Source organism: Algoriphagus sp. UBA3586 (assembly GCF_002376385.1).
Taxonomy (GTDB): domain Bacteria; phylum Bacteroidota; class Bacteroidia; order Cytophagales; family Cyclobacteriaceae; genus Algoriphagus; species Algoriphagus ornithinivorans.
This window is the reverse complement of sequence record NZ_DFMT01000019.1, coordinates 1-113,423: the sequence shown is the minus strand read 5'-3', so window position 1 is coordinate 113,423 and position 113,423 is coordinate 1. Positions and strand designations below refer to the sequence as shown.

General features: G+C 39.1%; 94 protein-coding genes, 1 tRNA gene, 1 pseudogene and 1 riboswitch. Of the genes and pseudogenes, 52 read left to right on the top strand and 44 right to left on the bottom strand.

Annotated elements, in window-relative coordinates:
* Positions 1-314 precede the first annotated feature (314 nt).
* Together B2906_RS07490 and B2906_RS07485 are read left to right on the top strand one after the other, a co-directional pair.
* The gene (locus tag B2906_RS07490) at positions 315-1,169 is read left to right on the top strand and encodes an alpha/beta hydrolase (RefSeq protein ID WP_144607262.1); all 855 of its coding nucleotides are present in this window, start codon (positions 315-317) and stop codon (positions 1,167-1,169) included.
* 89 nt (positions 1,170-1,258) lie between these two features.
* Positions 1,259-2,395, top strand: coding sequence for a 1-acyl-sn-glycerol-3-phosphate acyltransferase (locus tag B2906_RS07485; RefSeq protein WP_219958269.1), 1,137 nt, complete (start codon positions 1,259-1,261; stop codon positions 2,393-2,395).
* A gap of 13 nt (positions 2,396-2,408) precedes the next feature.
* Here the strand turns inward: B2906_RS07485 and B2906_RS07480 are convergent, their stop codons facing one another.
* Positions 2,409-3,647 (bottom strand): GAF domain-containing sensor histidine kinase, encoded by a 1,239-nt coding sequence (locus B2906_RS07480; RefSeq protein ID WP_219958268.1) that lies wholly within the window; start codon positions 3,645-3,647, stop codon positions 2,409-2,411.
* 155 nt (positions 3,648-3,802) lie between these two features.
* Between B2906_RS07480 and B2906_RS07475 the strand changes: the two genes are divergently transcribed.
* The 19 genes from B2906_RS07475 (at position 3,803) to B2906_RS07385 (ending at position 23,130) form a co-directional block, all read left to right on the top strand.
* Complete coding sequence (locus B2906_RS07475; protein ID WP_255590516.1) at positions 3,803-4,372, top strand: peptidylprolyl isomerase; 570 nt, start codon at positions 3,803-3,805, stop codon at positions 4,370-4,372.
* Between the two features lies 1 nt (position 4,373).
* Entirely contained in the window at positions 4,374-5,444 is a 1,071-nt protein-coding gene (locus B2906_RS07470; protein WP_219958266.1) for a Gfo/Idh/MocA family protein, read from the top strand.
* A 68-nt stretch (positions 5,445-5,512) separates the two neighbouring features.
* Positions 5,513-9,379 (top strand): PAS domain S-box protein, encoded by a 3,867-nt coding sequence (locus tag B2906_RS07465; RefSeq protein ID WP_219958265.1) that lies wholly within the window; start codon positions 5,513-5,515, stop codon positions 9,377-9,379.
* Entirely contained in the window at positions 9,376-11,751 is a 2,376-nt protein-coding gene (locus B2906_RS07460; RefSeq protein ID WP_219958264.1) for a PAS domain-containing protein, read from the top strand. The genes B2906_RS07465 and B2906_RS07460 overlap by 4 nt, the downstream gene beginning before the upstream one ends.
* A gap of 4 nt (positions 11,752-11,755) precedes the next feature.
* A complete protein-coding gene (locus tag B2906_RS07455) occupies positions 11,756-12,184 on the top strand; it encodes a response regulator (RefSeq protein WP_255590515.1) in 429 nt (142 codons plus the stop codon).
* Positions 12,171-13,187: a response regulator gene (locus B2906_RS07450; RefSeq protein ID WP_219958263.1), complete on the top strand. Its 1,017-nt coding sequence runs from the start codon at positions 12,171-12,173 to the stop codon at positions 13,185-13,187. The genes B2906_RS07455 and B2906_RS07450 overlap by 14 nt, the downstream gene beginning before the upstream one ends.
* Before the next feature lie 4 nt (positions 13,188-13,191).
* Positions 13,192-13,584, top strand: coding sequence for a hypothetical protein (locus B2906_RS07445; RefSeq protein ID WP_219958262.1), 393 nt, complete (start codon positions 13,192-13,194; stop codon positions 13,582-13,584).
* A gap of 13 nt (positions 13,585-13,597) precedes the next feature.
* Positions 13,598-14,356: an SDR family NAD(P)-dependent oxidoreductase gene (locus B2906_RS07440; protein WP_219958261.1), complete on the top strand. Its 759-nt coding sequence runs from the start codon at positions 13,598-13,600 to the stop codon at positions 14,354-14,356.
* Between the two features lie 34 nt (positions 14,357-14,390).
* Positions 14,391-15,254, top strand: a complete 864-nt coding sequence (locus B2906_RS07435; RefSeq protein ID WP_219958260.1) for a fumarylacetoacetate hydrolase family protein — start codon at positions 14,391-14,393, stop codon at positions 15,252-15,254.
* Positions 15,251-16,078: an amidohydrolase family protein gene (locus B2906_RS07430; RefSeq protein ID WP_219958259.1), complete on the top strand. Its 828-nt coding sequence runs from the start codon at positions 15,251-15,253 to the stop codon at positions 16,076-16,078. Before B2906_RS07435 ends, B2906_RS07430 begins: the two co-directional genes overlap by 4 nt.
* Positions 16,079-16,094: 16 nt before the next feature.
* Positions 16,095-16,865, top strand: a complete 771-nt coding sequence (locus B2906_RS07425; protein ID WP_219958258.1) for an SDR family oxidoreductase — start codon at positions 16,095-16,097, stop codon at positions 16,863-16,865.
* Positions 16,862-18,184, top strand: a complete 1,323-nt coding sequence (gene fucP, locus B2906_RS07420; RefSeq protein ID WP_219958257.1) for an L-fucose:H+ symporter permease — start codon at positions 16,862-16,864, stop codon at positions 18,182-18,184. The genes B2906_RS07425 and fucP overlap by 4 nt, the downstream gene beginning before the upstream one ends.
* A 12-nt stretch (positions 18,185-18,196) precedes the next feature.
* Positions 18,197-18,547, top strand: a complete 351-nt coding sequence (locus B2906_RS07415; protein WP_219958256.1) for an L-rhamnose mutarotase — start codon at positions 18,197-18,199, stop codon at positions 18,545-18,547.
* 44 nt (positions 18,548-18,591) lie between these two features.
* Positions 18,592-18,683: riboswitch (TPP riboswitch) on the top strand.
* 45 nt (positions 18,684-18,728) lie between these two features.
* A complete protein-coding gene (locus B2906_RS07410; protein ID WP_219958255.1) occupies positions 18,729-19,454 on the top strand; it encodes a class I SAM-dependent methyltransferase in 726 nt (241 codons plus the stop codon).
* Entirely contained in the window at positions 19,454-20,518 is a 1,065-nt protein-coding gene (locus tag B2906_RS07405; RefSeq protein WP_219958254.1) for an AIR synthase family protein, read from the top strand. The genes B2906_RS07410 and B2906_RS07405 overlap by 1 nt, the downstream gene beginning before the upstream one ends.
* On the top strand, positions 20,515-21,150 hold the full coding sequence (locus B2906_RS07400; protein WP_219958253.1) for a thiamine phosphate synthase: 636 nt from the start codon (positions 20,515-20,517) through the stop codon (positions 21,148-21,150). The genes B2906_RS07405 and B2906_RS07400 overlap by 4 nt, the downstream gene beginning before the upstream one ends.
* A complete protein-coding gene (locus tag B2906_RS07395; RefSeq protein WP_219958252.1) occupies positions 21,143-21,430 on the top strand; it encodes a Trm112 family protein in 288 nt (95 codons plus the stop codon). Before B2906_RS07400 ends, B2906_RS07395 begins: the two co-directional genes overlap by 8 nt.
* 93 nt (positions 21,431-21,523) lie before the next feature.
* On the top strand, positions 21,524-22,438 hold the full coding sequence (locus B2906_RS07390; protein ID WP_219958251.1) for an alpha/beta hydrolase: 915 nt from the start codon (positions 21,524-21,526) through the stop codon (positions 22,436-22,438).
* The gene (locus B2906_RS07385) at positions 22,438-23,130 is read left to right on the top strand and encodes an HAD family hydrolase (RefSeq protein WP_219958250.1); all 693 of its coding nucleotides are present in this window, start codon (positions 22,438-22,440) and stop codon (positions 23,128-23,130) included. The genes B2906_RS07390 and B2906_RS07385 overlap by 1 nt, the downstream gene beginning before the upstream one ends.
* A gap of 1 nt (position 23,131) precedes the next feature.
* Here the strand turns inward: B2906_RS07385 and B2906_RS07380 are convergent, their stop codons facing one another.
* Both B2906_RS07380 and B2906_RS07375 read right to left on the bottom strand, forming a co-directional pair.
* Positions 23,132-23,638, bottom strand: coding sequence for an SRPBCC family protein (locus B2906_RS07380; protein WP_219958249.1), 507 nt, complete (start codon positions 23,636-23,638; stop codon positions 23,132-23,134).
* Between the two features lie 69 nt (positions 23,639-23,707).
* Positions 23,708-24,328 (bottom strand): YdeI/OmpD-associated family protein, encoded by a 621-nt coding sequence (locus tag B2906_RS07375; protein ID WP_219958248.1) that lies wholly within the window; start codon positions 24,326-24,328, stop codon positions 23,708-23,710.
* A 221-nt stretch (positions 24,329-24,549) separates the two neighbouring features.
* Here B2906_RS07375 and B2906_RS07370 point away from each other — a divergent pair, with 221 nt between their 5' ends.
* On the top strand, positions 24,550-24,936 hold the full coding sequence (locus B2906_RS07370; protein WP_091654629.1) for a single-stranded DNA-binding protein: 387 nt from the start codon (positions 24,550-24,552) through the stop codon (positions 24,934-24,936).
* Between the two features lie 351 nt (positions 24,937-25,287).
* Here the strand turns inward: B2906_RS07370 and B2906_RS07365 are convergent, their stop codons facing one another.
* Genes B2906_RS07365 through B2906_RS07350 form a run of 4 tightly spaced genes read right to left on the bottom strand, consistent with a single transcriptional unit; the run spans position 25,288 to position 31,845 of the window.
* Positions 25,288-28,692, bottom strand: a complete 3,405-nt coding sequence (locus tag B2906_RS07365; RefSeq protein WP_219958247.1) for an efflux RND transporter permease subunit — start codon at positions 28,690-28,692, stop codon at positions 25,288-25,290.
* A 2-nt stretch (positions 28,693-28,694) separates the two neighbouring features.
* Positions 28,695-29,828, bottom strand: coding sequence for an efflux RND transporter periplasmic adaptor subunit (locus tag B2906_RS07360; protein ID WP_219958246.1), 1,134 nt, complete (start codon positions 29,826-29,828; stop codon positions 28,695-28,697).
* A gap of 44 nt (positions 29,829-29,872) precedes the next feature.
* Positions 29,873-31,225 carry a TolC family protein gene (locus B2906_RS07355; RefSeq protein WP_219958245.1) on the bottom strand — a complete coding sequence of 451 codons (1,353 nt, stop codon included), beginning with the start codon at positions 31,223-31,225 and terminating at the stop codon, positions 29,873-29,875.
* An 11-nt stretch (positions 31,226-31,236) separates the two neighbouring features.
* Positions 31,237-31,845 (bottom strand): TetR/AcrR family transcriptional regulator, encoded by a 609-nt coding sequence (locus tag B2906_RS07350; RefSeq protein WP_219958244.1) that lies wholly within the window; start codon positions 31,843-31,845, stop codon positions 31,237-31,239.
* A 211-nt stretch (positions 31,846-32,056) separates the two neighbouring features.
* Here B2906_RS07350 and B2906_RS07345 point away from each other — a divergent pair, with 211 nt between their 5' ends.
* Both B2906_RS07345 and purL read left to right on the top strand, forming a co-directional pair.
* Positions 32,057-32,863 carry an alpha/beta fold hydrolase gene (locus B2906_RS07345; RefSeq protein WP_286936663.1) on the top strand — a complete coding sequence of 269 codons (807 nt, stop codon included), beginning with the start codon at positions 32,057-32,059 and terminating at the stop codon, positions 32,861-32,863.
* A 258-nt stretch (positions 32,864-33,121) separates the two neighbouring features.
* On the top strand, positions 33,122-36,805 hold the full coding sequence (gene purL / locus B2906_RS07340) for a phosphoribosylformylglycinamidine synthase (RefSeq protein WP_286936655.1): 3,684 nt from the start codon (positions 33,122-33,124) through the stop codon (positions 36,803-36,805).
* Positions 36,806-36,855: 50 nt separating this feature from the next.
* Here purL and B2906_RS07335 read toward each other — a convergent pair whose 3' ends face one another.
* Complete coding sequence (locus B2906_RS07335; protein WP_286936652.1) at positions 36,856-39,114, bottom strand: glycine-rich domain-containing protein; 2,259 nt, start codon at positions 39,112-39,114, stop codon at positions 36,856-36,858.
* Positions 39,115-39,490: 376 nt separating this feature from the next.
* Here B2906_RS07335 and B2906_RS07330 point away from each other — a divergent pair, with 376 nt between their 5' ends.
* Complete coding sequence (locus B2906_RS07330) at positions 39,491-40,687, top strand: phage scaffolding protein (protein WP_219958240.1); 1,197 nt, start codon at positions 39,491-39,493, stop codon at positions 40,685-40,687.
* Between the two features lie 44 nt (positions 40,688-40,731).
* On the opposite strand, the gene B2906_RS07325 is transcribed toward B2906_RS07330, so the two are convergent.
* Both B2906_RS07325 and B2906_RS07320 read right to left on the bottom strand, forming a co-directional pair.
* Positions 40,732-41,805 (bottom strand): agmatine deiminase family protein, encoded by a 1,074-nt coding sequence (locus B2906_RS07325; protein WP_219958239.1) that lies wholly within the window; start codon positions 41,803-41,805, stop codon positions 40,732-40,734.
* A gap of 2 nt (positions 41,806-41,807) precedes the next feature.
* Positions 41,808-42,683: a carbon-nitrogen hydrolase gene (locus B2906_RS07320; protein WP_219958238.1), complete on the bottom strand. Its 876-nt coding sequence runs from the start codon at positions 42,681-42,683 to the stop codon at positions 41,808-41,810.
* 163 nt (positions 42,684-42,846) lie between these two features.
* Between B2906_RS07320 and B2906_RS07315 the strand changes: the two genes are divergently transcribed.
* The 6 genes from B2906_RS07315 (at position 42,847) to B2906_RS07290 (ending at position 47,449) form a co-directional block, all read left to right on the top strand.
* Complete coding sequence (locus tag B2906_RS07315) at positions 42,847-43,785, top strand: nucleoside hydrolase (RefSeq protein ID WP_219958237.1); 939 nt, start codon at positions 42,847-42,849, stop codon at positions 43,783-43,785.
* Positions 43,786-43,868: 83 nt separating this feature from the next.
* Entirely contained in the window at positions 43,869-44,483 is a 615-nt protein-coding gene (locus tag B2906_RS07310; RefSeq protein ID WP_219958236.1) for a hypothetical protein, read from the top strand.
* A 1-nt stretch (position 44,484) separates the two neighbouring features.
* Entirely contained in the window at positions 44,485-44,778 is a 294-nt protein-coding gene (locus B2906_RS07305) for a winged helix-turn-helix domain-containing protein (protein WP_175557915.1), read from the top strand.
* A gap of 51 nt (positions 44,779-44,829) precedes the next feature.
* Positions 44,830-45,144, top strand: coding sequence for a hypothetical protein (locus B2906_RS07300; protein WP_144607230.1), 315 nt, complete (start codon positions 44,830-44,832; stop codon positions 45,142-45,144).
* 32 nt (positions 45,145-45,176) lie between these two features.
* The gene (locus tag B2906_RS07295; protein ID WP_219958235.1) at positions 45,177-46,421 is read left to right on the top strand and encodes a hypothetical protein; all 1,245 of its coding nucleotides are present in this window, start codon (positions 45,177-45,179) and stop codon (positions 46,419-46,421) included.
* 119 nt (positions 46,422-46,540) lie between these two features.
* Positions 46,541-47,449 carry a sugar phosphate isomerase/epimerase family protein gene (locus B2906_RS07290; RefSeq protein WP_219958234.1) on the top strand — a complete coding sequence of 303 codons (909 nt, stop codon included), beginning with the start codon at positions 46,541-46,543 and terminating at the stop codon, positions 47,447-47,449.
* Between the two features lie 67 nt (positions 47,450-47,516).
* Here the strand turns inward: B2906_RS07290 and B2906_RS07285 are convergent, their stop codons facing one another.
* Entirely contained in the window at positions 47,517-48,182 is a 666-nt protein-coding gene (locus B2906_RS07285) for an FAD-binding oxidoreductase (protein WP_219958233.1), read from the bottom strand.
* Positions 48,183-48,681: 499 nt separating this feature from the next.
* Between B2906_RS07285 and B2906_RS07280 the strand changes: the two genes are divergently transcribed.
* Entirely contained in the window at positions 48,682-50,097 is a 1,416-nt protein-coding gene (locus B2906_RS07280) for an alanine/glycine:cation symporter family protein (protein ID WP_219958232.1), read from the top strand.
* A 58-nt stretch (positions 50,098-50,155) separates the two neighbouring features.
* On the opposite strand, the gene fahA is transcribed toward B2906_RS07280, so the two are convergent.
* A complete protein-coding gene (gene fahA, locus B2906_RS07275; RefSeq protein ID WP_219958231.1) occupies positions 50,156-51,427 on the bottom strand; it encodes a fumarylacetoacetase in 1,272 nt (423 codons plus the stop codon).
* Between the two features lie 209 nt (positions 51,428-51,636).
* Between fahA and B2906_RS07270 the strand changes: the two genes are divergently transcribed.
* From B2906_RS07270 to B2906_RS07255, 4 genes and pseudogenes are all read left to right on the top strand, one after another.
* A complete protein-coding gene (locus B2906_RS07270; protein WP_219958230.1) occupies positions 51,637-53,520 on the top strand; it encodes a CocE/NonD family hydrolase in 1,884 nt (627 codons plus the stop codon).
* A 194-nt stretch (positions 53,521-53,714) separates the two neighbouring features.
* Positions 53,715-56,712 (top strand): annotated as a pseudogene (locus B2906_RS07265) (SusC/RagA family TonB-linked outer membrane protein).
* A 12-nt stretch (positions 56,713-56,724) separates the two neighbouring features.
* A complete protein-coding gene (locus tag B2906_RS07260) occupies positions 56,725-58,104 on the top strand; it encodes a RagB/SusD family nutrient uptake outer membrane protein (protein WP_255590512.1) in 1,380 nt (459 codons plus the stop codon).
* 141 nt (positions 58,105-58,245) lie between these two features.
* On the top strand, positions 58,246-60,882 hold the full coding sequence (locus tag B2906_RS07255; protein ID WP_286936576.1) for a valine--tRNA ligase: 2,637 nt from the start codon (positions 58,246-58,248) through the stop codon (positions 60,880-60,882).
* A gap of 91 nt (positions 60,883-60,973) precedes the next feature.
* On the opposite strand, the gene B2906_RS07250 is transcribed toward B2906_RS07255, so the two are convergent.
* From B2906_RS07250 to B2906_RS07235, 4 genes are all read right to left on the bottom strand, one after another.
* Positions 60,974-61,843 (bottom strand): diacylglycerol/lipid kinase family protein, encoded by an 870-nt coding sequence (locus B2906_RS07250; RefSeq protein WP_219958227.1) that lies wholly within the window; start codon positions 61,841-61,843, stop codon positions 60,974-60,976.
* Positions 61,844-61,845: 2 nt separating this feature from the next.
* On the bottom strand, positions 61,846-62,817 hold the full coding sequence (locus B2906_RS07245; RefSeq protein WP_219958226.1) for an App1 family protein: 972 nt from the start codon (positions 62,815-62,817) through the stop codon (positions 61,846-61,848).
* Positions 62,818-62,878: 61 nt separating this feature from the next.
* A complete protein-coding gene (locus tag B2906_RS07240) occupies positions 62,879-63,931 on the bottom strand; it encodes a M42 family metallopeptidase (RefSeq protein ID WP_219958225.1) in 1,053 nt (350 codons plus the stop codon).
* Positions 63,932-64,024: 93 nt separating this feature from the next.
* Positions 64,025-65,908 (bottom strand): amidophosphoribosyltransferase, encoded by a 1,884-nt coding sequence (locus B2906_RS07235; RefSeq protein WP_219958224.1) that lies wholly within the window; start codon positions 65,906-65,908, stop codon positions 64,025-64,027.
* A 409-nt stretch (positions 65,909-66,317) separates the two neighbouring features.
* Between B2906_RS07235 and B2906_RS07230 the strand changes: the two genes are divergently transcribed.
* Together B2906_RS07230 and B2906_RS07225 are read left to right on the top strand one after the other, a co-directional pair.
* Positions 66,318-66,632, top strand: a complete 315-nt coding sequence (locus B2906_RS07230; RefSeq protein ID WP_219958223.1) for a hypothetical protein — start codon at positions 66,318-66,320, stop codon at positions 66,630-66,632.
* Between the two features lie 168 nt (positions 66,633-66,800).
* On the top strand, positions 66,801-68,213 hold the full coding sequence (locus B2906_RS07225; protein WP_286936564.1) for a sigma-54-dependent transcriptional regulator: 1,413 nt from the start codon (positions 66,801-66,803) through the stop codon (positions 68,211-68,213).
* Here B2906_RS07225 and B2906_RS07220 read toward each other — a convergent pair.
* The 6 genes from B2906_RS07220 to lepA all read right to left on the bottom strand — a co-directional run bounded on the left by B2906_RS07220 (position 68,210) and on the right by lepA (position 74,804).
* Positions 68,210-70,747 carry a hybrid sensor histidine kinase/response regulator gene (locus B2906_RS07220; protein ID WP_286936561.1) on the bottom strand — a complete coding sequence of 846 codons (2,538 nt, stop codon included), beginning with the start codon at positions 70,745-70,747 and terminating at the stop codon, positions 68,210-68,212. The genes B2906_RS07225 and B2906_RS07220 overlap by 4 nt on opposite strands.
* A gap of 37 nt (positions 70,748-70,784) precedes the next feature.
* Complete coding sequence (locus B2906_RS07215) at positions 70,785-71,327, bottom strand: DsrE family protein (protein ID WP_219958220.1); 543 nt, start codon at positions 71,325-71,327, stop codon at positions 70,785-70,787.
* Between the two features lie 89 nt (positions 71,328-71,416).
* Positions 71,417-71,499 (bottom strand) — tRNA-Leu (locus tag B2906_RS07210).
* 65 nt (positions 71,500-71,564) lie between these two features.
* Positions 71,565-72,449: a bifunctional 5,10-methylenetetrahydrofolate dehydrogenase/5,10-methenyltetrahydrofolate cyclohydrolase gene (locus B2906_RS07205; RefSeq protein WP_219958219.1), complete on the bottom strand. Its 885-nt coding sequence runs from the start codon at positions 72,447-72,449 to the stop codon at positions 71,565-71,567.
* A gap of 63 nt (positions 72,450-72,512) precedes the next feature.
* A complete protein-coding gene (locus B2906_RS07200) occupies positions 72,513-72,875 on the bottom strand; it encodes a four helix bundle protein (protein ID WP_144607210.1) in 363 nt (120 codons plus the stop codon).
* Positions 72,876-73,016: 141 nt separating this feature from the next.
* Positions 73,017-74,804 (bottom strand): translation elongation factor 4, encoded by a 1,788-nt coding sequence (lepA, locus tag B2906_RS07195; RefSeq protein ID WP_286936546.1) that lies wholly within the window; start codon positions 74,802-74,804, stop codon positions 73,017-73,019.
* A gap of 275 nt (positions 74,805-75,079) precedes the next feature.
* Between lepA and B2906_RS07190 the strand changes: the two genes are divergently transcribed.
* Positions 75,080-75,616 (top strand): DUF4924 family protein, encoded by a 537-nt coding sequence (locus B2906_RS07190; protein ID WP_091654681.1) that lies wholly within the window; start codon positions 75,080-75,082, stop codon positions 75,614-75,616.
* Positions 75,617-75,633: 17 nt separating this feature from the next.
* Here B2906_RS07190 and B2906_RS07185 read toward each other — a convergent pair whose 3' ends face one another.
* Positions 75,634-77,562 (bottom strand): AAA domain-containing protein, encoded by a 1,929-nt coding sequence (locus B2906_RS07185; RefSeq protein ID WP_219958218.1) that lies wholly within the window; start codon positions 77,560-77,562, stop codon positions 75,634-75,636.
* 60 nt (positions 77,563-77,622) lie between these two features.
* On the opposite strand from B2906_RS07185, the gene B2906_RS07180 reads away from it, so the two are divergent.
* Together B2906_RS07180 and B2906_RS07175 are read left to right on the top strand one after the other, a co-directional pair.
* Positions 77,623-78,228, top strand: coding sequence for an ACP phosphodiesterase (locus tag B2906_RS07180; RefSeq protein ID WP_219958217.1), 606 nt, complete (start codon positions 77,623-77,625; stop codon positions 78,226-78,228).
* The gene (locus B2906_RS07175; RefSeq protein WP_219958216.1) at positions 78,215-78,673 is read left to right on the top strand and encodes a hypothetical protein; all 459 of its coding nucleotides are present in this window, start codon (positions 78,215-78,217) and stop codon (positions 78,671-78,673) included. Before B2906_RS07180 ends, B2906_RS07175 begins: the two co-directional genes overlap by 14 nt.
* Positions 78,674-78,689: 16 nt before the next feature.
* Here B2906_RS07175 and B2906_RS07170 read toward each other — a convergent pair whose 3' ends face one another.
* The 6 genes from B2906_RS07170 to B2906_RS07145 form a co-directional block, all read right to left on the bottom strand.
* Positions 78,690-79,229, bottom strand: coding sequence for an inorganic diphosphatase (locus tag B2906_RS07170; RefSeq protein ID WP_091654693.1), 540 nt, complete (start codon positions 79,227-79,229; stop codon positions 78,690-78,692).
* A gap of 74 nt (positions 79,230-79,303) precedes the next feature.
* Entirely contained in the window at positions 79,304-80,389 is a 1,086-nt protein-coding gene (locus B2906_RS07165) for a hybrid sensor histidine kinase/response regulator (RefSeq protein WP_091654694.1), read from the bottom strand.
* Positions 80,382-81,071 carry a sensor histidine kinase gene (locus B2906_RS07160; RefSeq protein WP_339816682.1) on the bottom strand — a complete coding sequence of 230 codons (690 nt, stop codon included), beginning with the start codon at positions 81,069-81,071 and terminating at the stop codon, positions 80,382-80,384. The genes B2906_RS07165 and B2906_RS07160 overlap by 8 nt, the downstream gene beginning before the upstream one ends.
* 90 nt (positions 81,072-81,161) lie before the next feature.
* Positions 81,162-82,493 carry a 7TMR-DISM family protein gene (locus tag B2906_RS07155; RefSeq protein WP_286936531.1) on the bottom strand — a complete coding sequence of 444 codons (1,332 nt, stop codon included), beginning with the start codon at positions 82,491-82,493 and terminating at the stop codon, positions 81,162-81,164.
* A complete protein-coding gene (locus B2906_RS07150) occupies positions 82,490-83,203 on the bottom strand; it encodes a hypothetical protein (RefSeq protein WP_219958213.1) in 714 nt (237 codons plus the stop codon). The genes B2906_RS07155 and B2906_RS07150 overlap by 4 nt, the downstream gene beginning before the upstream one ends.
* Positions 83,203-85,473, bottom strand: a complete 2,271-nt coding sequence (locus tag B2906_RS07145; RefSeq protein WP_219958212.1) for an Rv1355c family protein — start codon at positions 85,471-85,473, stop codon at positions 83,203-83,205. Before B2906_RS07145 ends, B2906_RS07150 begins: the two co-directional genes overlap by 1 nt.
* Positions 85,474-85,676: 203 nt before the next feature.
* Between B2906_RS07145 and B2906_RS07140 the strand changes: the two genes are divergently transcribed.
* Positions 85,677-86,150, top strand: coding sequence for a response regulator (locus tag B2906_RS07140; protein ID WP_219958211.1), 474 nt, complete (start codon positions 85,677-85,679; stop codon positions 86,148-86,150).
* On the opposite strand, the gene B2906_RS07135 is transcribed toward B2906_RS07140, so the two are convergent.
* Genes B2906_RS07135 through B2906_RS07125 form a run of 3 tightly spaced genes read right to left on the bottom strand, consistent with a single transcriptional unit; the run spans position 86,151 to position 89,346 of the window.
* Positions 86,151-87,362 (bottom strand): alanine dehydrogenase, encoded by a 1,212-nt coding sequence (locus B2906_RS07135; RefSeq protein WP_091654703.1) that lies wholly within the window; start codon positions 87,360-87,362, stop codon positions 86,151-86,153.
* Complete coding sequence (gene tsaE, locus B2906_RS07130; RefSeq protein ID WP_219958210.1) at positions 87,346-87,783, bottom strand: tRNA (adenosine(37)-N6)-threonylcarbamoyltransferase complex ATPase subunit type 1 TsaE; 438 nt, start codon at positions 87,781-87,783, stop codon at positions 87,346-87,348. Before tsaE ends, B2906_RS07135 begins: the two co-directional genes overlap by 17 nt.
* Before the next feature lie 6 nt (positions 87,784-87,789).
* Positions 87,790-89,346: a PglZ domain-containing protein gene (locus B2906_RS07125; RefSeq protein ID WP_091654706.1), complete on the bottom strand. Its 1,557-nt coding sequence runs from the start codon at positions 89,344-89,346 to the stop codon at positions 87,790-87,792.
* Between the two features lie 58 nt (positions 89,347-89,404).
* Here B2906_RS07125 and B2906_RS07120 point away from each other — a divergent pair, with 58 nt between their 5' ends.
* The 6 genes from B2906_RS07120 to B2906_RS07095 all read left to right on the top strand — a co-directional run bounded on the left by B2906_RS07120 (position 89,405) and on the right by B2906_RS07095 (position 95,145).
* Positions 89,405-90,628: an HD domain-containing protein gene (locus tag B2906_RS07120; RefSeq protein WP_219958209.1), complete on the top strand. Its 1,224-nt coding sequence runs from the start codon at positions 89,405-89,407 to the stop codon at positions 90,626-90,628.
* Between the two features lie 20 nt (positions 90,629-90,648).
* The gene (lpxD, locus tag B2906_RS07115) at positions 90,649-91,671 is read left to right on the top strand and encodes a UDP-3-O-(3-hydroxymyristoyl)glucosamine N-acyltransferase (protein WP_219958208.1); all 1,023 of its coding nucleotides are present in this window, start codon (positions 90,649-90,651) and stop codon (positions 91,669-91,671) included.
* Between the two features lie 35 nt (positions 91,672-91,706).
* Positions 91,707-93,101: a bifunctional UDP-3-O-[3-hydroxymyristoyl] N-acetylglucosamine deacetylase/3-hydroxyacyl-ACP dehydratase gene (locus B2906_RS07110; protein ID WP_091654710.1), complete on the top strand. Its 1,395-nt coding sequence runs from the start codon at positions 91,707-91,709 to the stop codon at positions 93,099-93,101.
* Positions 93,098-93,877: an acyl-ACP--UDP-N-acetylglucosamine O-acyltransferase gene (lpxA, locus tag B2906_RS07105; RefSeq protein ID WP_091654712.1), complete on the top strand. Its 780-nt coding sequence runs from the start codon at positions 93,098-93,100 to the stop codon at positions 93,875-93,877. The genes B2906_RS07110 and lpxA overlap by 4 nt, the downstream gene beginning before the upstream one ends.
* Before the next feature lies 1 nt (position 93,878).
* A complete protein-coding gene (locus tag B2906_RS07100; protein ID WP_286936477.1) occupies positions 93,879-94,496 on the top strand; it encodes an ABC transporter ATP-binding protein in 618 nt (205 codons plus the stop codon).
* Between the two features lie 166 nt (positions 94,497-94,662).
* Entirely contained in the window at positions 94,663-95,145 is a 483-nt protein-coding gene (locus B2906_RS07095) for a hypothetical protein (protein WP_144607193.1), read from the top strand.
* 46 nt (positions 95,146-95,191) lie between these two features.
* Here B2906_RS07095 and B2906_RS07090 read toward each other — a convergent pair whose 3' ends face one another.
* On the bottom strand, positions 95,192-97,579 hold the full coding sequence (locus tag B2906_RS07090) for an endonuclease MutS2 (RefSeq protein ID WP_286936469.1): 2,388 nt from the start codon (positions 97,577-97,579) through the stop codon (positions 95,192-95,194).
* On the bottom strand, positions 97,579-97,929 hold the full coding sequence (locus B2906_RS07085) for a DUF4296 domain-containing protein (RefSeq protein ID WP_091654717.1): 351 nt from the start codon (positions 97,927-97,929) through the stop codon (positions 97,579-97,581). The genes B2906_RS07090 and B2906_RS07085 overlap by 1 nt, the downstream gene beginning before the upstream one ends.
* A 107-nt stretch (positions 97,930-98,036) precedes the next feature.
* Here B2906_RS07085 and B2906_RS07080 point away from each other — a divergent pair, with 107 nt between their 5' ends.
* Genes B2906_RS07080 through B2906_RS07070 form a run of 3 tightly spaced genes read left to right on the top strand, consistent with a single transcriptional unit; the run spans position 98,037 to position 100,831 of the window.
* Positions 98,037-98,915: a DUF58 domain-containing protein gene (locus tag B2906_RS07080; protein WP_219958205.1), complete on the top strand. Its 879-nt coding sequence runs from the start codon at positions 98,037-98,039 to the stop codon at positions 98,913-98,915.
* Positions 98,908-99,807, top strand: coding sequence for a hypothetical protein (locus B2906_RS07075; protein ID WP_286936460.1), 900 nt, complete (start codon positions 98,908-98,910; stop codon positions 99,805-99,807). Before B2906_RS07080 ends, B2906_RS07075 begins: the two co-directional genes overlap by 8 nt.
* Entirely contained in the window at positions 99,788-100,831 is a 1,044-nt protein-coding gene (locus B2906_RS07070) for a vWA domain-containing protein (RefSeq protein WP_091654723.1), read from the top strand. The genes B2906_RS07075 and B2906_RS07070 overlap by 20 nt, the downstream gene beginning before the upstream one ends.
* Here B2906_RS07070 and B2906_RS07065 read toward each other — a convergent pair.
* Entirely contained in the window at positions 100,820-101,911 is a 1,092-nt protein-coding gene (locus tag B2906_RS07065; RefSeq protein WP_286936447.1) for an alkane 1-monooxygenase, read from the bottom strand. The two genes, B2906_RS07070 and B2906_RS07065, sit on opposite strands and share 12 nt — an antisense overlap.
* A gap of 237 nt (positions 101,912-102,148) precedes the next feature.
* On the opposite strand from B2906_RS07065, the gene hemN reads away from it, so the two are divergent.
* Positions 102,149-103,507 (top strand): oxygen-independent coproporphyrinogen III oxidase, encoded by a 1,359-nt coding sequence (hemN, locus tag B2906_RS07060; RefSeq protein ID WP_286936441.1) that lies wholly within the window; start codon positions 102,149-102,151, stop codon positions 103,505-103,507.
* Here the strand turns inward: hemN and B2906_RS07055 are convergent, their stop codons facing one another.
* From B2906_RS07055 to B2906_RS07015, 9 genes are all read right to left on the bottom strand, one after another.
* Positions 103,508-104,212 (bottom strand): sulfite exporter TauE/SafE family protein, encoded by a 705-nt coding sequence (locus B2906_RS07055; RefSeq protein WP_219958200.1) that lies wholly within the window; start codon positions 104,210-104,212, stop codon positions 103,508-103,510.
* Positions 104,209-104,637 carry a FixH family protein gene (locus tag B2906_RS07050; protein WP_219958199.1) on the bottom strand — a complete coding sequence of 143 codons (429 nt, stop codon included), beginning with the start codon at positions 104,635-104,637 and terminating at the stop codon, positions 104,209-104,211. Before B2906_RS07050 ends, B2906_RS07055 begins: the two co-directional genes overlap by 4 nt.
* A 2-nt stretch (positions 104,638-104,639) precedes the next feature.
* Positions 104,640-106,061: a cytochrome c oxidase accessory protein CcoG gene (ccoG, locus tag B2906_RS07045; RefSeq protein ID WP_219958198.1), complete on the bottom strand. Its 1,422-nt coding sequence runs from the start codon at positions 106,059-106,061 to the stop codon at positions 104,640-104,642.
* Positions 106,062-106,103: 42 nt separating this feature from the next.
* The gene (locus B2906_RS07040) at positions 106,104-107,030 is read right to left on the bottom strand and encodes a cbb3-type cytochrome c oxidase N-terminal domain-containing protein (protein WP_219958197.1); all 927 of its coding nucleotides are present in this window, start codon (positions 107,028-107,030) and stop codon (positions 106,104-106,106) included.
* Positions 107,027-107,212 carry a CcoQ/FixQ family Cbb3-type cytochrome c oxidase assembly chaperone gene (locus B2906_RS07035; RefSeq protein ID WP_091654736.1) on the bottom strand — a complete coding sequence of 62 codons (186 nt, stop codon included), beginning with the start codon at positions 107,210-107,212 and terminating at the stop codon, positions 107,027-107,029. The genes B2906_RS07040 and B2906_RS07035 overlap by 4 nt, the downstream gene beginning before the upstream one ends.
* An 11-nt stretch (positions 107,213-107,223) precedes the next feature.
* On the bottom strand, positions 107,224-109,350 hold the full coding sequence (ccoN, locus tag B2906_RS07030; protein WP_219958196.1) for a cytochrome-c oxidase, cbb3-type subunit I: 2,127 nt from the start codon (positions 109,348-109,350) through the stop codon (positions 107,224-107,226).
* Entirely contained in the window at positions 109,343-109,528 is a 186-nt protein-coding gene (gene ccoS / locus B2906_RS07025; protein WP_144602290.1) for a cbb3-type cytochrome oxidase assembly protein CcoS, read from the bottom strand. The genes ccoN and ccoS overlap by 8 nt, the downstream gene beginning before the upstream one ends.
* 1 nt (position 109,529) lies before the next feature.
* Positions 109,530-111,962, bottom strand: coding sequence for a heavy metal translocating P-type ATPase (locus B2906_RS07020; protein WP_219958195.1), 2,433 nt, complete (start codon positions 111,960-111,962; stop codon positions 109,530-109,532).
* 63 nt (positions 111,963-112,025) lie between these two features.
* The gene (locus B2906_RS07015) at positions 112,026-112,655 is read right to left on the bottom strand and encodes a hypothetical protein (protein WP_219958194.1); all 630 of its coding nucleotides are present in this window, start codon (positions 112,653-112,655) and stop codon (positions 112,026-112,028) included.
* Positions 112,656-113,423 lie beyond the last annotated feature (768 nt).

The window sequence follows — 113,423 nt, the reverse complement described above, 5'->3', positions numbered from 1 at the left end:
AACTTATTGCAAGGGCTTTTGCTGTTGTCAACCGAAATTCCAGCTATGTAGACATATTAAAATATGCCGCATGAAAAAAAACTGAAAATCTTCTTGCTTAAACCTTAGAATACTGGCAGGCGAAGCTTCCGGATTCTGATCCTTTTAGCAGACAATAAGCCGTATTTTGTTGTTACTGGTAAGAAAGCGGATATCCATAATATTTAATATAGGAATATACAAATTCCAGCCGAATAGAATTTTGTCCTTCGACAAAATATACCTTCTGATAAACTCTACTTATGCGTATTTTCAATAAAAATTAGACCTACAGCATGAAAAAACTTCTACTCATTTTCTTTCTTCTTCCGATTCTTGCTTTTTCGCAGGCACAAGTAGAAACATTCGAGGTTTATAGCCCTTCCATGAAAAAAACATTGAAGGCTGCGATTACACTTCCTAAAAATTACTCAAATTCTGAGAGCAGATTCCCTGTGCTTTATCTTCTCCATGGCGGAAGTGGAGCCTTTTCGGACTGGCATGAAAAAGTAACCGAGGAAAACCTCGTTAGTAAAATGGCAGATCAATACCAGGTAATCATAGTAACTCCAGGTGTGGGACCAGCCAGCTATTATTATGATAGTCCCAAAATGGATTCAGTGAAATATGAAACATACCTTATTAAAGAATTGATCCCTTTCATAGATTCTAATTACAAGACCTTGGCAAAAAAAGAGTCGAGAGCTGTAACTGGACTTTCCATGGGAGGACATGGTGCGATATTGCTTTCTGCCAAATATCCTGAATTATTTGTAGCGGCAGGGAGTATGAGTGGGGTAATGAATATTGATACAAGGATGTGGAAAGTACAGGATGATTTCAGGAATTTAAGAGCTGAAGGGCAAAAACAAATGCTTGGTCAGGAATTAAACTATGAAGCACCAAACTTCAATCCCTACACTGCCGTAGGATGGGTGAAACAAATGAAGGAAAATGGCTTGGCCCTAATTATTGATTGCGGAGTGGATGATTTTCTGATCGATACCAACAGACAAATGCATGCTCTATTACTCGAAAACGGTACTCCACATGAGTATATCGAAAGACCGGGTGCTCACACTTGGAAGTACTGGACAGAAGCGCTCCCTGTTCATATGCTATTTTTCGATAAATACCTGATCAGACAATAGATAGACAACACTAGATCCCGAAATGGTAAAAACACCTTAGAATTCTCGACTATTTTTTGCTTTTTGCAAAACATATTTCACCCAAAACTATGTCCAAATTTGATCCTATAAGGCCTTACTATGATGCTGAAGCTAATGCAGCTATCAGGAAAATCCTGGATGACCCAATGCTGGAAGCAATGATGGGATTTACTTTTCCTGAGGATAATCAGAAAAACTGGAAGGAATTAATGAAGCATACCCATTCATTGAGAGATTTCCAGATCAACTTCATTTATCCTGGTTTGATGAAGGTCTTGGAAAAAAGTTCAGATGGCCTGAGCACCGGTGGCTTTGAGCTTTTGGAGCCCAACACTGCCTATTTATTTATATCCAATCACCGGGATATCATCCTGGATACTTCTCTGCTCAATGCCTGCCTCTACGAAAATGGTTTGGTGATGACCACCTCTGCAATTGGGGACAATTTGATTCAAAAACCATTCTTACATACGCTCTCCAGATTAAACAGAAACTTTGCAATCCAAAGGAGCTTAAAAGGAAGGGAACTCCTAGAAAGCTCACAATTGGTATCTGATTATATCAGAAAATCACTGCTTCAGGAAAATAGAAGCGTTTGGACAGCCCAAAGAGAAGGTAGAACCAAAGACGGAAATGACTTTACTCAAAAGGGTGTATTGAAAATGCTAACCCTGGCGGAAAAAGAGGGAGATGCTTTTTCTTATTTTGAAAAAATCAAGCTCGTACCGGTTTCTATTTCTTATGAATACGATCCTACAGATGTATTGAAGATGCCTGAACTCCTTGCCAAAGCAAGAGATGAAAAATACATTAAAAGCGAAAATGAAGATTTCCTCAACCTCTTAAGAGGAATTATCGGGACTAAAAAGCGAATCCACATCCAAGTGAATGCTGTCTTGGATCAGGAAATCAAAGAAATAGCGCAATCAGGAAATAATCTCAGCGAGAAACTGAATCAACTTTGTCGATTGATCGATTTGCAAATTTGGAATGGCTTTAAGTTATGGCCAAGCAATTTTATTGCTCATGATTTGCTATATGGTGAAAAAGAGTATTCTGATGAGTATACGGAGGAAGAGAAGACAGCTTTTGAAAATAGATTCAAAAATAAAATAGATACCAAAGACCCAGATGTGGTCAAAAACTTCCTGTCTATGTATGCCAACCCGGTGAATAATCAAAAAAAAGCGCTCAGTGAAATCTGAGCGCTTCGGAAGTTTATGTGACGGGCAGTAAGATTTTGAATTGAGTTCCTCCGCCAAGCGAAGAATTGAGCTCCACCTTCCCTTTTAGACCTTGGACGAGATGTAGCACTAATTTCAATCCAAACCCATAGCCGGTTTCCCCCGCAGAACCATTCGTAGAAGTGCCCTCACCACACAAAATCTCATCTACCTTTTCCTGACTCATTCCAGCCCCTGAATCCTTCACTTCAAATAGCAATATTTTATCATTACCAATAATCTCCATATCGCAAAGCACCTTAATTTCCCCACCTTGCGGAGTAAACTTGATGGAGTTGGAAACAAGATTACCTAAAATTTGTAAAATCTTATTTTTCGGAAAAGGCACCTCCGCATTTGGCGATTCTACCTGAACTTCCAAATCGATATTTTTCACCAATGCTTGAGGCTCAAACATATTAACCATCTTTGCCTTCAGGGAATTCAAAGTAAACTCTGCATCGGTCGGCTTCCTAAGCTCTTTATCTTTTCTTAGTCCATAATCTTGGGATAAAATCTCATCCGCCAACTCCAGCAAGGATTTACCACTTTTCTGGATCAGATTGATAAACTCCAACACCTCCTCCAGTTTATTTTGGTTTCCTTGGGATTGAATGATTTCTGCCAAGCCAATGATACCTCCTAAAGGTCCCCGGATATCATGAGCAACTCTATTCTTAACTTGCTGAGTTTCGTGTACCTTTTTCTGAAGGCCTTCTACAGCCTTATAAATTTTAAGGCGATTGACAACTTCTTTGGCAATGATAGAAAGCATCTCTTTTTTTTCAGGACTGAGTTGCTTGTAGTCAGTGTCTAGGACGCACAAAGCTCCTAAACTTATCTCATCATTGACCTTCAAAGGAATCCCGTAATAATACCTCAAGTTTGGATGTCCAATCACAAAAGGTCTATCATTAAACCTTTCATCTGCAGACAAATCTTTCACCTCAAATTCCGACTTCTTAGGGTCCAAAATTGTGTATTGACAAATAGATTCCTCTCTAGGCATTTGACTTACATCCATACCAAAAGAAGATACACTCCATTGAGTGAAGTGATCTATCAAATTAACTAAAGAAACTTTAGTTCCTGCTATTTTAGCTGCAAGCTTGGTCAGATCAGATAGCGAGTTTTCCAGATCCATAAAATCTAGGTCCAGTTCACTTAAGGCCATCAACCTTTCCATTTCATTCTCAGGAATGAGTGATTCGGTACTAATTTTAGGGTGATTCATGCTGTAAAATAAGTGGTATATTGGGTAGGTTTCCAAATTAAAATCATCAAATAATCTCTGGATTTGAAAAGAAACAGATTCCTTTTCTTCAACAGCAAAAATCCGATGATATAATTCAAATTCAACTAATTTTATCTATGGGGAATTTATTGATAATGAGCTTTGTAGCCCTTTTTATTATTCAAGCTAATCTGTTTGCCCAAAGATTAGACACCATCCCTATCGGTTATATTCAAACCAATTTAGGAGAGGTATATATTGAGCTTGACTATAAAACACCAAGGCATCAGAGCAGCTTTATTGAACTGGCGGAAGCTGGCTATTGGGATTCACTGACTTTCAACAGGGTAATTCCAAATTTCGTAGCACAGGGAGGTTGTCCCGATACTCCGGAAGGCTTTAATGATCCTGATTTTTTACTCGAACCTGAATTTCATCCGGACCTTACTCATCAATATGGAGCTGTTGGAGCGGGAAGAGATAATAACCCGGACAAACTCTCTGCCAGATGTCAATTCTATATAGTACAAAATACGCAGGGGCTACATCGATTGGATGGGGACTATACTGTTTTCGGAAAGGTAATCAAGGGAATGGATGTAGTAGACCAAATCGTACATGTGGAGCGGGATTCTGATGACCAACCGCTCATACCGATTACCATGAAAGTCTCTGTGCTTTATCTTAACTTGGAGGATCTAGCTCAACTGAAAAACAACAATTAACATGAACCCAATTAAAATCCTGATTGTCGGTTGTGGCAACATGGGAGCCTCTCATGCAGCAGCCTACCATAAAATGTCTGAATTTGAAATTTGCGGACTGGTGGCACGAGGAGAAAGTAAAAATCGCCTCAATGAAAAACTCAAGTCCAATTATCCGCTGTTTGATAAATATGAGGATGCATTAGCCCAAAGCAAGCCAGATGCTGTTTGTATTTCTACTTATCCTGATACTCACGAGGAATTTGCCATAAAAGCTTTAGAAGCAGGCTGTCATATTTTTATAGAAAAACCACTGGCCGATACTGTCACCGGTTGCGAAAGGATTATCCAAAAAGCAAATGAAACAGGCAAAAAAGTAGTGGTTGGCTACATTCTCCGTCATCATCCATCTTGGATCAGATTTATTGAAGAATCCCAGAAATTAGGAAAACCACTTGTAATGAGAATGAACTTGAATCAACAAAGTCATGGATACATGTGGGATGTACATAGGAATTTGATGAAAAGCTTGAGTCCGATTGTCGACTGCGGCGTACATTATATAGATGTGATGTGCCAAATGACCCGGTCAAAACCATTATCAGTCACAGCTATAGGAGCTCGACTTACAGATGATATAGCCACAGATAATTACAATTATGGGCAACTGCAAATACGCTTTGAGGATGGATCAGTGGGATGGTATGAAGCAGGCTGGGGACCTATGATTTCGGAAACAGCCTTTTTTATAAAAGATGTATTCGGACCAAAAGGAGCGGTGTCGATTGTAGCCAAAGATGCTGGAGCATCTGGAAAGTCAGACGATGTGGATTCTCATACCAAAACAGAATCTATCAGAGTTCATCATGCTGCCATTAATGATAAAAATGAATTTACAAAGGCTGACCAATGGATAGATATGAAGGATGAACCCAATCACCAAGAATTATGCAATCGAGAACAAAGCTATTTCTTAAAAGCTATCCAAAAAGATTTAGATTTGAGTGACCACTTGCAGGATGCTTTAAACAGTCTGAAAATAGCATTTGCTTGTGATGAATCCGTCAAAACCGGGAAGGTTGTAAAGGTATGATATGCCTAATCCCGTTCTTTCAAAAATTAAATATAAAGCGTAAATTATAAGCATCAACATTACCCTTGATGAGCCCTGCAAAAAAAAATCACCCCACCCAATCTGGCTCTCAGAAAACTTCTTCTGAGAAATCTGATCCAAAAAACACAAAGTTTGTAGATGCTATTGAAAATATCAACGGGCTAGGGATTTGGAAATTAAATATCCAAACCGGAGAAAATGATTGGTCTGAGGAATTTTTCAAGATTTGCGGACTCAATCCGAAAAATACAATTCCCAGCACAGAACTTAGATGGTCCATTATTCATCCTGAGGACCGAGAAGAAGCAAAAAAAGCTTTTGAAAATTCAATTACCACGGGAAATCCCTACAAGCTAGAAAAGCGGATTACCCTACCAAATGGGGATATCAAACACATTGAATCCGAAGGTAGGGTTAGTTTTGACGAACATGGTAAGCCTCTTTACTTGATTGGTACATTCAAGGATCTCACCGATTTGAGGGCCAATGAAAATCAATTAACTCAAACCACAGACGAATTAGATAGCATCCTAGAGAATTCGATTGATTTGATTTTTATTTTCGACAAGGATGGAGTGATATCAAAGATCTCCAATAGTGTCGTTGAAACCTTGGGTTATCCCAAAGAAGATATTATTGGGAGGGAGTATACGGAATTTGTTTATCCGGCAGATTTACAAAAAACAAGGGAAGCAAGTGATCAAATCAGAGATGGGGTTAAGATTAGAAATTTCAAAAACCGTTATTTGAATTCAGAAGGAAAGCTGATTCATTTTAATTGGTCTGCTTCCCTGAAAAAGGGCACTGATGATGTTTTGGCAATTGCCCGAGATATTACAGAGTTGGAAGAAATTAAAAAATCCAGGAAGCAGGATAATTTTCGAATTCAAACCATACTCAATACCTCCCCCGATTTAATCTGGAGTTTAGATAGAGACTTTAAATTGGTCAGTGCTAACACAGCTTTTAAACAAATCATCAAAGAGAGTATAAACTGGGAAATCAAGGAAGGAGACGATCTCCTTTCAATTGAGAAATATGGTCCAGATTACATTGAAATCTGGAAAAACCACTATGAAAAAGCATTTTCTGGAAAAAAAATAAAAGTTGAGGATGTCGTAAAAACCCAAAATTCGGAGACTCCTTGCATCTACGAAACCAAAATCAATCCCATCAAAATCAAGGGTGAAGTGGTTGGATTAGCCTGCTTTTCAAGAAATATTACTGAAAAACGAAATGCAGCTGAAAAAATCAAGCAGCTAAACAAGCGCCTATTAAAAGGACAGGAAATGTCCAAAATAGGATATTGGGAAAGTAATTTGATTACCAACCAGATTTTTTGGTCAGATGAAATGTATAGAATCTGGGAAGTAAAAAAATCTGACAGCGATCTCAATTTTGATTTTTTCTTTGAAAGCATTCATCCCGAGGACAAGAAGAATTTCCTTTACCATAGAAATAGAGCAATTACAAAAGAGAAGAATCTAGACGTAGTCTATAGAATTATTTCCCAAAAAGGCAAGGTGAAATACATCCACGAATTAGGAGAACTTGTCGAAGATGATAAAAATGGAGAACAGGTATTTAGAGGAACTGCTCAGGAAATCACCAAGGAAAAAGAAACTGAAATCCAACTAAGAGATAGAAATTTTTTCATCGAATCAACCCTTAATAATATCCCTTTGGGTATTGCCGTCAATAAGATTAGCGATGGTGAGGCCACTTATATGAACAAGGCTTTTGAAGAAGTATATGGATGGCCAAAAGAAGAGATTGTCAGTGTAGAATCCTTTTTCCAAAAAGTTTATCCCAATCCTGAATATAGAGAGTGGATTCAAAAAAGGATTATGGATGATATTTTAAGTGGAGATCCTGAAAGAATGACATGGAGAGGGATTGTCGTAACCACCAAAGATGGAAAAGAGAAAATAGTCAATGCAAAAAACATCCCGGTTCCTGATTTGAATTTGATGATCTCTACGGTCGCAGATGACACAGAAAGATATTGGGCTGAGGAAGCTTTAAAAATAAGTAATGATAGATTTAAGTTAGTATCTGAAGCCGTTTCTGATGCTATCTGGGATTGGGACCTAGAAAAAAGCACCATTTTCTGGGGTAGAGGGTATCATCGCTTATTTGGATATCCTGAATCAAAAAATCAAGTGGATGAAAGCGCATGGTTGGAAAGTATACACCCAGATGATTATAAAGACATTTGGCATAGTATCCTAGAGGCTAGAAAAAATCCTAAGCAAAAGTTCTGGTCTGGTGAATATAGATTTAAAAGGTTTGATGGATCCTATGCTTATGTTGATGAAAAAACCATCATCATCAGAAACTCCAAGGGAGATCCGGTTAGAATGGTGGGTGCCTTACAAGATATCACTAAAGAAAAAGAACGTGAAAATCATCTGAAATTATTGGAGTCAGTGGTAACAAATACCACAGATGCAATTCTTATCACCAATGCTGACCCAGATGAAGAAGGGTACAAAATTATATACGCAAATCAATCATTTGTAAATATGACGGGGTATTCCCAAGATGAAATCTTAGGAAAAACACCTAAAATTCTCCAAGGGAATGATACTGATCTGGAGAAAATGAAAAGATTCGGAAAGGAGCTTAGAGAATGGAAGAGTACTTCCGTCGAAGTAATTAATTATAAGAAAGACGGCACTCCATTTTGGGTGAATATAGTGGTTGTCCCTGTCGCCGATGAATCCGGATGGTACACCCACTGGGTAGGCATCCAAAGAGACATTACGGAAAAGAAACAAAGAGAACAGGAGCTCGAATTAATGAACGAGCGATTCAAAATGGTTTCTGAGGCTACCAATGATGCTATTTGGGATTGGGATGTGAAAAATGGGAATCATTTCTGGGGCGAGGGTTTTTCCAAATTATTTGGAATAGATCTCAGCAAAAAGAAAAATGATACCGAAGAATGGGAAAAGCGCATCCACCCTGAAGATCGAGAGAAAGTATTGGCTCATCTCCAATCAGTATTTGAGAATCCTAATCAAAATGACTTTCAAATTGAATATAGATTTCAAAAAAATAAAACTGAATATGCCTACGTCTTAGACTCTGGGACTGTCATAAGAGATCAAGAAGGTAAGCCAACCAGATTAGTTGGTGCTGTGCAGGATATTAGTGCGCAAAAGGATTACGAAAACTCCCTCAAACAATTAAATGAAACGTTAGAGAAGGCCAATAAAGAGCTGGAACTTTCCAATCAAGAATTGGAACAGTTTGCATATGTGGCATCTCATGATTTACAAGAGCCTTTAAGAATGATCTCCAGCTTTTTGGGATTGATCGAAAAAAGATATGATACAGTCCTAGACGAAAAGGGAAAGAAATATATTCACTTTGCTGTGGAAGGTGCAAAGAGAATGAGACAAATCATCTTGGATCTCCTCGAATTTTCCAAACTGGATAATTTTCAAGAATCCAAAATATGGATTGAATCATCAGAAATCCTGAACATTTCTAAGCTTTTCCTTAAAAAAACTATACAGAAAAAGGATCCTATCTTCCATATCTCCCAATTACCGAAGGTTTTTGGACATAAAAGCACCTTGGTTCAGCTTTTCCAAAACCTGATTTCAAACGCAATCAAATACCAACCTGAAGGACAAAAACCTGAAATTTGGATCTCTGCAAAAGAGAAAAAAACCGAATGGGAGTTTGCTTTCAAAGACAATGGAATAGGCATAGAAAAAGACTATGTAGAAAAAATCTTTATTATTTTCCAAAGACTGCATGTACAAGAAAGCTATTCAGGAACTGGGATAGGGCTAGCGATTAGTAAAAAAATTGTCGACATGCATGGAGGTAAAATCTGGGTGAATTCTACCCCATCTAAAGGTTCAACATTCTATTTCACGATTCAAAAGCCTAGCGAATGATGAAATGGATTAGGCGTCTTTTCTTCAAATCTCCTGTGATCACAGGTCTAGTCGTTTTTCTTTTATCCTTTGGCACAGGCCTTTATCTAACCTTAAAAGAATACCAGCTAGAGCTAATTGAGGAAAAAGAGAATGTTGAAAATATTGCAGAATTAATTGAGGATAGAATCGCTAAGATTATATCCTCTGCAAATTCAGCTGTAAATATTCTTGCCTACTTAGTAAGAACAGATAGACTGGATCAAAATTTCAGAGAAGTTGGAAGAAGCATAATCGATAACATTGACATTATTGATCAAATTCAAGTCTTAGACTCAGGGGAAATTGTAGCAACCTACCCATTGGTCGGAAATGAAATGGTAATTGGCTATGATATCCTCAAAGATCCGTATAGACGAGAAGAGGCTATTATGGCGATTGAGCAGAGGGAGCTTTATTTTGCAGGTCCCTTTGAGCTGAAACAGGGTGGAAAAGGTATAGTGGGAAGGCTCCCACTCTATAAAAATGGCGTATTTGAAGGTTTTACAGCAATCATTATTGATTGGTATAAATTCCAAGATCAGGTCTTATTTGGCTATCAACCCAATTCAGAGTATACTATAGACATCTTAAAAATAGACCCTATCAATAAGGACATTTCTTCCTTACTTAACAGTAACTTTTCCCAATCCGGCGGTCCCATTACAGAATTGGTTATTCCTAGTGGAAATTGGATTATTAAAGTTCAATTGGACAATAGCAACGCGTTTATCTCCATTATTCCAAATACACTTTTTCGATTGATTTCATCAATCCTCTTGGGATTTTTAATCTTTAAACTTGCTGAACAGCCATATAGACTTTCAAAGCAAGTCGAGGAAACTACCAAGGAGTTGTTACTCAGTAATCAGCGGTTTGAACTGGCAACCAAAGCAACTTCTGAAATAATCTGGGATTGGGATATGGAGAAGGACTACACTTATCGAAGTGAAAATTTTGAAAGATTATTAGGGTATAGTCAAGAGGAGTCCTTCAACAATGATAAATTCTGGAAATCCATCATTCATCCTGAGGATTATAATGAGGTTGAAAGCAACTTGAAAAAAGCTTTGGATAGCTCTGCTGAAAAATGGTCCCAAGAATTTCGAGTTAAAAAATCAGACGGACAATACCTTTTCATAGTTGATAAAGGTCTTATCATCAGGAATAAAAAAGGTAAGGCAATCAGGATGATAGGCTCTACCCAAGATATTACAGCTCGAAAAAAGGCCGAAACAGACCTAGCAGATCAGAGACAGAGACTAACTAATGTAATTGAAGGAACAGGCGCCGGTACTTGGGAATGGAATGTACAAACAGGTGAAACCCAATACAATGAAACTTGGGCGAATATTATAGGTTATACCTTGGAAGAATTAGCCCCTCTAAGCATTCAGACATGGATTGACTTTGCTCATCCGGAAGATCTTGAGCAATCCAATCAAGAGCTTGAAAAATGTTTTAGAGGTGAGACTGAGTCTTATGAGTCAGAGTGTAGAATGAAGCATAAAGACGGAAGGTGGGTGTGGGTATTAGATAGAGGAAAAGTATTCTCTTGGACTAAGGATGGAAAGCCTTTAATGATGTTTGGAACCCATGTGGATATTACTGAGAAAAAACTTCGCGAGGAGGAGATAAAAAGGACAAACCTTCAGCTACAATCCGCCAACGAAGAATTAAAATCATTTGCTTCGGTGGCTTCGCATGATATGAAGGAGCCTCTTCGAATGATTAGCTCCTTTCTTCAGCTTTTGGAAAAAAAGTATGAAAATGTATTAGACGAAAAAGGAATTCAATATATCCGATTTGCAGTAGATGGTTCTAAGAGGCTAAGTCAACTGATAGATGATATGATGGAATATGCTCAAATTGGTTTTGATCCCTCCAAACTCAGCAAAGTGGATTTGAATTCAGTGGTTGAGGAAGTTATACAACTAAAACAGAAAGTGATTGAAGAAAATAATGCCATAGTTGAAGTAAGTCCTCTTCCCGATATTTTAGGAATTCGGAGCCCGATCAAAAGCGTTTTCATCAATCTCATTTCAAATGCTTTGAAATATCAGAAGAAGAACGTTCAACCTGTTGTTAAAATATATTCTACCAAAGAAGGATCCGATTACAGAATTACTGTAGAAGACAACGGAATCGGCATTGACAAAGAGTATTATCAAAAGATTTTCAATATTTTTAAAAGACTTCATACGAAGGATGAATACCCTGGAACTGGAATCGGTCTAGCAATATGCAAAAAAGTAGTTTCACAGCATGGTGGAAAAATCTGGCTTGATTCTGAACCTGGAAAAGGCAGTACATTTCATTTCTTATTAAGAGCATATGACGATCAGACCTATTAACATCATGCTTATAGAGGATAACGAAGGCGATATTATCCTCATCCAAGATGCGCTTGAAGAAGCTAAGATTCTCAACAACATGACTATTGCGAGAGATGGTGCTGAGGCGATTGAAAAACTTGAAAAATTAGTGATTGAGACTCCAAATAATTTACCTGATTTGATCTTATTGGACATCAATCTTCCCAAGAAAAATGGCCATGAAGTATTGGAAATATTAAAAAGTAATTCGCGTTTAAAACAAATTCCAATAATCGTCTTGACCACCTCTTCTTCTGAATTAGATATTTTCAAAGCTTACGATTTACATGCAAATTGCTATATTATCAAACCCGTTGAAATCAGTGAATTTCTTAGAGTAGTCAGTAAAATTGAAGATTTCTGGCTATCTGTAGTAAAGCTTCCCAAACCAGCACGTAATGAAGAAGGATGAAAAACCTTACCATATTTTAGTAATTGAAGACAATCTCGGTGACTTCGTCATATTAGAGGAATATTTGTCAGAGTCAATACTCCACCTTGAAGCGACTCATGCTGAAAATTTCAAAGAAGCCGTAGAGCTACTTGAAAAAAATGAACGGCAATACGATTTGGTTTTCCTGGACCTCTCCCTTCCAGATAAATCCGGAGAGGAGTTAGTTAAAGAAATTACTGGTAGAGCTGAGGAAATTCCGGTTGTCGTTTTAACAGGTTTTGCAGACTTGGAATTTGGAAGTCGATCACTTGCCTTAGGCGCTTCAGATTACCTGGTCAAAGATGACCTCTCTCCCGCAGTTCTGTACAAAAGCTTGATCTATAATATTCAGCGGGTAAATTTTATCTCTGAATTAAAAGACTCCAAGAAAAAGTATGCAGATCTTTTCCAGTTAAATCCCTCTCCTATTCTTGTTTATGACTTTGAAACACTCAAGATTTTAGACGTCAATGAGGCATCTGTTCAAAAGTATGGATACAGCAGAGAAGAATTCTTAAATATGGATTTAAAAGATCTTCGACCTAAAGAAGATGAAGCCATTTTGATTTCAGCTGTTGAAGAATTTTGGAAAAAGAATGGAAAAAACTACAAGAAAATATCCAGACACCTCAAAAAAAACGGGGAGCTCATGGATGTTGAAAGAAGTCCAGCCAAAATAAAAATCAATAATAAGGATGCTGGAATGGTCTTAATCAACGACATCACAGAAAACCTTAAGTATATCCATAAAATAGAAGAGCAAAATCAAACCTTTAAGGAAATCGCATGGATTCAGTCGCATGTGGTCAGAGCACCTTTGGCTAGATTGATGGGACTTGTAAACCTATTGGAGGGCTCGGAAGATAATCTAAGTGAGGACAACCAAAAACTGGTAGAGTACATCAAACTTTCAGCTGAAGAATTAGATGCAATCATTAGAGACATTAGCAAAAAGTCAGAAGGAATTTATAATGAATCCTAAGCCTATGAATAAGGAACTTATTATAATTGACGATGACGATATTTTATTGGTGATTCTTGAAAAGATGTTCGGGAAGATTAATCCAAACCTCAAAATATCCACCTTTATCAAGGGTAGCGATGCATTGACTTTTTTAAAAAATTCAGAGTTCAATCAACCTCCTACCCTGCTAGTAGACCTCCATCTCAAAGATTTAAAAGATTGGGACTTTTTGGACAAACTGGAAACTGATGACAGGTTCCGTTCCAAAGTTTTTATCATTACATCTTCAGTGAACTCCGAGAATCCAAGTAAATCTAAGAGGTATAAAAACGTAGCCGGTTTTTTTGAAAAACCTTTAACTTTTGACATCATCCAAAGAATCAACCAATTAATCGTGGAATCTAATCCTAATTGAAAATAACCCAAGAATGAAAGAGCAACAAGTCCTGATTACTGGAGGAGCAAGTGGAATAGGCTTAGCAATGGTTCAAAAATTTGCTACTGAAGGTGCTCGGGTCTTTTTTATTGATACAAACTCTACAGAAGGTCAAAAGACAGAAACCATAGAAAGAGAGAAAGGACATCAGGTTACTTTTTGGCATGTAGACATTACCTCATTGGATCAAGTCAGGCAAAGAATCCAAACCCTTTCAGGAAAACTTCATGCTCTTATAAATAATGCAGGCATCTCCCATATTGGAAAACTAGAAAACACGAGTGAAGAGGATTTTGACCGGATAGTTCAGGTCAATGTGAAGGGAATGTTTTTGGTCACCAAAGCAGCATTGCCAAAACTTATTTCAGAAGGAGGAGGAGCTATTCTCAACCTTTGTTCTGTAGCAGCTACCATGGGTATTCCAGACCGCTTTGCCTACAGCATGAGCAAGGGTGCAGTTCTTTCCATGACTTTGAGTATTGCGCGGGACTATGTAGATCAGGGAATTCGCTGCAACTGCTTATCCCCTGGCAGAGTCCACACACCTTTCGTTGATGGTTTTTTGGCAAAGAATTATCCCGGAAAAGAAAAAGAAATGTTCGAAAAACTTGCCTCCACACAAGCTATGGGAAGAATGGGGAAACCAGAAGAAATCGCCGCACTGGCTTATTTTCTTTGCAGTGAGGACTCAAAGTTTATTACTGGTACAAACTTCAATATTGATGGAGGTTTTCAGAACCTGAAAATGTAAGATATAAACCTGATCATAACCTAAACCTATTTGAATGAAACTTATCCGATTTGGAGAAAAGGGACAAGAAAAACCCGGAATCCAAAATTCAGAAGGAAAAAATCTAGACTGTAGCAGCTTTGGAGAGGACTGGAATGAGACCTTCTTAACCAATAATGGACTGGAAAGATTGAAAGTTTGGCTGCAGGCCAATCAATCCAAACTTCCTGAAATCCCGGCTAACTCCAGACTAGCCTCTCCTATCGCCAGACCTTCCAAAATCATTTGTGTTGGCTTGAATTATAGAAAGCATGCTGCTGAAGCAGGAATGGCAGTTCCTGAGGTGCCAATTTTATTTATGAAAGCCACTTCCTCCCTATCTGGGCCATATGATCCTATTTTTATTCCAAGAAACTCAAAGAAAACAGATTGGGAAGTTGAGCTGGCAGTGGTAATTGGGAAAAGGGCAAAATACGTATCCGTTGAAAATGCGATGGATCATGTAGCAGGATATTGCCTCCACAACGATGTAAGCGAACGGGATTTCCAACTCAATCATGGAGGGCAGTGGGTAAAAGGAAAAAGCGCAGACAACTTCGCACCACTAGGTCCATTTTTAGCAACCAAAGAAGAAATACCCGATCCCCACCAATTGAGATTATGGCTCAAACTCAATGGAAAAATTCTTCAAGACAGCTCAACTTCTGATTTGATATTTGACATTCCAACCATAGTATCTCATATCAGTCAGTACATGACCTTATTGCCGGGTGATATAATTTCCACTGGTACTCCAGCGGGCGTCGGCATGGGACTCAAGCCAGAACCCAAATATTTGGAGCATGGTGATGTGGTTGAATTGGGAATAGAAGGCCTTGGAATCTCAAGACAAGTGGCCATCAATGATCCTGAAGCATGAGAATTGACTCCCATCAGCACTTTTGGGAGTATAACCCAAAAAATCAGGACTGGATAGACGACTCCATGAAAAGGATTCGCAGAAATTTTTTACCAGGCGATTTAAAGCCATTGCTAGATGAATTTCATTTGGATGGCTGTGTTGCGGTTCAGGCAGTCGAGTCCTATCGGGAAACAGATTATTTATTGGATTTAGCAGATCAAAATCCCTGGATTTTGGGAGTGGTTGGCTGGGCAGACCTGACTTCAGAAAATTTGGAGGAAAAGCTGGAGGAATACAATGAACATCCTAAGTTGAAGGGCTTCCGGGAAGTATTGCAGTCAAAAGATCCTCGCTATATGCTTCAGGAGAACTTTATACGAGGTTTACAAACGCTACATTCCAAAGGTTATACTTATGACATATTGGTATATCCCCAGCATCTCAAAGCTGTTTTGGAGTTGGTTAAAAAATGCCCAAATCAATCTTTTGTCATAGACCATCTTGCTAAACCCTTTATCCAAAAAGGGGAATGGAAAGAATGGCAAAAACTCCTCGCTCCCATAGCGGAAAGAGAGCTGATTCACTGCAAAATTTCAGGAATGGTGACGGAGGCAGATTGGAAAAACTGGAATAAGGATCAGCTTTATCCATACTTAGAAATTGCTTTGGAGCTATTCGGACCTCAAAGACTCATGTTTGGAAGTGATTGGCCGGTTTGTCTTCTTGCTGCAGAATATGAGCAAGTGATAGGTGTAGTTGAAGAGTTTACAGACACGCTTTCCAAAGATGAAAAAAGTTGGATAATGGGAAATACGGCTGAAAAATTTTACAAATTAAGCTAGCCTAAATTTATTTACTATGAATCTCTCCCTCAATCAAAAAGTGATACTCATATCGGGCGGTGCCAAAGGTATCGGAGCTGCAGTTGCAAAAGGACTGATTGAGGAAGGAGGGATTCCTGTGATTATCGATCCATCGGGAGAAGAAGCCAGGCAAATTATTGATTTTGCAAATAATCAAGCCTTGCACCTTCCTTTAAGACTAGTAAGGGCAGCCGATGCGTCAAGAGCTGTTGAGGAAACCCTAAGAAAATTTGGAAGAATAGATGGCATAGTAAATAATGCAGGTTCCAATGATGGAGTAGGTTTGGAAAATGGTAATCCGGAGGCATTTGAAAACTCAGTGTCTAAAAACTTATTCCACTATTACCATTTAGCGCATTATTCTCTGCCAGCTCTAAAGACAAGTCAAGGCAGCATAGTAAATATTTCTTCCAAAACAGCAGTAACTGGTCAGGGAGGAACATCTGGATATGTCGCTGCAAAAGGAGCACAGCTAGCTCTGACTCGTGAGTGGGCAGCAGAACTTCTCCCCTATCAGATCAGGGTTAATGCAGTGATCCCAGCAGAAGTATATACCCCGATGTATGAAAACTGGATCCAATCCTTTCCAAATCCAGAAGAAAAACTGGAAGAAATAAACCGGAAAATCCCCCTGGGAAGAAGAATGACTCAAGCTGATGAAATTGCAGCTATGGTCCTGTTTCTGCTTTCACCCAGATCTTCCCATATCACCGGCCAACATCTTTTCGTAGATGGGGGCTATACTCATCTTGACAGGGCTTTATGAAATCAGCTACTCCCATAGTCCCAAAAAATCTTCTTATTCCCTTTGTTTTAATTACCTCCTTATTTGCCTTGTGGGGATTTGCCAATGACATCACCAATCCCATGGTTGCGGCTTTTAAGCGAGTTCTGGAATTGAATAATGTCCAAGCATCATGGGTGCAAATGGCCTTTTATGGAGGTTATTTCACTATGGCTTTGCCAGCAGCCTTTTTTATTAAAAAATACTCTTATAAAACCGGAGTCTTGTTGGGTTTAGGCTTATATGCTTTTGGAGCTTTACTCTTTTACCCAGCAGCTGCATGGGAAAGCTATGGATTCTTTTTAGCTTCCTTATATATTTTGACTTTTGGATTGGCTTTTCTGGAAACTACAGCTAATCCCTATATTCTCTCCATGGGAGCAGAGGCCACGGCCACACAAAGACTCAACCTTGCACAAGCATTTAATCCTATGGGCGCATTGGCTGGCCTTTTCGTAGCAAAACAATTTATTCTGAATGCTTTGCAATCCAATAACTTGGATGAAAACGGGAAATTAATTTACCCCACTTTGGAAGAAGCTTCTAAAGCGCTGGTTCGAACCAATGATCTAATGGTCATAAGGAACCCTTATGTCATGCTAGGTTTGGTGGTGTTAGGAATCATGCTTCTTATAGCTTTGGTTAGAATGCCTGAGTCAAAGGATAGCGGAAAAATTAATTTCTGGCCGAGCATGCAAAGGCTTTTTTCTAATAAAAATTTCGTGGGAGGAACGATCGCTCAGATGTTTTATGTAGGTGCTCAAATTATGGTTTGGACCTATATTTATCAATATGCAGAAGCAATGGGAATTGAGAATGCAGATGCTGTGAATTACGGATATGCAGCATTGATTTTATTTTTGATAGGCAGGTGGATTTGCACTTTCCTCTTGAGATATATTTCAGCAACCAATCTTCTGCTTTCCTTTTCAGTTCTAGCCATATTTTTTACGGGAGGGGCAATTTTCATTCCAGGAGAATTAGGGCTTTACAGTTTGGTAGGAATCAGTTTTGCCATGTCATTAATGTTTCCCACCATCTACGGAATCGCTTTGGAAGGACTAGGAGAAGACGCCAAGTTTGGGGCTGCATTTTTGGTTATGGCAATTGTAGGCGGAGCAATCATGCCTACTTTACAGGGAATAGTCTTGGACTGGGGAGGTTCGGGATATACCGATATTCAAATCTTGGGCGTATCCGAAGTTCGATTCTCCTTTTTTCTGCCACTAATTTGCTTTGTGGTGGTCGGCCTTTTCGCCTACCAAGTCCAACGTCGAAAGAAGAACTTGAATGCTTTATAATTTGATAAACTGATGAAAACTTTCCTCTTGATCTGTGACTTGAAAGATGAACCTGAAGCTATCGAGGCCTATGATAAATGCCATCAAGCTGTGCCAGAACCAATTCTGGAAAGCATTCAAGAATCAGGAATTCTTGAAATGAATATTTTTCGTTGGAAAAACAGGCTCAGCATGACTTTAATAACCAAAGATGATTTCAGTTTTGAGAAAAAAGAACAATTGGACCTAGCCAATCCTAAAGTGCAGGAGTGGGAATCCTTTGTAGGACAATATCAACAAAATCTACCTGGAACTCCTCCTCACTGGAAATGGGCTATTTGTGAAAAGATATTTGATTTTAAAACTTTTGCAAAAGAGCAATAATCATAAAGTTTTTAGACTTTCTCTCGTTTGTACTTATATTTGATACATTAACAACGGGGTGCCTAATCAAGGCTGAGATCATACCCGCAAACCTGATCTGGATAATGCCAGCGTAGGAATTGTAAATGCCAATAAGGCTCTATTCTTTATGGGATTCATTCAGGTCTAACTATTTAGACGAATGAGCAAATTAATCCAACAAGAAAAATTTCAAGTTGTACCTGAGGAAATTCGAACCTGGCAAGGTCGAAAAGAATGGTTCTTCAATCGAGATGATACAGATCATTACGAACAATACTACGAAGGCCCTTATAAGAAACAAGAAGTTTGGCAAAAAAAGACTTTAGAGGACTTAATTAAGCAAGATCGCCGAGTTCAGACCTTATTAGAATTTGGCTGCGGAACAACTAGATTTACCCGCTGGTGGCATGAGGTCGGCATAGAAGCTACTGGAGGGGATATTTCCCCATTTATGCTAGCCCAAGGCGTACAGCTTTTTGATGGAGATCTGGTTTTGGCTGACTCGCACCATATGCCCTTCAAGAACCACTCCTTCGATGCATTGGCCTTCATTACTACCTTCGAATATTACAAAAACCCCGAAGCTGTAATCCAAGAAGCTGCTAGAGTAGGAAAGTATGGGATTATTTTTGGAATGATGAACCGTAATACTCCTAAACTAATTCGAAGAAGAGTCCAGCAGTTTTTTGGCAAAAATAATTATTACGTGACTGCCAACTTTTACACACCAGCATCATTGAAAAACCTTCTAGATAAAGCCCTTCCTGATAGGGATTTCAAAATCGAATGGAATGCTACTGGTCTTCCTGAATGGTTTCCGAAAAAGCAGTGGAAAGTCCCTTTTGGTGATTTTTTTGGTTTATATGTTCAATTCAATGATGTATAATGGGTGCTTTTGAAAATTTCTCAGGAAAAATAAGTGCACAAATTTTCAAGCAAAACCTTTTGAACCGTTACGGTGCCAAAAGAAAAGAGGTGATTTGTGGTCCCAAATTTGGGGTTGACACAGCGGTCATAGATTTAGGAAATGGTAGCGCATTAGCTATATCTTCAGACCCATTGACTTTAATCCCTTCCTTGGGAATGAAGGTATCTGCGTGGCTCTCAATCCATTTGCTGGTCAATGATATGTGCACAACTGGATTTGCTCCACAATATGCCCAATTTGTACTGAATCTTCCTTCCAACCTGAGTAGGGAGCAATTTGACGAATATTGGCAGTATATTCATGATCTATGTGAAACATTGGATGTTTCAATCACCGGAGGACATACCGGACAGGTACCTGGACAAGATTCTACTATTTCAGGAGGTGGAACCATGTTTTTACAGGCTCAAAAGGATAAAATTCTCACCAGTAACCTAGCACAGGATGGAGATTCCTTAATCCTAACAAAGGGAGCTGCTCTGTCAAGTACTTCATTGTTGGCTATGGCTTTTCCTGATTATGTCCGGCGAAATTTAGGAGAAACAAAATTCCAAAAAGCAATAAATAACTTTTGGAAGCTCTCCGTTCTCCCCGAGGCAATGCTGGCTTCTACTAATTTAAATCACAAAAGCGAACTTAGAGCTATGCACGACGTCACCGAAGGTGGAGTCTATGGAGCTATAAATGAAATGGCAGATGCTTCTGGATTGGGATTTGTGATAAATCGAACTAAAATTCCCGTCCTAAATGAAATCAGAGAAGTGGCAGAATTATTCAAAATAGATCCATTAATCTCGATTGGGGCCGGAGCCTTACTTTTATCTGTAAAAAAAGAATTAGAAAAACCTTTGCTTCAACTATATGAACAACATAACATTGAAGCATGCTGTATAGGAAATTTTACTTCCTCCCAAACAAAAGAAATAATATGTCAAAATGGGGATGTAATACCTTTTGAATTTGATGGTAAAGACCCCTATTGGGAGGCATTTTATAATGCCCTTAAATCTGGAATTTCATGAAATCACTTTCTGGACTCTATTTGGTATTAGACCCAAACCAAAACTGGGAGTCTACATATTCTAAACTCCAACTTGCACTTGAGGCGGGACTAGGAGTTGTCCAGATTTGGAATAACTGGTCTGAGAGTGTAGATCAAACTCAAAAACAAGAATTTTGCAAAAGAGTAAAGGAAATTGCAGACCACTTCAAAGTCCCTGTACTAATCAATGAAGAATGGATATTAGCCTTGGAAACTGAGCTAGACGGAGTACATTTTGATCATATCCCAGCAGACTGGAATATCATTAAAAAACGACTTGAAGACAAACTGATTGGACTTACCGTTGGTAATGAGTTGGAGCTAATTCAGTGGGCTAATGAAAATAAGCTTTCCTATATCAGTTTTTGTTCTGTTTTCCCTTCCTCCTCGGTAGATACCTGTCAGCTCGTAAAGCATGAAACCATAAGGCAGGCCGAAACATTAACCTCTTTACCAATATTTCTTTCTGGAGGTATTAAGCCCGAAAACCTACACCTACTTGAAGAATTTTCTTATCAGGGCTTAGCTGTTATTTCAGGGATCATGAATCAGATTAATCCCAAAAAAGCATCTCTAGACTATATCCAAAAAATGAAAAATCATCATGAATAGAAAACTAATTCAAAAACTCTGCTGTCCTTTTGACAAAAATGATCTTTCAATAAAAGTTATTCTCGAAACAGAAGATAAGCAGATCATCGAGGGAATTCTAAATTGTTCTAAATGTCAAAGATATTTCCCAATCATTTATGGTATCCCAATTATGACACCGGATGAGTATAGAGAAAAATCCTTAGAATTACCCAGCCTGCAAAGATGGGGACTTGAAATTGATTCAGAACAAAAATCTTTTCAATTAATCATTCCCATTGAGCAAAAAAAATTAAAATAATAACAACGAATATCATTAAAGCTAGAGGGTATTACATTTATAGATAAATATTGTTTAGGATTCTGTAAAACATGAAAAATTAAAGTCAAAAATATGAAAAAGGCTATTCCTACTTTTCTTTTCATCTTTTTTTCAATATCTGTATTGGCTCAGAATTATATCATATCACTTTGGAAAGGTAATCCGCCTCTACAGATTACATCTGGGTCTCAAGAAGTTTCTATCCAAGAAGGAATCCTTCGAATATCAAACGTGCAAATCCCTAGCATAGAAGTTTATCTTCCAACAAAGCAAATTGCTACCGGTCAGGCAGTCGTAATCTTTCCAGGGGGAGGATATGGAATCTTAGCTTATGATTGGGAAGGGACAGATTTTGCCAAATGGCTGAATTCACAGGGAATTGCAGGTATAGTAGTTAAATATAGACTTCCGATTTCCCAGTCTCTAATCAATCCCAAGGAAGTTCCATTATTAGATGCACAAAGAGCATTAAGGTTGGTTAGACATCATGCTGAAATTTGGAATATCGATCCAGAAAAAGTTGGCGTAATGGGCTTTTCTGCTGGAGGACACTTGGCATCAACACTAAGCACCCAATTTTCCTATGAATTGGAAAGAACCAAAGATAAAATTGACAATATTTCAGCAAGACCGGATTTTTCCATTTTAGTTTATCCTGTCATCACATTCCAAGATCAATATACTCATGGGGGATCCAGAAAAAACCTATTGGGAGAAAAGCCTTCACAGGAACTCATCGATCGTTTTTCCAATGAGAAAAATGTGAATGCCAATACTCCACCTACTTTTTTGGTTCATGCTCAAGATGATTTGGCTGTTCCAGTAGAAAACAGCCTCCTTTATTATCAGGCTCTAAGAGCCAATGAAGTTTCGGCCTCATTACATCTTTACCCAAGTGGCGGACATGGTTTTGCTTTTGGAATGGGAAAAGGAACTGTGGAAAACTGGAGATTAGTACTTTTGGATTGGATTAAAACTCTAAACTAATGCCGATTAAAGTAATTGCTTTCGATGCAGATGATACACTTTGGTTGAATGAACCATTTTTCAGAGAAGCAGAAGAAAAATTCGCTTCACTACTAGAAGACTTTATGCCAGAGCATGCGATAATCAAGGAGCTATACCGAACAGAAATAGAAAATCTCCAATTATATGGCTACGGAATAAAAGGCTTTATGCTTTCCATGATAGAAACAGCCATGAAAATCAGTGAGCATAAAATGCCGATTTTATTGATAGAAAAAGTGATCAAAATTGGTCGAGAAATGCTGGAAAAGCCCGTTGAACTCCTTCCTGGGGTTGAGGAAGTTTTAAAAAGTTTGAACGGGGATTACAGGATAGTTTTAGCAACCAAAGGCGACCTTTTGGATCAGGAAAGGAAATTGAAGAAGTCAGGTCTGGAAAAATATTTTCATCACATAGAAATTATGAGTGAAAAGAAAGTGGCAGATTTTGAAAAGCTCATTCGCCATTTAGATGTTTCTCCTTCGGATTTTGTCATGTTAGGCAATAGCTTAAAATCTGATATACTACCCGTGCTAGAAATAGGCGGACATGCCATTCACATACCTTTTCATATTACTTGGATTCATGAGCAAATAGACCATGAAATCCAACACGAAAGATTCGCCGAAGTAGAAAATATTTCCTTAGCGGCTGATTTAATTAGGAGGATGTAATTCAGGAATTGACCAAATTAGTTGTATCTCCTTCATTTAAGCCAGTTGCATGAAGAGTGATACCATGCTCCATCCAAGCTTTTAGATTCGCCAACCAAAAAGTCCATCCACCATAACAACCCACAAAAAGTTCCATTTTATGTTTATCGTCAGTAGGGATCTGTTTTTGAATTAAGGTGACTTCAGTTCCCCATTTGCTTTCTTTCAAATGAATATCAACAATGCCTCCAGGGCCAAAAGTAAAGGAGATGAGTTTTTTATTTTTTATTTTCAATACCTCCCCTTCTTCTCGATGTGGCCAATTGTTCCATTTCCAAGAAAAAGTATCCCCTTGCTGAACAGTTTCAATGGGCTTTCTTCCAACTCCGTTTGAGTCTTTGAATTCAGCTATTTCTAAAAACCAAGTTTCTAATAATCGTTTTTGAGTCCAAGCATCAAAGACCAATTGAGCTGGTTTCTGAATATGGATTCTACGGGTGAAAGTCGTCCAATCAATAGATTTTTCCATGGAGCTGATTTAAAGATCAAAAGGCAATTATTTAATTTACACATTATCAGCAAATTGACCAACAGCGAATTAAAATTCATTATACCCTTTGCCTTCCATAATCTTTACAACTGAGTTTTGGATTCTTTTCATCCTAGTACCAGATTGCTTCGCCTGATTGAAATAAATCAAATAGCCTCTTTGTCTACCTGGAGTTAAAGACTCGAAGGCTTTTTTGAAAAGACTATCATTTCTAAAATACGCTAAAAGTTCTTCGGGAAGCTTGGGCTTAGTGTCTATAGAAGAAGTTTTGATTCCTGATTTTTCTATCTCCATTGCCTCTTGGATATAGTGGATAATTAATTCTCTGTTTTCCCTGATTGAGTCTGCATTATAAAATTTCCATAGCTTTCCAGTTCGGCTATTTGGTCCAGCAAACTCTAAAATATTTGCTGGGTCTTTCATCAAGGAACCTTTTAAAAAAGACAAAAAGACACAATCCTTAAATGATGAGAGGATTAGTACATTTTTCCCATTCAAAGTATAGCAAGGCTGCGACCATTTAAGCTCCTCGACCAATTCTGTTGTTATGACATAGCTGCGAAGCAGCAACAATTCTTCTTGCCAAGTGTGAACCTTGCAATGAGGAGTTTGAAATAAGGAGCAACGCCCACAACCACTGGAAAAATATTCTGAGATTTTTTTATCCATTATTTTGGTGGTTTTCCAATTCAATTTTAGATTTTATTTTTTCATTTCAAATTTAGAGATAGCCCAAAACCTATTTAAAGGCATATTATCCGACAACAAACGACTGCTATCGGATACTATCGACTGCCTCCCGACTAATTTTCGACCTGTTACTGAACTTGGGCTCATCAAGTTTTCCTCTGGCGAAAACGATGCATGTCAAATTTTAACTAACAAAAACTATGAACACGCTAAGAAACAAAGTTCAGCTAATCGGCCGTCTAGGCGACAAAATTGAAGTTAAGACTTTAGAGTCTGGAAGGAAATTGGGCAAAATCAATCTTGCTACCAATGAAACTTACCGTAATCAACAAGGTGAGAAAGTAACGGAAACCACTTGGCATAACCTTGTGATTTGGGGCAAGCAAGTAGAAATCTTGGAAAAGTACACCGACAAGGGTTCTGAGCTTGCTGTAGAGGGAAAAATCTCCAACCGAGATTATACTGACAAAGACGGAAACAAGCGATATATCACAGAAATCGTAGTCCACGACTTTCTGCTTTTGGGATCCCCCAAAGGCAAGGAAAAGGCAACGGTAGTGCAAGGTGAGGATGATTTGCCTTTTTAAAAATTAATTGGGGCTGTCTCATAATTCTGTTTAATGTCAGTCTGCGAGGCCACCTGGCATCATGCAGGGGATGAGGGCCGTTATTATCCTTTTAGCCTAAAATCGATCTCGTAAGGTCTTCGGGATACTCAATGTGACCAAATCACTTTGGAGACAGCCCCTTAATTACAATATATTTTTTATTGAAATGTCGGAAACAATGAATCTTATGTTGGACTCTTAAATTTAAAGACAAGGAAGAATTAAAATTCCGCTTGAAATTAGACAGAAGATTCTCTTCTTAAAAAACGAAAAACCCCCGGAACATTGTCCCGGAGGTTTTTTCAAAAAAAACCACCAACCTTAAATCAATCATGCTTTTACCTTACGCAGCTTCATATTTAACTTATCTGCCAGCAAGTACATGACTGGTACGATCACTAACGTAAGGAAGGTCGCAAAGGTTAGCCCGAAAATCACGGTCCAAGCCATTGGACCCCAGAAATCTGCATTATCTCCTCCCACATAAAACTGAGGGTCAAAAGAACTCAATAAAGTGCCAAAATTGATGTTCATTCCTATGGCCAAAGGTATCAATCCCAGTACTGTAGTTATTGCTGTTAGTAGTACAGGACGAAGACGCGTCTTCCCTGATTCTACAATACTTCCTACCAATTCTTCATAGGATAAATATTCTCCATCTTTTACCCCTAATTTCTCCCTCTTTCTATCTCTGACAAGATTGGTATAGTCTATCAATACAATAGCATTGTTTACCACCACCCCAGCAAGAGAAATAATTCCGATACCCGTCATAATCACTACGAAATCCATGTTGAAAATAACCAAGCCTAAGAATACCCCAATAGTACTTAAGACAACTGAGGCCATGATGATGAATGGAGTGGTAACTGAGTTAAACTGCGCAACGATGATCAAGAAAATCAAGGAAACTGCTATAGCCAAGGCTCGCATTAAGAATGCTTGTGATTTAGCTTGCTCTTCCTGTTCCCCCGTAAACTTCACCTGAATTCCATCCGGAACTTCATAAGTAGCCATCAAATTCTTGATCTGTGTATTGATTTCAGTTGGGTTATAGCCCTCCAAGACGTTGGAAAACATCGTGATGACTTTTTCCAGATCTTTTCTTTTCACAGAACCATAGGTAGAACCATATTTTACATCTGCAACAGAGGCTATTGGGACTTCTTTTTTCTCCCCAAATTTATCCCGGAAACCAATCTTCTTATTGACAAGCGTATTGATATCATATCTATACTCGTCCATCATCCTCAACTGAATAGGATAATCATCCTCTCCCTCCTTGTATTTGGATACTTCCAATCCAAAAAGTGAGGTTCTCAATTCAGTAGCAATATTTGAAGTAGAGAGTCCAAATCTCCTTGCCTTTTCTCTATCAATATTCAGCACTACCTCAGGACTTCCCAATGAAAGGTCAGTCTTCAATTCCTCCAAACCGGCTACATTTTGCTTATCCAGATATTCCTTAGTCCTGTTTACAAAAGCAATTAATTGCTCATAATCCTCACCTATAAATTCAATATTAACAGCCTTTCCTACAGGCGGACCATTTCTTTGCTTATCTACTGTAATTTGGACACCTGGATATTTTTCAACCATATCCCGGATATCTTCCATTGCTTTATTGGTATTTACACCCTGTCTATCGATGTAATCCACAAAACCAATGGTCATTTTTGCTTTATGTGGCGTTGCCTGATTGCTTGGGCCTTCTGTTGGATCTCCTGTACCTTCACCAACTTGGGTGATAACCGATTCGATGATTCCTTGATAAGGCTCCAAAGTAACCATTACCTCATCTTCCATTTTATCCACAAACTCATTTGTTGCCTCTATGTCAGTTCCAATGGGAAACTCCACAAAAACATTGACCAATTGTGGTTGATTATCAGGGAAGAAAAGGATTTTTGGTGCTCTGATACCTAATAAGGCAACTGAAAGAACTAAGAGAAGAACTGTTCCACCAAAGAAGAAATATGGCCTTTTACCATGCAAAGCATAATCCAATACTTTTTCATAGAAATTTTCAAGGTTAACCAAGAAAACGGTCTGGAACCATCGAATAGCCTTTCGCAATGCAAAGACATTAAACAAGGTCAATACACAGGCAACCAACATTAATGAACCAAGAGCTGTCCAACCCAATAAATACAATAGTGTAGAGAAAATCAGAAAACTTCCCGCAACAATGATTGGCTTCTGTTTAGGTTTATCCTTGGAAACATCCTCCACTTTCATGTAAAGGGAAGTCAATACAGGGTTAATCACCAATGCTACAAACAGTGAAGAAGACAAGACAATTATCAAAGTAATTGGCAAGTACTTCATAAACTCTCCCACAATGTCATCCCAAAATGCCAATGGAAGGAATGCAGCCAATGTAGTAGCTGTAGAGGTAATAATTGGCCAAGCTACCTCTCCTACTCCCTGTTTCGCGGCTTCGGATGCACTGAGCCCTTCTGACATCAATCGGTAGATATTTTCAACTACCACAATGCCATTATCAACCAACATACCTAATGCGAGGATGAGGGAAAATAACACCATCAAATTCAGTGTGATTCCAAAGGCATTTAGCACCAGGAAGGAAATGAACATGGATAGTGGAATGGCAATACCCACGAAGAGAGCATTTCTGAATCCAAGGAAAAACATCAATACCAAAACCACCAGGATTACTCCGAAAATAATGGAGTTTTCCAAATCGCTTACTTGTAATCTCGTCTGCTTAGACTGATCATTGGTGATGGTTATTTCCAGGTCAGAAGGAAAACGATTTGCCTTGGTTTTATCGATAATAGCTTTGATCTTATCAGCAGCAATAAGTAGGTTTTCTCCTGACCTCTTGGTTACATTGATTGTTACAACTGGAAGGTTTTTGCTTCTGGCATAAGAACTTCTTTCCTTGTAGGTATCTTTGACCTCAGCTACATCCCTTAGATATACGATCTTTTGATTATCCGTCTTGACTATGATATCCAGAAGCTCCATAGGGTCTGAAAACTCTCCATCCACTCTCAAAGAGCGTGTGTAGTCTCCAGCCCGGATATTACCGCCAGAAATGGTCACATTTTCAGATTGTATGGCACCAGAGATATCACTAAAATTCACTCCGGTCGCCTCCATTTTATAAGGATTGACATTGACCTGAATTTCTCTTTCCACGGTTCCGGCAAGATCTGCTTTGGAAATTTCAGCCAACTTTTCAATCTCATCCTCCAAGTACTCCCCAAACTTCTTTAATTCCGACTCCGAATAGTCTCCAGAAATATTCACATTCATTATAGGGAAATCCGAAGTATTTATCTCAAGGACATTTGGGTCCTGATCCAAATCAGTCGGCAATTCACTTTTTGACTTATCCACTGCATCCTTGACATCTTGGATAGCTTTGGATATTTCTACCCCGGGATTAAACTCAATGACTATGGAAGAAAAGTCCTGAACAGAAGTGGATTTGATATCCTTGACATCATTCAGAGATTTCAATTCTTTTTCAATGGGTCTCGTGATGAGATTTTCCATATCCACTGGAGAGTTGCCTGGATAAGGAGTTCCTACATAAACTGTTGGAATTACAATTTCAGGGAAACTCTCCTTCGGCATTGTCCTATATGCACTCAAACCGAGCACGGTGATAATTAAGGTTAATATTACCACCGAGGTAGAGTTATCTACACTCAGACTGGACAGTCCAAATTCCCGAATAATTTTAGATTTTGGTTGCTCAGCCATAATTACAGTTGCGAAATATTTACTTTAAAATTATCTCCTACCTCTCTGAATCCTTTATCAACCAAGGTTTCGTTACCTTCTAGACCTTCCAGGATTTCAGTTTCGTTATTAAATGTTCTACCTCTTTTGATATATCGTTTTTTGGCAAGTTCACCATCTACTATGTAGATATAATCACCCTTGCTATCACTAAGTATGAGATAGCTTGGAACTATTACACTAGATGGATTTTCATAGTCCTGAATCTTCAAAACGGTGATCATATTCGGCTTCACTTGTGGAATATTTGGAAGGAAAACCTCCACTTTGAATGTTCTGTTGTTTGGATTAATAATAGCACCTACAGAGCTCACTTTGGTTTTCAGTTCTTTGCCAATGGATGGAAATGAAACATCCACACTATCCCCCTTAGACAAAACTCCAACATAGGATTCTGATATGTCTGCCTCAATAAATAGGTCGCTCTCACCAACAAACTGAAACATCGGAGTTCCAGGCTGCACCAGTTCTCCCAATCTGATCTGAACTGATTCCACTGTACCATTGAATGGTGCTACCACCATAGATTTATTCAATTGGGTTTTCAAGGAAGCTAAACTTCTTTCCAATCCTTCTTTTCTATTTTTCGCTTCTAGAAACTGTACTTCAGTACCAATTTCCTGCTCCCAAAGTCTTTTTTGTTTTTCAAAAAGTGTTTTTGCCAAATCTAGATTTGTTTCCAATTCCTCGATATTCCTTTGAATAGATTCAGCATCAATTCTTGCCAAAACCTGCCCTTTGGTCATTCTCATCCCTTCAATTGCCGGTACCTCTAGAATTCTACCTCCTGTCTCAGCACTGATGATGACATTTTTCTTCGATAATACCGATCCTGTCACTTCTACAAAGTGCTCAAATTCTGCTTTCTTTGCCTGAGCGGTGGTGATCAAAATAGATTTTTGATTTTGCTTGGCATATTCCGGATCCAGGCTGGCAATTTCCGCTTCCAATTCCAAGATGGAAGCTTGAATTTCGGATGCCTCAGTCCTTAATTTATCCAATTCAGCTTTTTTTGCTTCTACAGATTCATCTGAAGCACAGCCTATCGCAAAAAGGACCACAAGAGTTAGGGGTAATAACTTACTGATTGATTTCATGATTGATATGATAATTATCTCCCTGATAAGGATGGTGGTAGTTTTTATTGGTTTGTTGATAAAATACCCAAGGCTTTTTCCAAATCAACTTTGGCGACCAAGCCGTCATATAGGGCAGTTAAATAATTGATTTCAGCCTCAATTAGCGCAGCATCTGCTTCCACTACTTCAAGATTGGAACCCACACCTTCATTGTATTTGATTTTGGATATGTCATAGACTTCCCGCGCCAATTCCAAATTTTCACGCTGAATTTCCAAAATATTCAAGTCATTTTTCAAATTGGTTTTGGCAGTGTAGACTTCGTTTTTAATGCTTTCTTGCAAAAAGAATTTCTGATTCTCCAACTGCATCATCTGCAATCTGTTCTTTTGAATTCTAGCACTTTTTGAGAGCCCATCAAAGATTGGCACCTTCATAGAAACTCCCAGCAAGGAACTTCCAAACCAGTTTTGCTTATCAAATACAGTATTGAAGGTATTACCGGCGCCTGCTCTCTGCGCATTGGCAATAAAATCAATCTTAGGCATGTATTGAGATTGATTGTTTTTCAGGTCGAGCTGCACCAACTCCAAATTAGTCTGAAGTTGACTCACTTCTACCCTTTCCATTCCCTCCTCCTGAAGTAATGCATTGATTTCTTCGATGGGATTCAGTTGGGACAATGACTCTCCCAATTCCAAATCGTATTCCATAGGAAGCCCCATCTGAAGTTTCAGGATTTGCTCACTTATTTCAAGTGCTGTAAGGCTTCGTTCTAATTGAGTAGCAGTATTATTTCGCTGAACCTGAATTCTAGAAACATCAATTTTTTCCGCAAAACCAGCTTCATTCAATGCCCTAGTTTCAGAAAGAAGCGTATCGATTCTTGCCAGATTTGCTCTGGAAAGCCTGATTCTTTCTTCATTCACCAAAACTCCGAAATAAGCTTTCTTCACTGATTCAATCACGTCTACTTTGGTTTTAACCAAATCCAGATCCGTCAATTGCTTGTAAGTTTTGGCGGCTCTAAGTCCTACAAAGAAAGATCCGTCAAAAATCATTTGAGTCATATTCACACCCAAATTGGATTGATAACTCACGCCAAATCTCGCAGGGATAACATCTCCCGGTACATTGGGATCGCCAAAAGGTGGTTCATTTGGAAGAAAAACAATTGGGATTGCAGGGTTATAATTCAAATCAAAATTACCATTGATCTGAGGCAATCCCGTTGCTGTTGTTTCTTTGACAGTAGCCTTGGAAATTAAGGTCTCTAGTTTGGCATTTTTTACATTGACATTATTCTCAAGAGAATAACTCAATGCTTCTTCAAGGGTAAGCCTGACTATTTCTTGCGCATTCCCATGTAGTACAGGCAAGCTAAGACATAGAAGAATGAGTAAATATTTTTTCATCGCTGGGTTAATTAGCTGAGTTTTGCTTGTTGTTCTTGATATGCTTCACGTCCTTTTTCTGTGAATATTCCGTGCAGAAAATGATCCATCATTTGCATTTGCTCCTCTACCAAATTGTAATTTTCATTATTGAAATTGGAAGGTTCCATAGCGGAGGCAATTTGATTCACCCTCAGTCTGGCTAAAATATGAGCATCTATTTCACTCCTAAAATATCCAAGCTGCTTCCCCCTTTCCAAAATATTGACAAAGTCTGTCATGATTACTTGTTCCTTATGCTCTTCAAAGATTTTCCATGCTTCAGGGAAATATTTTTGAACCTCCATGATAGCAAGAGGATTAATGTTAGTCAAACGCTCTCTCATCATCTTCGAAATTTTCACCAAATGCTCAATGACATCTGTACCTGAGTCCTTTAAAAAGGCCATTTTCTCTTGGTCCCTTTCCAGCATAGCTGAAAAAGTAGCATTTACCAACTCCTTCTTGTCCTTGAATTCCTGATAGAGCGTTTTCTTAGATATACCCATCATTCGGGCAATATCATCCATAGTGGTATTGCGTACTCCATACCTGGAAAATTGCTCAATTGCTACATCCAATATTTTTTCTCTCGTCTCCACTTACTTGAAATTTGAGTCAAAACTACGGAAACTTTCAAAATGTTCAAAGTTTCCAAAGTTTTTTATGAAATAATATTTTGTGTTCGAACTGATACACTATTATAAAGTGTTCGATTTGATACAATTTCATTTGTTTTTAATAGTTTATTTTGCATTTCAAATTACTTTTTTCGGTATCTAAATTTCGTTTATCTTCAATTTTCATTAAAAAATGAGAGTTCTAGACAGTCAATTTGGATCTTTAGCATACAAATCTCTTGGAGATGGAAAGGAGGTTTTTCTTATTTTTCATGGCTTTGGCCAAGATCACAGTGATTTATTGCCGTTTTCTAAAATTCTAAAACCCGAACAGCGCTTTCTTTTCATTGACATTTTTTATCACGGAAAAAGTCAATGGAAAAGTCACGAAAACCCCTTGACAAAATCAGTTTGGGCAGAAACCTTAAAAAGTCTTTTTAAAAAAGAAGAAATCTCGAAATTCCATTTGATAGGTTATAGCATGGGAGGTAAGTTTTCATTATTGACTTATGAATTATTTCCGGAGAATGTTCAAAGTATGATCCTACTTGCTCCAGATGGAATTAAGACCGGAGTATTTTACAGCATCAGTAGCTATCCAGCTTATTTTCATGCTTTATTTAAGCAAATTGTATTCAAGCCTCGTCGCTTCTTTTCTGTAGTAAACGGATTAAGTCAGATTGGCCTTGTGGAAAGTAGTATTTCAAAATTTGTACAAACCCAAATGGAATACAGATCTCAAAGGGCGCAAGTTTATTTTACCTGGAAAACTTTCGGTGGAATTCAACTCCGACTTGGTCAGATCATCAGAAATGCAAGAAAATTAAAAACTCCCATTCTTCTTTTCACGGGGAAATATGACAAAATGGTGACTGCGAATAACCTAGAAAGATTCAGTAGTAAAATCCCTCACTTAAAATCTCATATTCTTCCGGTTGGTCACGGAGGACTTATTCAGGCAACTGTTGAATATTTAAATCAGGAGAAATTAGATGCTTAAACTAATTTCAGAAAAGCGCCCTACAAAAGGTTGGGATAAAACTTAAGGCTTCTAAGAATTCATGTTTGGTAAAATTCATTTTTCAAACAGCTTGAAAATTTTAGTTCCTGCTTGATTCCCTCTTTAGAATATAAGTCCACTCAATTCCTGTAATTTGAAAAACCAGCAATTTCTAAGATAATACAACCGATTATTTCCACCCTCACTTTTTACACTTCAAGCCAATTCCTTACCTTTGCAACTTACCAGCTCAAGGACATGATTTTCTTCTTTGAATCACCTCAAAAAGTAGTCTACGCAGTACAGACTCCACAACCTCTCGCCCAAGAAGACATTACAAAACTTAACTGGCTTTTCGGCGAAGCTTCACCCATCCAAACTCCAGAAGTAGCAGGGAAATTTTCCGGCCCAAGAAAAGAAATGATCACCCCATGGTCTACCAATGCTGTGGAAATCACGGTGAACATGGGCATTCAGGGAATCCAGCGAATTGAGGAGTTTTTTCCACTTGCTGAAGGTGATCAAATTGACCCGATGCTTCAAAAAGCTTATGAAAATCTGGATCAGGAGATCTTTGATATTCATTTGGAACCAGAACCAATTAAGTCTATTGAGGATATTGCGAGCTATAATCAAAAAGAAGGATTGGCTCTTAGCGAAGAAGAAATCGCTTATTTGGAAAATGTTTCTAAACAACTCGGTAGACCATTGACCGACTCAGAGGTTTTTGGTTTTTCCCAAGTCAACTCTGAGCATTGTAGACATAAAATTTTCAACGGAACCTTTATCATCGATGGTCAGGAAAAGCCCATGACGCTCTTCCAATTGATCAAAGAAACTTCCAAAAAGCATCCAAATCGAATTGCATCTGCCTATAAGGACAATGTGGCATTTATCCAAGGTCCCAAAGCGCATCAATTCGCTCCTAAAACCCAGCATCAGGCTGACTTTTTTGAGCAAAGAGAAATTGACACGGTCATTTCCCTGAAAGCAGAAACCCATAATTTCCCTACTACTGTTGAACCTTTCAATGGAGCAGCTACAGGATCTGGAGGTGAAATCCGAGATAGACTTGCTGGGGGAACTGCTTCTATTCCTTTGGCAGGAACGGCAGTTTACATGACTTCTTATTCCCGATCAGAAAAAGGCAGAACTTGGGAAAACAAGCTGGAAGAAAGACCTTGGCTCTACCAGACTCCTATGGATATCCTGATCAAAGCCTCCAATGGCGCATCTGACTTTGGAAACAAATTCGGACAGCCCTTGATCGCCGGATCAGTTTTAACATTCGAGCATGAAGAAGGCGACAAGCATTTTGGTTTTGATAAAGTAATCATGCTAGCTGGTGGAATTGGTTTTACGAATGCCAAATACACCAAAAAGGAAGAGCCTAAAGCCGGTGATCAAATTGTAATCATGGGAGGCGATAATTATAGAATTGGTATGGGAGGATCAGCGGTTTCTTCCCTCAACACTGGTGAATTATCCAATGCAATTGAATTAAACGCCATACAGAGATCCAATCCGGAAATGCAGAAGCGTGTTTCCAATGTGATTAGGGCAATGGCTGAAAGTGAAAATAATCCTATCATCTCAATTCACGATCATGGTGCAGGTGGTCATTTAAATTGCCTTTCCGAATTAGTAGAAAGTACAGGTGGAACCATCCACATTGACCAATTGCCTGTAGGTGATTCAACTCTTTCCGCGAAGGAAATCATTGGAAATGAATCTCAGGAAAGAATGGGCTTAGTTGTTGGCAAGGAAGATATCGCTACGCTAAAGCAACTTTCAGAAAGAGAAAGGGCTCCTTTTTATGTGGTAGGTGAGACCACCGGAGACATGCATTTCAAATTCGAAAATCAAAAGACAGGAGAAAAACCAGTTGATTGGAATTTGGCATACATGTTTGGATCTTCTCCAAAAACCATATTGGAAGATCAATCGGGAAATGCCTCATTCGCAGAAGCAAGCTATGATCCTGAATTGATCAAAGGGTATATCCAAGAAGTATTGCAATTGGAAGCCGTAGCTTGTAAAGATTGGTTAACCAATAAAGTGGACAGATCAGTAACAGGCAGGGTTGCCACTCAGCAAACTGTAGGAGAAATCCAACTACCTCTGAATGATGTAGCAGTAATGGCTTTGGATTTCACAGGCAATAAAGGGATCGCTACTTCAATCGGTCATGCCCCAGTAGCTGCATTGGCCAATCCAGAAGCGGGTAGCAGATTAGCTATTGCAGAGGCATTGACCAACTTGATTTTTGCACCTATCTCAGATGGGCTGAAGGGAGTTTCTCTTTCTGCCAACTGGATGTGGCCTGCTAAAAACAAAGGAGAAAACGACAGATTATACCGTGCAGTTCAAGCAGTTTCAGACTTTGCCATTGAATTGGGCGTCAATATCCCAACTGGAAAAGACTCCCTTTCCATGACTCAGAAATATCCTGACGGAAAAGTGGTTTACTCGCCGGGAACAGTAATTATATCTACAGTAGGAGAATGTTTTGACGTTCAAAAAACTGTAAAAACTGCTTTGAAGCCGGTTGTAGGAAGTAGAATTCTTTACATAGACTTTTCAAAAGACAGTTTCAAACTAGCAGGATCCAGCTTTTATCAGGCGCTCAATAAAGTAGGTACAGATACGCCTACGGTGGTCAATGCCGCATATTTTGCCAAGGCATTTAAAGCTGTACAGGATTTGATCGACCAAACTTGGATACATGCTGGACATGATATTTCATCAGGTGGAATCATCACAGCACTATTGGAAATGTGCTTCCCAACTCCAGAAATTGGATTGGAAGTAAGAATTGATCGACTGGGAGAAAATGATTTGGTGAAAGCCTTATTCGCAGAGAATCCAGGTATTCTAATTCAGGTACCTGACGATCATCCTGTAGAAACCCTGTTGGTTGAGGCAGATATTGATTATGTAGAACTGGCAACAGTTACCAACTCAGGTAAGATTGATTTTCTAGGAAAAGATTTAAGTCTGGATATTGAGCAGCATAGAGATATCTGGTTTAGGTCATCCTACCTTTTAGACAGAAAGCAATCCGGAGAAAAACTCGCGAAAGACCGTTTCGACAATTATAAAAATCAGCCACTTTCTTATGAATTTGCTCCAAATTGGAAAGGAAGTTTTGCTGAGTCTGGAATCAATCCATTCAGAAAAGAAACAGGAAAGGAGAAGGCAGCTATTATCAGAGAAAAAGGAGTGAACGGAGACCGAGAAATGGCTTATTCACTTTGGCTTGCAGGGTTTGAGGTGAAAGATGTGCACATGACAGATTTGATCTCAGGGAGGGAAAATCTGGAAGATGTACAGATGATAGTCTTTGTAGGAGGCTTTTCCAACTCTGATGTTTTGGGTTCAGCGAAAGGCTGGGCAGGAGCTTTCCTTTACAATCCAAAAGCAAAACAAGCTTTAGATAATTTCTATGCAAGACCTGACACCCTGAGTTTGGGAGTATGTAATGGTTGCCAGCTCATGGTAGAACTTGGACTGGTAGGTTCAGAAGATCCTGTTCATAAAGCAAAAATGCTTCACAATGCCTCTCATAAATTTGAGTCCTCCTTTGTCAATGTGACCATTCCAGAAAACAAAACTGTGATGCTTGGAAACCTTACCGGTCAGCGTTTAGGAGTGTGGGTAGCTCACGGAGAAGGAAAGTTTTATTTGCCAAAAGCCGAAAGTGAATATCATATAGGAATGAAATATAGCTATGAAGCCTATCCTGGAAATCCAAATGGTTCTGATTATTCAGTAGCCGGAATAGCCTCTCAAGATGGAAGACATTTAGCTATTATGCCTCATATTGAGCGTTCATTGAAGCCATGGAACTGGGCTCACTATCCTATGGATAGAAATGATGAATTTACACCTTGGTTAGAAGCCTTTGTCAATGCCCGTAAATGGGTTGAGGAAAAGAACTAAAGAGTTGAAAATTATAACCCTTCTGATTAAAATTTCAGAAGGGTTTATTTTTATTTAAAAATTTTGAATGTTTCAGTGAATTGGGCAGACTGAATCTTTAGTAAATAGATTCCTTGTCCAGATTGGATTAAATTTTCATTTAACCAATTTTTGATATCCTCTATATTGAAAAATTGAGAACTTTTTATTCTGCCAGAATAATCTGACATTAATACTATCACGCCATCCTTCAATTTATTTTCGTCTCCTCTATAAGTAATTTGTAGATCGGAATTCCCAACAGGATTTGGAAATACTCGCCAATTTGCATCTAACTTTGGAGGTTCTAATTTGAGCGAAACGGTATTACTATACCCTTCGAATTTATCCTTATTGTAAAGCTTTATTCTATAGAATGCATAACCTTCTTCATTATATAACTTATCATCATAAAATTTAAAATTCATTAAACCCTCTTTTCCAGACTGAACCACAAGGCTATCAAGATTCTCCCAGGATTTTATTTGATTAAGACCTCTCTGCACCACCATGGTAATATCCTCATTCAATCCTGAGATAGACCATCTTAATTCAGCACTATTTTGCTCTTTGTTCCAAGACACCTGTATCCCGCTTAAATCAACCGAGAGAATCCTATATGAAACCCTAATAATCACTTTACCAGCAGATCCAGCTCCTCCACGCACGCTTCCAGCTCCACCTCCAGATCCCGTGAAAGGAAGACCAGCCCCACCAATACCGTCAGAATTCGAATCACCGGGATTTAGGTGATCTCCATCTCCTCCAAGCTTTGTAGACTGAAATACCCCTCCAGTACCTTTACCATATTGTTGAGCTGGATTTCTCCCAGTTGAACCTCCACCTCCTGCGAAGGCATTTAGAACACCGGAAACACCGTTTAGTATTGGTAAAGAAATTCCATTCCCACCACTCCCGGGATTATTATTCCTTCCTTCTTCACCTGGAGTAGCAGCACCGCCTCCACCTCCTCCATTTAGTTGATTGTTATTTTGACGTCTCCCATTTCCACCTTGGTTACCTAAGTTACCAGCGATTACTGCTCCCCCATTTCCTGATCCATTTCCTGGATTGTTGTTGGCGCCTCCTCCACCTCCACTGCCTCCATTTCTACCATCTCTTGCGGAGGAAGATTGAGAGCCTCCTCCTCCTCCTCCGTTAGAGATTAATCCAAAAAATGAAGACTCTAGACCATCTCTTCCAGGGGAATTATTCTGTGTAGAACCAAACCCTCCAGGACCTACAGCAACAGGATATCTTCTACCAACCAGAAGTGAAATTGCATTGCTAGAAGTTATACCACCTGAGCCACCGCCGCCGGCAGCTTCACCAAACCCTCCTCCACCTGCACCACCAACAAGGGTAGCTGAAACATCAATAATTTGTTCATCAGGCAATAATTCTGGTAATATCAAATTATCAGTACAACTGAAAATATAGACTCTATCAAAGCCTGTTGAGGTCGTAATTTCAATCATTTCTACACAAGATGCAGTAGGACAACTTCCAACAGTCGCACCATCAGATAATCCATTTCCAACAGGTGCCTTATTTACATACAGAGGGGAATTGGGAATCTGTAAGCCACTGCCAGAAATAGTTCCTAAATTGGTAATTGTACCCCCAACATTTAAACTATTGCAAACATTATTATTTAACGATCTTATCTGACTATTGGAATTAAGTTGAAGTGTCCCTGAAATGGCTAAATATCCAGCCATTTCAACAATTGTATTTGAATTCAAAATAACTGAGCCTGAAAAATTAGACATGCCAATCAGTTTGATGATGGAGTTACTATTAAATGTAGTGAGGCCTGAAAAATTCACAGTTCCATTTGAAATTAGTGTCGCCGCTGAGCTCACAACCAGTCCACTCCCAAAATTCAATTCTCCATAGTTGTAAATAGATTTATTTGAAGATATAGTTGAATTCCAATTCAATACGCCATAATTGAATATGCTCCAATTACCATTTGGGGAATTTGAAATTGACAAATTTCCATAGTTAGAAAGAGAAGCTAATCCTGAAAGTTGGCTGTAAGCGCCATTCCAAGAAGCACCATCTTCAATACAGATTGAAATATTATTTCTATTATTAAAACTTATATTGGATGTTCTGTCACCCCTAATACAAACCAAAGATCCATTTTGAATAGTACCAGAAGGAGCATTATTTCCATCAATTATTACATCACAAGAATTGCACTGAGCATAAATACTATCTGAAATAAAAATGATTAATAGCAGTATTGTAAGTGCATATATAAATTTATCTTGTTTAAATAGCATCTCAATTTTTATTGAAAAACAAGGAAATTTATATCAGATCATTTATATATCCAAATTTCAATATTAGATTATTTTAATCTTAGAAAATCTAAATCTTATCGTAAAAATAAAATTCATAAAAGCATATAATTAATACAATTTTATTAATATGAAATTTTCCTTAAGTATAAAAAATTGATCTAGTTGAATCTAGCAGGGTATTTTTTATTTATAAACTTCAATTTTATAACACTAAAATACAGGGAATTTTAGACCTAAAAATCTTATTAAATTTTAAAAACCTTTGAATTGCTTTTTCCGTGATGTTCTCGATTCGCATCTGGATCTACTTTATTTCTAGATGAGGATCCCATCTATCAACCAGCTGATCATCCCCATGAAGAAATTCAATTTCCTTGTAATTCTGACTCTTCTAGCCTTTTCACAAATAAGTTTTGCCCAAACAGAAATCTCTGAACAAATCAAAACTGATAGAGACAACCAACTGAAAGAGCTCAATGAAAAGCTCAAAACCAACGAAGAGCTTGTCAACAAACTGACTGAAAAAATTGCAGCAGCAGACAGCAAAAACGCCTCTGATAAGGACAAAATTTTCGATTTGGAAAAACTTCAATTAGCCCTTGATAATAGATTGAAAATATTGGAAGAGGCTCCAAAAACCAAAATCAATCTCAATGGACAGTTGGCGTTTACCGAGCTCTTGAGTATCCAAAGAGATATACAGCCAGTAGAGCTATTTTTAACTTCCCAGTCATTTTTTGATCAATTGGGAAATATTGGGAAAATCCAGCAATACAAATCCTTTACTAGCTGGAAAAATGAATTCGATAAATGGTATGCCAAAGAAGGTCAAAATGATGCCATGGTGGGAGTCCTTCAAAATTCCATCAGTTTGATTTCAACTGCTTCTGCGGCAGTTCCTCTTTACGGAACCATGGTCAATACTGCGATTTCGGGTGTCACCAGCTTAGTGGGAAACTTGAGCAAAAAAGAAAAGGAATTGTATGAAAGATCTCCTGAGATGCTAAGGATTTTGACAGTGACCAGTCAATTTGAACAGCAAAAATCCATCATTGATCACGAATGGGTGTTGATCAATAAGGAGTTGGAGCAACTTCAGAAAGAAAACACCCAGCTTTTAGAGGAACAGATGGCCTATTTTGGCATTGATAAAAACAGGTATCAGAACAGATATCTCAATGCAACTTTGGATGCTGATCGGGAATTTTTCAAGAATGAATGCAGAAAAGCTATTTCAGAGAAAATTGCTTTGTTGGAAAAATCACCCGAGACCCGAGGTAAATGGCTGGGTCAAGTCGAGACCTATATGTACAAAGTGCAATCCCTAAGATTGAGATTTGGTCAACTCACCACCAGAATGCAAGCTAATATTGAGCAATATGAACATTTGATAAGACTGTACTCAGACGCTACCAAATTTCCGGTTGAATTCACTGCTAAAATTACTGCTTTAAACAATCCATTGAATAATCTTAAAAATAAGTTTTACTCTTCCTTTAATCCTGCCAGATACATAGAAGATTCAGCGGTGATGTACATAGAAAGGCAATAAAAAAGGAGAGCCGCTTATTTGGCTCTCCTTTTTAATATAGATTTTTAAACCTCGGGTTCTTGCTGACTCAGGCAGTGAAAGGAGCCCAAGCCCCAAATGATATCAGTAGAATCTATTCCGATGACTTTTCTATCCGGAAAGCATTCTTTCAAAATATCTAATGCTTTCTGATCATTCTCATCTCTGAAAGTGGGAACCACTACGGCTGCATTTCCAATGTAAAAGTTGGCATAAGATGCCGGTAAACGCTGTCCTTCCCAAATCACAGCTTTAGGCATAGGGAGCTCTATAATATTCAGTTGCTTATCATTTTCCAGGCGCATTTTTTTCAGCAAATGCAAATTCTCCTGTAAAATATCATAGTTGTCATCCCCCTTATGCTCTTCAATCACTGTCACAACGGTGTCTTCATTGACGAATCTGGTAATGTCATCGATATGGCCGTCAGTGTCATCCCCTATGATCCCATCACCTACCCAAAGGATATGATTTACACCATAGTAATCGCAAAGGTACTTTTCGATCTGAGCCTGATTGAGATGCGGGTTTCGGTTTTTATTCAGAAGGCAGGCTTTGGATGTTAACAAAGTTCCTTTCCCATTAAACTCTACAGAACCACCTTCCATTACAATTCCGGGTTGGAAACAAGGAATATTCAAATACTCAGCAATTCGAAAAGGAATTTGATTATCCAAGTCATGAGGAGGGTACTTTTCTCCCCAAGCATTGTAATCCCATTTGACCAAAACTTTCTTTTGATCAGCGTTGGGGTTGATCAAAAATGCCGGACCATGATCTCTGCACCAAGCATCATTCGTAGGGAATAAGTGGAAATTAATTTGGTTCATGTCCACTCCTGCCTGATTTAATTGATCGATGGCAAACTGCCTCATCCCATCATCCAGTACATTGATATGAATTTTTTCTCCCTTAGCTACCTCCTTGATAAACTGGGCATATTTTGGATATATCGTATGAATTTTTCCCGGCCAGGAATCCTCCTTATGGGGCCAGCTTAACCACATAGCTCGATGAGGGGCAAACTCTGCGGGGAAATAATATCCCAGTTCTGCAGGAGTGGCTCCTCCAGTTCGGGCAAGTTCAAAAATATCTGCCATGCTTATTCTTCGTCTATGTAGCGCTTGGTAATCTGCTGGTAACTGTCAATTCTACGATCTCTCAAGAAAGGCCAGTGGGTTCTATATCTATCAGAACCGGTTAAATCCAATTCCTCTACATGCACTTCCTCTTCCAAATGTGGTGCTTTGTAAGTCACTCGCCCAAAAGCATTTGACACAAAAGAACCTCCCCAGAACTGCATATCTCCTTCTACACCTGTTCTATTTACAGAAACTACCGGAATGCCATTTGCAACAGCATGGGAACGCTGTATAGTTTGCCAAGCGCCATACTGCTCATCATTAGTCAAGCCATCCTGATCCTTGTGCCAGCCTATAGCTGTAGGATACACCAAGAAATCGGCTCCCTTCAAAGCTGTAATTCTTGCTGCTTCAGGATACCACTGATCCCAGCAGATCAATACGCCTATATTTCCAAACTTGGTTGGGAAAACCTTATAGCCCAAATCACCTGGAGTGAAATAAAACTTTTCAAAATATCCAGGATCATCTGGAATATGCATTTTTCTATATTTCCCTAGATAAGTTCCATCTGCATCCAATACAGCGGTTGTATTGTGATAAAGTCCCTCTGCTCTTTTTTCAAAAAGAGAAGCTACTATCACTACTCCTAATTCCTTGGCTAAAGAACCTAGGCTTTCGGTGGAAGGACCTGGAATAGCCTCCGCCAGTTTAAAGTTTTCATAATCCTCCACATCACAGAAGTAGAGCGATCTAAAAAGTTCTTGAAGCACCACTACCTCAGCTCCTTTTTGAGCTGCCTCACGGACTCCTTTTATGGTTTTATTCATGTTTTCGGTCACGTCCCCTGAGCAACTCAGCTGAACCAGACCTACCTTTACTTTTTTATCAGACACGTCTATATGAGTTTGATTGAATCAATAAGCAAATGTACGGGAGATGGAAGGGAATGGCAAATAGTGTGCACTTGAAGTAAAAGAATTGGAGTAACCTTAACATATACCTTAATTATTGGAGCTTTTTTAAATCCAAAGATTATTTTCTTTACGTTTGTATACTATGATTTTACAATTCCTTATCCCGTTTTTTCTGCTTTTTCAGGGCTTTCATTCAACTACGAGCCAAGCAGACAAAAAAGTTACTGTTATCATTGACGCAGATACTGCCAATGAAATTGACGATCTCTATGCCTTAGTACAAGCTATGGCTTCTGACAAACTGGACATCAGAGCGATCACTTCGGCACAGTTTCACACTTCGCCCATTGCAACAGATACCTCTGTGATGGAAAGTCAGATTATCAATGAGCGATTGGCTCAATTATCCAATCGAACTGACATTCCTCTACCAGTAGGAGCGAATTTCCCGATGACCTCCCCTACAGAACCACAAGTTTCTCCGGCTTCCAACTTCATTATCCAGGAAGCCAAAAAAATGAAAAATGGACAAAAGCTAGATTTGGTCATTTTAGGTCCTTGTACCAATGTGGCTTCTGCAATTGTGCAGGATCCAAGTATCATTCCTTTGATCAGAGTTCACTATCTGGGAATTTGGCATGACCCGGAAGCTAATACTTTTGATAAAAACGAGTTTAATTCCAGAAATGACAAGGTTGCTGTTAACGTATTATTCGACACACCCAATCTTGACTTGACCATCATGTCAGCTACCAGTAGCCAACATCTCAAGCTGGCTAAAACCAAAGCCGACGAAGAATTAAAGGGTAAATCTGAATTGGGAGATTATTTAATCGCTAGATGGGACAATCATAAAAGATGGTGGACCAGAAATGATCCTGAAAAGAAAACCTGGATCATGTGGGATTTGGCAATTATTCAGGCTTTAATAAATCCTGAATGGTCCAAAGTGGAAGAATTTACGACTCCTCCCGAAAATACTCAGCGAATCGTAAAGGTTCACACTTCCATCGATGCTCAAGCCATGGAAGATGATTTTTGGAAAACCATGAAAACTACCTTCCATCAAAAATCTGAATAAGCCCCATTGATAAAAATAACTCCTACCAATCGTAGGAGTTATTTATTTTTTTAATTTACTTTGTGTTTCAAAGTACTTTTAAAATGAGAAATGCACAAGATGAATTAGCTGAAATAAAATCCATCATGGAAAGAAGCAGTCGTTTTCTTTCCTTGAGTGGATTGTCGGGGATTTTAGCAGGTGTGTATGCCCTGATAGGCTCTGGCATTGCTTACAGCCTGATTTATTATCCCAAGCCTCCTTATGGAAAAGCCCTTTCCCTAACAAATCCCGAATATGTCATCAGCAATGTGATGATCACGGGACTTTCCGTCTTATTACTTTCTGTGTTTACAGCTTGGCTGCTAAGCAGAAAAAAAAGTAAGAAAACAAAAGTAAGTCTTTGGGCTCCAGCAAGCAGAAGGTTCATGAGGGCTTTATTTATTCCAGTAATCATAGGAGGCCTTCTTTGTATAGGCCTATATGCGCAAGGACAAGAGCATTTAGTCGCAGCTATCACTTTAATTTTTTATGGATTGGGACTTTTCAACGCCTCCAACTTTACCCTAAATGAGATCAAATATTTGAGTTATTGTCAACTGATTTTAGGATTGATAGCCACATTCTTTCCAGAATATGGGCTTGTGCTATGGGCATTGGGATTTGGGGTTTTGCACATCATTTATGGTGCGATCATGTATGTAAAATACGACGGTTGAGGTGAAAGGAAAATACGATAAAGCATTTGAAAATGTGATCCGGCTGAGGATCATGTCCATCCTGATGGCCAATGAAGAATTTGATTTCAATTCCTTCAAAGAACTATTGGATGTGACTGATGGAAACTTAGCAACACATCTCAAACAATTGGAGAAAAATGAATTTATCGAAGTGAAAAAATCCTTTGTTGGAAGAAAGCCTTTGACTACTTATGCCGCAACCGAAGAGGGAAAAAAAGCCTTTCAGTTTCATTTAACCTTCCTTGAAAATTTAATCAAAGAAAATAAAAGCTAAAAAAATTTATTCATCTACTTTGAATTACAAAGTACTTTCAACTCAAATAATATGGTACGTTTATCGCAGATTAATAGCAAACTAATTGCTCTTGCAGCCGGAATCGGAGCCAGTATTCCATTTTCTATTCTTTTGTTCATTATTCTGACGAAGGAGGATGTTTTTGAAACTTGGATGTTCCTTCCTCTTTCAATCATCCCAATGGGCGCCGCATTGGGCGGAATTTTCTTTTATTTATGCAGTTTCATTTGGTTCTCAGAAGGTTGGAAAAAATTTGCCGCTGTAGTTTTTAGCACCATCATCTACTTTGTATCTATTTGGATTAGCTCAGTCATTGCCTTCAATTTCACCGGTCATTGGAATTAAAAATACTTCTCTACCCCTTACCTCAATTCACTATGAAAGAACAAATTCTAAAAAACAGTCAAAACGCCTTGGAACTTGAAAAACTGTACCGGGCCAACAAATCCCAATTCAAACGAGATTTCAATGAATTGTATCCCAAAAATTTACAAACAGAACTGGGAGAGTTTTGGAACCAGCGATTGAATTATGAAACAGAATCCATTTCCTGGGGAAGCAAAGATGAAATCAAATTTATCATGATTTGTATACTCTTGGCCGGATTGATCGCAAAATTCCCCGCTCTTTTCAATATCTCTGAAGACTTTTTTTTCCCAAGAAATATTGGCTTTATCATTTTTCCCTTCCTGACTGCTTTCTTTGTTTGGAAGAACGAAATGAGCAATGCAAGCAAAGGGATTCTTATTTCCATTTCAGTGCTATTAGCTGTTTACATCAACTTCCTTCCAAATTCGAATTCCAGCGATACTTTAATTTTAGCCTGTTTACATCTTCCTTTTATTTTATGGGGAATGTTAGGCTATGCTTTTACCGGAAACAGCCTTCATCCTAACCTCCAAAAGTTGGCTTTTTTGAGATTTAATGGAGATGTGGCGGTTCTTAGTGTATTATTGGGAATAGCGGGAATGCTGATGACTGGAATGACTTTAGGCCTATTCAGCTTGATTGGTATCAGCATTGAAAAATTTTACTTCGAATACATCGCTGTTTTTGGCTTACCGGCCATTCCACTTTTGGCTACTTTGATCAATAAAAATAATCCTCAATTAGTAGATAAGGTCTCCCCTATCGTTGCGAAGCTATTTAGTCCATTGGTTTTATTGATGTTAATAGCCTATTTAAGCGCAATTCTAATTTCAGGAAAAGACCCTTATAACGACAGGGAATTTCTATTGACATTCAACTTGCTCCTCATTGGTGTGATGGCTTTGATTTTCTTTTCTGTTGCCGAACATTTTCATCAAAAAGAAAGAAATTGGACTACCTGGATCTTATTCTTACTGGCTATAGCCACTATTCTAGTGAACGGAATTGCTCTTTCTGCCATTATTTTCAGAATTTCAGAATGGGGATTTACTCCCAACCGAACCGCAGTTTTAGGTGGAAATATTTTGATACTCGGGCATCTTATGTGGGTCACAGCCCTCCTATTTCAATCAGTCAATAGAAAAACTACGCTTCAAAAAGTAGGAATAGCAATAGTCCAGTACCTTCCCATCTATGTGGTTTGGGCCTTTATCGTAGTCTTCTTATTTCCTTTGGTGTTCGGCTTTGAATAATCCGCATTTAAGCCATTCAAGGAATTGATTTCAGGGAATGATTTAGAATTTAACTCAAATAGGTATCTTAACAGTTTCAAAACCCAAAGAAAAGCTCTAACCTTTTAACAAAAAAACAGATGAAAAAACAATCCATTTTCCACATGGCAATGCTTATCCTATTGAGTATAGGAGTAATTTCCTGTGGATCAAATAGCAATGAAGAAAGCACTGAAATGAGTGAAGAAAACACGAGCGAAACAGAAAGATTTGGAGGTTTAGCACTTTACACGGTCCGTGACTCGATGGCCAGTGATCCCAAGGCCACACTTCAGGCTGTAGCTGATGCAGGATATGCATATATCGAGGCAGCTGGATATGCTGATGGCAAATTCTATGGAATGGACCCAGCAGATTTTAAAGCTTATGTAGAATCTTTAGGCCTAACCCCAAAAAGTACACACATGGGCGGAGTTACTTTAGAAAATGCTGATGAACAAATAGCCGCAAGTAAAGCAGCAGGATTCGAGTATTTCGTCATCCCTGTTCCACCTATGGGTATGTTCACCTTTGGTCCTGAAGGAATGGGAATGAAGGGCACTAAAGAAGAGTTGGTATCCATCTTGAAAACTATCGGCGAAAAATGCTCTAATGCAGGCTTAAAACTTTTATACCACAATCACGACTTTGAGTTTAAGCCTATGGCAGATGGCACTATCCTCACTGACTACATTTTGGAAAATACGGATCCAGCACATGTCAATTATCAAATGGACCTTTTCTGGGTTACGAAAGCCGGAGCAGATCCTTTGGCGTATTTTGAAAAATATCCAGGCCGTTTCAAGGCTTGGCATGTAAAGGACATGAACGCAGAAGGACAGTTTGCGCCAGTTGGAACTGGATCAATTGACTTCGGAAAAATATTAGCACAAAAAGAAAAGTCCGGCATGGTTTATTACCTAGTGGAACAAGATCAAACCTTTGGTTTGGATCCAATGGAAGCTATCAAAATTAGCCACAGCGGATTGAAAGAAATAGGTTTTCAATAATTTCTAAAAACCATAAAAAAACGCCAACTTTTTCGAGTTGGCGTTTTTTTTTGAATACTTCCTTTTTCTACTCTTCAAAAGTAATTCCCTCCGGATTTGCACCCAATTGCTTCAAATTTGTGCTGACAGACTCAATCATGGGAGGTGGTCCGCAGACATAAAATTCCTGAGAAAAATCCACTAAATGCTTTTTCAAAAACTCCATATCAATTCTCCCATGTTCATGTCCATCAAGTTTTTCTTTATCCAAAATGGAAACAAAGTCCTCTCCTAATATTTCATGAAAATAGCTTTCCAAAATCACATCCTTTCTGGTTTTGTTTGCAAAAAAGAGCTTGTTTCCTTCCAACTCCCCCTTACTTTTCAAATGCTTCAAAATGGCGATGAAAGGAGTGACTCCAGCTCCTCCAGCAATGAAAACTCCTTTTCCTTTGTATTGAATTGCACCCCATGAATCATCAATAATCAACTCATCCCCGGGGATAACTCCATCCAGATGATTGGTTACTCCATCGTGGTCTCTGTATGATTTGATTACAAATTCAAGATGATCATCCTCAGGTAAAGAGGTAAAAGTGAAGGGTCTTTTTTCTTGTTTCCATCCCTCCTTGTTAATTGCTACCTCAGTGGCTTGACCAGGAATGAATGAATAACCCTCGGGTTTCTCAACTTTAAACTGTTTGACATCATGGGTGAGGGATAATAAATCTAAAATCTTAACAATGTGTGCCATAAAATGATGATTAAATAGACCGCTACTGTTCCCGAACTTATTAGAAGTTAAACTGAGTAGTAAACTTCAATGAGAGGATTTCTTGATCCAAAATTGATCCGGAGTAGCAGCTAGATTAAAATAAATAATTTACTCTTAAGTATATAAACGGAAATTCAGCTCTTTGTTTCCCGAATTGACTTTTCTTATTGCAGATACATGAAAGAAATATCCTAAGAACTCCAATGGCAATTCCTGTAAAATTCAATTTATCCAAACGATTCCTCCAGTCTTGGGTTAATTATAGAGGAGTAATTGTGAGATCTAAGCATCTCATTTCCAATAATCTTTAAGCTATCATTTTGGAAGTAAATTACTTTCTTGAATCTAATTCGATTTCCCGTTTATCTGAAATTAATGGGCATCCTATGCCAAAGGCCTTATCTTTGGCTTTTATGGATTTGAATCAAGCCTTTCTGGCTGGTCATTCTTAGACTTTATTTTCACCAAAAAACCATCAATGGAACAAATTATATACACCTTAAATGATCTAATCTGGAGTAATGCACTCATTGTTCTCTGTCTGGGAGCAGGTATTTACTTTTCTGTGAGAACAGGTTTTGTACAAATCAGATATTTCAGGGAAATGATTCATTTGCTTTTCTCTGGAAAATCCTCCAAAAAAGGCGTTTCCTCCTTCCAGGCCTTTGCGCTAGCTCTTTCCGGTAGAATTGGTACGGGAAACATTGCAGGGGTTGCCACAGCCATTGGGCTTGGAGGACCAGGAGCAATATTTTGGATGTGGATTATCGCATTTTTAGGTTCTGCATCAGCTTACATCGAGGCCACATTAGGGCAGATTTTCAAGGAAGTTAAAGGCGGTGAATACAGAGGTGGACCTGCTTACTATATAGAAAAGGGACTTGGCATCAAGTGGTACGCCATGTTATTCGCCTTCGTGACTATTATCAGTATGTCATTTTTGCTACCAGGAGTTCAGAGTAATAGTATTGCACTTAGCGTCAATAATGCCTTTGATGTTCCTGTTGAATATACAGGAGGAGTTGTTTGCCTATTTCTTGCTATGGTAATTTTCGGGGGTATCAAAAGAATCGGTAAGGTTGCTGAAATTCTTGTTCCTTTCATGGCAATGGGCTACGTATTGTTGGCAATTATAATCATTGGAATCAATATCACTGAAGTTCCAACCGTTCTGAAATTGATCGTAAGCTCTGCTTTTAACCAAGAAGCAGCTTATTCAGCAGTTTTTGGTTCGGCAATTGCTTGGGGAGTAAAAAGAGGAATTTATTCAAACGAAGCAGGTCAAGGTACTGCACCCCACGCTGCTTCGGCTGCGGAAGTTAGTCATCCGGCAAAGCAAGGTTTGGTACAAGCCTTTTCGGTTTACATTGATACTTTATTTGTTTGTACTGCAACAGCCTGTATGATCTTATTTACCGGTCAGTTTAATGTACTGCACCCTGATGGAGGCTTCTTGGTAGAAAACCTTCCCGGGATTGCGATAGGACCTGAGTTTACCCAAAATGCGATTGCTGTTCACTTCCCCACCATTGGAGCAGGTTTCGTAGCGGTTGCTTTGATGTTTTTCTCCTTTACTACCATCATGGCCTATTACTATATCGCTGAGACGAATTTGAGCTATCTGCAAAAGAATGATACTCAAAAATGGCCAATTCATGTTTTGAGAATATTAATCATTATCGCTACTTTTTATGGCGCTATACGTACGGCGCAAGTAGCTTGGACATTTGGAGATATCGGTGTAGGATTAATGGCATGGTTGAATATTATTGCTATTCTACTATTGAGAAAACCTGCTTTGGAAGCCTTGAAAGATTATAAGAAAAAGAAAGATGCCGGGGAAGATCCGGATTATGATTTCGAAGGAATGAAAAAACATTACAGCAAAAACTAAAAGTAAAAAGGGGAGCAAATCGAAATCTGCTCCCCTTATTTATTTACATCAATCAAAACTATTTCGCAGGCAATACGCTGGCTCTAACTTCACCGAAGCCAACACGGATTCCATCTTTTTCAGCAAAGCCCTTCATGATAACGGTATCCCCGTCTTCTATGAATTTTCTCTCCTCGCCGGAATCTAATTTCACAGGCTTGGTTCCTTTCCAGCTCAACTCCAACATAGAACCAAATGAATCCTCTGTGGGGCCTGAAATCGTTCCAGACGCCATCATATCTCCAACATTGATATTACATCCATTTACAGTATGATGGGCTAACTGCTGAGCTACATTCCAATACATATATTTGAAATTGGAAGTACAAACCTTAGTAGCCTGCTTTACATTTTCAGGCTGAATATACGCTTCCAATTGCAAATCAAAACTGTGATTACTGGTGCACTGCAAATAAGGTAAAACCTCAGGCTCTTGTTTTGGACCAGCTGTTCTAAAATGCTCCAATGCTTCTAATGTAACTACCCAAGGAGATATGGAAGAGGCAAAACTTTTCCCTAAAAAGGGTCCCAAAGGAACGTATTCCCATGCCTGAATATCTCTTGCAGACCAATCATTAAATAGGACAAATCCAAATATGTAATCCTCGGCTTCTTCAGTGCTGATAGAATCCCCGAGTTTGGTAGGTTTCCCTGTGATAAAAGCTAATTCTAATTCGAAGTCCAATCTTCTGGATGGCCCAAAGCCTGGCACATCCATGTCTGGGTCTTTGAACTGTCCTTTGGGTCTGATGATAGGCACTCCGGAAGGAATAATGGAAGAAGCCCTTCCATGGTATCCTACAGGCAAATGCTTCCAGTTGGGCAACAGGGCATTCTCAGGGTCCCGGAACATTTTACCCACATTGGTTGCATGCTCCTTGGAGCTATAAAAATCTGTATAATCACCGATTTTGACAGGAAGAAGCATTTCAGCCTCTTTTCTATTCACCATTACTTTTCCTCGGATCGAATGATCACGAAGCTTCTCATTATCAGCAAGTAGTAGTTCCTGTACTCTTTCTCTAATTTTCTTAGTTTGAGTTTTTCCTAATGAAATCAGCTCATTCAACGCCTCATTGAGGAAAATACCTTCAGGAAGGAACATGTCTGAGAAAAAACCCTCCTGATCCAGCACACTCAAATCAACTATTTTGTCTCCGATTGCAATTCCAATCCTTGGAGACAATCTTTTATTTTTAAATACTCCAAAAGGGAGATTGTAAATAGTAAAATCAGAATTTTTCGGCACCTCAACCCAAGTACTAAGGGGATTCATCGTTGTATCGCTCATGACAAAATCTTTGAACTGCAAATTTACTCTTTAATGAGGAAATGAAAAGGAATAATAAAGAAGAGGATTTGACTTAGCTCATAAAATCCATCATATCAAGCCTCTGAGCAGAAAATAAAATTTGAAATAATTTCCTACTTCTGCCATTTATCACTTTCCTATTGAAAAATGAGAGCCTATCCTTAAATTCCGCATAAAATGCTTTTATCATGATAAAAAACCTCACAAAAACTCTTTTTGTTTCCCTTTTACTCCTGCTGTCTCTAAGGCTGGCTGCTCAGGAGAAATCCATCCTTGATCAGCTTGAAGAAATTGCAATAGTGGATCAAAAGGTAATGATGCCCATGCGGGATGGAAATCGATTAGCGACGGATATTTATCGTCCAAAGGTAGATTACAAGGTACCCATCATTTTTTCAAGAACACCCTACAATTTCAATACTTATGGGGATGGTGAATTGAGAGAAAGAACTATGCAGTCTGCTTTGGAGTGGGTAAAAAAAGGCTACGCTTACGTGGTTCAGAATGAACGAGGAAGATTTTTCTCTGAAGGTGAATGGGATATACTCGGTACACCCTTGACAGATAGTTATGATGCTTTTGATTGGATGGCAAAGCAGGGATGGAGTAATGGGAAAATCGGAACCTTAGGCTGCTCCTCCACCGCCGAATGGCAGATGGCAGCAGCATCCTTGAATCACCCTGCACATGCAGCATTGGTTCCTCAAGGATTTGGGGCTGGCGTTGGAAGAATAGGAGAATATTTTGAGCAGGGAAATTGGTACAGAGGTGGCGCCGGTCAAATGCTTTTCACTGCTTGGCTTTATGGAACCCAGCATGATCCTTTGGCTCCGAGGCTTCAAAAAGGTATTGCTCAGGAAGATTTATTACGCTTGCAGCGCTTTTATGATATGGCCCCTGAGTACCCAAGAGTCAATTGGAAAGAAGCCCTTTCCCATCTTCCGATTCAAGACATTATTAATAATGTTAATGGTCCAAATGGGATTTATGAAGAAATGATCACCCGAAAGCCCAATGATGCTAGGTGGTATCAAGGCGGGTTATATCATGACGATATGCCGTTTGACAAACCGAGTTTCTGGTTTGTATCCTGGTATGATGTCTCTACCAGCCCCAACTTGGCATTATACAATCATGTTAGAAAAAATGCTGTTTCCCAAAAAGCCAGAGATAACCAATACTTAATCATTGCTCCGGTACTGCATTGCGCCTATACAAGAGCTACAGAAAACACGGTAGTTGGTGAAAGAAGTGTGGGTGATGCTCGATTGAATTATGATGAAATAATCACAGCCTGGTTTGATCTATGGCTGAAAAATGAAGACAAAGGCAAGATTGATTCCATGCCAAAAGTGACTTATTACACCATGGGTTCAAACAAGTGGCAGACTTCGGAGGTGTGGCCTCCTGCAAATGCAAAAATGACCACCTATTATTTAGACTCTAAAGGGAGTGCCAATACTAGAAATGGAGACGGTTTATTGTTAGCAAAGCTTCCCAAAACCGAAAATAAAGACACCTTTCAATATGACCCTATGAACCCAGTGAATTCCTACGGGGGAAATGTTTGCTGCACCGGAAATGCTGTTCAAGGTGGTTCCTTCGATCAATCCGAAATGGAATTGAGAGATGATATTTTGGTATATACCTCAGAACCATTGGCAGAGGGTGTAGAAATCTCCGGCTTTATCGAGAGCTTCCTTTACTTATCTTCTGATGTAAAAGATACAGATGTTACCATCAAATTAATCGATGTGTATCCGGACGGAAAAGCTTATAATCTGGATGAAACAATTCAGCGGGTAAGATATAGAGAAGGCTATGACAAGGAAGTCATGATGGAAAAAGGAAAGGTTTACGAAATCAAAATGACTCCAATGAGCACCTCCAATTATTTTGAAAAAGGCCATAGAATCAGAATTGAAGTGAGTAGCTCCAACTTCCCTAGATTCGACAGAAACCTAAATACAGGAGGTAATAATTATGATGAAAGTGAAGGACTCGTTGCCACTAACTCAATCCATCACGGCGGAGTTTATCCAAGCAGAATAGTATTGCCGATGATAAGATAAACCCAACTTTTCAAGAAAAAACTAAAGGAACCTTAATCGGTTCCTTATTTTATTAGAATTATTCAAGTAATAAATAAAATATTTACAATTTATATATGATTATATCCTTCTGTAATAATTTTTAAACTTTTACGAATACAGGGATTGATTTAACTTAAAAATTAATGATATTTCATTAATTAAAAATCAACCATATGTTTAAATCTTACAAACTTTTAATGATCCTACTTTTCCTATGGGGGCCAGTGGGATGGGCAAATGCTCAGTATACGATTTCAGGGACTGTCATTGATGACAGGACGGAAGAACCCTTAATTGGAGCAAATGTGCTAATCAAGGGAACAACAAGCGGTGCAATTACTGATTTGGACGGGAATTTTTCTCTCAATGTGCCGACAAGTCAGGATGCCAGGTTGGTAGTCTCCTCGATTGGCTACTTAAGTCAAGAAATCAGTGTTAACCCTAACATGGCAAGTCTTACCATCAGATTGAAACAAGATGCTACCAACTTGGAAGAAGTAGTCGTTACTGGACTTGCATCTTCTGTTAAAAGGAGTAATCTGGCGAATGCAGTTTCGACGGTTTCATCCCGAGACTTGACAGGGACTACGACCATTCAAACAACTGATGGTGCATTGTACGGTAAGGTAGCCGGCGCAACTATCAGATCGAATGGCGGTGCGCCAGGGGGTGGTTTATCAATTCAGCTTAGAGGTATATCAAGTCTTTCTGGGGCGTCCCAACCTTTAATCATTGTAGATGGAGTTTATATCAACAACGCGAGTCAAAGAACAGGGAGAGCAACTGTGTCTGGAGCTGGTGCAAGCAATCAAGATGATGGCTCGAACAGGTTAGCGGATTTGAATCCAGCAGACATTGAAACAATTGAAGTGCTAAAGGGGCCATCAGCTGCTGCTATCTACGGAACTCGCGCAAATGCAGGGGTAATAATCATCACCACCAAAAGAGGTGCTGAAGGAAGAACCACTGTTTCACTTTCTCAGGATGTGGGATTTGCTGAGCCGTTGAGACTATTGGGAGTGGATGATTGGAGCGAAGAAAAAATCAATTTCTTTTTCCCCGAATCACGAAGACCACTAGAGCTACAAAGATTCCGAGATGCTCAAGCATCCGGTAATTTTGTAGATTATGAAGACTTCTTTTATAATAATCAAGCAACTTTATTAAATACGAGAATCAATATTTCTGGAGGCAGTGAAAAGACCAAGTTTTTTGTGTCTGGAAATATTGTGGATGAAGAAGGTACTGTAAGAAACACCGGTTTTCAGAGGTACTCTATAAGAGCCAATATTGATCATAAAATCTCCAATAAAATAAAACTGGGAGTTTCTTCAAATTATATCCGATCTAATACAGATAGAGGCTTTACAGGAAACCAAAATAATACCGGAGCAAGTATAGGCTATAGCATTGCTTATGTTCCAAATTATTTTGATTTAAGAAGAAATGATGATGGCACTTATCCTGTCAATCCTTACTTCTCTGACAACCCTGTAGCTGTGACTGATCATGGGGTCAACAACTCTATGGTTAACCGATTTATTCAAGCCTTTACTTTAGATATTGATCTGTTAAAAACTGATAATAGCTTTTTAAAGGCACAAGTCGCAGGTGGTTTGGATTACTTGCAAAATTCAACTTTCATTTATTTACCAGAATTTTTGCAGTTCCAGAGGGCTCAGGCAAACCCAGGTGATATATTGAAGGGTAAGCAAGAAAGCTTTAATACAAACTTCCAGGCTGCATTGGTATATAATTGGAACTTGGGCAGAGTCAATATGAACTCTCAAACAGGATTAGTGAGATTAGATTTTCAGGAAAACTCACTATTCAATAGAGGAAGAGGATTAGTTCCTGGACAAACAAATTTGAGACAAGCAGCAATCCAGGAAATCAATCAAGAATTTGATCAAAGGGTACAGGAAGCGGGAGTTTTCCTTCAACAAGAAGCCAATTTTGAGGACAAAATCATTGGCACCGTCGGAGTAAGATGGGATAAATCCACACTAAATGGGAATCCTAACCAAGTATATGCTTTCCCGAAGGCTTCCTTAGCAATCAATGTGGCCAATTTTGATTTCTGGAATATCTCCAAAATCAATTTGTTGAAGCCAAGAATTGCTTATGGTGAAACAGCCGGACCTGTTGCCTTTGGTGCCACTTTCACTCCATTGAACGGAACTAATATTGGGGGACTTCTAGGATCTGTTGTATCAACTCAAATAGGCAACACCCAAATACTTCCTGAAACTGCAACTGAACTTGAATTCGGTGTCGATATGGGAATGTTTAATAGATATGGGAATGTTTAATAATAGAGTAAGCCTAGAGGCTACATATTATATTAAAAACACTCAAAACAATATTCAAAACTTGAATCTTTCGCCTTCCACAGGAGTAGTGACCACCCCTAGCAACGAGGCAGAACTTCAAAATAAAGGAATTGAATTAGGGCTTTCTGGAAATATCATTGAAAAAGCCAATTTCAAGTGGTTCTCAAGGGTACTTTACTGGAGAAACAGAATTGAAATGACACGTCTGGGCATCCCTACTTATCTAGCAGGCGCATTTGGATCTGCTTTGGGAACATTCCTATATGCAGAGGGGTACTCCCCTACCACAATTGTAGGTACTCCAGCGGACCCTAATGTTCCAGGTGGCTTTACTATATGGGGTAATTCACAACCGGATTTCAATATGTCATTCTTCAATACTTTGACTATTTATCGAGGTCTTGAATTCTCATTTTTAGTGGATTGGAGACAAGGTGGGGATAACATTAACCTAACATCATTCTTGACCGATAGCGGTGGCACTACAAATGGTTGGTTTAATGATGACAATAATGACGGCATTCCTAATGGAAGACAAAGGGGACCAGAACCTCACAATAACGCTGGAAGATGGGTGCAAGATGCAAGCTTTGTTAAAATCAGGGAAATCGGCCTATACTATGTAATCCCTCGCTCTACTATCAGCCAATGGTTTGGCAACAGTGTCCAAAACATCAGGGTAGGTGGATCGGTAAATAATGCTTTCCTATTTACCAAGTACGAAGGATATGACCCAGAAACTTCAACCTTTGGAGCTCAGGCTGTAGCCAACAATGTGGATATCGCTCCCTACCCTACCCCTAGGAGAGTTTTCTTTCATTTAACGATTGATTTTTAATCTATTACCATCATGAAGAATAACATAAAAAATATAGCAAAAATGATTGCAGTCGCAGGTTTAATTACTGCTTGTAATCCACTGCAATTAGATGATATACAAGACCCAAATAATCCTTCTATTGGATCTATATCAAATAATGCCTCAAGAGAGCAAATTCAATTTCTTGTAACGGGATTGGAGTCACGACACAGAGGCTATGTAACCAATATTTCACAAGCCTGGAATTGCTTTGGTAGGGAAATATGGTACCTCAATGCTTCAGATCCTCGCTTTCAAACAGATTGGCTTGGCCAAAACGGAAGAACTCCCGACAGGTCCTATTTTGGATTTGGGACAACAGGGGGTGGTTCTTGGGCAGTGCCATACCAGGCTATCAAGCAGGCTGATGTCCTGATTACAGCCGCAAACAATACAAATGCAATTCCTGAAAATGCAAAAAATGCAGTTAAAGGATTTGCAAAAACTATTCAGGGATATCAATTCATGATTCCTGCAAATTTTGTTTATCAAAATGGGATTAGAATTGATGTTTCTGACCCACTTAATCCGGGACCTTTTGTTTCCTATACCGAAGCTCTAGATGCCATCAAAGGCATTCTAGACCAAGGAGATCAAGATTTAGCAGCTGCAGGTTCAGGAAATTTCCCATATACTCTAACAAGAGGCTTTAATGGTTATAATACAATCTCCGGGTTGAGACAAGTTAATAGAGCTATCACAGCAAGATTAAATGCATATAGGAAAGATTGGCAAGGTGTTTTAACTGCTTTAGAAGGATCATTTATGAATTTGACTGGAGATTTAAATGCAGGACCATCCCATCCTTATGGGGCCTCTCCAGACATTTTCAATCCATTATTTTATGTTCCAAATGCTGCAGTGAATACTATCATTGCAGTGCATCCTTCGGTTCTAGATGATGCCACTCCCGGTGACCTGAGAGTTAGAAATAAGTTCTTCCAAAGAACAAACCCTGTAACGGTAACTACGGATGCAGGTGCTTTGGTAGGAACTCACCAGGATGCCAGATGGGCATCGAATGTAACCTCTATTCCATTTATAAAAAATGAGGAGCTTATACTGTTAAAAGCTGAAGCACATGCTAACTTGAACCAAACTAATCAAGCTGTTGAGGCTATTAATATCATTAGAAATGCTGCTGGTATTGGAAACTACTCAGGCGCTACAACTCAAGCCGCCTTAATTGATGAAATTCTTTATCAAAGAAGATACTCTCTTTGGGCAGAACCATGGGGTCATAGATGGATAGATGCTAGAAGATATGATAGATTGAATCAAATCCCGACCAGATATGATGGTGGCACAATCTTTACACAATTTCCTCATCCTCAAGCAGAGTTAAGTTGGGATCAATATAGCGGAAACTAAAAAAAATTAAACACCACTAATAGACCGGAGTTTGAACTCCGGTCTTTTTTTTAATTTCCAAGGTTTGATTTGCTTAGCTTTTACCTGACCATATCCCCAAAATCCCCTATTTTTGCCCTTTCATAAAAATCACCAGAGTTCATGTCTACGATTGCCAGCAAATACGATCCTGCATCAGCTGAATCCAAATGGTATTCCTACTGGATGGAGCACAAACTTTTCTCCTCCCAAATAGATCCCAACAAAGAGCCTTACACGATTGTGATCCCTCCACCCAATGTGACGGGGGTGCTACACATGGGCCATATGTTGAATAATACCATTCAGGATGTCTTGATTAGACGTGCTCGTATGCAGGGAAAAAATGCCTGCTGGGTTCCTGGAACTGACCATGCTTCCATCGCAACAGAAGCAAAAGTGGTCAACATGCTCAAAGAAAAAGGTATTGACAAAAAGTCTTTAACAAGAGAAGAGTTTTTGAAGTACGCTTGGGAATGGAAAGAAAAATATGGAGGCATCATCCTAGAACAACTCAAAAAACTAGGGGCTTCCTGTGATTGGGACAGAACTGCCTTCACCATGGACCCAGGTTTAAGTGACGCAGTTATCTCTGTTTTTGTAGACCTGTATAGAAAAGGCAAAATATATAGAGGAGTCCGAATGGTTAATTGGGACCCCAAGGGAAAGACTGCGCTTTCGGATGATGAGGTAATTACCAAAGAGATTGCTTCCAAACTTTACTATATCAAATACCAAATTGAAGGGAGTGCGAATGAATTTTTGACTATAGCGACTACCCGGCCTGAAACCATCATGGCTGATGTGGCTATTTGCATCAACCCTAACGATCCGAGATTCACCCATCTCAAAGGAAAAAAAGCCATCATCCCTCTAATCAATAGAGCTATTCCTATCATCGAAGATGAATATGTGGATATGGAATTTGGTACAGGCTGCCTGAAAGTAACCCCAGCTCACGATATCAATGATTATGAATTGGGAATCAAACATAAACTGGAAGTAATCGACATCCTCAATGACGACGGCACGCTCAACGAAAAAGCCCAAATTCTTGTAGGAGAAGATCGATTTATTGCCAGAAAGAAAATCGGGAAGATGCTGGAGGAAATCAACCAACTGGAAAAAGTTGAGGATTACAAATCCAACGTTGGTCATTCCGAAAGAACAGATGCGGTCATTGAGCCGAAGCTTTCTTTGCAGTGGTTTTTGAAAATGGAGGAAATAACTCAGCCTGCATTGAAATCAGTAATGGATGACGTGATCCAGCTTCATCCTCCCAAATTCAAAAACATGTATCGTGTTTGGATGGAGAATGTAAGGGATTGGTGTATTTCTCGCCAACTTTGGTGGGGACATCAGATTCCAGCCTTTTACCTTCCAAATGGGGAATTTGTAGTGGCTAAAACCAAAGAGGAGGCACTGGAAATTGCTCAGAAAGAATATGACTCCAAGTACACTTTGGCTGATTTAAAGCAAGATGAAGATGTATTGGATACCTGGTTCAGTTCATGGCTATGGCCTATTTCTGTATTTGATACAGATGTCTTTACTACCGGCAAACCAAATGAAGAACTGAAATATTATTATCCAACCAACGATTTGGTCACTGCTCCTGAAATCTTGTTCTTCTGGGTTGCTAGAATGATCATAGCAGGATATGAGTATTTGGGTGAAAAACCATTTAAAAATGTATACCTAACAGGGATCGTTAGAGATAAATTGGGTAGAAAAATGTCCAAATCATTGGGCAATTCTCCTGATCCTCTGGAACTCATTGCTCAGTATGGTGCAGATGGAGTTCGAACCGGAATGTTGTTTTCTTCTCCAGCAGGAAATGATTTACCTTACGATGATAAGTTGGTAGAGCAGGGAAGAAACTTTGCCAACAAAATCTGGAATGCCTTTAGGTTGGTTAAAGGATGGGAAATCGATCCCAAATTGGATGGTTCAGTGAATTCATCCTCCATTGAATGGTTTGAGAACCGATTCAATCAGGCCTTGGCCGAAATCAATGACCATTTCGAGAAATTCAGAATTTCAGATGCCTTGATGACTACCTACAAATTGGTTTGGGGAGACTTCTGCTCTTGGTATCTGGAGATGATCAAACCGGAATATCAAAAACCAATCGATCAGGCTACCTACAATAAGACCATAGAATTATTTGAAGATATCTTAAAAATACTTCATCCTTTCATGCCATTTATATCCGAAGAAATATGGCATCAAATTAAAGAAAGAAGTGTAGAAGATTCTTTGATACTTGCAGAATGGCCAGAGGTAAAATCCTTCAATACCAAGATTACAGAAGAAGCAGCACAGATTTTTGAGGTAGTCTCCCAAATCAGAAATTTAAGGGCCTCCAAAGGCATGTCTCCAAAAGAAGCTTTGGACCTGAGTATTAATACTCAAAGACCAGAACTTTATACCAGATTTCAGGCTGTATTAGAAAAGTTAGCCAATCTATCTTCGCTTAACTTCGCATCCAAAGTGGAAAATGCCATGAGTTTTGTGGTGAAGGCAGATGAGTGCTTTGTTCCTATGGGTGACAGCATTGATGTGGAAGAGGAAAAAGCCGCTATCCAAAAAGAATTGGAATACACCAAAGGATTTTTGAATTCGGTGATGAAGAAGCTGAGCAATGAGCGTTTTGTAGCCGGCGCACCTGCCCAAGTCGTGGAAAATGAAAAGAAAAAACAGGCTGATGCTGAGGCAAAAATCAAAGCTTTGGAAGAAAGTCTAGAAAAATTAGGCTGATTGATTCTGATCAGATAGTAAATGTAAATGCTCCCGGAAACATTAAATTCCGGGAGCATTTTTTTATTATTCCAAAAACCGAACAGTAAGTTTATTTCACTACAAATTGAAATCGAGCTGCTTGAATATGCACCGTTATCTCTTCTGGCTGACCTTTTAACTCTCCATCAATTTGAAAATTAACTTGGTCCAAATTTTCGATTTTACAGGAGTCCAACTTCCATATTTTCATGGATTCCCCGATTGGTGTTTCGCCTGATACCAAGCTTTTACCAACTTCAAAAAGATGCTCTAAACGCTCCACATCCAGCGTAATCAATTCAAACTTTCCATCATCCAAACTTCCTCCAGGATTGACAATCGCGCCCGTTCCAAATCTATCTCCATTGGCTATCAGAAGCATCCTCGTAGAAACCTCCCAATTTTCATCTTTGGTTTTGATCAGATAGCGGTAAGGCTCTGTTTCAAAAATTTGGGAAAAAGAGCTTTTAATATATCCCATCATCCCCCTTGTCCCCTGCTCTTCAAATTTTTCAATCAAATTGGCATTGAATCCAAAATCTGCCAAATGCAAGCAAAGCTCTCCATTGATATCAATGCCATCCACATTTTTCACCTTTAATTGGCGTAGAGCCTCCAAGCCATCTTCCAATAAATCGATTCCCAAGCATTTGGCCAAGCCATTCGCTGAGCCTAATGGTAAAATTGCGATAGGCAATTGAGTTTGAAGAGATTCTGCTACCAACTTGACTGTTCCATCACCTCCTGCAACTAACAATAAACTTGGATTATGCTTATTGATCTCTTGCCGGATTTTGTCGGCATCATTTTCACCTGTTGTCTGAAAAACTGATAATTCAGCTTGATTCAAATGCATTGCTATCCTTTCTGTCAATTCTTCCAAACTGATAGGATCACTTCCGGATTTTGGATTAAAAATTAATAATGCCTTTTGGTCCATTTTTAAATAATTTGAAGCTTCTCAGCCAATGAAATCGCCTCTTGTGTAGATTGTATAAAATGAAAGTCAAGCTCCTCTTCCATCTCCCTTCTTTCTGGAGACTCAGAATGTTTAGGGTGAATTTCACGAATAAAAACCGCCATGACTCTTTGAGGATATTCATGACAAATTTCTGCATAAATTTCCGGATCATGCTGTCCCGAATCTCCTATCAAAATGAATTTCATCTCAGGAAAAAATCTTAAAAGAAAATGAATTTTCTCCAACTTATGCTGATGACTTCCACCACCGGATTTCCAGATGTTTTTCAAATTGATATGCTTGTCTTTCAGTAAAATCGGACCTAATGGAATATTCCTAAATTGAAGAAAATCCCGTATCAAATCAAATAAGGACCAGTCACTACTGGATACATAAAACATTTCATACCCCTTTTCCCTGACCATTTTTTGATAAAATTCAGAGACCCCTGGAAAAGGTCTTCGAGTATAGGCATTTTTGGAAACAGATAACCAAAACTTCTTACCAATTGCAGTAGCATGAGATATCAAGATTGTATCATCAATATCTGAAATCAGTCCCAGCTTTTTCTCAATTTTTTGAATCTCCATTTCTGAATCATCACAATTCCAATCTGGGTCCTCTGGTTGTACAGACATCATGACTGTTCTCTCTTCATGAAAAGGTAAGAAGCATTCAAAAACACCCTCATCATCGGTACGGACCCTTTCAATTTTCTCTCCTACCTTCACTTCAACCCAAACTCCGGGAATACTGCTGACAGAATACCTTCTAATAGTTGCTAAAATATTCTTGAGAGGATTGTTTTTAGCTCTTGGCCTACTTTGCTTATACGCAGAGATGACTCTTCCTTTTACAAAAAGTTCCTGTCCATTACTTACTGCCAAAAAAGGTTCAACTTGAATTTTATCCAGTTTCCCGATCCACCGGGTAATTACATTCCAAAAAGCCATGTCAATAAGATAATCGAAAGAGGGGAAAAGAAAAAGCCGGGAGAAATTTCCCGGCCTCAATTTAATGTTTCCAATCGTAGCTATCCATTTGTTCCAAACAGGCCACCAAGAGTGATATAGAATCGGCTATATCTTTTTTATGTGCCATTTCTATCACTTGATGCAAGTGTCTGGTAGGAATGGAAATCGCTCCGGCAATTGCCCCTTGCTTACCCATTCTTTGTACTCCGGCAGTATCCGTACCCCCAGCTGTTAAAATTTCTGGCTGCCAGGTAATCTTCTCTTTATCAGCAGTCTGTTTCATAAACTCAACCATTCTATAATCACAAATGGTCATAGCATCCATAATTTTAATAGCAGTTCCTTTTCCCAATTCGGTAACCTTTTCATGCGCCTGCGCTCCAGGCACATCAAATGCAATGGTAGTATCTAAGGCTATTCCAAAATCAGGATTGATTCCATGAGCAGCAACATTAGCACCTCGGATACCCACCTCTTCTTGAACTGTAAAAGTGGCATACACATCATAAGCGGGATTTTTCAACTTTTTCAGTGCTTCGATCAGGATAAACACAGCCACCCGGTTATCTATAGACTTACAATTGACACAGTCCCCCATCTCAATGAGTTCTCTGTCTCTGGTCACTGGGTCCCCTACTGATATGTATTTTTCCACCTCCTCTTTTGGCATTCCCAAATCAATGAAAAAATCTGTGGTTTTAGGAAGTTTATTTCGTTCTTCCTGGCTCATCACATGAATAGGCTTACTTCCCATAACACCAATCAGGTCTTTTTTTCCATGTACAATTACCCTTTGAGCAGTTAAGGTTTTTGGATCAAAACCGCCAAGTGTATGGAATCTCAAAAATCCATTATCATCAATATGCGTAACAATAAAACCAATCTCATCCATGTGCGCAGCCACCATCACTCTTTTGCCGTCAGGATTTTTCTTACCCTTTTTAACTGCTATGACATTGCCCAGATTATCGACTTTGACTTCATCAGCTAATGGTGTCACCAACTCAATCACTAAATCCCTCACACGCTTTTCAAACCCGGGTGCACCTGCGATTTCGCAGATTTGTTTTAAAAGTTTAACGTTTACGTCCATTTCTCTTTATTAAATAGTCTTTCAAATACTCAATATATAAAACACAAAAGGCGCAAAGTGTTAGCTCTGCGCCTAGGTAAATATTTCTTTGTTTTAATATGCTCTGACTGTCTTACCTTCCATGAAATTAACAAAAGCTCTGTTCACCACTCTTGTTCCTCCTGTAGTAGGATAATCTCCGGTGAAGTACCAATCACCTATATGATTTGGAGTGCACTTGTGTAGATTTTCTACTGTTTGGTAAATCACCTTAACCTCCGCCTTGATTTCTGGTGTTGTGACGATCTCAGCGATTTTATCAGATACTTCCTGATCTGCGAATGATTCATAGATGCGCTTCACAAAATTCTCTGGCCCAAGAGGGTTGGCGATGCAAGCCTCATATGTCTCATCCAGGATATTCTCCAATTTTCTCTCTTTCAGCAATGCCAAGGCAGCTCTGAAGGCGATAAATTCCTTCATTCTTGACATATCAATTCCATAACAATCCGGGAATCTGATCTGAGGAGCGGAGGAAACAATGATAATACGCTTAGGACTTAATTTATCAAGGGTGGTCAGAATACTTTTTTCCAAAGTAGTACCTCTTACTATACTATCATCAATCACAACCAAGGTATCAACTCCAGGTTTGATCACTTCATAAGTAGTATCATATACTGAGGAGACCATCACGTCCCTATCGTCATCATTGGTAATGAAGGTTCTAAGCTTGACATCTTTGGAAACCAGTTTCTCAACCCTCGGACGGAAGTTCAATAATTCTTCCAGGTCACCCATATGAGGCTTCCCTTCCAAAAAGACCTCTTTTCTTTTTGCAACCAAATAATCCTCTAAACCTTCAATCATACCCAAGAAGGCAGTTTCTGCGGTATTGGGAATGTAAGAGAAAACGGTGTTTTTCAGGTCAAAATCAATTGCCTTCAAAATCTGAGGAATCAAAGCTTTCCCTAAGCTCTTTCTTTCCTGATAGATATCCGGATCAGTTCCTCTTGAAAAATAAATCCGCTCAAAGGAGCAGGATTTTTTCTCTCTGGCAGGCATTACCTCTGATTCCGCGTAAGACCCGTCTTTATTAATTACCAAGGCATGACCCGGTTGAATTTCTTTGATCGCTTTGAAATCAATGTCAAATGCCGATTTGATTGCAGGCTTTTCTGATGCTACCACGATCACTTCATCATCTGCATAATAATAAGCAGGTCGAATTCCCGAAGGATCACGTACAACAAAGGATGAACCGTTTCCAATTAAGCCAGCCATTGCGTATCCTCCATCGAAATCCCTGCAGGAACGTCGAAGAATTCTCGCGACATCCAATTCATTTTCAATCACATGTGTGATTTGCTCATTGGAGTATTGATGCTTGTATTTGTCGAAAATCCTCTGGTTTTCCTCATCCAAAAAGTGACCGATTTTCTCCATAACAGTAACGGTATCAGTCTTCTCTTTAGGATGCTGTCCCAGCTGAACCAATTTCCCGAAAAGCTCCTCCACATTTGTCATGTTGAAGTTACCGGCCATTACCAAGTTTCGGCTTCTCCAGTTATTTTGCTTCAAAAATGGGTGGCAAGTTTCAATTGAATTCTCGCCGTGTGTTCCGTATCGAAGATGGCCTAACCAAACTTCCCCGGTAAAGGCAATATTTTCTTTCAGCCATTCTGCATCACTAAGTGCATCATGACCTCCTATCTTTTTGGCCTTTTTATACTTCTTGTTGATTTTGTCAAAAATAAAATTGACAGCTGAGGGCTCTACAGACCTATATCTGGAAATGTATCGAGTACCTGGTTGCGTGTCAATTTTAACATTGGCTACTCCGGCACCGTCTTGTCCTCTGTTGATCTGTTTTTGCATCAGCACATACATCCTGTTGGATGCGTAGGCTGCAGTCCCATATTTATCGATGTAATATTGGGGAGACTTGCGGAGCCTGATCATTGCTATGCCGCACTCGTGTTTGATAGCGTCGCTCATTACCTGGGCTTGAGTTTATTTTGACAATTCAAAGTTACAGGTTTTTAGAAGATAATTTGGATTAAAAAAGTTCGGTTTTGATAAAACAGGTTTTTCTTTTTGACTTGTAACAAATACTTACTTTTTCGTAGGTGTTTTTAAGAGGTTTTTAGGTCATTTTGCCCTTGAACTCCCCAGGAAATATTGTGGAATCTAAACCGAAAACAGCCTTGAGACTATTTTTTGGCACATGGCATAGGAATCGCACTAACACAATCAAGCTGATATAGATTCAGCCATCGGATCCGGAAACCGATTTTATAATTATTCAAACCAACATATGAGATCTATCTCGAGGAAATAATCATCTCTGATCAGGATTTTTATTCTCCAATTGAGATATCCCATAACCACTTAAACTATCACAATTATGAAAAAGTCAATTTTAATCGCCGCAGTTTTAATGTCTGGAGTAGCAATGGCGGCACCAGTTGCAAACACTAACTTCAGCCCAATAGCTACCGAAATTCAGGAAGCTAAAGTAAAAATCGAACCAGATGCTCTGCCAGAGCCTGTAAAAACAGCAATAGCAAATGATGCTTCAGTCAGCAGCCTGACCATTTCCGAGGCTTGGCAATGGGCAACTCCAGAAGGAACTTACCAATTCAAAGTTGTCTTCGATAATGGAACTGAAGACAAACTTTCTAAGAAATATGACCAAGAAGGGAATGAAATAAAAGGATAAGTTGCTTTCCCCGATTAATTTAAAAGCATCAGATACTTATCTGGTGCTTTTTTTGTTTTAGCTATGCCAACTAGTTGGACTACAAAAAACCTTTTCTGTATAAAACTATTTTCGGATTCTTGCCTCTTTTGCAAAATCCATTTGATCATCGAAAACGTAATACAAAAGATGAAGAAGATACTATTGGTAGAAGACGATTTGACCTACTCCAGAATCGTCAAGACATTTTTGGAAAAAAACGGATTTGCTGTAGAAGCATCCACCAAAGTAAAGGAAGCTCAGAATATCCTAAACTCAGGAAAATTTGATCTGATTATAGCAGATTTCAGGCTTCCTGATGGAACCGGAATGGAACTGCTCCAATGGTCAAAAAAGGAATTTCCTCAAACCCAAGTAATTCTGATTACACATTATTCTGACATCAGGATCGCGATCAAAGCTATGAAACTGGGAGCATTCGAATACATCACCAAGCCAATTAACCCAGATGAACTTCTAGCTACTGTCAATGAGTCCTTGTCCAGTAAATCCAAGGCACCAGAAGCTATAAGTGATGAAGCTTCCCCTTCCAAGCCAAATCAAAAATCTGGAAGTTCACCCTCTACCAATTTTTATGTCGCGGGGACATCTCCAGAATCTGAAAAACTGGAAAAGCATATCCAATTGGTGGCCCCAACAGATTTGAGCGTATTGATTTTGGGGGAAACAGGGACCGGCAAGGAATTTATATCTCGAAGAATCCATGAGCAGTCGGAAAGAAGAAACGGACCATTTATAGCAATTGATTGTGGTGCTCTTCCCAAAGATTTGGCAGGAAGCGAGCTATTCGGCCATGTAAAGGGGGCATTTACCGGTGCATTAGATAATAAAACTGGGCATTTCGAAGCTGCTCATGGAGGAACCATTTTCCTGGACGAAGTGGGTAATTTAAGCTATGAGGTTCAGATTCAATTGTTAAGAGCAATCCAAGAAAGAACCATCCGAAAAATCGGTGGCAATAAGGAAATTAATATCAATGTCAGAATCATTGCAGCGACTAACGAGAACTTATTATTACAAGCCGGAGAAGGTCAATTCCGGGAGGATTTATATCATAGACTCAATGAGTTTACACTTCATGCAATTCCTCTGAGAAGAAGAAAAGAAGACTTGGAGATCTTTGCTGAGCATTTTCTGGAAGAAAGCAATCAGCGCATGAATAAATCTGTCAAAGGATTTACTTCTGAAGTATGGGAAATCTTCTTGGGCTATGACTGGCCTGGAAACCTGAGAGAATTTAAAAATATTATCCAAAGGGCTGTCTTATTAACCACAGGACCTTTGGTAGAAAAAGAAGCATTGCCTGCCGATTTGAATAATCCTGAATTTGCCTTCAGTTCCAATAGACCAAGTAATACCATGAATCAGGCTCAGGATTTACCTTCTCCAAGAGATTACAAAAGCCAGTGGATTGAGCAGGAAAAAGAATTAATCCAGCAAGTGCTTCAGGACACGAAGTATAATAAATCAAAGACTGCCCGAATTCTCAAAATGGATAGAAAAACCCTTTATAGCAAAATGGAAAAATATGGGCTGAATTAAGAAGCAACGGGGGCTTTGGATTCGATCACTTTGGAAAGTTCTTCTAAAAGCTCCCGAATTTTCTCTTCGAGTTCAACCAACTGATTATTTATACCCTGCTGATTTCCAAGCTTCAATTTATTTTCAATTTTTCTAGCCAAGTCCCCTGACTCGGATTTTATTTGGCCCAATCTGCTTCCCAGCTGATGGCAAATTTCCAAAATCACCTCATAGCGCTCATTAAGTCTAGCTTTCTGAAGCTGTTCCATGTTTTTCCTGGATTCCTGAATCAGGTCTTTTAAAATATCTTTCAGCAAAGCATCATCCCCCATACAAAATTTATTGAGGTCCCTTAAATCAAAAAGGGAGGTTTCGACGGGCTTTTCTTGTTGATCCTCATTTTTAATCTCGTGGACAGCTTCAGGAAACAGTCTTCCTAAAACCAAAACCAAAGCTTTTTCCTGAAATGGCTTGAACAAAATATCACTAAACCCACGCTTAAACATCTTTTCTTTCTCTTCTACAAAGACATTGGCCGTCATCGCCAGTACGGGCTGACCCTTATAGCTAGCGTGATTTTTAAGCATATCAATCACATCAAATCCTGAAAATTCAGGCATCTGAATATCCAAAATAGCCAAATCGAAATCCAATCCTTCAAAACTATCACGGAATGAAGCTCCTCCTTCATAGAGGACAGTTGTAGCTCCAAAATAGCTGAGAATCTGTGATAAATATTGAATACCCACCGGATCATCGTCCACCAGCAAGACTTTCTTGCCAGTCAAATCCAGCCCAAACTTCTGATCATAAATAGGTTTATTCTGAGGAGCTTCCACTGCTTCCATGGGAAGAATTACCTTCATACAGGTTCCTTTATTCTCCTCGCTCTGAGCCTCTATACTTCCCCCCATTAAAGTGGTCAATCTATGTACAATTGCCAATCCTAATCCCGTTCCTCCATATTTTCTGGAAATGGAGGTGTCAGCCTGATCAAATTCTCTAAATACCTTGGAAAGTACTTCTTCGCTCATTCCTATGCCGCTGTCCTCGACCTCCACAGTTAGGGTATCCTCTCCCCACTGTACCCGAACCTCAATCCAGCCATTAGAAGTAAACTTAAATGCATTACTCAATAAATTATTGGCAATCTGCTTCAACCTTAATTGGTCCCCCAGCAACCATTGATTGGATGGCAATTGAATACTCCATCTGAAATCCAGATTTTTCTCTTGGGCTTTAAGATCAAAAAAGTCTTGAAGGGAAGAGAATAGTGATTCAGGATCAAAAGCTTCTTTTTCCAATTTCAACTTTCCTGCTTCCAGCTTAGAAAAATCCAGAACCTCATCTACAATTTCCATCAAGGTCTCGGAAGCAAAGCCAATCATTTTCAATTGTGATTTTTGTCTCTCATCCAATTGACTCTTCTCCAAAACAGATCTATACCCCTGGATTACATGAAGCGGATTGCGGATTTCATGACTCATATTGGCCAAAAACTCCTGTTTAGATCTAGCTAGTTGTTCTGATTTTTGTCTGGACGCTTCTAGATTTTCCTGATATTGACGGTTGATTTTTATCTCTTTCAAGATAGAGTATACCATAAAGCCACTGCCAATTACGGCCAGAACCACGATCACAATTAAGAAAAATGTCACATCGTAGGCTAAACTGTAGGCTTCACTGTTTTTTTCCTCAGACTCTTCTAAAATTCTTTTTTGCAAAACTCCCAACAGTCCCTGAATAGTGGAAATCACTTCACTTTGCTTGATAGAAAGATCAGTTTCCATCTGTGCCAAGTTCTGTCTTTGCCTACTTTCTTCCCGGTAAATCTGATTGATAACCGCTCGGATGTTGTATAAAATACTATCCAAAGTACTGGATCCTGGAGCAGCACTTCCCTTCGAATTCTGATTGATGAACCCCAGTAGTTTATCAATTTCCGGCGATTTGGCGATCTGTGGAGAGGTAGGATTGATCTTACCCACACTATTTTTTCCCGCACTGATAGGCGCCACTGAGGAGGTCTGCCTCAACTCATTGATAATGGCATCTCTAGGGTTTAATTGTTGGAGAGGTTGATTTTCCAAAATCTCCGCTCTTCTTCTGATGCCGATCTCTACTTTTTTGAGTGCCTCTCTTGAAAAATTCCTATTAGCTAGATTACTTTTTACTTCGTATAGGTTTTCATACCCCTGAATCAAAGAAACTAAATTTGCCCGGATCAATCGAACCTCTGTTAGTTCAGAGGTATCAGCTGCCAATGATTCCAAAATGTCCAGTTTGGACTCCAGAAAATTCAAGGTGGAGTCTTTGATTCTAAAATCTCCTTCAGGGCCTAATCGCTCTATTTGAGTGATTTGGATAATTTCTGCCTGAAGTTCATTGAGTGTATTGAGCTTTTGGTTGGGTTCGGAGAGTTGCCCCATTGTCGCCAAAAGTCGATTCAGGGTATAATAAGTTAACCCTGCTACTCCTATCAGAAAAATAGCAGCTAAAAAGAAGCCGATAATCACTTTCCCGGCTGTTATAACATTGGGCGTTTTTTTAGTCATAGCTCGCCCTTAAAGACCAAGAACTATTCCAGACTGTTTAAAACTTCAGCAAAATATATCCCTGAGGCACATAGGTAGTAATGGTCGTTAATGCAGAATGGGCAATCTGCACTCCTTGCCACAAATCTTCTTTCTTTATATTCCTAGCCACCATAGATTGTCCGCAAACATAAAACTCTGCTCCTGCTTCTTTCAAAGCTTCATAAACCGCCAAATTCGGATTAGCGGAATCATATCTCGTCTGATGCCTATCATCATTCAATAAGGTGAAAATAGCTCCTCCGTGTACCACTACCTTGACATGTAGTCTATCCTTAGTTACTCCAGCCAAGCCATGCAAATTCATCATACGGGCTATATTATCTACCCATCTGGATATTTCTGCAGGATTATCAGCTCCTGAAGTCAAATCGACTAAGATCTTATATTCCATGGATCCATCCGGCCTTTCTGTAGCCTCCGGTATCTCATAGATTCCTCCAAAACCTTTGACAATTGGAAACTGGGCAGTTTGAGCCAAGATTGTATTTAATCCTAAAAATAGGAAAAGGAATGCGGTAGATAAAAGGTGCTTTTTCATAATCAATCAATTGAGTCGAAATTAACCAAAAATAAAACTGATTGAGTGCCATTAATCAAAAAAGCCTCTCCAAAATTGGAAAGGCTTTGTGCGCACGAGAAGATTCGAACTTCCACACCCGTAGGGCACCACCCCCTCAAGATGGCGTGTCTACCAATTTCACCACGTGCGCGGTTAGGGTCTGCAAAAGTAGAAAGCCAGCCTATTCAAAGCAAATGCTTTCTAACCCAATTTCTTTTATCTGTAAACTTTTTTCTCTGCAGCCAAAAGGGTATTATATAGCAAAGAAGCAATGGTCATTGGCCCTACTCCTCCAGGAACAGGAGTGATAGCGGAAGCTTTTTCAGCCACTTCATCGAACTTCACATCACCGATCAATCTGAATCCAGACTTCTTGCTAGCATCCTCCACTCGATGAATTCCCACATCAATCACCACAGCGCCTGGCTTTACCATATCAGCAGTTACAAATTCTGGCTTCCCTAGAGCAACAATCAAAATATCAGCGGTTTGAGCTATTTCTTTTAGATTCTGAGTTCGGCTATGGGTCAAGGTGACGGTGGCATTTCCAGGATATCCATTTCTTGCCATCAAAATACTCATCGGGCTTCCTACAATATGGCTTCTGCCAATAACCACACAATGCTTACCAGAAGTCTCTATATTATATCTTTTCAAAAGCTCCACAATTCCATAGGGAGTTGCCGCTACATAAGCTGGCCAATTCAAGGCCATCCTTCCTACATTGGAAGGAGTAAAACCATCCACATCTTTCTCCGGCTTGATCTTATCGGTGACTTTTTCCACAGAAATATGCTTAGGCAAAGGAAGCTGTACGATCAATCCATCAATGTCGGGATTTGCATTGATCTCTTCTACTTTGGCCAAAAGTTCCTCTTCAGAAATAGTGTCATCCAATCGCACCAAAGTGGATTCAAAACCGATTTCATGACAAGCCTTTACTTTGGCTCCCACATAGGTTTGGCTAGCTCCGTCACTTCCCACCAGAATAGCTGCCAAGTGAGGAATTTTCCCTCCTTCAGTTTTGATCTCAGCCACACGTGCTGCGATTTCATTTTTGATGTCTTGGGAGGTCTTTTTTCCGTCGATGATTGTAGCCATTTTGATTTTGATTAGGTTCGAGAACTTCGAAATTCATCATTCTAAATTCGATGTTCGATATTTTTATATATTATTTCTTTCCGCAGTTTCAATACTTTTCACGAAGATTGAAATCAGCTGATTACTCTCGCTAATTAATGATTCAATTCTTTTTGAATCTGAATGCAGATTTGATTTTGCAATAATTTTTAGGGCAACTCTGCTTTCTCGAAGTTCCTTTAATACAATTTTCAACTTATGAATAAAGTCCTTTCTTGATTCTCCGGACTGAGCTTCGCCGTAATTTAATGCGGGTGATGTTCCACTTCTCAAAAGCTGATTTGCCATATGGTTACCAGCTTTCGAATTGATCATAGAATCTGTAAATGAAATTACAGCAGATGCAAATTCAATCAAGCGAGACTCAAGATCATATTTTCTTTCCATGATCGATTCATCATTTTGATTGCTCAAAATTCATTGTCTAACTGAGATTTCTAAATATCGAATGATGAACATCGAATGTCGAATATCGAAGTTTTGAATTGCCTCGTAAATCGTAATTCTTAAATCGTAAATCGTTAATCCCTAGTCCAGCTTCAGCACTGCCATAAACGCCTCCTGAGGAACCTCAACATTACCGACTTGCCTCATGCGTTTCTTTCCTTTTTTCTGCTTTTCCAGAAGTTTACGCTTTCGGGAAATATCACCACCATAACACTTCGCCAGTACGTTTTTACGTAGGGCTTTTACAGTTTCTCGGGCAATGATTTTCGTTCCGATGGCTGCCTGAATGGCGATTTCAAACATCTGACGAGGAACCAATTCTTTCAATTTTTCGCAGAGTCTTTTGCCCCATTCGTAAGCTTTATCACGGTGCACGATCGCAGAAAGCGCATCAACTGCTTCTCCATTAAGCATCACATCGAGACGCACCATGTGAGAAGGCTGATATCCTTTCAATTCATAATCCAAGGATGCATATCCTCTGGAAATGGTTTTTAACTTGTCGAAGAAATCAAATACGATCTCGGCCAAAGGCATATCGAAGGTCAATTCCACCCGATCTGCAGTCAAATAAACCTGGTTTTTGATTTGACCTCTTTTCTCCATACAAAGCGTAATCACAGCGCCAACGTATTCTGAAGCTGTGATGATGGAAGCCTTAACGAATGGCTCTTCAATATGCTTCATCTTGGTAGGATCAGGCATATCTGAAGGAGCATTGATTAGCTTGTAGGTATCATTGGTCATCAATGCCTTGAACTGCACCGAAGGAACCGTAGTGATCACGGTCATATCAAATTCCCGCTCTAATCGCTCCTGAATGATTTCCATGTGCAGCATTCCCAAGAATCCACATCGGAAACCAAATCCCAAAGCAGCGGAAGTTTCCGGTTCCCAAACTAGGGAAGCATCGTTGAGTTGCAGCTTTTCCATGGATGCTCTCAACTCCTCATAATCCGTGGTATCTACAGGATAGATCCCGGCAAAAACCATAGGCTTCACATTCTCAAAACCCTGAATGGCTTTCTCGCAAGGGCGTTTGATATGGGTGATGGTATCCCCTACTTTAATTTCTTTAGCCACCTTTACCCCAGAAATAAGGTAACCTACATTTCCAGCACTCATGGTTTGCTGAGGAATCTGATTCAGCCCTAAAATACCGATTTCATCTGCCTCATATTCCCTTCCGGTATTGACAAACTTAATTTTATCGCCTTTGCTGAAGGTTCCGTTGAAAATCCGGAAGATCACTTCCACACCTCTGAAAGGATTGTAAACGGAGTCAAAAATCATCGCTTGTAGCGGTGCATCAGGGTCTCCTTTAGGCGCTGGAATTCGAGTGACAACAGCCTTCAAAATATCATCTATCCCTATTCCTGTCTTTCCAGAGGCCAAAATAATATCCTCCCTATCACAGCCAATCAGGTCAATTACCTCGTCTGCCACAGATTCAGGATCCGCTCCGGGAAGGTCAATTTTATTTAAAACAGGAATAATTTCCAGGTCATGACCCAATGCCAAATACAAGTTTGAAATGGTCTGCGCTTCGATACCCTGAGAAGCATCCACAATTAGCAATGCACCCTCACAAGCTGCAATCGATCTGGAAACTTCGTAAGAAAAATCCACGTGTCCCGGAGTATCGATGAGGTTGAGTATATATTCCTCCCCTTCATGGGTGTATTTCATCTGGATGGCGTGGGACTTAATGGTGATTCCCCGCTCTCTCTCCAGATCCATGTTATCCAACAACTGGTCCTGCATATCCCGATCAGACACTGTCTGAGTCTCTTGCAGCAACCTATCCGCCAATGTACTCTTCCCATGGTCAATATGGGCGATGATACAGAAATTTCTTATTTTTTGCATGTTCATTCTGCGCGCAAAATTAGGGAAAAAGAAGGAGAAAATTAGAGGATTATACCTGAAATACGGATTTGTCGAAATAGAAAAGAAATATAGTTGAAATAAACTTCGCTACACCAAGTGAAATATGCCTTCGACGAAATAACCCAAACAGTTCAGGACTCCTTGATTAGATAAATATTTCATTCACCGAAGGTGAATATATTTCAATAGTATTTCTACTGTATTTCGACCTCTGAGATTTAGCTTTTAACTTTACCCCGAAAATATTTTAATCCATGAAATCCATAGCCGAAAACAAAAAATCCCAAAACATCGCCGAATACATCATCTATCTCTATCAACAGGAGGACTTGATTCGGTCTTTTCAGGGTAATTTGGAGGAAATCCGGCAATATGTAGTTTCTCACTTTCCCGTTGAAGAAAAGGAAAAGAATACCATTTTTAATTGGTATCAGGACTTCAGAAATCAAATGGAGAAAGAAGGAATTATGGAGAAAGGCCATTTGGAGGAAAGTAAAAAATTGGTTGCTGAGCTTTCCCAACTGCACTGGCAGTTACTTAAATCGGATCAAACCTATTTCCAAACTTATCAAAAAGCCAAGCCTCATATTCTACAAGCTGTAATGGAGGCTGATGGGAAAGACCTGGGAAATGAAATCCAAATCTGCCTCAACGGGGTCTATGGACTTTTGCTTTGCAGACTACTGGGCAAGAAAATATCGGATGAGCAATTGAAATCAGCTGAAGCCTTTGGTGAAGTTCTAAGCTTATTGAATTTGGTCTATCAGCAGGAAAAGGTTTCTAGAAATTGATTTGAAAAAGGATCGATTCATACGTCAATAAACTCCCAAACACTCCTATACCCTCCCTTTTCTTCAAAATACCCAAGCAGTGAATCAAAAAAAGGATTGATAGCCAAAGTACTGCTATCTCCAATTAAAACTAGCTTCCTTTTGGATCGGGTAATAGCTACGTTCATCCTTCGTTCATCTGCCAAAAAACCAATCTCTCCTCTCTCATTGGACCGAGTCAGTGAAATGATCATCAAGTCCCGCTCCTGCCCCTGAAATCCATCTACAGTATCAATGGTGATCAAATCGGCAAAAGCCTTCAAATTGGGATAATCATAAGTTTCAAAGATCAATGTTCGTAAGTATCTTACCTGGGCAGAATACGGAGCAATCAAACCTATAGTCCAGCCGTTTTCCTTAAATTTTGAAATGCCGATCCGCTTAATCAGTTCATTTAAATACTTGCAGGTAAAGCTGGCTTCCTCAGGATTGAAGGTGCTAAGGCTTTCCTCCTCTTGCCGATCTGAATACCCAGCTCCCGCGGTATCTATCCACTCCAAGACTGCTTCATTTTCGAATACATGAAGGTCTGTATTTTTAGCAGCTTTCAATTTCCCCCCATAAAAATACTCATTGGAGAACCCCATGATTTCGGCTTTCATTCTATACTGAACCTGTAAGAGCTCCGCCACTTGAGGCTTTCTTTGAATGACTTTTTCCATCAAAGTAATCGCTAAACCTTCTTTTGCAGCTTCAAAGGATTTGATTGTGGGTGGGAGTTGTAAGTGATCACCAGCAAAAACCACCTTTTTAGCCTTCAGGATTGGAATCCAAGTTGCTGCTTCCAATCCCTGGGCTGCCTCGTCGATAAATACCACATCAAAGGCCATCCCTTTCAAGTGATAGGACGAGGCGCCAACCAGCGTACAGGCAAAAACTTGTGTTTTTTGAAAAATGTCAAAGGAAATATATTCTTCCAGATGCTTAGCAGCTTCCCGGATTCTCCCCACTTCATCAAACAACAACTTTCGCTGTCTGCGCTCTTCAGGTCCAAAATTTCGCTTGTATTGTTTGGCTAGCTTTAGATACTGATCAATTTCCTTTCGAAGTTTTTTCAGATCTCTGTAACTTTCATGAAAAGCTGTTTTTGCATCCAAAGTTTGGTTCAAAATCTTTTCCTCCACTCTCGCAGGATGACCCAATCGGAGAGTAGAGATTCCTGAATCTGTCAACTTTTCTACCAATAAATCCACCGCAGCATTACTAGGGGCACAAACCAAAACGGATAATCCTTTTTCTGTAGCTTCCGAAATAGCTTTGATCAAAGTAGTGGTTTTTCCTGTTCCGGGAGGTCCATGAATTATCGCCACATCCTTTGCATTGGCGATTTTTAGGCAAGCTTGGTTTTGGGAAAAGTTTAAACCTTCCGATTCACTTCTTGTGTTTTCTGAGAATATTGGGGTTCGCGATCCCAAGAGCGTTTCTTTCAACTCTTTAAGCCGAAGATTATCTGCCTCAATGACTCTTTTCAAGGCAAATTCCATCTCTCGATAGCTGGCCTCATCAAACAATAAGTCAACACCCAAACGGCTGCTATCCATCCATTCCGGGAGTTCATCAGCCTGAAGCGTAACAATCATCGTGTCTTTTTTTACTTGATTGATCACTCCATTCACTCGGTTTTCAGAAGAGGCATAGCCATCTTGGGTTGAGAAAAATGCGACAGATTTTCCGGATTGAAAAGCAGAGTTTTGGCTTTGATCCAACTTTTCTATTTCTACCAAAAGTCTCTCTCCCATTCCTATTTTAGCCTTTTTCACCTGAATAGGATGCCAAGTAATCCCCTCTTTTTTCTTATCCGCCAGAGAAGTATTTAAAAACTTTTTCTTGTATTGAGCCAGGTCTTCTTGCCATTCTTGCTTCAAAAGTTTCAGCCCTTTTTTTAATTCCTCTGTGACTTTGTCCATCAATCCGTATTTTAGGCGAAACTAATCAAAAGGCAAAGAGTTTCTAAGTCTAAACATTCTATGAATTTCCTCGCACATGCATTTCTGTCTTTTAATGAAGAAAAGATTCTCGTCGGGAATTTCATAGCTGATTTTGTAAAAGGGAAACAGATCAAAGATTTTGAAGAGGACATTATCTCCGGAATCTTGTTACATCGGGAGATAGATTACTTTACCGACTCACATCCATTGGTCAAAGCAGGGCAATCCTATCTTAGACCAAAATTTGGACACTATTCCACCGTGATTACGGATATCTTTTTTGATTATTTTCTGATCAAAAACTGGAAAAACTATTCCTCAATCTCTATAGAAGATTTTATCCAGAAGACCTATTCAACATTGGATGGGTATGAAGACATCTTCCCGGAGCGCTTTGCAAAGATGTATTACTGGATGAGAAAAGACAATTGGCTATTGCACTATGGAACTGTAGAAGGCATCAGAAGATCACTGACTGGCATGTCCAAAAGAACCACCTTTAATTCAAAAATGGAGGAAGCTCATTTGGCCTTGTTAGACAGGGAAGCTGAATTTGAAGTGATTTTCTTCGCTTTTTTCAAGGATTTAGAGACTTTTGCCTACGGAAAACTACTGGAATTACATAAAGCTCATGATCGTCATTAAACCGAAAGGATCCACTTACTTTTCATTGGGAATTATTGTTGTCGCTCTTTTGGCAGGTCTGATTCTGATCCTCAGAGATTTTGCTTACAAGGGTTCTTTTGGCCTATGGTTTTACTTGATTGCTGCATCTTTGATCACTTTAGTGCTATTGATGCTGTTGGTAAAAATGCTTGCGGGTTTTCGTTTTATCACTGCTGGAAGGGATCAAATTATCGTCAAACTTCCTTTAAGAGGATTTCAAAAAGCCTACCCCATTGCTGAAATTTTAGCTTGGGAAGAAGAAGTAGTAATCGCGAATAAAAAGGAATTCAAGCAATTGACTATAGCATTTTCAGACCAACAGTCAATTTCTGTCTCCAACCATGAGCATCATGCCTATCCTGACCTAGTTAATTATCTTGTAAAAAAAGCTCCTAAGAAAAAGGTGAAAAACAAAAAAGCCTGATTGCTCAGGCTTTATCTTATCGTTGGTTTCTGAAATTCTTATCGTAAAGTTCGATACTTTCCCGAATAATTCTCAAAGCATCTTCCTTACCTAGGAAATCCTCCACTTTTACTTCTTTATTCTCGAGCTTCTTATAATCTTCAAAGAATCGATGGACTTCCTTCATCAAATGAGGAGGTAGCTCATCGATATCATTGATATAATTCACAGACTGATCTCCGGCAGCTACAGCGATAATTTTATCATCTGCCTCTCCGCCATCCACCATGCGCATCACGCCTATGACCTTAGCCTCAACTAGGCACATGGAAGGGATATCTATTTGAGAAATAATCAAAATATCCAAAGGGTCATGATCCTCACAGAATGTTTGGGGAATGAATCCATAATTGGCAGGATAGTGCACGGCAGAGAATAGAACTCTATCCAGCATCAACATTCCTGACTTTTTGTGAAGTTCGTATTTACCTTTACTTCCTTTGGGAATTTCCACCACTCCCATCACATATTCGGGAGCATCTTTCCCGATATTGACGTCATGCCAAGGGTTAATCATAATTTTTCTTTTTGTTTATAAAAAGTGAGGGTGCAAAGATACGCTTTCCTCCTAAAAACCCCAGAAAAGTATTCTTAATTCAAGCTCGGCAGTACTACTCTAACGGTAGTTCCTTCATTTAGAATAGATCTTAACTCGATTTTTCCACCCAATTGCTCGACAGCTTCTTTGACCATGTAAAGTCCCAAGCCTGTTCCTACATTCTTCTGGGTAGCTCTTGTAAACAAGTTGAACACTTCCGGATGATGTCGGTCATCTATTCCAATCCCATTATCTTCCAGCATGATGATAGCCTGTCCATCTTTGACATCTATGGTAATAGAGATCTTCTTTTCCCCTTGTTCATTCTTCTGGAACTGCACTGAGTTGCTAAATAGGTTATTCAAGATTACTCTGATTTTTGCATCATCAGAGTAAAAAAGCTCATCTTGATTAACCTGAGTCAAAACATTAAACTCAGATAGATTGAATTTTGCTTTGTAGGCCTCCATTTGCTGTCCAAGCACATCCCTGAATTTGATCTCAGTTACTTTATGGTCAATCTTGGTAGACCTATAGAAATCTAGCATTTTGTAGATAAAATCATCCAACTTGGTGGTGGCAGAATCTATCATTTCAAAATATTCCAAAATATTGGGATCGGAGACTTCCATTTTCGCCAATTTTGAAACACCGGAAATACTCATCAAAGGTCCACGGAGCTCATGAGAAAGACTGTAGACAAATTGATTCATTTCGGTATGCAGCTTTTTCAGGCGTATATTTTTCTCTTTTAACTCCTGCCTCATGAAATAAATATCCGCGGCATTTTTAATGGAGTTCTTAATTTGCTCGATATTCCATGGTTTATCAATGAATCGATAAACTTCGCCCTTATTGATCGCATCGATGACACTGGCGATATCGGAATACCCTGTGAGCAGGATACGAATTGGGTCGGGATTGATTTGAATGAGCTTTTCAAAAAATTCTGTACCTGTCATTCCAGGCATGCGCTGATCCGCAATTACTACATGTATCTCCTCAGTCTGGGCAACTTGCAAACCTTCTTCTGCATCTATGGCAGTAAAAACCTTGAAATCTTTCCTTAGCGAGGCTCTAAATGATTTGAGGTTGTTATCCTCATCATCAATATAAAGCACATGTATATGGTTATTCATACTTGGATGAGCTTTGATAAATAGGTAGTGTAATTATAAAAGTTGTCCCTTGACCCACTTCAGAGTTTACTTCTAAAGTTCCTTTATGATTTTCAATAATAGAATAAACAATTGAAAGCCCCAAACCTGTGCCTTTCCCAACTGCTTTGGTAGTGAAAAATGGTTCAAAAATCCTCTGTTTTACATGATCTGGCATTCCTGGGCCATTATCCTCGATTTCCACCACCACATGATCTCCCAAAGATTTGGTGCGGATTTCAATTTTTGGATCTTTGACTGTATCAATATGATCACTCAATGCATGAACTGCATTGTTGATAATATTCATGAATACCTGATTGATTTTTCCAGCCAGACATTCCACCATAGGAAGTTCAGCAAAATCCCTGACAATCCTGATTTTACCAGGTATTGAGCTGTTCAAGAGAATAATTGTACTATTAATCCCATCGTGGATATCCACTTTCTTGACATCCTGCTCGTCAACTCTGGAGAATAAACGGAGACCTTTGACAATTTCCACTGTACGCTTTGCTCCTTCTTCCATCCCTTTGAGGAGTTGATCTACTTCGTCCAGTACATAATCCAGTTCTAATTCCTCTTCCAGGTCTTTCGCTTTTTTCTTGGACTCCTCCTTGAATTCGTTCATACCAGTTTCACGGTAGAACTCGATCACTTCCATGATATCTGCAATATCCCTTTTGAGTGGGGTAATATTTGAACTTACAAAGTTGATTGGGTTGTTTATCTCATGTGCAATACCAGCAGTTAACTAACCCAGTGAGGCCATTTTTTCCTGACTGACTAATTGACTTTGGGTATTTTGAAGATTTCTTAGAGCCTGTTCCAATTCATCCGTTCTGATTCTTACTTTTTCTTCGAGCATGGTATTCTGCTCACGGATCAATTGCTCATTTTCTTTCAATACTCTTAGGCGTTCTGCCTGCTCTTTCTCCTTCTCTTTCTTTAAAATATTAATCTTATCAGCAAGTGCGAAGGAGAGTAACACAACTTCCAATGCAGAGCCTAAAGGCATAATGTAGGCAGTCAAATCATTAGTTGGTATGATTCCCATTTCGCTCAAAACGAAAAGGAAAATACCTAACATAAACACAGACCAAGCTAGCAAATAGTATCTAGCAGGTCGATAGCCTTGCTTCTGAACAGCAAAAGCTGCCAATAAAACATATAAAACGACTATACTTTGAGTTACCAATAAGGTCTGATAACTCACTGTGATGGAAAAGAAAAAGGCGTTAACTAAGATAAAAGCATAGACGAGATAGATAAAGTAAAAGCCCTTATCCAATTTGGGTATGAATTTATCTGTTGACAAAAACACTCTTAAAAACCAAATCCCAACTATACTAACCAGAGATGAAAAAATAACTCCAGATCTCAAGTTTAACCAAACCACATTGGGCCAGAATATTTCCTGTGTAAAACCTAGTATTGATGATTGCGCAAACCACACCAATACGGTGTGAATCACATATATGAGATATAATTTATCTCTTACAGAAAAGAATAGGAATAAATTATAAAAGAATAATCCTACAATTACACCAGTAAATATCCCAAATAGTATATTCTCTCTATTTATCAGGTTCTCTAGATAATTTCTATTCGTTATCGTGGATGTAATAATCTTTTTATTTACACTTTTAACTTTTAAAAAAATCTCAGAAGTTTTTCCTATCGGGAGATTTATATCAAAAATTATTGATTTGGATAAAATCGGTTTTGAATAAAAATCTACTAATCTACCTCCTACATAGGATTCCAAAATCTCATTTTCGCTTACAACAAATAATTCTAAGCTATCCAATGAAGAGTTGTTGATGTAAAAATATTTTCCTTCTTTTTCAGAATTATTCTCTACAACATATTTCAACCATACTACATCATTGTTGATTCCGAAATTTTTGCTTTGTTGATCTATTTTAGTGAAATCATTTCTTTCAATGATTTCCTGAAATTTGATGTCTTTATCCTCTTCTAATATCAAGTATTCATACCTATCAAGAAGAACTATTTCTCCATTTAAGATGACAGGGTTTAAAGCTTGAAAAAAAGCCCAAATAAAAGTAATTATCGAAATCATGGTTTAACTCTCCAGTCAGTATTTTTAATTTTCAATTGATAGGTAATTTCTACTGGCCCTTTCAAGGTTTCTTCAACCCTGGTACATTCAAGATTTTTTCTTAAATCAAGAATAAACTCCCTTTCAACTGGGAGAGCTAAAGGTAAATTTTCTACATCCTTCAAAACTGCCAAAGTTGCTACTAAATCCAGTTTCGGGTAAAAAAAAGTACCATTATTACCAATGTTTTCCTCAATCTCAAAACCCTTCTGAAGGGTAGGTTTTAAGGTATATTCCGCACAGAGAGCAAATAAAGTCGGAACATTTAATTGCTCTGCAATTACTAAAGATGTCCTCGAAAGAAAAATGGCACCTATACCATAACCTGAAATCATTCTACTATTCCATAATCCTCCGATTTCCCCCGTCCCTCCTCTTTCTCTATATTCTCCGACTAATCCAAAAATTTTAGAATCAACTGGTGCAATTGCACCTTCAAGAGGAAGAGGAAATTCTGTATCGGCTACGTGTATTCTTAATCCGCTTACTACTTGTCCAGTAGAATTATCGTGAACAGTTACCACGAAAACGAATGGGTTATATTTCCAATCATTATTGGAGGAAGTTACCTTGGTGACACCATATTCTTTAAGAACATTTGCATGTCCTTCAATAAACATATCACATATTTCAGGCTCATCAACTGCCCTAAATGCTTTAAAGGTGAACATCAGTTAATGGTAATTAATGTATCTTCGACTTCCCTTCTATAGGATCTCATACTTGGCTCTCCTCCGAAATTAAGTCTAAACATAAATAATTCTTCATTACTTTTTTCCCTGTTGAACAAAGTATTGAATTCTGCTTTGTATTTTTTGATCATAGTCACCTCTTCTTTAGTGAAGCCATGGTCTTTTTCCCTAAGAGTTTGGTGAAAAATAAACATTGCCGCTGTCACTGGCTGAAAACTAATCTCCATCATGTTGGCCTTGATCCAAATCCGCTGAAGAACCTTTCCTGCTTTAAGGTATTCTTGAGGAGTAAATTCTTTTCCTTGCAGCAAAAACATGGCGGAACTTGACATGATTGTATCATGGGAAATTTTGGTGAGGCCATAGCCCATCAGAAACTTCCTGAAAAAACGAACTGTCCTCGGATCTTTTAATAAGCCCATTGCAGCTCTTTCCGCCCCACTCAATTCCAATGTTGCTATATCTATTCCATCCCGACTTTCTCTTGCTTCCTTATCATTCCATCTTACTTCATTGATAAAATCTTTAAGTCCCTGATCGTGAAAAAGGCGCATTCTATCCATCCCGCCAATGATGCCGGATAGCTTTTCCAAGTCCGACTTTGCGGAAATATGCTCCATCGGCATATCTTCTGCCAACGCATATCCGTGAAAAAGCTGGATCTGCTCAGGTGTCAAATCTACCTTGGATGCATTCTTTCTATTGGTACATCGGATTGCCACTCCATCTACCAATTCTCCATTATGAACTTTGATTTTTTGATTATGCTTAACTATAAAGCGTATGCTTGCAATCAGATCTTCCTCGAAATCCTGTATGTGTTCAATGATTTCGATCTCAATTCCTGATTTTGCACAGTGGAGTCTGATATTTTCAAGAGCCGCGCCAAAAGCAATCAAGGAACCGGTGCCTTTATAATCCAGCATGGAGTGACTTCTTTCCTTGTCATGGAAAAGGTGCAAAACTCCATTTTGATCGAACACCCATATCCACGGTTGAATATTTCCCCCTGAAGGAGCCAAATTGGCAAATTCAACCAATCCATTAAGTTCTTCCTTGTTTAGGACGTAACCTGATGGAATGATATTTTTGGGAATGCTACCTAAAAAATCTCCATTCTTAACTGGAACTACCTCTCGCTCTTCTTGAATTTCAGGAAGATCCAATTTGATGATTTCGTCAAGATCCACGAAAAATCTTCCCGAATCAACCGGTTCACCCACCAATAACTTTCGAGCAACATGAGCCACTGAAGCCCCACCCAGAAAAACTGCAGAAGCTAATTGTGGCCAACTGCTAATAGTTTGCCCAACCTCCAAAAGTGAAGCTTTCATCCTCGGAGAAAGAGTATCTACCCCAGTCATCTTCAATCCAATGGCAACTTTCTGCTTATTGGTCAGATTTTTTAGCGTATCTAAATTTATATCTCCCAGGTACCCATGAAAAATTGGCCTCTCCGGCTCCAAATCAAATCTTTCTATATCTAACATTCCCCGATCAGATGTATCCATCATTAGAGGAATCTGATATTTCTGGGCTGTTTTTCGGAGTAGAATTTTGATATCCAAACTATCACACTCATCGATAATCAAATCCAACTCTCCCTGCTCTGAAAAAAATGAGTCAATATTTTCTTCTGTGATACCATCTCGAAATAGAGTTAACTTCAGATAGGGATCGATCTCTGCAATTTCTCTTGCTGCAATAACTATCTTCTCTACTCCCAAACTTGTAACTCCAGCTTTTAACCTATTGAGATTACTCAATTCCAAATGATCAAAGTCTGCCAAACGCATTTCTCCGCAACTTCTTTCCAAAGCCATGGCTAAAGCAATGCTTTGCCCAACAGAGAGTCCTACTATCCCAACCTTTTTCTTTGCGAGCTCTTTTTGCTCTTGAGGAGTAATTTTATAATTGTTTCTGAGTGTTCTAACCCGAATAAATTCTTCTTCAGGCAAAAGATGAACTAGCGCATACTTCCAGGGATAATAAACCCAATTCCCATAAGACTCCTTGGGATTTTCTTCAAAAAAATTCTCAATCTCTGCTTTTAACTCTTCCTTGGAAAAAGTTTTTGCTGGATGCCGTGATTTGATTAAATCGCCAACCTGACTATTGATTTGATTGATTACCTGAATCTGAGGGTTATTTTTCAAATCAACTATTTTCTCCTGATCATCTCGATTTCTGGGATTTAAAATAACCGGGTATACTTGATCGGACAATGAATAGCTTGGTGTGGTTAACATCTAATTTAGTGTGCAGATTGGGTGATATGCATTGTAAAGTTAGTTTTTGATTTCATTTCTCAAATGAAAATGAAAATTATTTTTATAGGAATAACCTATTTTATCCATATCAAGTTTAAGGCCACAATAGAATTTGTTTGTTTTTAAATAAAAAAAGCAATTATTTAGAATTACGATTAACTTGTATTCAAGTCAAGAATTGAATGGAAACCAAGGCAGAAGAAAAAATTAAGATTTTATATGTAGATGATGAAGAGAATAATCTTCAAGCATTTAAAGCTACATTCCGAAGAGACTATAAAATTTTTCTCGCTATTTCTGCCAAAGAAGGACGTGAGATTTTAGACAAGGAAGAAATTGACATTATCATTACCGACCAAAGAATGCCAGAGGAAACTGGCGTGGAATTTTTAGAATCAATCATCCCAATTCATCCAAATCCAATAAGAGTATTATTAACAGGGTACACAGACATACAAGCTGTAATTGATGCAATTAACAAAGGTCAAGTGTATCATTATCTGACCAAGCCTTGGGAAGAAGATTACCTCAGAACAGTCATCAAAAACGCTTTTGAAATCTACACATTACGAAGAGAAAACGAGCGCTTGACTCAGGCTTTGATCAAAGCAAATGATCAATTAGAATTTTTATTGAGGCAAAACCTCCTTTCCTAATCAATACCTCGCAGCAAGGAGTAATTGTAATTCTTTGTGAGTTAAATCAAATTTCCTTGCCAAATAAGCATTGGTTAAGCTTCCCCTGTAAGTATATACCCCTCGCAGAAACCATCGGTAATTAAAAATCATTTCTTCAGCACCACCCAAATCCGCCATTTGTAAAACAATTGGGGTGAAAATATTGCTCAAAGAATAGGATGCAGTACGCGATACTCTGGAAGCAATATTAGGTACACAGTAGTGAATAATATCATGTTTCAAATACACAGGGTCACTGTGGGTTGTCATCTGTGCAGTTTCAATGCATCCTCCCTGATCAATTCCCACATCAATGATAATGCTGCCATGCATCATGTTGGCAACCATTTCTTCACTGACCACCACCTTATTTCTTCCTTTCTCTGCTCTCAGGGCACCAATCACCACATCAGCCTCTGCAAGAGCCTGAGTTAGGGTCAAATTATCAATAGTCGAAGTATAAACCTGCTGACCCAGCAATTGCTTCAACCTACGAAGCTTGTATATATGGTTATCAAAAATTTTAATATTTGCCCCAAGTCCTAAGGCAGTTCTAGCCGCATACTCCGCCACCGTGCCTGCACCTATAATCACAACCTGAGTAGGTGGCACACCCGTAACACCTCCCATAATCAGTCCTTTACCATCGTTGACGGAGGATAAATATTCCGAAGCTATCAGCATCACAGTACTGCCTGCGATCTCCGACATGGCTCTTACCACCGGCATCCCACCTACTTTATCCTCTAGGTATTCAAAAGCAACCGAAGTGATCTTTTTGGCATTCAAAGCCTCAATAAACTCTTTATTCTGCTTTCCAATTTGCAGAGCTGAAATCAGACATGCTCCCTGATTCATGGATTCTATTTCCGTTAAGCTTGGCGCATCAACTTTCAGTACTACTTCAGATTGAAAAGCCTCCTTTGAAGAGTAAACCACCTTCGCTCCTGCATCTGAAAAATCTTGATCTGAAAACTTGGAAGCCAGTCCTGCTCCACTTTCCACAATCACATTCAGCCCGTTGTTGGTCAGTAATCCTACTGCTTCCGGGGTCAATACGATTCTTTTTTCTTCATCAGATTGCTCTTTGGGTATACCAATAGTCAGCCCGCCCTTCCCTCTTTTTACTTTGGCAGGAGATTCTTTTGGAATTAGTCCAACAGCGGTGAGTTCATTAATCTGAGTCGACATCCCGATAATGTTGAAGTGTGATTTTTCTACTTGAAGTAGAATAATACTCAATTTTAATCAATAAAAAATGATCTGGAATAAAACCTCCCAATTTTTCGGCCCATTCCATCCAACAATAATTCCCGCTTTCAAAATATTCCTCCACTCCTATATCCAAAGCTTCCTCAGGTTTTTCCAGTCTATAAAAATCAAAATGATAAATAGGAGCTTTTCCAGAAAGCTCATAATGATTGACTATCCCGAAAGTAGGACTGCTTACCTGAGATGCAAGTCCAAACTTTTCACCCAATGCTTTGATCAATGTAGTTTTTCCAGCACCCATATCGCCCTGAAACACCCAAAGCTTCTCGTTTTGGGCAAAATCAATAATCCATTGGGCTATTTGGTCCAGCTCTTTTAACTCGTAAATCTTACTATCCAAAACTCTCTATTTTGCTGTGAGATAAACGATCGGAACGATCATTTCCTCCAAAGATACGCCACCGTGCTGAAAAGTATCCTTATAATAGTTCACATAATAGTTGTAATTGTTTGGATACGCGAAAAAATAGTCCTCCACAGCGAACACATAACTTGAGGAAACATTAAGCTTGGGTAGCTTGGCATCTTCAGGTTTCCTTATTTCGAAAACCTTGCCTGCTTCAAAATTCAGGTTTTTCCCTTGCTTATATCTTAAGTTAGTAGTCACATTTTTATCCCCAATTATTCGGTATGGCTTATTGACTCTCTTGGTTCCATGATCAGTAGTGATGATTACATCTGCTTCTGCCAGTTGAATCTTTTTCAACAGATCAAATAAGCTACTATGCTCAAACCAACTTTTGGTTAGAGAGCGATAAGCCGATTCATCAGGAGCAAGCTCTCTAATCATTTTCATATCTGTCCTCGCATGAGATACCATGTCCACAAAATTATAAACTAGGACATTTAACTCATTTTGAACCAAAGAGTGAAACTGATCCAAAACAGCCTTTCCTTGATTGGCTTGAATTATTTTATGATATGAATGCTTCGCTTGTACCCTGCTTTTTTCTAAGTTAATCTTCAACCAATCTTCCTCGAAATTATTTTTCCCTTCATCAGAATCCTCATCTTCCCATAGGTTGGGATAAAATCTAGCCATATCCATAGGCATCATCCCGCTGAAGAGCGCATTTCTAGCAAAAGCCGTGGTGGTAGGAAGGATACTATAATAGGTTTCCTTTTCCTGAATATTGAAATATGGAGAAACTAAGGACTCGATCTCTTCCCACTGGTCCAACCTTAAATTGTCAATCACAATAAAGAACAGAGGCTTCCCTTCTTTGACCTTAGGGAACACTTTCTTTTTCATCACTTGATGGGAAAGCAAAGGTTTATCTGTGTTTTTTTCTTCCAGCCAGTCTAGGTAGTTGTCTTTGATGAATCGGGCAAAAGACGCGTTTGCTTCGGTTTTTTGTGACTCCAAAACTTCCTGCATGCTCTTATTTTCAGTATCGTCAATCTGAAGCTCCCAGTAGGTCAATTTCTTATAAATATTTGCCCAGTCCTCATGATCCTCTGCATCTCCAAAGGCCATACTGATATTCATAAAATCTTGCTGATAACTCAAAGTGGTTTTCTCTTCTATCAACTGTCTGTTTTGAAGAATCTTTTTCACTGAAAGCCAAATTTGGCTTGGATTCAATGGCTTAATCAGATAATCAGCTATTTTACCTCCAATCGCATCATCCATGATATGCTCCTCCTCACTTTTGGTGATCATGACAACTGGAATCTGAGGCTTAATCTGTTTGATTTGCTGTAAAGTTTCCAGGCCAGTCATCCCTGGCATATTTTCATCTAGAAAAATGACATCAAAATTTCGTTTTTCGACTTCTTCTATCGCATCTATGCCAGAATTAACGGTAGTGATAGCATAGCCTTTTTGTTCCAAAAAAAGGATATGTGGCTTCAAAAGGTCAATTTCATCATCGGCCCATAGAATATTGGATTTTTGCGACATAGCGGATTCCGTTTCTTTTAAAATTATAATTACTTTTGGGTAAACAAAACAGGCCTCCTTGAAAAGCCAGAAAATACTCAACGATCCCGTTTATGGTTTTATCACCATTCCGAGCGAGTTGATTTTTACAATCATTGATCATCCATATTTCCAAAGATTACGCCGGATCAAGCAATTGGGTTTGACAGATTTTGTCTACCCCGGTGCTTTACATACGCGATTTCACCATGCTTTGGGTGCAATGCACTTAATGAGCATCACTTTGGATAACCTCAGGAATAAAGGTACCGAAATCTCAGACCCTGAGTATGAAGCAGCTTTAATTGCAATTCTGCTTCATGACATAGGTCATGGCCCTTTTTCCCATGCATTGGAATATAGTCTTTTAAAATCAGTTCCGCATGAGGAACTGTCATTACTGATTATAGAACTCTTAAATCAAGAATTAAGTGGCAAACTTGATCTGACTTTAAGAATCTTTAAGAATCAATATGAACGGAAATTTTTCCATCAGCTGGTTTCCAGTCAGTTGGATATTGATCGGCTAGACTACCTTCAAAGAGATTGTTTCTTCACGGGTGTCTCTGAAGGTACGATCGGGGCAGACCGTATCATCAAGATGATGGATGTGAAAGACGATCAGGTAGTCATTGAAGAAAAAGGGATTTACTCTATAGAAAACTTTCTGAGCGCCAGAAGGCTAATGTATTGGCAGGTTTACTTGCACAAGACTACCGTGAGTGCAGAAAAAATGCTGATAAACCTGATCCAAAGAGCAAAAGACTTAAAAATCAGGGGTGCCAATTTCCCAATTTCCGAGGAGTTTGATTATCTATTGGGCAATGAACATACCTTACAGGATTTTCAAAGCAATCCTGATTTATTGAAGATTTTCTTGGAGTTAGATGATTTGGATCTATGGGGAGCTATCAAACTTTGGAAAAAATCGGATGATTATGTTCTCAGAAGTATTTCCAGGATGTTTTTAACGAGGAATCTTTTCAAAATAAGCCTGAAAAATGACCCTTTTACAAAAAAGGAAATTGAAAGCTCAAAAAGAAAAGCGATTCAAAAATTAGGGATTCCTGAAGAGGATTTGGATTATTTCTTTTCCCATGGAACTGTGAGCAATTATGGATATTTGATCAAAGACCGGATTAATATTCTTACCAAGAAAGGAAAAGTAATTGACGTGGCTCAAGCGGCAGACTTGCCTAACATCAAAGTGATGAGCAAAATCGTCGAAAAACACTATATATGTAAAGCCAAAAGTCTAATTTAGACAATCAATACATTTGCTGTATGGAATTTACTTTAAGGCAGTTAGCCGAATTATTGAATGGAAAAGTAGAAGGCGATGAAAGCTTGACAGTGAGCCGTCTTGACAAAATTCAAGAAGGCCAAGCGGGCGGAATTAGCTTCCTTTCCAATGAAAAATACGAACCCTACCTTTATCAAACTCAAGCTACTGCAGTTATTGTTTCAGAAGGGTTCAAACCTTCAAAAACCTACAAGACCAATCTGATTCGGGTAAAAGATGCCTATTTGGGATTTACAGCTCTTCTTGAAGCTTACGCCCAGTTTTCAAAAGCGTCTTTTTCGGGAGTAGAGGAGCCAAGCTTCATGGACGCAAGTTCCAGTATTGGAGAAAATCACTTCAGAGGTGCATTTTCCTATATCGGAAAAAACTGCAAAATCGGAAATCAGGTTAAAATTCATCCTCATGCATACATTGGAAACAATGTAGAGATTGGAGATAATACCATCATTCATTCTGGCGCCAGGATTTGTACCGACACCAAAATTGGTAAAAATTGTGAAATCCATCCTGGTGCCGTGATAGGCTCGGATGGTTTTGGCTTTGCTCCTCAAGAAGATGGATCATATAAAGCTATCCCGCAAATAGGAAACGTAATCATAGAGGACAATGTCAGTATTGGAGCTAATTCAACTATTGATTGCGCAACCATGGGCTCAACCCTAATCAAAAAGGGAGCGAAAATCGATAATCAGGTACAAATTGCCCACAACGTTGTAATAGGTGAAAATACTGTTATTGCTGCCCAAACAGGAATTTCAGGATCCACAGAAATTGGAAAAAACTGTGTTATCGCCGGAAAAGCAGGAATTGTAGGCCATATTAAAATTGCGGACAACACTACTATCGGAGCCAACACGGGTGTAAGTAAGTCCATCAAATCACCTGGGCAAACATTATTTGGTTACATAGGATTTGACATGAAACAGTTTTTAAAGTCTTATTCTATATTCAAAAATTTGGACGACCTAGAGAACAGAATCAAAGAACTCGAAAAAAAGCCTTAATTTTGCGGCCCTAGCATTTAAATGGCTAAGAAATAATGAAAGTAAAACAGCACACTATAAAGAAACAGGTTGAATTGTCAGGAGTTGGCCTACATACAGGAGTCATTTCCAACATGACTTTTTTACCTGCTCCACCCAATCACGGTATTAAGTTTCAGCGAATAGATTTAGAAGGAATGCCTACTGTGGATGCAGACTGCGATTTGGTCGTAGACGTATCCAGAGGCACCACGCTTGAGCAAAACGGAGCACGCGTTTACACTGTAGAACATGTTCTAGCTGCTTTGGTTGGCATGGAAATAGACAATGTGCTAATTCAGCTGGATGGTCCAGAACCTCCTATCATGGACGGTTCATCCATTCAATTTATTGAGGTGCTAGAAGACGCTGGGCTGGAAGAACAAAATGCATTGAGAAGATTTTTTGAAGTTCAGGAAAGTATCCAATACAAGGATTCTTCCAGAGAAGTAGAAATGGTTGCTCTTCCAACCGACAATTATAGAGTGACCGTCATGGTTGACTACAATTCTCCAGTCTTGGGAAGTCAGCATGCGTCCATTACAGATATCGGACAATTTAAAACTGAGATCGCATCATGCAGAACTTTCTGCTTTTTGCATGAATTAGAAATGCTTTACAACTCCAACTTAATTAAAGGAGGAGACTTAAATAATGCCATTGTCGTTGTCGACAGAGTAGTTGAAGAAAAAGAACTGGCGCATCTAGCCAAAATGTTCAACAAGCAAAGAGTTGAGGTCAAAAAGGAAGGCATCCTTAATAATGTTGATCTTCGCTACCGAAATGAGCCTGCAAGACATAAGCTTTTGGATGTAGTAGGAGATTTGGCATTGGTTGGAAGACCATTGAAGGCTCAAATTTTAGCTGCAAGACCAGGGCACGCTGCCAACGTAGCTTTCGCAAAAAAGCTAAAAAGAGCTATGGAAAAGGCAGGAGCTTCGCACATTCCACACTACGATCCAAAACTTCCACCAGTAATGGATATCAATCAGATCTCCAATATTCTTCCTCATAGATATCCTTTCCAATTGTTGGATAAAATCATCTACTTAGATGATACGGTAGTTGCTGGAGTGAAAAATGTAACGATGAATGAACCGTTTTTCTTGGGTCATTTTCCGGGCAATCCAGTGATGCCAGGTGTGCTCCAAGTGGAGGCAATGGCGCAGACGGGTGGTATTTTGGTACTAAGCACAGTAGATGACCCTGAAAATTATTGGACTTACTTCTTGGGAATCGAGAATTGTAAGTTTAGAAAAATGGTACTTCCTGGAGATACACTGATTTTCAAATGTGAACTTTTAGCGCCTATCAGAAGAGGAATTGCAAAAATGAGAGGAGAGGCCTATGTGGGTAACACATTGGTTTGTGAGGCAGTTATGACAGCCAGTATAACTAGAAAAGAATCATGATCAGCCCATTAGCTCATGTAAGCCCAAAAGCTCAACTTGGAGAAAATGTCCACGTTGATCCCTTTACCATGATTCATGAAGATGTAATCATTGGAGAAAATTCTTGGATTGGCCCTAATGTTACGATTTTCCCAGGCGCAAGAATTGGAAAAAACTGCAAGATATTTCCAGGTGCAGTGATCGCAGGTATTCCTCAAGACTTAAAATTTCAAGGAGAAGATTCTACCGTAGTGATTGGTGATAATACTACCATTAGGGAGTGTGTTACTATCAGCCGGGGAACAGTTGACAAGCAGACTACAGTAATAGGAAGCAACTGCCTTCTAATGGCTTATGTACACGTTGCACATGACTGTGTGATCGGAAGCCATGTAATCATCGCCAACTCAGTACAAATTGCTGGACACGTATCCATCGATGACTGGGCAATTGTGGGTGGATCTAGTGCCATTCACCAATTTGTCAAGGTAGGAATGCACTCCATGATTTCAGGCGGTTCATTGGTGAGAAAGGACGTTCCTCCATTCACAAAAGCTGCAAGGGAACCACTTTCCTATGCCGGTGTAAACTCATTGGGACTGAGAAGAAGAGGTTTCAGCTCTGAAACCATTGCACATATACAGGAAGTATATAGATATCTTTTCTTAAACAGCCTCAATAACAGTAAGGCTTTGGAAGAAATTGAAGTAAACCTTCCTGCAACCAAAGAAAGAGATGAAATTCTGAATTTTATCCGATCTTCAGAAAGAGGAGTAATGAAAGGCTATATCAATTAAAATGCTGAAAATCCAACTCGAAGAGGCTTCAAAACGCTTTCAATACGAATGGATTTTTAAAAATCTGGATTTATCGCTTCAATCCGGTGATTCACTAGCAATCACTGGAAGTAATGGCTCGGGAAAGTCCACACTTCTCAAATGTATTGCAGGGTCCATCCCATTGAGTTCCGGAAAAATATCTTTCCTAAAAGACAAACCTATTCCTGATTCTGACTGGTTTAGATTCCTAACTATTGCAGCACCATATTTGGAGCTTCCAGAGGAATTTAGCCTCAAGGAAGTATTGCAATTTCATTTCAAATTCAAAAAACCTAAAAGCAATTTGAGCTTGGAAGAAATGTTGCAGATTTTATACCTGGAGCAACATATGAATAAACCCATATCCCAGTTTTCTTCAGGAATGAAACAAAGATTAAAGCTTGGATTGGCACTTTTTTCAGATGTTGACTTGGTCCTTCTCGACGAACCCACTTCTAATCTCGATAAAAAAGGGATAAACTGGTATTTGGAAATGGTGGAAAAATTTGCTCAGAACCAGATCTTAATTGTTTGCTCCAATGAATCCAGAGAGTATGAATTTTGTCAACAAAAACTGGTATTGGAAGATTATAAATAAGGCTATTCTTTGAACTTCAAATGATATAGTTAATTTTAGAGGATTAATTCTAATTTCAATTTAATTTAGAGTTTATCTTAGGGAAATTAGATTTAAAAATCTAATTATAGCCTCTGGAAGAAAAGCCTCTAATCATTGGAATTTAAGCTTAAGAAATAAAAAGTATATGAAAAAATCATTGTTTAGTTTAAGTCTGATTTCATTGTTTACAGTGATCTTATTTGCATGTGGTGACAAGCCGGCTCCAACACCACAGAAGACGCCAGAACAGTTAGCTGTAGAAGCTTTGACTGGTTCAGGTTCTCAGACTTGGGGAATTGCAGGAGGTGGTTCTGTTACCAGAAGTGGTTCTACAGTGACAGATCAATATCAAAACTTCGAGCTGATTTTAAATTCAGGTTCTGCAAAAACCTATACCACAAGAAATAATAATGACTTGTTTGACAATTCAGGGAACTGGTCATTTGCGGGAACCAACTTTGACAAATTCAGTCTAACCGGAGCCAAACCAGCTGCAGGTCGGGAGATTTCATTTACACGCACAGGAGATAATTTGCGATTGGAATTCAATATTCCTGCACCAGGAGCCAGAATCAACGGTACTTTTGCAGTGGCAGGAAGCTATGTATTCAATTTGGTAAAAAAATAATCTGGATTTAAAACCTAAAATTAAAGGGGCTTTGAGCCCCCTTTTTTTATTTCAATGTCACCAAAGTAACTCCGGCTCCTCCCCTGTCTGCATGTTCATCTTCCATTTTTTTGACAGGCCCCATAGTTCTAAGGAGGTTCCTCGTAATTTCTCTCAGAATTCCATCTCCCTTTCCGTGAACTATCCTCAAATCTTTCACACCAAGCATATATCCTTCATCAATAAAAGTTTGAACCAAGCTTAAAACTTCTTCCCCTCTTTTTCCTCTCAAGTCCAGGTTGGGAGAAAAATCCATCATCTTTTGGTTCGTATTAAACCCTGACCTAGTGCTTGAAGCTTTGGTCTCCTTTTTAACCTGAGTTTGAGAGATTTTTTCAAGGCGAGACAATTTCACTGTGGACTTCAATTCTCCGATAGAAATATCAACTTCTTTATTTCTCAATTGCAAAACTTGGGCAATCGCCCCATTATCCTTCAAACGAACCCAGTCGCCAGTTTCAATTTTACCTCCCAAAACAGTGATCCCCGGCTCTTTAACCACTACTTTTTCCGGCTTAATTTCCTCTTTGAAGCTTTCCAATTCCTTCCTCACCTTTTTGGTAGCTTCCTTTTCAGCCTTTCCTTCTTTGATCTCCCGAATGGTTGCTTCAATTTTCTTATTGGTTTCGTCCAATAGGCGTTTGGCCTCCTGTTTTGCTTCCTGTATATAGCGTTTTTTCGTTTGCTCGAGAGTTTCTTTTAGCTCATTGTATTCCTTCAGCCTGGTCTGAAGCAATTTTTCCTTGGATTTCACCTCGGTAAGGAGCCCTGAATATTGGTTTTTTTCGTTTTCCAATTGAGTCAGAAGTCTATCATACCTCACTCTCTCTTCACCGATCTGGGATTTGGCATAATTCAGAATTTCCTTCGAAATCCCAATTTTGGAAGCAATTTCGAGCGCAAAAGAAGAGCCCGGCTTTCCAATCTCCAATTGGTACATGGGTTCCAATTTTTCCACATCATAGCGCATGGCACCATTGACTAAGCCTTGATTTTTGTTGGCTGCTTGTTTGAGGTTACCATAGTGAGTTGTCACAATGCCAAAAGCTCCAGCTTTATTGAGAGCTAATAATATGGATTCTGCAATTGCTCCCCCAAACTGAGGCTCAGTTCCTGTACCGAATTCGTCTATAAACAGGATTGTTTTTTTATTGGCAAACTGCGTAAAATGCTTCATGCTCATCAAATGTGAGCTGTAAGTACTCAGATCATTTTCCAGATTTTGCTCATCACCGATGTCAATAAAGAAATTATCAAAAAGGGAGCTTTTTGAGTCTGGATGAACCGGAATCAAAATACCGCATTGCAACATATATTGAAGCAAAGCGACTGTTTTTAAGGTTACTGATTTTCCTCCTGCATTAGGACCGGAAATCACCAATAAGCGATTCTGCCCCTCCAGATGAATTGATAAGGGTACAATTTTCTTCTGCTGAGACTTTAGCGCCATCTCCAACAGCGGGTGTCTCGCATGAGTCCAAGACAAGGTTCTTTCTTTGGCAATTACAGGCTTGACGCTTTCGGTTTTCTGGGCAAACTTGGCCTTTGCTCTGATAAAATCAATCAAGCCGAGGTAATTAGTCGCTTTTCTCAAAGCGGGAATTGAAGGCCGAAGTCTATCTGTCAGCTGGGTGAGAATCTTGATGATTTCTCTCCTCTCCATGTATTCCAAATCCCGGATTTCATTATTGATATCCAAAGCTTCTTCGGGCTCCATGAAAACAGTCTGACCAGTAGCAGATTCATCGTGAATAAAACCTCTCAGCTTCCTTTTGTTCTCAGCAGCAACGGGAATCACCATTCTCCCAGAACGTATAGTAATCGCAGAATCTTCAGGTGTTAGGCCTTTAGCTCGGGCTTCCTTGAAGATCCTATCCATGACCTTTCGCAGTCTGCCTTCCTCATAAATAATTTGATTTCTGATCAATTGCAATTCCTTACTTGCATTGCTTCTGATCTGCCCTTTTTCATCAACCACCAATTCGATGGCTTTTAGCAAACCCAGATCCAGATCCAAGACCAAACCCAGCAATTGACTTAAAGCAGGATAGGATTCTCCGTATTTGGAAAAAAACTTGATGCAACCCTGAAGCGTATTCAGGGATAATTTGACTTCATGAAATTCCTCCTGATCCAAAAAAGCTCCCTCAAGCTTGGCTTTTTCCAAATAGGGGTTCAGGTTGGTGAAATTGGAAGCAGGAAAGCTCTCTCCTGAAATCAGAATATCCAAAAACTCCTGAGTCTGGTCCAATAATTTATTAACCAGTTTCGGATCAGAAGAAAAAGCTACCTTGTCGACATACTCCATCCCCAAAGAAGAGGAGCATTCAGCCTTGAGTAGCTCTTTGATTTTTTTGAAATTTATTTTCTTCTCTAAATTCGAAGGATATAGCATTACATTTTTTCTTCACTGGTTGGATTGGATTCCCTTACTACTAGAGAATCTATCACACGGGCATACATTTGATCCATTCTTTCAGGATACTGCAAATAGTAGCGCATGCTCTCGGTAAAAACCGAATCGCTGGTATCATGTTTTAAAAAAATATCTTTTTCTAAGAGCCTATACAAAGTTTGTGAAGAGTCATAAGGAATGGGTAAAGCACTGGCCACTCCTTCAGTCAGGTGAATATCAATTAAAACGCTGACCATCTGATCCTCAGACAAAAGCCCATCAGGTTTATTGGATTTCCCGCAGGAAAGGGCCGTAGAAATCAAAAGAAATAGAATTAATAATCGTCTCACAATCCAAAATTAGGTTTTTTTAACGGATAATCTTACTACCCTTCCTGTAAGGGAAATTTTATAATTGAACTGATAAGCATAACTTAGGCGGTTCAAATCACCAATCCATGGACCAGCTATTCAGTAAGCTAAGAAAGTACGAGATTATGATCCGGAAGGTGGCAAATAATCACCTGCAAGGCGAATACCAATCCTTATTTAAAGGCTCAGGACTGGAATTTGACGATTTGAGACCCTATCAATACGGAGATGACGTAAGGACGATTGAGTGGAAAGTTTCTGCCAAAGGTCATGGAACCTTTGTGAAAACTTTCAAAGAAGATAAAGAACAGTCAGTTTATTTTCTCCTGGATATATCCGGTTCTCAGGATATAGGTCAGCCGGGTCAAAAAAAAATCGACCAAGGCAAAGTCATTGCAGGGGTTTTGACTCTGGCAGCTATTTTTGAAGGAAGCCAGGTGGGTTTAATAAGTTTTTCCGATCAAAAAGAAAAAATCATCCTTCCATCAAAAGGTGGAAAGCAGGGAGTAAAAATGATCAGAGGGATTTTTGACCATCAAAATAACTCTCTGAAAACTGACCTAAACGCCCTATTCACCTTTACGCTCAATCTGATTAAAAAGAGAAGCATTATCGTGGTGATTTCTGACTTTATTGATGAGGGTTACGAACGATCTTTCAGAGCATTGGCCGAACGGCATGACTTGGTTGCGATTCAGTTAACTGATCCCAGAGAATCTGCTTTACCCGCGTTGGGAATTATCCCTGTTTATGATAAAGAAAAAGGAAAGACAACTTGGGTAAATACAGCTTTTGGAAGCTTTTCAAGAAAAATCTCTGAAACCTTTACAACCGAAAGAGATCATTTGAGAGAGATTTGCAAGAAAAATCAAATCAACTATCTATCCATAGACACTACGCAGGATATTGTCATGCCATTGATTGAATTATTTAAGTACAGAAATAAAAGCATGAAACGTGGGTAAGAGGTTACTGTTTTTGATTCTATTTCTGGGAATTTTACTTCAAGTCTCCGCACAGGAGGTGAAGGTAGAAGGCTATTTCCTTCAAGATTCTGCCAAACTGGGAGAAAGGATAGGCTATGTTTTGAAAGCCAGCTACCCAAAGGAAAAGCAATTGATTTTTCCTGATTCTGTCTATGATTTCAGTCCATTTGTTTTGCTTGAAAAGAAAACTTTTATCTCGAGCACTAAGGAATCAATGACGGTTGACAGTGCCGTGTATTACCTTTCGAATTTTGAGTTAGATCCAAGCCTTTTTTTGACTCTACCGGTTTATGAGCTCAATCGATACGATAGTGTAACCCATTTTCCTCTAGAAGCTGAGTTAAAACTCAAATTGACTTTGGACAGTATTCCCGAACAGCTTGTTTTTCAGGAAAACAATGTATACCAACCCATAGAGAAAAAATGGAATTGGCTGTTATTTGGAGGTATCGCTCTAATTGCCATCCTGGGATTAGGTGTGTTCTTCTGGCTCTTTGCGGATAGAATTAAGAAAATATGGAACGAACGCAATGAAAAAAGGCGTTGGAAGCGCTTCCAGAAGAGATGGGCTGCTGCCACTCAAAACCTAAAAAATGAAAACTCCATGAACGCAGCTGATGAGCTTCTTGGCTTGTGGAAAGGATACATGGAAAGTATCACCAATCTTCCAATAAAAGAGTGGACATCAAGTGAAATTGGAGAAAAGCTGGAAGACATCAGAATTTTCAGTTCTCTACGAAGTATTGAAATGATTATTTACGCTGGAAAAACTTCAGAAATACAAGAAGCATCTGACTACCTGTTGGAGGTAGCTCAGGAAAAACTTCATGAAAAGTTAAGCAAAATCAAGCATGTTAGAGCAAATCACTGAGTTCTTTAGCTGGTCTTGGTTTTTGCCAGAGACCTTTAAAAGTTACGAATGGGAAAACCCTATCCTTCTCAATTTGATTTGGATAATTCCTCTTTTTATGCTGATCAGGAAGTTTATCAAATTTTTGAAAAACCCTGTTCTCGAACTTTCCCTACCTAAAAGAATAGCCAAGAACAATCCTTGGACCTACTTGCGATTGATTCCAACTGGTTTTTTCCTTCTAGCGCTTTTCATGATCGTGATCGCTTTGGCCAGACCTCAGCGGAGCAATGAAAAGGTGGAACAATACACGGAGGGTATAGACATCATGCTGGTTTTGGACATTTCTGAATCCATGGATTTGCAGGACTTCAGTCCTAATCGATTGGAAGCAGCCAAAAGAACTGCTATAGATTTTATCAGCGGGAGAATTGGAGACCGAATCGGAATGGTAGTCTTCGCAGGAGAAGCCTATTCTCTGGCTCCATTGACCAATGACTACAAGCTATTGACCGAGTTGATTTCCGAAATTTCCTTCAATATGATGGAAGCTAAAGGTACGGCTATAGGTTCTGCCATAGCATCAGGCACTAACCGTATGAAAGAGGCTGAATCCGTTTCCAAGGTGATGATTTTGCTCAGTGATGGTGAAAGTAATGCGGGAAATGTTGACCCATTATTTGCAGCTCAACTTGCCTCCGCTTTAGGAATTAAAATCTACACCATTGCGGTAGGTAAAGATGGGATGGTTCCTTATGGAACTGATTTCTTTGGCAGACCACAAATGGTCGAAAGTTACCTAGATGAAACAACGCTCAGGGAAATAGCCAAACTAACTGACGCTCAGTTTTTCAGAGCTTCCGATGGCAATGCATTACAAGGTATTTTTGACCAGATCGACAGTTTGGAGAAAACCGAAATCATGGAAAACCGCTATAGGGAAACTACCGATTACTACAGGGTGTATTTGTTCTGGGGGATTCTTTTATTCTTCTTCTGGATGGTCCTCAAAAGCAGTTTCCTAAACAACTTCCTATTGGACTGATTCCCGATAGGTTTTTTCTCTCCAGTTTTGGAGCAATGGGTCCATCATAGCAAACCATAAAGGTGGAAAAAAGGCTACCAAGATCATCGCAGAGTATCCAGCCGGCAACTGTGGACTTTCTTTATAATGATTTAAGACCTGATAAGGTTTGTAGGCATATGCATGATGATCCGAATGTCTCTGGAGTTGAAAGAGTAAAAAATTACTCACAGTATGATTGGCATTCCAAGAATGTAATGGGGTGACTTTTTCATAAAAACCATTGGCCAATTTCTTCCTTTCCATTCCATAGTGCTCCAAGTAATTAACAGCTTCAAGTAAACTAAAACCCAAAATACTTTGAGCCAAGAAGAATAGAGGGAGTTCCCAAATCAACCTGTCGAAAAATATAGAGAAGCCTCCTGTAACTAGAACTATAAAAATAATCGGTAAAAGAGTAAACTGAATCATTTGATTTTTCCAGGAAGCAAGAGGAATGCTTTTCTTTTTCAATCTTTCGGCTTCTAGTTTCCAAGCACTCAAATACCCGTCCTTTACAGACCTGAACCAAAAACGGTAAAAATTTTCCCCAAATCTACTTGTTGCCGGATCTTCCGGAGTAGCTACTCTAACGTGATGACCACGATTGTGCTCGATAAAAAAGTGCATATAGCAAACACACATCAATAATATCTTTGCGTATAACTGCTCCAATTTTTCAGCTTTGTGACCTAACTCGTGGGCTACTGTAATTCCAATCCCTCCAGTGATCAAAGCCATTCCACTGGTAAAAGCTAGCCATTCCCACCAGCTAAAATCGACTTTAGAAACCTGGAAAAAGGCCCAAATTAAAACTGCTAATTGAACATATACCCATCCAAAAGTCACCACTTTATAAAAGCGCTCTTTGGCAACTTTTGAAATAAATTCTTTGGGAACGTTAGTACTGTCTTTTTTTACCAAAAAATCCATCAATGGAACCAGTACAAAAACAAATACATGAATTATAAAAAGGCCAATACCTCCCAGGTAAAATCCGAGAATAAATAATACAGGAAGAATTAAAGCACTAAAAAAACCGATCTTTTTAAGATTTTTCATTTCTCATTTGCTGATAGAACAATTTACTCTTTTTCCTTCATCTTTGGAATAGCTGCTTTTCTCATAAAAACAAAGGATGAAATAACCGATCTCATTCCTTAGCAGAAGGATCCCCAATCGATACACTTTGAAACTATTTTTGGAAAAACCACAAAATGATTTTTATCAGTTTTCCGACTTACCTGTGTCAATATTTACTGGCCATAAGAATCAGACATTTGAAAAAATTATTTTCTTATGACAATTCAGCCAGAATTAATTCAAAAGTATAACTCACCAGCACCAAGATATACCAGCTATCCTACTGTTCCGCTTTGGGAAAATAACATCCAACCCAACCATTGGTCTCAATTAGTTGATCAAGCATTCCAGATATATGGAAAGGAGGAAGGAATATCTTTATATATCCACTTACCATTTTGCGAAAGTCTATGTACCTATTGTGGATGTAACAAAAGAATCACAAAAAACCATGATGTAGAAAATCCATATTTAGAAAGTTTATTGAAAGAGTGGGAAAATTATTTGAACATTTTCCATGAAAAACCGAAGTTGGCAGCTATTCACTTGGGTGGTGGAACCCCCACTTTTTTTTCTGCAGAAAATCTTTTCACATTCCTAAAAAAACTCATTGAATCTTGTGAAATATTACCGGGAAAAGAATTCAGCTTTGAAGGTCATCCCAATAATACCAGCTTAGAGCATTTGAAGAAACTGGCAGAATTGGGGTTTGATCGAGTTAGTTTCGGGATTCAGGATTTTGATCTTTTGGTGCAGAAAACCATCAATCGAATTCAACCTTTTGAGCGGGTACAAGAAGCTGTGGAGAATGCCCGATCAGTTGGATTTAAATCCATAAATTTTGATTTGATTTATGGTCTTCCCTATCAAAATGAAGAAACTTTAAGCTGTACTTTCAAGGCGGTCCAAGAATTAAAACCCGACAGAATAGCTTTTTACTCCTATGCCCACGTACCTACTTCTTTCCCTGCTCAAAGAAGTTATGAATCCCACTTACCCAATGAAATTGAAAAGCGGAGCCTCTACGAATTAGGCAAAAGCCTTTTGATCAAAATGGGCTATACGGAAATTGGAATGGATCATTTTGCTTTACCAAAAGATCCACTGAATCTAGCTAGACAAAGTGGAAAACTCCACCGAAATTTCATGGGCTACACCACTTCCAAATCAAAAATTTTAATAGGATTAGGAGCTAGTAGCATCTCTGACATTTATATTGCCTATGCTCAAAATCAAAAGTCAGTCGAACTTTACCAAAATGAAATTTCCAAAGCAAATTGGCCAATTGTAAAAGGACATTCCCTTACAGAGGAAGACCTGTTGGTAAAAGAAATTATCTTAGACTTGATATGTAAACAAGCTGCTTTTGTTCCAGTAAATATCTGGTCTCAATTGTCAGATTCCAGCCTTGAAAATTTAAGGGATATGGAGATCGAGGGTATGATAAATATAATGGGTAAAACTATTCAGATTACAGAATTAGGTATAGCCTTTATTCGGATCATCTGCATGCAGTTTGATTTGCGGCTACAACATAGACAAGAGGAGGTTTTCTCCTTCAGTAAAGCTATCTAATTAGCGGCACATGGTAATTTCCACCTGTTGGGATCCATAATTGAACACTTGCAAATCAGGACTTAAAAGATGGATTCCAAGGCCTAGTCCACGAAAAATAAATACAATTCCAATGATCACTCCCAGGTAGGGAATGACTCGTTGGAATTGTATTCTTTTACTCATAGAAAGGAATTTACCTGAAAGCATCAATGCCATCAATAAAGGCATGGTGCCCAGTCCAAAGAAAAACATATAAATAGCTCCATATATTGGGCTTTGAAATCCCAAAGCAGCTACCAAGGCTAAATAAACCATTCCGCAGGGCAATAGTCCATTTGCCAATCCAGTTCCAAAAAAAGCCAAAGCCCCACCTCTTTTAAGGTAAAACGAGAGTTGTGCTTTCACCCATTTTACAAGGTCATTTAAGATACCTAGAGACGAAATATTTTCAGATTGCCTGAAAAGCAATGATAAGAAAATTAGAAATAAACCAATCAGGATAGAAAAGCCCTGCTGAAACCCTGCAAGGGATAGACTGAATCCTATGCTCCCGACAATCAATCCCAAAAAAGCGTAGGTGAAGCTTCTACCCAGGTTATAAAAAATTTTATTCCATAAGAACTGATTAGAGCCTGAATTTCCAATAGCCAAAGCAATAGGCCCACACATTCCCACACAGTGAAATGAGCTCAAAAAACCTAGGGCTAAAGCTGTCCAAATCATTTTAAAGAGATTTTCTTTTCCTGATAATATGATTCCCCGTTTTCTTGCCAACTCAATTGAGCTTTCCAATAACCAGCTTGAAGATTTCCAATAAATACTGTCTTCTCATTTTCTTCTTTTATTTCTACTGTTAATTTCTGATCCAGTTTAGAATCCGAAGGTCGAAATAAGTGAAGTATGCCCGTTGCTCCCACCGGAAGATCTAAAAAGAGGCTTTGATTTTCCGCATCAAACTGAAGCACTTCTCTTTCAAGAGTCAATGTGGACTTTTCTTTATCTATTTGATCTTGATAGTTGATTTCGGCCTCATAATAATTTTCAGTAACCAACTCTATCCCTTCCATTCGGACAGATATAACCACCATGGTCATGATTATGACAATGAATCCAATAATGGCTAATAGAATACCTTTTCCCCAATCCATAATTATTGCTTTTTGGCTACTGGAGCCATGAAACTTGTATTAATCTGATCTATTTCTTCTCCTTCGTGAATCAATGATAAATTCACTTTTTCCTGAGGGACACTCACTTTTGTCTGGTTTTTGACCAGAAAAAATCTTCCTTCGACCTTTGACTGTGGTTGCAACACCAAATTTGATGTACCTACCAATTCAACTGATACATCTTCCGATAAAGACTGCAGGTTTACAGACTGCTCCTGAAATGTCTTATTAATAAGAGTGATTTGATAAAGATTTGAGACAGTTCCATTGTCTCGCATTTGATAGGTCATCCCCGGAAATCTGGTGACTGTTGCTTCAAGGTCTTCCCTTGTCGCTATCAGAGAAACAAAACCTAGAATCAATACAATCAAAACCAAAGAATAGGCTTTTACTCGGGTGGTCATTAGTTTTTGCACGCCTTTCTGAATACTATTTTCGGATGCATACCTAATCAAACCCTTAGGCCTATCTACTTTTAGCATCACTTCGTCACAGGCATCGATGCAGGCTGTACAATTGACGCATTCCATTTGAATTCCATTTCGGATATCTATGCCAGTTGGACAAACTTGAACGCAAAGGCTACAATCCACACAATCACCTTTGGGTGAAATTTCAGCTTGACTTTTTCTCAAAGGCCCTCTTGGTTCACCCCTGACGTAATCGTACATGACATTGATAGAATTATCATCCAAAAGCACTCCTTGAAGCCTCCCATAAGGACAGACAACAAGACAGGCCTGCTCTCTAAACCAGGTAAACACGAACATGAAAATTCCTGAAAAAGCCAATAACCCGACAAATCCGGCCATGTTTTGGGTTGGTTGCTGAGAGACAATCTCTTTTACTTGATCAACTCCAATCAAATATGCCATGACTAAATGGCCTATCAGTAATGAAATAATTGCGAAAACAAGCAGTTTTACTCCTTTCTTAACTATCTTCTCTACTGACCATGGTCCCTCATTGAGGGTTCTTTGCCTATTGGCATCCCCCTCTATGGTATATTCAATTTTCCTAAATACCATTTCCATAAAGAGCGTTTGAGGGCAAGCCCACCCACACCAGACTCTTCCAAAAATGACTGTAAACAGGATGATGAAAACCATGAAAATCAATAGGAGGAAAATCAGTAAGTGAGTATCCTGTGGCCAAAACACAGCTCCGAAAATGATAAACTTCCTTTCAAAAATATTGAATAGCAACCATGGTCTTCCATCAACTTGAATAAATGGCCCCGTAAATAAAATAGCCAATAAGAGCCATGATAGATAGGTTCTATATCGGTAAAATATCCCTGATACTTTTTTGGGATACACCCAGTTCCTCTTCCCATCCTCTTTGACAGTTGCCAAAGCATCACGAAAGTTTTCTGGATTAGTATGAGGGTTCTTCTTAGCCATATTTGGAGTATGGCTGCCAGATTTCTAGCCTGGCAGCCTTAATTAATTTAAAGTGATGATCGCTGTACTATCAGAAGCTAATTCTTCTGGTTGGATTGTTTCTTGGACAAATAATTCTCCCTGAGGATCTTTTGGGTTTGCTGGAGTCGAACCCTTAAGACTCAAAATGAAGCTGGATACTTGCTGAATCTCAACCGGTGATAATTGATCTTCCCAAGGAACCATTCCTTTGCTTACAACTCCATACTTTACAATTTTAAATACATCTTGGATGCTTCCTCCATGTATCCAATATTCATCTGTCAGATTTGGACCAACACCCCCACCTCCGTCAGAGGCATGGCAAGCAGCACAATTTGCCTCGAAAATGGATTTACCAGAACTCAAAGCAGCTCCTGACTCATCAAACACCACACTACTTTCGTCAATAGATGCCATCATATTGGCCTTTCGTGCTTCCGCAGCTATTGCTTCTAATTGAAGTTCTTCCTCATATTCTTCAACTCCTGTTTTTCCAATGCCCAAAACAGAGTAGTTCACGAAATACCCAACTCCAAATGCGATTGTCAGAATAAATACCCATTGCAGCCATGGAGGCATAAAATTGTCCAGTTCGGTTATCCCATCATAAGAATGATCCGCCATGACTTTGGCTTTTTCATCCTTACTTCCTACCTCTGGCAATTTCCCTGTCACAAAACGCTCTTTAAATTTCTCCCACCAACTCGGTTCTTTTGCCATTTCGGGATTCTCTTTTTTCAAGACTGCCACCATGAAATACATAAGGTAAACCATCAATATCAGTAGTAGAACGATAACCAGAAGCACTATTCCAAGGATGATTAATAGGGTTATCTGGCCAGAATCCATGGATTGAAGGGTGATATACCAATTGGACTCTGCTGTTTGTGCCCATGAATTAGAATTTGCAAGGGCTAATAATGCTAAACTCAAGGTTAACTTTTTCATGGCTGTTCACTGGTTAAATGATCATCATTTTCCATAGGAAGAGATTTCATGTGGTCCTCCAAATCCTTTGGCATCCGAAATACCCAAAAGAACACTCCAAGGAAAAACAAAACGAATATGAGTAAGGAAATCACTGGATAGATTTCAATATTCTCTATAGATCTTAAGACTTCTTTATACATGATTTCCTGATTTAATTTTCTGCTGTAGCTTTGATATCTGTGCCCAATCGCTGCAAATAGGCAATCATGGCCACTATTTCTGTATGAGGAAGTGTTTCTACACCTGCCTCTTTCAAGTTGGAAACGATACGATTTGCCTGAACGTCCAAATCTTCCATCGCCTTCTCATCATACCCTTCCGGATATGGGACACCCAGTTTTTGGAGAGTTCTGATCTTCGCAGGCAAATCCGAATAATCCATGATGTTCTCTGTCATCCATGGGTAAGGAGGCATCAATGAGCCCGGAGACATAGAGGATGGATCTTGCATGTGGAAGTAATGCCAGGAATCTGGGTATTTCCCTCCTACTCTGTGAAGATCAGGACCAGTTCGTTTGGAACCCCATAAAAATGGTCTATCGTAGACAAATTCTCCAGCCTTGGAATATTCTCCATAACGTTCAGTCTCAAACCTAAATGGCCGGATCATTTGAGAATGGCAACCTACACATCCATTTTTGATGTAAAGGTCTCTCCCCTCCAACTCCAATGGAGTGTAAGGTTTAACCGAGGAAATAGTTGGGACATTGGATTCAACCAATATGGTTGGAATAATTTCAATAGCTCCCCCTATGGCTATAGCAATGGTCGCCAAGACTGTAAAGAAAATAGGCTTTCTTTCCCATGCACGGTGCCAAAATTCGCCTGTTGCATTATAGGAAGGTGCCAAAGCTGGAGCCTGATCTTCTTCATATTCTTGAAATACTCCCTTTTGGGCTGTTTTATACATGTTGTATACCATAATAATTGCACCGATGAGATAGAGTAATCCACCCAATGCTCTCAAGATATACATAGGCACAAGCTCCACTACCGTCTGAAGGAAGTTTCCATAAGCCAACCTTCCCATTTCATCAAACTCTCTCAGCATCAAAAACTGAGTCAAGGCAGCAACATACATAGGAAGGGCATAGAAAATAATACCTAGAGTACCTATCCAGAAATGCGTATTAGCTAATTTTTGAGAATAAATGGTGGTTTTGAATAATCTTGGCCACATCCAATACAGCATACCGAAGGTCAAGAAACCATTCCAACCCAAACCTCCTATGTGGACGTGTGCTACGATCCAATCTGTATAGTGTGCGATAGCATTGACATTTTTCAAAGAAAGCATTGGTCCCTCAAACGTGGACATTCCATAGGCTGTAACGGCTACCACCATGAATTTGAGTACAGGTTCATTCCTCACTTTATCCCAAGCACCTCTCAATGTTAAAAGACCATTCACCATACCTCCCCAGGAAGGTGCGATCAACATTACTGAAAATACTGTCCCCAATACTTGAGCCCATTCAGGAAGAGCAGTATAGAGTAAATGGTGAGGCCCTGCCCACATGTAGATAAAAATCAAAGACCAGAAATGGACGATAGAAAGCTTATAAGAATAAACAGGTCTATTGGCAGCCTTTGGTAGAAAGTAATACATGAGCCCCAAGAATGGAGTAGTCAGGAAAAATGCAACGGCATTATGTCCATACCACCATTGCACCAAGGCATCCTGTACACCTGCATAAGCTGAATAACTTTTTGTCCATGAAACCGGAAGTTCCAAGGAATTGAAAATGTGAAGTACAGCTACCGTAATAAAAGATGCCAAATAGAACCAAATGGCCACATACATGTGTCTTTCCCTTCGCTTGAATAAGGTTCCAATCATATTGGCACCAAATGCAACCCAAACTAAGGCTATGGCAATATCAATTGGCCACTCCAGTTCAGCGTATTCTTTTGAAGTGGTCAAACCCAATGGGAGTGTAATAGCAGCAGCTAGAATTATCAGCTGCCAACCCCAGAAGTGGAACCAACTCAGCCCTTTATTCCACATTGGAGTTTTGAGCAATCTTGGCATGGAATAATAAATTCCGGCGAAAATTGCATTTCCAACGAAGGCAAAGATGACTGCATTAGTATGCAGAGGTCTGATCCTTCCAAACGTAGTGTAAGGATTGCCCAAATTGGCCTCGGGGAGGAATAGCTGGGTAGCGGCTATTACCCCCACCAGCATGCCTACCAGGCCCCAAATAATCGTAGCAGCTCCAAAATATTTGACAATCTTATTGTCGTAATGGAACCGTTCCAGCGTAGCATCATTCATAGGACTTAGGTTTTGTTGATTGTTTTTTTGTTGCTTTTTTATGAGAATCAAATAGAATTCGAACTGATGGGGTATAATCATCATCAAACTGACCATCCTTCATTGCTCTGAAAAAGAGCCAAAGGAAAGTCACGGCGAGAATTAAGCTGATGGCTATCAATAGAAATATTACTTCCATATTATGTCGATTTTTGAATAATTAGACCTTTTTTCCACGCCAGGATATTAGTACTGAGGGTAGTAAATAACACCACGGATATACTGCTCACTGGCATCAAAACAGCACAAATCACTGGACTTAGTAGCCCCTGAACAGCAAGACTAACTCCCACTACATTATAGAGAAGGCTTAATCCAAAACTTGCTTTGATTATATTTCTAGACTGCTTTGCGAAACCCAGATAATCGGATATGCTTCTCAAAGAATCTGAACTCAGGATGGCATCACTTGCAGGCGAAAAATGACTGACCTGATCAGTGACTGCTATTCCAACATTGCTCTCCTGTAAAGCCCCCGCATCATTCAGCCCATCACCAATCATCAGCGTTTCCTTACCTGATGTATTCAAGTCCCTCAGATAATTCATTTTATCCTTTGGGCTTTGCAAAAAGTTGTATTGGATGTCCTTCCCAAGCTTGGCTTTCAATGAACCCAATTCATGAGGGTGATCTCCAGATAATACATGGATTTCATATTTTCCTCGGAGAGCCTTCACCACATCTTCCAACCCTTCTCTCAGGCCAGACTGGATATGAAAATAGCCTATTGTCACTCCCTCAACCTGAAAGAAAACTAGGTTGCCAAACTCTTCTAATTCTCCATTCTTAGAACCGGTGAAATCACTAGAGCCAATTTTTATTTCCTGATTTTTATAGATGGCTCTCAAGCCATTTCCCTTGATTTCCTCAAAGTTTTCTATTTCCAAAACAGAAATATTCCCTAACCATTGATTGATTCTAATACTTAATGGATGGGCTGATTTAGAAACCAGAGACTTGATCAGAGATTTTGTTTCATTTGAAAGAAGCTCGCCATGAAAATTTATTTTTGCTTGACTAGGAGATGTGAGCGTTCCCGTTTTGTCAAAGACTACTGTATCGATCAGAGCTAGCCTTTCTACTACGCTGGCATTTTTCAAATAGAATTTCCCCCTACCAAAAATTCGAAGCGTATTGCCTAAGGTAAATGGAGTAGACATTGCCAAAGCACATGGGCAAGCCACAATCAATACAGAGACAAAACTTTTTACGGCAATTGAAAAATCAGTAAAGGACCAAAAAAGTAAAGCTGAGACTGAGATGAAAATAACAATCCAAGTAAAAGAAGCCGAAATCTTGTTTGACAGCGGTTCTAAAAGCTTATCTTTTTTCTTTTCAAAAGCCTCATTATTCCATAAATCAGTCAAGTAACCTTGAGAAGGAGATTTTTGAACAGTCAATAAAATAGGATCTCCTAGTTGTCTTCCCCCAGCAAAAATCAAGTCGTCTTTTTTCTTCGGAACAGGTACCTCTTCACCAGTCACAAAACTGTAATCAATATTGGCTGATTCACTTAAAAGAATAGAGTCAGCCGGTATAAGTTCTTCATTTCTGACACGGATGAGGTTTCCCACTTCTAGTTTTCGCAGCGGGATCACTTCTTCCACATCCTGAGAAAGTCGGGTTATAGCTATTGGGAAATAGGATTTGTAATCTCTGTCAAACTCTAGAGTAGCAAAGGTTTTTTGCTGGTAAATCTTCCCTAATAGAAGGAAAAACAATAACCCTCCCAAGCTGTCCATATAGCCAGCATTACCCGCAATTAAAATTTCCCAAAGGGAATAAAAAAACAAGGCAATGATTCCCAATACGATTGGAACATCCATATTGATTCTCTTCAGTCTCAGGGAATTCCAAGCAGATATATAATAATCATTCGCAGAATAGAGCACTACCGGCAGCGCCAATACCACATTTAGGTAATTAAAAAGTCCTCGAAAATTTTCGGCGATTAAAACAGTTTCAGAGAAATATTCAGGAACGCTAAAGAGCATCATATTTCCAAAGCAAAACCCCGCTACTGCCAGCTTTTTGACAATCCTATTATCCGAATAGTTTTTTTGCTTTTTTTCAAGATTAGCCAAATTGATTCTTGGCTCATATCCTATGGCTGAAAGCAGTTCAACAAGTTCTTTGAGACTTAGCTTCTGATTGGAGAACTTGATTTGAACTTTCTTTTTTATGAAATCAACCCTAGAGGATATAATGCCCGAATGAATGTGGAAAAGGTTTTCCAACAACCAGATACAGGATGCGCAATGGATTAATGGAATAAAAAAAGTAACATGGCTCTGCTCTTGATTTTGAAAGTCAAGGAGATTCCTTGCTGTTTCTTCATCATTCAGATAGTCAAACCGATTGCTTTTCCCAGTTTGTGATTTTTGGCTTTCTCCCGGAAAAGCTTCTATGTTATAATAATTACATAAATCATTTTCTGCCAAAACCTCATACACCAACTTGCAACCATGACAGCAAAACTGCTTTTCTTCCAATAGAAAATTTTCATTTTCACATGGTTCACCACAGTGATAGCATTTAACAGCTGGAAGATTTATGGTTGCAGGCTTTTTCAAAGTTTTTGAATTAGTGGTGATTAGATACTTGAAGCATGATCAAACTCAGTTTTTTTTAAGGGCTTATAGTGACAGGTAGAAAGAAAGTTTATCAGACCACCGAGATCCTTTATAAAAGTGGAATAGAACTTTTGCGAGATCAGCTTGATAGCTTTTTGTAGTCACTAAAAGGCTACAATCATGCTTGACAGCATAAGACCAAAAGTCCCCAATCCTGGAAAAATTAAATTTGATAAAGCTCGTTTCCCGAGTAGAATTGGAAACAAGCTCGATTAACTCCTGTTCTTCTTTAATTTTGGATTTTGGGATAAAGCAAGGCGAAATAATAGTGGCTTTGCTTGTTGAAATTTGCTTTTTAAAAAGCTGTATAAAATGCTTGATTAAACTCGCGGAGCTAGGTGATCCATCATAATGGAATAGAAGGTGAGCAGTGGAAAAGTCAGGAACAAAAAGTAAGACAGGGATTTCGCATACTTCCTTTTCAAGAGGTTTTGGTAGCTCATTTCCATGCAACCAATCCAACACTTTATGAAGATCCACGCTAATTAAGCTCGGTTCTTCTTGGGTAAGATCACAGGAAATACTCTCCTTTTTGGCAGGCCAAAATCCAGCTTCCAAAACAGAGCAATGAAACTCTTTCAAATATTCGGAAGGGAGGTGAAATTTTTGGGCGTAGGAGGTTTTCAGTTCCATGTTCTGATTTTTTTCAATAATCAAAACTAGGAGTTATGCTAATGGGAAAATCTGACCATTCCCACGACAGAACATGATAAAAATCAGTTTGGAAAAATCTGGAAGATGTTTAGTGAAATGAGTTTGTTATTGAAAAAAGTGATGAGTAAAGCTTATGTCTAAAATAAAAAGTTATTGGTTATTGAGTTATTAGTTATTAGTTGTCGGGTTTTTGGAAAAAATTCAAAGCTAGCCTTAATTATTTCAGCTTTTACACTTTAGCCTTTAAAGCCTACTGCCTACTCAATGCTGCCTACTATCCCTGAACTGAATAAACTTCATTGGGACGAATAACAAGTAGTCCGTTCTTTCAGCTTTCCCACTTAAGCCTTCATCCTTTCCAGCCTACTGCCTACTCAAAACTGCCTAGTGTATTTGAACTGAAAAAAATTTATTTGAAGAGCAACCAGAATTCCGTCCGCCCTTTCAGCTTTCTCACTTCAGCTTTCATCCTTTCCAGCCTACTGCCTCCTCAATGCTGCCTACTATTCCTGCACTGAATAAACTTCATTGGGACGAATAACCAGTAGTCCGTTCTTTCAGCTTTCCCACTTAAGCCTTCATCCTTTCAAGCCTACTGCCTACTCAATGCTGCCTACTATCCCTGAACTGAATAAACTTCATTGGAACGAATAACCAGCAGTCCGTTCTTTCAGCTTTCTGACTTCAGCCTTCATCCTTTCCAGCCTCTCGCTTCTCTGTAGCTCTAAAACACAAAAACCCCAGCGG

Coding starts and splice junctions, on each gene's coding strand:
- B2906_RS07490 (WP_144607262.1), top strand. CDS start 315: ATGAAAAAACTTCTACTCATTTTCTTTCTTCTTCCGATTCTTGCTTTT.
- B2906_RS07485 (WP_219958269.1), top strand. CDS start 1,259: ATGTCCAAATTTGATCCTATAAGGCCTTACTATGATGCTGAAGCTAAT.
- B2906_RS07480 (WP_219958268.1), bottom strand. CDS start 3,647: ATGAATCACCCTAAAATTAGTACCGAATCACTCATTCCTGAGAATGAA.
- B2906_RS07475 (WP_255590516.1), top strand. CDS start 3,803: ATGAGCTTTGTAGCCCTTTTTATTATTCAAGCTAATCTGTTTGCCCAA.
- B2906_RS07470 (WP_219958266.1), top strand. CDS start 4,374: ATGAACCCAATTAAAATCCTGATTGTCGGTTGTGGCAACATGGGAGCC.
- B2906_RS07465 (WP_219958265.1), top strand. CDS start 5,513: ATGAGCCCTGCAAAAAAAAATCACCCCACCCAATCTGGCTCTCAGAAA.
- B2906_RS07460 (WP_219958264.1), top strand. CDS start 9,376: ATGATGAAATGGATTAGGCGTCTTTTCTTCAAATCTCCTGTGATCACA.
- B2906_RS07455 (WP_255590515.1), top strand. CDS start 11,756: ATGCTTATAGAGGATAACGAAGGCGATATTATCCTCATCCAAGATGCG.
- B2906_RS07450 (WP_219958263.1), top strand. CDS start 12,171: ATGAAGAAGGATGAAAAACCTTACCATATTTTAGTAATTGAAGACAAT.
- B2906_RS07445 (WP_219958262.1), top strand. CDS start 13,192: ATGAATAAGGAACTTATTATAATTGACGATGACGATATTTTATTGGTG.
- B2906_RS07440 (WP_219958261.1), top strand. CDS start 13,598: ATGAAAGAGCAACAAGTCCTGATTACTGGAGGAGCAAGTGGAATAGGC.
- B2906_RS07435 (WP_219958260.1), top strand. CDS start 14,391: ATGAAACTTATCCGATTTGGAGAAAAGGGACAAGAAAAACCCGGAATC.
- B2906_RS07430 (WP_219958259.1), top strand. CDS start 15,251: ATGAGAATTGACTCCCATCAGCACTTTTGGGAGTATAACCCAAAAAAT.
- B2906_RS07425 (WP_219958258.1), top strand. CDS start 16,095: ATGAATCTCTCCCTCAATCAAAAAGTGATACTCATATCGGGCGGTGCC.
- fucP (WP_219958257.1), top strand. CDS start 16,862: ATGAAATCAGCTACTCCCATAGTCCCAAAAAATCTTCTTATTCCCTTT.
- B2906_RS07415 (WP_219958256.1), top strand. CDS start 18,197: ATGAAAACTTTCCTCTTGATCTGTGACTTGAAAGATGAACCTGAAGCT.
- B2906_RS07410 (WP_219958255.1), top strand. CDS start 18,729: ATGAGCAAATTAATCCAACAAGAAAAATTTCAAGTTGTACCTGAGGAA.
- B2906_RS07405 (WP_219958254.1), top strand. CDS start 19,454: ATGGGTGCTTTTGAAAATTTCTCAGGAAAAATAAGTGCACAAATTTTC.
- B2906_RS07400 (WP_219958253.1), top strand. CDS start 20,515: ATGAAATCACTTTCTGGACTCTATTTGGTATTAGACCCAAACCAAAAC.
- B2906_RS07395 (WP_219958252.1), top strand. CDS start 21,143: ATGAATAGAAAACTAATTCAAAAACTCTGCTGTCCTTTTGACAAAAAT.
- B2906_RS07390 (WP_219958251.1), top strand. CDS start 21,524: ATGAAAAAGGCTATTCCTACTTTTCTTTTCATCTTTTTTTCAATATCT.
- B2906_RS07385 (WP_219958250.1), top strand. CDS start 22,438: ATGCCGATTAAAGTAATTGCTTTCGATGCAGATGATACACTTTGGTTG.
- B2906_RS07380 (WP_219958249.1), bottom strand. CDS start 23,638: ATGGAAAAATCTATTGATTGGACGACTTTCACCCGTAGAATCCATATT.
- B2906_RS07375 (WP_219958248.1), bottom strand. CDS start 24,328: ATGGATAAAAAAATCTCAGAATATTTTTCCAGTGGTTGTGGGCGTTGC.
- B2906_RS07370 (WP_091654629.1), top strand. CDS start 24,550: ATGAACACGCTAAGAAACAAAGTTCAGCTAATCGGCCGTCTAGGCGAC.
- B2906_RS07365 (WP_219958247.1), bottom strand. CDS start 28,692: ATGGCTGAGCAACCAAAATCTAAAATTATTCGGGAATTTGGACTGTCC.
- B2906_RS07360 (WP_219958246.1), bottom strand. CDS start 29,828: ATGAAATCAATCAGTAAGTTATTACCCCTAACTCTTGTGGTCCTTTTT.
- B2906_RS07355 (WP_219958245.1), bottom strand. CDS start 31,225: ATGAAAAAATATTTACTCATTCTTCTATGTCTTAGCTTGCCTGTACTA.
- B2906_RS07345 (WP_286936663.1), top strand. CDS start 32,057: ATGAGAGTTCTAGACAGTCAATTTGGATCTTTAGCATACAAATCTCTT.
- purL (WP_286936655.1), top strand. CDS start 33,122: ATGATTTTCTTCTTTGAATCACCTCAAAAAGTAGTCTACGCAGTACAG.
- B2906_RS07335 (WP_286936652.1), bottom strand. CDS start 39,114: ATGCTATTTAAACAAGATAAATTTATATATGCACTTACAATACTGCTA.
- B2906_RS07330 (WP_219958240.1), top strand. CDS start 39,491: ATGAAGAAATTCAATTTCCTTGTAATTCTGACTCTTCTAGCCTTTTCA.
- B2906_RS07325 (WP_219958239.1), bottom strand. CDS start 41,805: ATGGCAGATATTTTTGAACTTGCCCGAACTGGAGGAGCCACTCCTGCA.
- B2906_RS07315 (WP_219958237.1), top strand. CDS start 42,847: ATGATTTTACAATTCCTTATCCCGTTTTTTCTGCTTTTTCAGGGCTTT.
- B2906_RS07310 (WP_219958236.1), top strand. CDS start 43,869: ATGAGAAATGCACAAGATGAATTAGCTGAAATAAAATCCATCATGGAA.
- B2906_RS07300 (WP_144607230.1), top strand. CDS start 44,830: ATGGTACGTTTATCGCAGATTAATAGCAAACTAATTGCTCTTGCAGCC.
- B2906_RS07295 (WP_219958235.1), top strand. CDS start 45,177: ATGAAAGAACAAATTCTAAAAAACAGTCAAAACGCCTTGGAACTTGAA.
- B2906_RS07290 (WP_219958234.1), top strand. CDS start 46,541: ATGAAAAAACAATCCATTTTCCACATGGCAATGCTTATCCTATTGAGT.
- B2906_RS07285 (WP_219958233.1), bottom strand. CDS start 48,182: ATGGCACACATTGTTAAGATTTTAGATTTATTATCCCTCACCCATGAT.
- B2906_RS07280 (WP_219958232.1), top strand. CDS start 48,682: ATGGAACAAATTATATACACCTTAAATGATCTAATCTGGAGTAATGCA.
- fahA (WP_219958231.1), bottom strand. CDS start 51,427: ATGAGCGATACAACGATGAATCCCCTTAGTACTTGGGTTGAGGTGCCG.
- B2906_RS07270 (WP_219958230.1), top strand. CDS start 51,637: ATGATAAAAAACCTCACAAAAACTCTTTTTGTTTCCCTTTTACTCCTG.
- B2906_RS07260 (WP_255590512.1), top strand. CDS start 56,725: ATGAAGAATAACATAAAAAATATAGCAAAAATGATTGCAGTCGCAGGT.
- B2906_RS07255 (WP_286936576.1), top strand. CDS start 58,246: ATGTCTACGATTGCCAGCAAATACGATCCTGCATCAGCTGAATCCAAA.
- B2906_RS07250 (WP_219958227.1), bottom strand. CDS start 61,843: ATGGACCAAAAGGCATTATTAATTTTTAATCCAAAATCCGGAAGTGAT.
- B2906_RS07245 (WP_219958226.1), bottom strand. CDS start 62,817: ATGGCTTTTTGGAATGTAATTACCCGGTGGATCGGGAAACTGGATAAA.
- B2906_RS07240 (WP_219958225.1), bottom strand. CDS start 63,931: ATGGACGTAAACGTTAAACTTTTAAAACAAATCTGCGAAATCGCAGGT.
- B2906_RS07235 (WP_219958224.1), bottom strand. CDS start 65,908: ATGAGCGACGCTATCAAACACGAGTGCGGCATAGCAATGATCAGGCTC.
- B2906_RS07230 (WP_219958223.1), top strand. CDS start 66,318: ATGAAAAAGTCAATTTTAATCGCCGCAGTTTTAATGTCTGGAGTAGCA.
- B2906_RS07225 (WP_286936564.1), top strand. CDS start 66,801: ATGAAGAAGATACTATTGGTAGAAGACGATTTGACCTACTCCAGAATC.
- B2906_RS07220 (WP_286936561.1), bottom strand. CDS start 70,747: ATGACTAAAAAAACGCCCAATGTTATAACAGCCGGGAAAGTGATTATC.
- B2906_RS07215 (WP_219958220.1), bottom strand. CDS start 71,327: ATGAAAAAGCACCTTTTATCTACCGCATTCCTTTTCCTATTTTTAGGA.
- B2906_RS07205 (WP_219958219.1), bottom strand. CDS start 72,449: ATGGCTACAATCATCGACGGAAAAAAGACCTCCCAAGACATCAAAAAT.
- B2906_RS07200 (WP_144607210.1), bottom strand. CDS start 72,875: ATGGAAAGAAAATATGATCTTGAGTCTCGCTTGATTGAATTTGCATCT.
- lepA (WP_286936546.1), bottom strand. CDS start 74,804: ATGCAAAAAATAAGAAATTTCTGTATCATCGCCCATATTGACCATGGG.
- B2906_RS07190 (WP_091654681.1), top strand. CDS start 75,080: ATGAAATCCATAGCCGAAAACAAAAAATCCCAAAACATCGCCGAATAC.
- B2906_RS07185 (WP_219958218.1), bottom strand. CDS start 77,562: ATGGACAAAGTCACAGAGGAATTAAAAAAAGGGCTGAAACTTTTGAAG.
- B2906_RS07180 (WP_219958217.1), top strand. CDS start 77,623: ATGAATTTCCTCGCACATGCATTTCTGTCTTTTAATGAAGAAAAGATT.
- B2906_RS07175 (WP_219958216.1), top strand. CDS start 78,215: ATGATCGTCATTAAACCGAAAGGATCCACTTACTTTTCATTGGGAATT.
- B2906_RS07170 (WP_091654693.1), bottom strand. CDS start 79,229: ATGATTAACCCTTGGCATGACGTCAATATCGGGAAAGATGCTCCCGAA.
- B2906_RS07165 (WP_091654694.1), bottom strand. CDS start 80,389: ATGAATAACCATATACATGTGCTTTATATTGATGATGAGGATAACAAC.
- B2906_RS07160 (WP_339816682.1), bottom strand. CDS start 81,071: ATGGAAGTGATCGAGTTCTACCGTGAAACTGGTATGAACGAATTCAAG.
- B2906_RS07155 (WP_286936531.1), bottom strand. CDS start 82,493: ATGATTTCGATAATTACTTTTATTTGGGCTTTTTTTCAAGCTTTAAAC.
- B2906_RS07150 (WP_219958213.1), bottom strand. CDS start 83,203: ATGTTCACCTTTAAAGCATTTAGGGCAGTTGATGAGCCTGAAATATGT.
- B2906_RS07145 (WP_219958212.1), bottom strand. CDS start 85,473: ATGTTAACCACACCAAGCTATTCATTGTCCGATCAAGTATACCCGGTT.
- B2906_RS07140 (WP_219958211.1), top strand. CDS start 85,677: ATGGAAACCAAGGCAGAAGAAAAAATTAAGATTTTATATGTAGATGAT.
- B2906_RS07135 (WP_091654703.1), bottom strand. CDS start 87,362: ATGTCGACTCAGATTAATGAACTCACCGCTGTTGGACTAATTCCAAAA.
- B2906_RS07125 (WP_091654706.1), bottom strand. CDS start 89,346: ATGTCGCAAAAATCCAATATTCTATGGGCCGATGATGAAATTGACCTT.
- lpxD (WP_219958208.1), top strand. CDS start 90,649: ATGGAATTTACTTTAAGGCAGTTAGCCGAATTATTGAATGGAAAAGTA.
- B2906_RS07110 (WP_091654710.1), top strand. CDS start 91,707: ATGAAAGTAAAACAGCACACTATAAAGAAACAGGTTGAATTGTCAGGA.
- lpxA (WP_091654712.1), top strand. CDS start 93,098: ATGATCAGCCCATTAGCTCATGTAAGCCCAAAAGCTCAACTTGGAGAA.
- B2906_RS07100 (WP_286936477.1), top strand. CDS start 93,879: ATGCTGAAAATCCAACTCGAAGAGGCTTCAAAACGCTTTCAATACGAA.
- B2906_RS07095 (WP_144607193.1), top strand. CDS start 94,663: ATGAAAAAATCATTGTTTAGTTTAAGTCTGATTTCATTGTTTACAGTG.
- B2906_RS07090 (WP_286936469.1), bottom strand. CDS start 97,579: ATGCTATATCCTTCGAATTTAGAGAAGAAAATAAATTTCAAAAAAATC.
- B2906_RS07080 (WP_219958205.1), top strand. CDS start 98,037: ATGGACCAGCTATTCAGTAAGCTAAGAAAGTACGAGATTATGATCCGG.
- B2906_RS07070 (WP_091654723.1), top strand. CDS start 99,788: ATGTTAGAGCAAATCACTGAGTTCTTTAGCTGGTCTTGGTTTTTGCCA.
- B2906_RS07065 (WP_286936447.1), bottom strand. CDS start 101,911: ATGAAAAATCTTAAAAAGATCGGTTTTTTTAGTGCTTTAATTCTTCCT.
- hemN (WP_286936441.1), top strand. CDS start 102,149: ATGACAATTCAGCCAGAATTAATTCAAAAGTATAACTCACCAGCACCA.
- B2906_RS07055 (WP_219958200.1), bottom strand. CDS start 104,212: ATGATTTGGACAGCTTTAGCCCTAGGTTTTTTGAGCTCATTTCACTGT.
- B2906_RS07050 (WP_219958199.1), bottom strand. CDS start 104,637: ATGGATTGGGGAAAAGGTATTCTATTAGCCATTATTGGATTCATTGTC.
- ccoG (WP_219958198.1), bottom strand. CDS start 106,061: ATGGCTAAGAAGAACCCTCATACTAATCCAGAAAACTTTCGTGATGCT.
- B2906_RS07040 (WP_219958197.1), bottom strand. CDS start 107,030: ATGAAAAAGTTAACCTTGAGTTTAGCATTATTAGCCCTTGCAAATTCT.
- B2906_RS07035 (WP_091654736.1), bottom strand. CDS start 107,212: ATGTATAAAGAAGTCTTAAGATCTATAGAGAATATTGAAATCTATCCA.
- ccoN (WP_219958196.1), bottom strand. CDS start 109,350: ATGAATGATGCTACGCTGGAACGGTTCCATTACGACAATAAGATTGTC.
- ccoS (WP_144602290.1), bottom strand. CDS start 109,528: ATGGAAGTAATATTTCTATTGATAGCCATCAGCTTAATTCTCGCCGTG.
- B2906_RS07015 (WP_219958194.1), bottom strand. CDS start 112,655: ATGGAACTGAAAACCTCCTACGCCCAAAAATTTCACCTCCCTTCCGAA.